This window comes from Mesorhizobium sp. WSM2561 (assembly GCF_000513915.1).
Classification (GTDB): Bacteria; Pseudomonadota; Alphaproteobacteria; order Rhizobiales; family Rhizobiaceae; genus Mesorhizobium; species Mesorhizobium muleiense.
Genome location: NZ_AZUX01000021.1, coordinates 1 through 113462, shown reverse-complemented (window position 1 = coordinate 113462; position 113462 = coordinate 1). Strand labels below are relative to the sequence as shown.

General features: G+C 61.0%; 109 protein-coding genes, 1 tRNA gene and 5 pseudogenes (1 of these 115 running past the window's edge). 67 read left to right on the top strand and 48 right to left on the bottom strand.

Features of this window, described 5'->3' with window-relative positions:
• The 16 genes and pseudogenes from secY to M727_RS0119130 all read left to right on the top strand — a co-directional run.
• Positions 1-818: the 3' portion of a preprotein translocase subunit SecY gene (secY, locus tag M727_RS0119205; protein WP_027154036.1), read on the top strand. The gene continues 523 nt to the left of window position 1, outside the view; 818 of the gene's 1341 nt are visible here — the last part of the coding sequence; its start codon lies beyond the left edge, outside the window; its stop codon occupies positions 816-818.
• Positions 815-1435, top strand: a complete 621-nt coding sequence (locus M727_RS0119200) for an adenylate kinase (protein ID WP_027154035.1) — start codon at positions 815-817, stop codon at positions 1433-1435. Before secY ends, M727_RS0119200 begins: the two co-directional genes overlap by 4 nt.
• A gap of 191 nt (positions 1436-1626) precedes the next feature.
• Complete coding sequence (rpsM, locus tag M727_RS0119195; protein WP_023799280.1) at positions 1627-1995, top strand: 30S ribosomal protein S13; 369 nt, start codon at positions 1627-1629, stop codon at positions 1993-1995.
• A gap of 149 nt (positions 1996-2144) precedes the next feature.
• Positions 2145-2534 (top strand): 30S ribosomal protein S11, encoded by a 390-nt coding sequence (gene rpsK / locus M727_RS0119190; protein WP_023799279.1) that lies wholly within the window; start codon positions 2145-2147, stop codon positions 2532-2534.
• Positions 2535-2740: 206 nt separating this feature from the next.
• Positions 2741-3751, top strand: coding sequence for a DNA-directed RNA polymerase subunit alpha (locus tag M727_RS0119185; protein ID WP_023799278.1), 1011 nt, complete (start codon positions 2741-2743; stop codon positions 3749-3751).
• Between the two features lie 144 nt (positions 3752-3895).
• Positions 3896-4327, top strand: coding sequence for a 50S ribosomal protein L17 (gene rplQ / locus M727_RS0119180; protein WP_023799277.1), 432 nt, complete (start codon positions 3896-3898; stop codon positions 4325-4327).
• A gap of 195 nt (positions 4328-4522) precedes the next feature.
• Positions 4523-6010 carry a DegQ family serine endoprotease gene (locus tag M727_RS0119175; RefSeq protein ID WP_027154034.1) on the top strand — a complete coding sequence of 496 codons (1488 nt, stop codon included), beginning with the start codon at positions 4523-4525 and terminating at the stop codon, positions 6008-6010.
• A gap of 51 nt (positions 6011-6061) precedes the next feature.
• Positions 6062-7372 carry a replication-associated recombination protein A gene (locus M727_RS0119170; protein ID WP_027154033.1) on the top strand — a complete coding sequence of 437 codons (1311 nt, stop codon included), beginning with the start codon at positions 6062-6064 and terminating at the stop codon, positions 7370-7372.
• A gap of 160 nt (positions 7373-7532) precedes the next feature.
• Positions 7533-8369: a helix-turn-helix domain-containing protein gene (locus M727_RS0119165; protein WP_027154032.1), complete on the top strand. Its 837-nt coding sequence runs from the start codon at positions 7533-7535 to the stop codon at positions 8367-8369.
• Between the two features lie 142 nt (positions 8370-8511).
• Positions 8512-10020, top strand: a pseudogene (gene adh / locus M727_RS36815) (aldehyde dehydrogenase).
• 101 nt (positions 10021-10121) lie between these two features.
• Positions 10122-10499 carry a DUF779 domain-containing protein gene (locus M727_RS0119155; protein ID WP_027154031.1) on the top strand — a complete coding sequence of 126 codons (378 nt, stop codon included), beginning with the start codon at positions 10122-10124 and terminating at the stop codon, positions 10497-10499.
• A 32-nt stretch (positions 10500-10531) separates the two neighbouring features.
• The gene (crcB, locus tag M727_RS0119150; protein WP_027154030.1) at positions 10532-10909 is read left to right on the top strand and encodes a fluoride efflux transporter CrcB; all 378 of its coding nucleotides are present in this window, start codon (positions 10532-10534) and stop codon (positions 10907-10909) included.
• A 136-nt stretch (positions 10910-11045) separates the two neighbouring features.
• The gene (locus tag M727_RS0119145; RefSeq protein WP_027154029.1) at positions 11046-12026 is read left to right on the top strand and encodes an RluA family pseudouridine synthase; all 981 of its coding nucleotides are present in this window, start codon (positions 11046-11048) and stop codon (positions 12024-12026) included.
• Positions 12027-12076: 50 nt separating this feature from the next.
• Positions 12077-12952 carry a DMT family transporter gene (locus M727_RS0119140; protein WP_051505651.1) on the top strand — a complete coding sequence of 292 codons (876 nt, stop codon included), beginning with the start codon at positions 12077-12079 and terminating at the stop codon, positions 12950-12952.
• 11 nt (positions 12953-12963) lie between these two features.
• Entirely contained in the window at positions 12964-13755 is a 792-nt protein-coding gene (locus M727_RS0119135) for an ATP12 family chaperone protein (RefSeq protein ID WP_027154027.1), read from the top strand.
• A 262-nt stretch (positions 13756-14017) separates the two neighbouring features.
• Entirely contained in the window at positions 14018-15904 is a 1887-nt protein-coding gene (locus M727_RS0119130; protein ID WP_027154026.1) for an MFS transporter, read from the top strand.
• Between the two features lie 87 nt (positions 15905-15991).
• On the opposite strand, the gene M727_RS0119125 is transcribed toward M727_RS0119130, so the two are convergent.
• Entirely contained in the window at positions 15992-16186 is a 195-nt protein-coding gene (locus M727_RS0119125) for a DUF2735 domain-containing protein (protein ID WP_027154025.1), read from the bottom strand.
• On the opposite strand from M727_RS0119125, the gene M727_RS36810 reads away from it, so the two are divergent.
• The gene (locus tag M727_RS36810) at positions 16186-16398 is read left to right on the top strand and encodes a hypothetical protein (protein WP_036262683.1); all 213 of its coding nucleotides are present in this window, start codon (positions 16186-16188) and stop codon (positions 16396-16398) included. The two genes, M727_RS0119125 and M727_RS36810, sit on opposite strands and share 1 nt — an antisense overlap.
• Positions 16399-16503: 105 nt before the next feature.
• Complete coding sequence (locus M727_RS0119120) at positions 16504-17544, top strand: glutamine synthetase beta-grasp domain-containing protein (RefSeq protein WP_027154024.1); 1041 nt, start codon at positions 16504-16506, stop codon at positions 17542-17544.
• Between the two features lie 169 nt (positions 17545-17713).
• Here M727_RS0119120 and glnA read toward each other — a convergent pair whose 3' ends face one another.
• Together glnA and M727_RS0119110 are read right to left on the bottom strand one after the other, a co-directional pair.
• Positions 17714-19123: a type I glutamate--ammonia ligase gene (gene glnA, locus M727_RS0119115; protein WP_023799265.1), complete on the bottom strand. Its 1410-nt coding sequence runs from the start codon at positions 19121-19123 to the stop codon at positions 17714-17716.
• 54 nt (positions 19124-19177) lie between these two features.
• On the bottom strand, positions 19178-19516 hold the full coding sequence (locus M727_RS0119110) for a P-II family nitrogen regulator (protein WP_006205430.1): 339 nt from the start codon (positions 19514-19516) through the stop codon (positions 19178-19180).
• Between the two features lie 457 nt (positions 19517-19973).
• Between M727_RS0119110 and M727_RS0119105 the strand changes: the two genes are divergently transcribed.
• Positions 19974-21506 carry an NAD(P)H-hydrate dehydratase gene (locus M727_RS0119105; protein WP_027154023.1) on the top strand — a complete coding sequence of 511 codons (1533 nt, stop codon included), beginning with the start codon at positions 19974-19976 and terminating at the stop codon, positions 21504-21506.
• Positions 21503-23506 (top strand): hypothetical protein, encoded by a 2004-nt coding sequence (locus M727_RS0119100; protein WP_027154022.1) that lies wholly within the window; start codon positions 21503-21505, stop codon positions 23504-23506. The genes M727_RS0119105 and M727_RS0119100 overlap by 4 nt, the downstream gene beginning before the upstream one ends.
• Before the next feature lie 35 nt (positions 23507-23541).
• On the opposite strand, the gene M727_RS0119095 is transcribed toward M727_RS0119100, so the two are convergent.
• Positions 23542-25074, bottom strand: coding sequence for an acyl-CoA carboxylase subunit beta (locus M727_RS0119095; RefSeq protein WP_027154021.1), 1533 nt, complete (start codon positions 25072-25074; stop codon positions 23542-23544).
• Between the two features lie 275 nt (positions 25075-25349).
• The gene (locus M727_RS43095; protein WP_036262680.1) at positions 25350-25628 is read right to left on the bottom strand and encodes a GIY-YIG nuclease family protein; all 279 of its coding nucleotides are present in this window, start codon (positions 25626-25628) and stop codon (positions 25350-25352) included.
• A 596-nt stretch (positions 25629-26224) separates the two neighbouring features.
• On the opposite strand from M727_RS43095, the gene M727_RS0119085 reads away from it, so the two are divergent.
• Entirely contained in the window at positions 26225-27628 is a 1404-nt protein-coding gene (locus M727_RS0119085) for a DEAD/DEAH box helicase (RefSeq protein WP_027154020.1), read from the top strand.
• A gap of 101 nt (positions 27629-27729) precedes the next feature.
• Here the strand turns inward: M727_RS0119085 and M727_RS0119080 are convergent, their stop codons facing one another.
• A complete protein-coding gene (locus M727_RS0119080; protein WP_027154019.1) occupies positions 27730-28704 on the bottom strand; it encodes an alpha/beta fold hydrolase in 975 nt (324 codons plus the stop codon).
• A 96-nt stretch (positions 28705-28800) separates the two neighbouring features.
• Positions 28801-29623 (bottom strand): annotated as a pseudogene (locus M727_RS36800) (SDR family oxidoreductase).
• Between the two features lie 214 nt (positions 29624-29837).
• Between M727_RS36800 and M727_RS0119070 the strand changes: the two are divergent.
• The 6 genes from M727_RS0119070 (at position 29838) to M727_RS0119045 (ending at position 34551) form a co-directional block, all read left to right on the top strand.
• Positions 29838-30872, top strand: a complete 1035-nt coding sequence (locus M727_RS0119070; RefSeq protein WP_027154018.1) for a cysteine synthase A — start codon at positions 29838-29840, stop codon at positions 30870-30872.
• Positions 30872-31615, top strand: a complete 744-nt coding sequence (locus tag M727_RS0119065) for an alanyl-tRNA editing protein (RefSeq protein WP_027154017.1) — start codon at positions 30872-30874, stop codon at positions 31613-31615. The genes M727_RS0119070 and M727_RS0119065 overlap by 1 nt, the downstream gene beginning before the upstream one ends.
• A 51-nt stretch (positions 31616-31666) precedes the next feature.
• Positions 31667-32518: a 3-mercaptopyruvate sulfurtransferase gene (gene sseA, locus M727_RS0119060; RefSeq protein WP_027154016.1), complete on the top strand. Its 852-nt coding sequence runs from the start codon at positions 31667-31669 to the stop codon at positions 32516-32518.
• Between the two features lie 5 nt (positions 32519-32523).
• Positions 32524-33087 carry a GNAT family N-acetyltransferase gene (locus tag M727_RS0119055; protein ID WP_027154015.1) on the top strand — a complete coding sequence of 188 codons (564 nt, stop codon included), beginning with the start codon at positions 32524-32526 and terminating at the stop codon, positions 33085-33087.
• A 112-nt stretch (positions 33088-33199) separates the two neighbouring features.
• Complete coding sequence (gene dapB, locus M727_RS0119050; RefSeq protein ID WP_027154014.1) at positions 33200-34006, top strand: 4-hydroxy-tetrahydrodipicolinate reductase; 807 nt, start codon at positions 33200-33202, stop codon at positions 34004-34006.
• 77 nt (positions 34007-34083) lie between these two features.
• A complete protein-coding gene (locus M727_RS0119045; RefSeq protein ID WP_027154013.1) occupies positions 34084-34551 on the top strand; it encodes a DUF1203 domain-containing protein in 468 nt (155 codons plus the stop codon).
• 228 nt (positions 34552-34779) lie between these two features.
• Here the strand turns inward: M727_RS0119045 and M727_RS0119040 are convergent, their stop codons facing one another.
• Together M727_RS0119040 and ald are read right to left on the bottom strand one after the other, a co-directional pair.
• Positions 34780-36081 (bottom strand): outer membrane beta-barrel protein, encoded by a 1302-nt coding sequence (locus M727_RS0119040; protein WP_027154012.1) that lies wholly within the window; start codon positions 36079-36081, stop codon positions 34780-34782.
• A gap of 198 nt (positions 36082-36279) precedes the next feature.
• On the bottom strand, positions 36280-37395 hold the full coding sequence (ald, locus tag M727_RS0119035; RefSeq protein WP_027154011.1) for an alanine dehydrogenase: 1116 nt from the start codon (positions 37393-37395) through the stop codon (positions 36280-36282).
• Positions 37396-37554: 159 nt separating this feature from the next.
• On the opposite strand from ald, the gene M727_RS0119030 reads away from it, so the two are divergent.
• Complete coding sequence (locus M727_RS0119030) at positions 37555-38028, top strand: Lrp/AsnC family transcriptional regulator (RefSeq protein WP_023799250.1); 474 nt, start codon at positions 37555-37557, stop codon at positions 38026-38028.
• On the opposite strand, the gene M727_RS0119025 is transcribed toward M727_RS0119030, so the two are convergent.
• A complete protein-coding gene (locus M727_RS0119025; protein ID WP_027154010.1) occupies positions 38025-38681 on the bottom strand; it encodes a 5-formyltetrahydrofolate cyclo-ligase in 657 nt (218 codons plus the stop codon). The two genes, M727_RS0119030 and M727_RS0119025, sit on opposite strands and share 4 nt — an antisense overlap.
• A gap of 241 nt (positions 38682-38922) precedes the next feature.
• Here M727_RS0119025 and M727_RS0119020 point away from each other — a divergent pair, with 241 nt between their 5' ends.
• Positions 38923-40188 (top strand): NAD(P)/FAD-dependent oxidoreductase, encoded by a 1266-nt coding sequence (locus M727_RS0119020; protein WP_027154009.1) that lies wholly within the window; start codon positions 38923-38925, stop codon positions 40186-40188.
• A gap of 206 nt (positions 40189-40394) precedes the next feature.
• Here M727_RS0119020 and M727_RS0119015 read toward each other — a convergent pair whose 3' ends face one another.
• Positions 40395-41651: a cyclopropane-fatty-acyl-phospholipid synthase family protein gene (locus M727_RS0119015; protein ID WP_027154008.1), complete on the bottom strand. Its 1257-nt coding sequence runs from the start codon at positions 41649-41651 to the stop codon at positions 40395-40397.
• 243 nt (positions 41652-41894) lie between these two features.
• On the opposite strand from M727_RS0119015, the gene M727_RS43800 reads away from it, so the two are divergent.
• From M727_RS43800 to M727_RS0118920, 17 genes are all read left to right on the top strand, one after another.
• Entirely contained in the window at positions 41895-42029 is a 135-nt protein-coding gene (locus M727_RS43800) for a hypothetical protein (RefSeq protein ID WP_023799246.1), read from the top strand.
• A 109-nt stretch (positions 42030-42138) separates the two neighbouring features.
• On the top strand, positions 42139-42429 hold the full coding sequence (locus M727_RS0119005) for a Dabb family protein (protein WP_027154007.1): 291 nt from the start codon (positions 42139-42141) through the stop codon (positions 42427-42429).
• A 209-nt stretch (positions 42430-42638) separates the two neighbouring features.
• Positions 42639-43550, top strand: a complete 912-nt coding sequence (locus M727_RS0118995; RefSeq protein ID WP_027154005.1) for a VOC family protein — start codon at positions 42639-42641, stop codon at positions 43548-43550.
• A complete protein-coding gene (gene kdsA / locus M727_RS0118990) occupies positions 43547-44377 on the top strand; it encodes a 3-deoxy-8-phosphooctulonate synthase (RefSeq protein ID WP_027154004.1) in 831 nt (276 codons plus the stop codon). Before M727_RS0118995 ends, kdsA begins: the two co-directional genes overlap by 4 nt.
• 102 nt (positions 44378-44479) lie before the next feature.
• Positions 44480-44683 carry a dodecin family protein gene (locus M727_RS0118985; protein ID WP_027154003.1) on the top strand — a complete coding sequence of 68 codons (204 nt, stop codon included), beginning with the start codon at positions 44480-44482 and terminating at the stop codon, positions 44681-44683.
• A 120-nt stretch (positions 44684-44803) separates the two neighbouring features.
• Positions 44804-45169 (top strand): PRC-barrel domain-containing protein, encoded by a 366-nt coding sequence (locus M727_RS0118980; RefSeq protein ID WP_027154002.1) that lies wholly within the window; start codon positions 44804-44806, stop codon positions 45167-45169.
• A gap of 403 nt (positions 45170-45572) precedes the next feature.
• Positions 45573-46847, top strand: coding sequence for a phosphopyruvate hydratase (gene eno, locus M727_RS0118970; RefSeq protein ID WP_027154001.1), 1275 nt, complete (start codon positions 45573-45575; stop codon positions 46845-46847).
• Positions 46848-47046: 199 nt separating this feature from the next.
• Positions 47047-47370: a septum formation initiator family protein gene (locus tag M727_RS0118965; protein WP_027154000.1), complete on the top strand. Its 324-nt coding sequence runs from the start codon at positions 47047-47049 to the stop codon at positions 47368-47370.
• A gap of 172 nt (positions 47371-47542) precedes the next feature.
• Entirely contained in the window at positions 47543-48589 is a 1047-nt protein-coding gene (pdhA, locus tag M727_RS0118960) for a pyruvate dehydrogenase (acetyl-transferring) E1 component subunit alpha (protein ID WP_027153999.1), read from the top strand.
• A 15-nt stretch (positions 48590-48604) separates the two neighbouring features.
• Positions 48605-50038: a pyruvate dehydrogenase complex E1 component subunit beta gene (locus tag M727_RS0118955; RefSeq protein WP_027153998.1), complete on the top strand. Its 1434-nt coding sequence runs from the start codon at positions 48605-48607 to the stop codon at positions 50036-50038.
• Positions 50039-50042: 4 nt separating this feature from the next.
• Complete coding sequence (locus tag M727_RS36795; protein WP_036262673.1) at positions 50043-50336, top strand: DUF5076 domain-containing protein; 294 nt, start codon at positions 50043-50045, stop codon at positions 50334-50336.
• Positions 50337-50345: 9 nt separating this feature from the next.
• Positions 50346-51725, top strand: a complete 1380-nt coding sequence (locus tag M727_RS0118945; protein ID WP_027153997.1) for a pyruvate dehydrogenase complex dihydrolipoamide acetyltransferase — start codon at positions 50346-50348, stop codon at positions 51723-51725.
• A gap of 95 nt (positions 51726-51820) precedes the next feature.
• Positions 51821-52459, top strand: a complete 639-nt coding sequence (locus tag M727_RS0118940; RefSeq protein WP_027153996.1) for an SGNH/GDSL hydrolase family protein — start codon at positions 51821-51823, stop codon at positions 52457-52459.
• 19 nt (positions 52460-52478) lie between these two features.
• Positions 52479-53942: a dihydrolipoyl dehydrogenase gene (gene lpdA / locus M727_RS0118935; RefSeq protein ID WP_027153995.1), complete on the top strand. Its 1464-nt coding sequence runs from the start codon at positions 52479-52481 to the stop codon at positions 53940-53942.
• Positions 53943-54038: 96 nt separating this feature from the next.
• Positions 54039-54296: a GlsB/YeaQ/YmgE family stress response membrane protein gene (locus M727_RS0118930; RefSeq protein ID WP_023799232.1), complete on the top strand. Its 258-nt coding sequence runs from the start codon at positions 54039-54041 to the stop codon at positions 54294-54296.
• A gap of 127 nt (positions 54297-54423) precedes the next feature.
• Complete coding sequence (lipA, locus tag M727_RS0118925) at positions 54424-55389, top strand: lipoyl synthase (protein WP_027153994.1); 966 nt, start codon at positions 54424-54426, stop codon at positions 55387-55389.
• A gap of 12 nt (positions 55390-55401) precedes the next feature.
• Positions 55402-55860, top strand: a complete 459-nt coding sequence (locus M727_RS0118920; protein WP_023799229.1) for a type II toxin-antitoxin system RatA family toxin — start codon at positions 55402-55404, stop codon at positions 55858-55860.
• Here the strand turns inward: M727_RS0118920 and M727_RS0118915 are convergent.
• Both M727_RS0118915 and M727_RS0118910 read right to left on the bottom strand, forming a co-directional pair.
• Positions 55836-56345, bottom strand: coding sequence for a CinA family protein (locus M727_RS0118915; RefSeq protein WP_023799228.1), 510 nt, complete (start codon positions 56343-56345; stop codon positions 55836-55838). The genes M727_RS0118920 and M727_RS0118915 overlap by 25 nt on opposite strands.
• Positions 56342-57571: a bifunctional 2-C-methyl-D-erythritol 4-phosphate cytidylyltransferase/2-C-methyl-D-erythritol 2,4-cyclodiphosphate synthase gene (locus tag M727_RS0118910; protein ID WP_027153993.1), complete on the bottom strand. Its 1230-nt coding sequence runs from the start codon at positions 57569-57571 to the stop codon at positions 56342-56344. Before M727_RS0118910 ends, M727_RS0118915 begins: the two co-directional genes overlap by 4 nt.
• Positions 57572-57789: 218 nt before the next feature.
• Between M727_RS0118910 and dusB the strand changes: the two genes are divergently transcribed.
• From dusB to hflX, 8 genes are all read left to right on the top strand, one after another.
• A complete protein-coding gene (gene dusB / locus M727_RS0118905) occupies positions 57790-58818 on the top strand; it encodes a tRNA dihydrouridine synthase DusB (protein ID WP_027153992.1) in 1029 nt (342 codons plus the stop codon).
• Positions 58815-59957, top strand: a complete 1143-nt coding sequence (locus M727_RS0118900) for a nitrogen regulation protein NR(II) (RefSeq protein WP_023799225.1) — start codon at positions 58815-58817, stop codon at positions 59955-59957. Before dusB ends, M727_RS0118900 begins: the two co-directional genes overlap by 4 nt.
• Positions 59954-61414, top strand: coding sequence for a nitrogen regulation protein NR(I) (gene ntrC, locus M727_RS0118895; protein ID WP_023799224.1), 1461 nt, complete (start codon positions 59954-59956; stop codon positions 61412-61414). The genes M727_RS0118900 and ntrC overlap by 4 nt, the downstream gene beginning before the upstream one ends.
• Before the next feature lie 170 nt (positions 61415-61584).
• Positions 61585-63870 carry a PAS domain-containing sensor histidine kinase gene (locus M727_RS0118890; protein WP_027153991.1) on the top strand — a complete coding sequence of 762 codons (2286 nt, stop codon included), beginning with the start codon at positions 61585-61587 and terminating at the stop codon, positions 63868-63870.
• Positions 63860-65221, top strand: coding sequence for a sigma-54 dependent transcriptional regulator (locus tag M727_RS0118885; RefSeq protein ID WP_027153990.1), 1362 nt, complete (start codon positions 63860-63862; stop codon positions 65219-65221). The genes M727_RS0118890 and M727_RS0118885 overlap by 11 nt, the downstream gene beginning before the upstream one ends.
• 189 nt (positions 65222-65410) lie before the next feature.
• A complete protein-coding gene (locus tag M727_RS0118880) occupies positions 65411-66271 on the top strand; it encodes a D-amino-acid transaminase (protein WP_027153989.1) in 861 nt (286 codons plus the stop codon).
• A gap of 145 nt (positions 66272-66416) precedes the next feature.
• Positions 66417-66662 (top strand): RNA chaperone Hfq, encoded by a 246-nt coding sequence (hfq, locus tag M727_RS0118875; RefSeq protein WP_006202172.1) that lies wholly within the window; start codon positions 66417-66419, stop codon positions 66660-66662.
• Entirely contained in the window at positions 66663-68054 is a 1392-nt protein-coding gene (gene hflX, locus M727_RS0118870; protein ID WP_027153988.1) for a GTPase HflX, read from the top strand.
• Positions 68055-68060: 6 nt separating this feature from the next.
• Here hflX and mazG read toward each other — a convergent pair whose 3' ends face one another.
• The 3 genes from mazG to opgC all read right to left on the bottom strand — a co-directional run bounded on the left by mazG (position 68061) and on the right by opgC (position 71503).
• Positions 68061-68885 carry a nucleoside triphosphate pyrophosphohydrolase gene (gene mazG, locus M727_RS0118865; RefSeq protein WP_027153987.1) on the bottom strand — a complete coding sequence of 275 codons (825 nt, stop codon included), beginning with the start codon at positions 68883-68885 and terminating at the stop codon, positions 68061-68063.
• Positions 68886-68969: 84 nt separating this feature from the next.
• Positions 68970-70154 (bottom strand): amino acid aminotransferase, encoded by a 1185-nt coding sequence (locus M727_RS0118860; protein ID WP_027153986.1) that lies wholly within the window; start codon positions 70152-70154, stop codon positions 68970-68972.
• A 182-nt stretch (positions 70155-70336) separates the two neighbouring features.
• Positions 70337-71503 carry an OpgC domain-containing protein gene (gene opgC, locus M727_RS36790; RefSeq protein WP_084646796.1) on the bottom strand — a complete coding sequence of 389 codons (1167 nt, stop codon included), beginning with the start codon at positions 71501-71503 and terminating at the stop codon, positions 70337-70339.
• A 351-nt stretch (positions 71504-71854) separates the two neighbouring features.
• Here opgC and M727_RS0118850 point away from each other — a divergent pair, with 351 nt between their 5' ends.
• From M727_RS0118850 to M727_RS43090, 4 genes are all read left to right on the top strand, one after another.
• Entirely contained in the window at positions 71855-72373 is a 519-nt protein-coding gene (locus tag M727_RS0118850) for a sigma-70 family RNA polymerase sigma factor (RefSeq protein WP_027153985.1), read from the top strand.
• Positions 72374-72381: 8 nt separating this feature from the next.
• Positions 72382-73155, top strand: a complete 774-nt coding sequence (locus tag M727_RS0118845; protein ID WP_027153984.1) for an anti-sigma factor — start codon at positions 72382-72384, stop codon at positions 73153-73155.
• Between the two features lie 21 nt (positions 73156-73176).
• Positions 73177-73893, top strand: coding sequence for a Bax inhibitor-1/YccA family protein (locus tag M727_RS0118840; protein WP_027153983.1), 717 nt, complete (start codon positions 73177-73179; stop codon positions 73891-73893).
• 124 nt (positions 73894-74017) lie between these two features.
• Positions 74018-74128, top strand: a complete 111-nt coding sequence (locus M727_RS43090) for a DUF2076 domain-containing protein (protein ID WP_245268700.1) — start codon at positions 74018-74020, stop codon at positions 74126-74128.
• A 273-nt stretch (positions 74129-74401) separates the two neighbouring features.
• Here the strand turns inward: M727_RS43090 and M727_RS36785 are convergent.
• Positions 74402-75467: pseudogene (locus M727_RS36785) on the bottom strand (ISNCY family transposase); the annotation flags it as partial.
• Positions 75468-75724: 257 nt separating this feature from the next.
• Entirely contained in the window at positions 75725-76672 is a 948-nt protein-coding gene (locus M727_RS0118825; protein WP_027153982.1) for a homocysteine S-methyltransferase family protein, read from the bottom strand.
• Between the two features lie 243 nt (positions 76673-76915).
• On the opposite strand from M727_RS0118825, the gene M727_RS0118820 reads away from it, so the two are divergent.
• Positions 76916-77569: a TetR/AcrR family transcriptional regulator gene (locus tag M727_RS0118820; RefSeq protein WP_027153981.1), complete on the top strand. Its 654-nt coding sequence runs from the start codon at positions 76916-76918 to the stop codon at positions 77567-77569.
• Positions 77570-77624: 55 nt separating this feature from the next.
• Here the strand turns inward: M727_RS0118820 and M727_RS0118815 are convergent, their stop codons facing one another.
• The 8 genes from M727_RS0118815 to M727_RS0118780 form a co-directional block, all read right to left on the bottom strand.
• Positions 77625-78095: a YbaK/EbsC family protein gene (locus tag M727_RS0118815; protein WP_027153980.1), complete on the bottom strand. Its 471-nt coding sequence runs from the start codon at positions 78093-78095 to the stop codon at positions 77625-77627.
• Between the two features lie 15 nt (positions 78096-78110).
• A complete protein-coding gene (locus tag M727_RS0118810) occupies positions 78111-78929 on the bottom strand; it encodes an MBL fold metallo-hydrolase (protein WP_027153979.1) in 819 nt (272 codons plus the stop codon).
• 3 nt (positions 78930-78932) lie between these two features.
• A complete protein-coding gene (locus M727_RS0118805; RefSeq protein WP_027153978.1) occupies positions 78933-79727 on the bottom strand; it encodes a TatD family hydrolase in 795 nt (264 codons plus the stop codon).
• Positions 79727-81313, bottom strand: coding sequence for a methionine--tRNA ligase (metG, locus tag M727_RS0118800; protein WP_280944172.1), 1587 nt, complete (start codon positions 81311-81313; stop codon positions 79727-79729). The genes M727_RS0118805 and metG overlap by 1 nt, the downstream gene beginning before the upstream one ends.
• A 47-nt stretch (positions 81314-81360) precedes the next feature.
• Positions 81361-82416, bottom strand: a complete 1056-nt coding sequence (locus tag M727_RS0118795) for a DNA polymerase III subunit delta' (protein WP_027153976.1) — start codon at positions 82414-82416, stop codon at positions 81361-81363.
• Positions 82413-83084: a dTMP kinase gene (tmk, locus tag M727_RS0118790; RefSeq protein WP_027153975.1), complete on the bottom strand. Its 672-nt coding sequence runs from the start codon at positions 83082-83084 to the stop codon at positions 82413-82415. The genes M727_RS0118795 and tmk overlap by 4 nt, the downstream gene beginning before the upstream one ends.
• A gap of 64 nt (positions 83085-83148) precedes the next feature.
• Complete coding sequence (locus tag M727_RS0118785) at positions 83149-84315, bottom strand: D-alanyl-D-alanine carboxypeptidase family protein (RefSeq protein WP_027153974.1); 1167 nt, start codon at positions 84313-84315, stop codon at positions 83149-83151.
• 209 nt (positions 84316-84524) lie between these two features.
• Positions 84525-85754, bottom strand: a complete 1230-nt coding sequence (locus tag M727_RS0118780) for a septal ring lytic transglycosylase RlpA family protein (protein WP_027153973.1) — start codon at positions 85752-85754, stop codon at positions 84525-84527.
• Between M727_RS0118780 and M727_RS41580 the strand changes: the two genes are divergently transcribed.
• Both M727_RS41580 and M727_RS0118775 read left to right on the top strand, forming a co-directional pair.
• Positions 85748-86050 (top strand): hypothetical protein, encoded by a 303-nt coding sequence (locus M727_RS41580; RefSeq protein ID WP_156941559.1) that lies wholly within the window; start codon positions 85748-85750, stop codon positions 86048-86050. The genes M727_RS0118780 and M727_RS41580 overlap by 7 nt on opposite strands.
• 112 nt (positions 86051-86162) lie before the next feature.
• Positions 86163-86252 (top strand) — tRNA-Ser (locus M727_RS0118775).
• Between the two features lie 206 nt (positions 86253-86458).
• On the opposite strand, the gene M727_RS36780 is transcribed toward M727_RS0118775, so the two are convergent.
• From M727_RS36780 to M727_RS0118725, 8 genes are all read right to left on the bottom strand, one after another.
• Positions 86459-87526, bottom strand: a complete 1068-nt coding sequence (locus M727_RS36780) for a tyrosine-type recombinase/integrase (protein ID WP_084646792.1) — start codon at positions 87524-87526, stop codon at positions 86459-86461.
• Positions 87523-87711 (bottom strand): hypothetical protein, encoded by a 189-nt coding sequence (locus M727_RS0118760; protein ID WP_027153972.1) that lies wholly within the window; start codon positions 87709-87711, stop codon positions 87523-87525. The genes M727_RS36780 and M727_RS0118760 overlap by 4 nt, the downstream gene beginning before the upstream one ends.
• Positions 87708-90386, bottom strand: coding sequence for a phage tail length tape measure family protein (locus M727_RS36775; RefSeq protein ID WP_051505647.1), 2679 nt, complete (start codon positions 90384-90386; stop codon positions 87708-87710). The genes M727_RS0118760 and M727_RS36775 overlap by 4 nt, the downstream gene beginning before the upstream one ends.
• A 268-nt stretch (positions 90387-90654) precedes the next feature.
• A complete protein-coding gene (locus M727_RS0118745; protein ID WP_027153970.1) occupies positions 90655-91128 on the bottom strand; it encodes a hypothetical protein in 474 nt (157 codons plus the stop codon).
• A 2-nt stretch (positions 91129-91130) separates the two neighbouring features.
• Positions 91131-91370 (bottom strand): hypothetical protein, encoded by a 240-nt coding sequence (locus M727_RS0118740; protein ID WP_027153969.1) that lies wholly within the window; start codon positions 91368-91370, stop codon positions 91131-91133.
• A 20-nt stretch (positions 91371-91390) separates the two neighbouring features.
• Positions 91391-91615: a hypothetical protein gene (locus M727_RS0118735; protein ID WP_027153968.1), complete on the bottom strand. Its 225-nt coding sequence runs from the start codon at positions 91613-91615 to the stop codon at positions 91391-91393.
• Positions 91612-92037 carry a hypothetical protein gene (locus tag M727_RS36770; protein ID WP_027153967.1) on the bottom strand — a complete coding sequence of 142 codons (426 nt, stop codon included), beginning with the start codon at positions 92035-92037 and terminating at the stop codon, positions 91612-91614. The genes M727_RS0118735 and M727_RS36770 overlap by 4 nt, the downstream gene beginning before the upstream one ends.
• A gap of 255 nt (positions 92038-92292) precedes the next feature.
• A complete protein-coding gene (locus tag M727_RS0118725; RefSeq protein WP_027153966.1) occupies positions 92293-93114 on the bottom strand; it encodes a hypothetical protein in 822 nt (273 codons plus the stop codon).
• A gap of 179 nt (positions 93115-93293) precedes the next feature.
• Here M727_RS0118725 and M727_RS41575 point away from each other — a divergent pair, with 179 nt between their 5' ends.
• Positions 93294-93773, top strand: a complete 480-nt coding sequence (locus tag M727_RS41575) for a hypothetical protein (RefSeq protein ID WP_156941558.1) — start codon at positions 93294-93296, stop codon at positions 93771-93773.
• A gap of 247 nt (positions 93774-94020) precedes the next feature.
• Here the strand turns inward: M727_RS41575 and M727_RS39195 are convergent, their stop codons facing one another.
• From M727_RS39195 to M727_RS0118685, 8 genes are all read right to left on the bottom strand, one after another.
• Positions 94021-96177, bottom strand: coding sequence for a VapE domain-containing protein (locus M727_RS39195; RefSeq protein WP_051505646.1), 2157 nt, complete (start codon positions 96175-96177; stop codon positions 94021-94023).
• A gap of 170 nt (positions 96178-96347) precedes the next feature.
• Positions 96348-96584 (bottom strand): AlpA family phage regulatory protein, encoded by a 237-nt coding sequence (locus M727_RS40155; protein WP_198032658.1) that lies wholly within the window; start codon positions 96582-96584, stop codon positions 96348-96350.
• A 164-nt stretch (positions 96585-96748) separates the two neighbouring features.
• Positions 96749-98050 (bottom strand): site-specific integrase, encoded by a 1302-nt coding sequence (locus M727_RS36760; protein WP_084646790.1) that lies wholly within the window; start codon positions 98048-98050, stop codon positions 96749-96751.
• A gap of 266 nt (positions 98051-98316) precedes the next feature.
• Positions 98317-100089 carry an adenylate/guanylate cyclase domain-containing protein gene (locus M727_RS0118705; protein WP_027153964.1) on the bottom strand — a complete coding sequence of 591 codons (1773 nt, stop codon included), beginning with the start codon at positions 100087-100089 and terminating at the stop codon, positions 98317-98319.
• Between the two features lie 336 nt (positions 100090-100425).
• Positions 100426-101226, bottom strand: coding sequence for an endonuclease/exonuclease/phosphatase family protein (locus tag M727_RS0118700; RefSeq protein ID WP_027153963.1), 801 nt, complete (start codon positions 101224-101226; stop codon positions 100426-100428).
• 154 nt (positions 101227-101380) lie between these two features.
• Entirely contained in the window at positions 101381-102841 is a 1461-nt protein-coding gene (locus tag M727_RS0118695; RefSeq protein WP_027153962.1) for a phospholipase D-like domain-containing protein, read from the bottom strand.
• A 214-nt stretch (positions 102842-103055) separates the two neighbouring features.
• On the bottom strand, positions 103056-103643 hold the full coding sequence (locus M727_RS0118690; protein ID WP_027153961.1) for a DNA ligase: 588 nt from the start codon (positions 103641-103643) through the stop codon (positions 103056-103058).
• A gap of 578 nt (positions 103644-104221) precedes the next feature.
• On the bottom strand, positions 104222-105364 hold the full coding sequence (locus M727_RS0118685) for a helix-turn-helix domain-containing protein (RefSeq protein ID WP_027153960.1): 1143 nt from the start codon (positions 105362-105364) through the stop codon (positions 104222-104224).
• A gap of 229 nt (positions 105365-105593) precedes the next feature.
• Here M727_RS0118685 and M727_RS41570 point away from each other — a divergent pair, with 229 nt between their 5' ends.
• Together M727_RS41570 and M727_RS41565 are read left to right on the top strand one after the other, a co-directional pair.
• Positions 105594-105896 (top strand): hypothetical protein, encoded by a 303-nt coding sequence (locus tag M727_RS41570; RefSeq protein ID WP_128172562.1) that lies wholly within the window; start codon positions 105594-105596, stop codon positions 105894-105896.
• 85 nt (positions 105897-105981) lie between these two features.
• Positions 105982-106215, top strand: a complete 234-nt coding sequence (locus M727_RS41565; RefSeq protein ID WP_023801795.1) for a hypothetical protein — start codon at positions 105982-105984, stop codon at positions 106213-106215.
• Between the two features lie 710 nt (positions 106216-106925).
• On the opposite strand, the gene M727_RS0118675 is transcribed toward M727_RS41565, so the two are convergent.
• A complete protein-coding gene (locus M727_RS0118675) occupies positions 106926-107243 on the bottom strand; it encodes a hypothetical protein (RefSeq protein WP_156941557.1) in 318 nt (105 codons plus the stop codon).
• Between the two features lie 141 nt (positions 107244-107384).
• Between M727_RS0118675 and M727_RS0118670 the strand changes: the two genes are divergently transcribed.
• On the top strand, positions 107385-108236 hold the full coding sequence (locus M727_RS0118670) for a LysR family transcriptional regulator (protein ID WP_027153958.1): 852 nt from the start codon (positions 107385-107387) through the stop codon (positions 108234-108236).
• 14 nt (positions 108237-108250) lie between these two features.
• Here the strand turns inward: M727_RS0118670 and M727_RS0118665 are convergent, their stop codons facing one another.
• The 3 genes from M727_RS0118665 to M727_RS0118655 form a co-directional block, all read right to left on the bottom strand.
• Complete coding sequence (locus M727_RS0118665; RefSeq protein ID WP_027153957.1) at positions 108251-109069, bottom strand: ATP-binding protein; 819 nt, start codon at positions 109067-109069, stop codon at positions 108251-108253.
• Between the two features lie 107 nt (positions 109070-109176).
• A complete protein-coding gene (locus M727_RS0118660) occupies positions 109177-109701 on the bottom strand; it encodes a plastocyanin/azurin family copper-binding protein (protein WP_027153956.1) in 525 nt (174 codons plus the stop codon).
• The gene (locus M727_RS0118655; protein WP_027153955.1) at positions 109698-110111 is read right to left on the bottom strand and encodes a DUF5602 domain-containing protein; all 414 of its coding nucleotides are present in this window, start codon (positions 110109-110111) and stop codon (positions 109698-109700) included. The genes M727_RS0118660 and M727_RS0118655 overlap by 4 nt, the downstream gene beginning before the upstream one ends.
• Before the next feature lie 430 nt (positions 110112-110541).
• Here M727_RS0118655 and M727_RS43085 point away from each other — a divergent pair.
• A pseudogene (locus tag M727_RS43085) lies at positions 110542-110967 on the top strand (PTS sugar transporter subunit IIA); the annotation flags it as partial.
• A 10-nt stretch (positions 110968-110977) separates the two neighbouring features.
• Here M727_RS43085 and M727_RS41560 read toward each other — a convergent pair.
• Entirely contained in the window at positions 110978-111406 is a 429-nt protein-coding gene (locus tag M727_RS41560; RefSeq protein ID WP_245268699.1) for a winged helix-turn-helix domain-containing protein, read from the bottom strand.
• A gap of 490 nt (positions 111407-111896) precedes the next feature.
• On the opposite strand from M727_RS41560, the pseudogene M727_RS36750 reads away from it, so the two are divergent.
• Positions 111897-112562 (top strand): annotated as a pseudogene (locus M727_RS36750) (alpha/beta-hydrolase N-terminal domain-containing protein).
• A 680-nt stretch (positions 112563-113242) separates the two neighbouring features.
• On the opposite strand, the gene M727_RS40145 reads toward M727_RS36750, so the two are convergent.
• Positions 113243-113462: transposase (locus M727_RS40145; RefSeq protein ID WP_036262659.1), on the bottom strand; the 220-nt coding region annotated here is incomplete at its 5' end.

Genomic DNA, 113462 nt, shown 5'->3' with positions numbered 1-113462 from the left:
TCGGCGAGCAGATCACCGCCCGCGGCATTGGCAACGGCATTTCGCTGATCATCTTTGCCGGCATCGTCGCCGGCCTGCCGCAAGCCATTTCCGGTACGCTGGAACTTGGCCGCACCGGCGCGCTGTCGACCGGCCTGATCCTGGCGATCATCGTTCTTGCCGTCGTCGTCATCGCGCTGATCGTGTTCTTCGAGCGCGCCCAGCGGCGCTTGCTGATTCAGTATCCCAAGCGCCAGGTCGGCAACCGCATGTTCCAGGGCGACACCTCGCACCTGCCGCTCAAGCTCAACACGGCCGGCGTCATTCCGCCGATCTTCGCCTCTTCGCTGCTGTTGCTGCCGGCCACGGTCGCCGGCTTCTCGCAGACGACCAACATGCCAGCCTGGGCCAGCACCGTCCTGGCGGCACTCGGTCATGGCCAGCCGCTCTACATGGCGTTCTATGCGGCGATGATCGTATTTTTCGCCTTCTTCTATACGGCGATCGTCTTTAACCCGAAGGACACCGCCGACCAGCTCAAGAAGCATTCGGGTTTCATTCCGGGCTACCGTCCGGGCGAGCGCACCGCCGATTACATCGATTATGTCCTTACCCGCATAACTGTCGTCGGCGCCATTTATCTGGTGCTGGTGTGTCTGCTGCCCGAGTTCCTGATTTCAGCGACTGGCGTACCATTCTACCTCGGTGGCACATCGCTTCTGATCGTGGTCAGTGTAACGCTCGACACGGTGGCGCAGATTCAGGGTCACCTGATCGCGCACCAGTATGAGGGCCTGATCAAGAAGTCGAAGCTGCGCGGGGGGAAGAAGGCCAGATGAGGTTGATATTGCTTGGGCCGCCAGGGGCGGGCAAGGGGACACAAGCACAAAGACTGGTAGAAAAATACGGCATTCCCCAACTCTCGACGGGCGATATGCTGCGCGCTGCTGTCCAGGCCGGCACTGAAGTCGGCAAACGGGCCAAGGCGGTGATGGACGCTGGCGAACTGGTTTCCGACGCCATCGTCAACGCCATCGTCGCTGAGCGCATCGATCAGGCCGATTGTGCCGGGGGATTCATCCTTGACGGATATCCGCGAACCCTGGTGCAGGCGGACGCAGTTGAATCGATGCTCGCGGCTCGCGGCCTCACTCTCGACGCCGTCATCGAACTTGTCGTCGACGACAAGGCGCTGGTTGGTCGAATCGGCAAGCGCGCCGAAGAGGCTAAGGCAGCGGGTCTGCCGGTGCGCAAGGACGACAATCCGGCGGTGTTCGAAGAGCGCCTGAAGGAGTACTACAAGAAAACGTCGCCACTGATCGGCTACTACTATGCCAAGGGCAAGCTCAGAGGTGTCGACGGCATGGCCGACATCGATGCGGTGACGCGTCAGATCGAAGCGGTGCTCACGGCTGCAACCCCAGCGGCGGCCCAACGGTCTGCGAACGGAAAATAAACGATTACGCTTGACTGGAGCGGTTCGCTGGGGTATGGCGGCCCGTCTTCCTATCAGGCATGAGGCTTGCTTGCCCGCAAGGGCAAGGCAGCCGCTTTGAACTGGAAACTCCCGCATGGGCCGGCCTCCACCGGACGCGGGGCAACTTTGATAGCGCCGGCTTGTCCGGCCCACATGGAGAAGAGAAGAACATGGCTCGTATAGCCGGCGTCAACATTCCGACCAACAAGCGCGTCGTCATTGCGCTTCAGTACATTCATGGCATTGGCAAGAGCTTCGCCCAGGAGATCGTCGACAAGGTCGGCATCCCGGCCGAGCGTCGCGTCAACCAGTTGACCGACGCGGAAGTGCTGCAGATCCGCGAGACGATCGACCGTGACTACCAGGTCGAGGGCGATCTGCGCCGCGAAGTGTCGATGAACATCAAGCGGCTCATGGACCTCGGCTGCTATCGCGGCCTGCGTCATCGCCGCTCGCTGCCGGTTCGCGGCCAGCGCACGCATACCAATGCGCGCACCCGCAAGGGTCCGGCGAAGTCGATCGCCGGCAAGAAGAAGTAATTTAGGGGAATAGGGGAGTAAGGCAGTAGGGAACAGCCGCCAATTGGATTGCGCGTTTCCCTACTCCCTTACTGCCCTATTCCCTACTCCCATACGAAGGTGGAGCCGCTGGTATTACGGCGGTGTAGAGATCAACTGAAAGGACCATCATGGCCAAGGAAGCCACACGTGTTCGCCGTCGCGAACGCAAGAATATCTCGTCGGGCGTTGCCCACGTCAACTCGACCTTCAACAACACGATGATCACCATCACCGACGCGCAGGGCAATTCGATTGCCTGGTCGTCGGCGGGAGCCCAGGGCTTCAAGGGATCTCGCAAGTCGACCCCGTTCGCCGCCCAGATGGCTGCCGAGGACGTTGCCAAGAAGGCCCAGGAACACGGCATGCGCATGCTTGAGGTCGAGGTCTGCGGACCCGGCTCCGGTCGTGAATCGGCGCTGCGCGCATTGCAGGCAGCAGGCTTCACCATCACCTCGATCCGTGATGTGACGCCGATCCCGCACAATGGCTGCCGCCCGCGCAAGAAGCGCCGCGTCTAAAGATTGTCGCCCAAGCATTGCCTCGGGCCTGAACCGAGAGCGCAGCGGTTTGGGGCAACGACAGGCATAAGAACAGAGACCTGAAGCGCTACGCGCTTTAGGGAAAAAATTACCGAACGCCGCGCGAACGCCAGGAGCGTTCCTCCACGGCATTCCAGGTCGCCCGCCACGATTGGATGGTGGCGGGTCAACGGAAGGAAAGCATCATGATCCAGAAAAATTGGCAGGAACTGATCAAGCCGAACAAGATCGAGTTCTCTTCGAAGAAGAAGACGCTGACCACGCTGGTCGCCGAGCCGCTCGAGCGCGGCTTTGGTCTGACCCTCGGCAATGCGCTGCGTCGCGTGCTTCTGTCTTCGCTGCGTGGCGCGGCTGTGACCGCCGTGCAGATCGACGGCGTTCTGCATGAATTCTCGTCCATCGCCGGCGTGCGCGAGGACGTGACCGACATCGTCTTGAACATCAAGGAAATCGCCATCCGCATGGAAGGTGACGGCCCCAAGCGCATGGTCGTGCGCAAGCAGGGACCGGGCGCTGTTCTGGCCGGCGACATCCAGACGGTCGGCGACGTCGAGATCCTCAATCCCGACCACGTCATCTGCACGCTGGACGAGGGCGCAGAAATCCGCATGGAGTTCACCGTCGATACCGGCAAGGGCTACGTGCCGGCCGACCGCAATCGCGCCGAAGACGCGCCGATCGGCCTCATCCCGGTCGACAGCCTCTACTCGCCGGTCAAGAAGGTCTCCTACAAGGTCGAGAACACCCGCGAGGGCCAGGTTCTCGACTACGACAAGCTGACCATGACGATCGACACCGACGGTTCGATCTCGGGCGAGGACGCGGTGGCTTTCGCCGCCCGCATCCTGCAGGACCAGCTTGGCCTGTTCGTCAATTTCGACGAGCCGCAGAAGGAAGTCGCCGCCGAGCAGGTGACCGAGCTTGCCTTCAACCCGGCGCTGCTCAAGAAGGTCGACGAGCTCGAGCTTTCGGTGCGTTCGGCCAACTGCCTGAAGAACGACAACATCGTCTATATCGGCGACCTAATCCAGAAGACCGAAGCCGAGATGCTGCGCACCCCGAACTTCGGCCGCAAGTCGCTGAACGAGATCAAGGAAGTCCTGGCGGCGATGGGCCTGCACCTCGGCATGGAAGTGCCGGATTGGCCGCCGGAAAACATCGAAGACCTCGCCAAGCGCTACGAAGACCAATACTGACCGGTGAATTGAGAATGGTGAAATGGTGAATGGTCGTCGGTCGGCGACTTCGGAGAGGTAGAGCCCTTCCATTCACCATTCACTATTGACCATTCACAAAACGAAACAGCCGGGCCAACCGCCCACAACACCAGGAGAAGAGCCATGCGCCACGGATTTAAAGGCCGCCGGTTCGCCCGCAGCATAAGCCACCGCAAGTCGATGTTTGCCAATCTTGCCGTGTCGCTCATCGAGCATGAGCAGATCCTCACCACCTTGCCGAAGGCGAAGGATTTGCGTCCGATCGTCGAGAAGCTGGTGACGCTCGGCAAGCGCGGCGACCTGCACGCCCGCCGCCAGGTGATTGCCCAGATCGGCAATGAAGGCGTCGTCAAGCGCCTGTTCGACACAATCGCGCCGCGCTACGCCACCCGCAACGGCGGCTATCTGCGCATCATGAAGGCGGGCTTCCGCCACGGCGACAATGCCGCCATGGCGGTCATCGAGTTCGTCGATCGCGACACCTCGGCCAAGGGCGCCGGCGACCGTGCCCGCATCGAGGCAGAAGGCACCGACGAGGAAGCCGCAGCCGCATAAGCTTCGGTTTTCCCTCAAGGAGTTCAAAAGGGCCTGCGGGCCCTTTTGTGCGTTCTGGAAGCGGTAGGGAGCATTGCGGGGACTGTCTTGACTTAAGCCCATGTCTTTTCCTCGAGAATAATTCGATTACATCGACTTAGCCTTTCATTTTGCACAATCGTCGGGACAATGGCGCCCGACCCCGGAGGATTCGGAATGCGCGTAAAACGGATGTCCCTTGTTCTACTCTGCGCCTTCATGGCGGCGGCGCTCGTGCCGGCCGCCAGGCAGGCGCTGGCTCAGGACACCAAGGCCGATCCCGGTCTGTCCGACGTGCTGACCGACATGTTGCGCGGCGCCGAAGGCGAAAATGCCACCTCCGGTCCAGACAAGCGCGTGCCGTTCGGCCGCGAGGAGATGCAACTGTCGTTTGCGCCGCTGGTCAAGCAGACGGCGCCGGCCGTGGTCAATGTCTATGCCTCGCAAACGGCCAAGTTGAGGTCGCCCTTCGACGGCGATCCGTTCTTCGAAGAGTTCTTCGGCCGTTCGCAGCCGCGTGCGCAGTCTTCGCTCGGCTCCGGCGTGCTGGTCGACCCGACAGGCATAGTGGTCACCAATTTCCACCTCATCAAGGACGCCGATCAGGTCAAGGTCGCCACCGCGGACGGGCGTGAATTCGACAGCAAGGTGCTGCTCAAGGACGAGACGCTTGACCTCGCCGTGCTCAAGATCTCCGCCGACAAGCCATTTCCGGTCGTCGCCATCGGCGATTCCGACGCGCTCGAGGTCGGCGACCTGTTGTTGGCCATCGGCAACCCCTTCGGTGTCGGCCAGACCACCACCAGCGGCATCGTTTCGGCGCTTGCCCGCAGCCACATCGGCGTTTCCGATTCCAGTTTCTTCATCCAGACCGACGCCGCGATCAATCCCGGCAATTCCGGCGGTGCGCTGATTAACATGGGTGGCCAACTGGTCGGCATCAACACGGCGATCTACAGCCGCAGCGGCGGCTCGATCGGCATCGGCTTTGCTATTCCCTCCAACATGGTTCGCGCTTTTGCCGATGCGGCCAAGGCCGGGCGCGACTTCTTCGAGCGGCCCTATATCGGCGCCGAATTCGAGCGCGTGACGCCGCAAATCGCCGAATCGCTTGGTCTGGAGACGCCGACCGGGGCGCTGGTTTCGTCCGTCGACGAAGCCGGGCCGGCGGCCAAGGCGGGGCTCAAGGCCGGTGACGTCGTGCTGTCGCTCAATGGCACGCCGGTCGAGAGCATCGAGGCGCTGGATTACCGGATGGCGACGCTGTCGATCGGCACCAATGCCAGCTTCGCCGTTCTGAGCAAAGGCCAGCAGGCGGCGATGGACATCGCGCTGGAGCGTGCGCCGGAAGGTGCAAAACTCGCGGAAGTGACACTGCGCGGTCGCAGTCCGTTCTCCGGCGCCAAGGTTGCGGAACTATCGCCGCGGCTCGCCCAGCGGCTCGGCATCCGCACGGACGTCAAGGGCGTTACGGTGATCGACATCAATCGCGGTTCGCCCGCAGCCGGTTTCGGCTTCCAGCCGGGCGACATCGTTCGCGAGGTCAACGGCTTGACCATCGATACCGCCGCGACCCTGGAACAGGCAGCCATGCAGGAGACGCGCTGGTGGCGCTTTACCGTCGAGCGCGGCGGGCAGATACTGCGCCAGGTGTTGCGTTACTGAGCCCGAGCGTCGATCCTTCGGACGAGATCGCGCTCCAACGAAAAGACGTGCATGGCCGATCTGTTCAGTGTCGATGAACCGGAAAAGACGCCTCCCGGCAGGCCGCTGGCCGACCGACTGCGCCCGCAGAACCTCAGCGAGGTCGTCGGCCAGGAGCATCTGACCGGACCCGACGGCGCGCTGACGCGGCTGATCAGCTCCGGCTCGCTCGGCTCGATGATCTTCTGGGGGCCGCCCGGGACGGGCAAGACCACGGTCGCGCGGCTGCTTGCCGGCGAAACCAGCCTTGCGTTCCAACAGATATCGGCGGTGTTTTCCGGTGTCGCCGACCTGAAGAAAGTGTTCGAGGCGGCGAAGCTGCGCCGCACCAACGGCCGTCAGACGCTGCTCTTCGTCGACGAGATCCATCGCTTCAACCGGGCCCAGCAGGACAGTTTTCTGCCTGTGATGGAAGACGGCACCGTGGTGCTGGTTGGCGCCACCACCGAAAACCCCTCCTTCGAGCTGAATGCGGCGCTACTGTCCCGCGCGCGCGCGCTGGTCTTCCATTCGCTCGGTGAGGACAGCATCGCCAAACTGCTGGCCCGGGCCGAGGACACCGAGGGCAGGGCGCTGCCGCTCGACGACGAGGCGAGGGCGATGCTCGTCCGCATGAGCGATGGCGACGGCCGCGCGGCGCTGACGCTGGCAGAAGAGGTCTGGCGCGCCGCCAAGTCAGGCGAGGTGTTCGGCGCCGAGGGCCTGCAGCGCATCGTCCAGCGCCGCGCGCCGATCTACGACAAGGGCCAGGACGGCCACTACAATCTGATCTCGGCGCTGCACAAATCGGTGCGCGGCTCCGATCCGGATGCCGCCCTCTATTATCTCGCCCGCATGTTCGACGCCGGCGAAGATCCGCTCTATCTCGGCCGCCGCCTGGTGCGCATGGCGATGGAGGATATCGGGCTGGCAGACCCGCAGGCGCTGGTCATCGCCAACGCCGCCAAGGATGCCTACGACTATCTGGGCTCGCCGGAGGGCGAACTCGCCTTCGCCGAAGCCACAGTCTATCTCGCCAGCGCGCCCAAATCCAACGCCGTCTACACCGCCTTCAAGGCCGCCACTCAGGCGGCGAAGGAGTTCGGCTCGCTGCTGCCGCCCAAACACATCCTCAACGCGCCGACCAAGCTGATGAAAGAAGAAGATTACGGCACCGGCTACCGTTACGACCACGACGAGCCGGACGCTTTTTCCGGACAGGATTATTTTCCGGAAAAGATGGGCCGCCGCACATTCTATGACCCTCCCGAGCGCGGGTTCGAGCGTGATATCAGGAAACGGCTCGACTATTGGGCGAAGCTGCGCGGCGAGCGGCAAAAGTAGGCTTGCCAAGCTCTGCAACTCTCACGCTTCGGCACGAGATGTCCTCGGGCGGCAGTGTTGAACCATCGTCCTATAGCGGCATCGGCCAGCGATCCCGTAGAACGCCATGCGAGCAATGCTGCCGGGAGGTTGAAGCGGCATCTCGCTCCGGGAGAAAGAGGTGAGCGGACAGCCGGCCCATCACGCGGATGTAGTCCAGGCAGCCATCGCCACCAACGATGCCGCCCGCTCCGCGCTGATCGCCTCCTGGAGGCGCTCGCTTACATTGCATGGGCTCGATCCCGCAGAACGAAAGGCGCCGAGGCGTCTGACCGAGGGGGAACTCAGGCAGGCGCGGCAACGAATGGAGCCGCTGCTTCGTGCTGCGGATGCGAGCCTTGATCGCCTGTATTTGGCAGTCGGCGGCATCGGTTGCTGCGTGATGCTTGCCGATCGCGACGGTATTCCGATCGAACGCCGAGGTGCTTCCGCCGATGACGACACGTTCGACGAATGGGGTCTGTGGACAGGCACGGTGTGGAGTGAGGACAGCGAAGGCACCGCTGCGCTCGATGTGTCGTCATGCAGGTCAGATCTGACCGAAGACTTCGTCAACCTGATCTCCGTGGCAGTAGGCGATGCTGCACGTCGCATCGAAGCGGACAATTTTCGTCGGGCCTTTTCGAATGCCCGCATCCTGCTGGCTCCAGCGACCGAGTGCGGTGCCAGCACATTGCTAGCTGTCGATGCCGATGATCTGGTGGTCGGTGCGACGCGTTCGGCGCGATTGGCTCTCGGCATCACTCAACAGGGCTTGACCAAAGGACTGCCAGCCGCCGACATCCTCGGCGACTCCGCCAACGCCGCCGAAGAACTGGGCGAGGCAGAGCGCGGCGTGATCCAGCGGGCGATCACGCGTGCCGACGGCAATGTTTCTGCCGCTGCCCAAACTCTTGGTATTTCGCGCGCCACGCTCCATCGCAAGCTTGCCCGGTTCGGCATCCGGCGACCGCACTGAGTTTTTCAGACGCGAACCTGTCGCAGAACTGCGACAGTCGGCGCCAGCGACCGATTGGCAGGGGCTGACAAGCCCGGGTCATGCGGCAACTCTCCCTCGTGACGCGACACATTCCGTGGCGCCGGTTCCTGGGAGGAAAACAATGAACAAGGTTGAATTTTTCCGCACGGCCAAGGCCCCCTTTGCCAAGCGCTATGACAACTACATCGGCGGCACATGGGTTGCTCCGAAATCCGGAAGATATTTCGAGAACATCTCACCGGTGAACGGTCAACCGTTGGGCGAAATTGCCCGCTCCGACGCTGCCGACATTGAGGCTGCGCTCGATGCCGCGCACAAGGCAAAAGATGCCTGGGGCCGCACCAGCGTAGCGGAGCGTGCGCTGATCCTAAATCGCATCGCCGACCGCATGGAGGAGAACCTCGATCTTCTCGCGCTCGCCGAGACCTGGGACAATGGCAAGCCGATCCGCGAAACGACAGCCGCTGACCTGCCGCTCGCCATCGATCATTTCCGCTATTTTGCCGGGGCGCTTCGCGGCCAGGAGGGCAGCCTGTCCCAGATCGATGACGACACGGTCGCCTATCATTTTCATGAGCCGCTGGGCGTGGTCGGCCAGATCATCCCCTGGAACTTCCCGTTGCTGATGGCCTGCTGGAAGCTGGCACCGGCGCTCGCCGCCGGCAACTGTGTGGTGCTGAAGCCAGCCGAGCAGACGCCTGCCTCGATCCTGCTGTGGATTGACCTGATCGGCGATCTGCTGCCTGCCGGCGCGCTCAACATCGTCAACGGCTTTGGCATCGAGGCCGGCAAGCCGCTCGCGTCATCGCCGCGCATCGCCAAGATCGCCTTCACCGGCGAGACGACGACGGGCCGGCTGATCATGCAGTACGCAAGCCAGAATCTGATCCCGTTACGCTGGAACTCGGCGGTAAATCCCCCAACATCTTCTTCAAGGACGTGACAGCCGAGGACGACGACTTCTTCGACAAGGCGATAGAAGGCTTCGTCATGTTCGCGCTCAACCAGGGCGAGGTATGTACCTGCCCGAGCCGTGCGCTGGTACATGAGAGCATCTACGACCAGTTCATGGAACGCGCGTTGAAGCGCGTCGAGGCGATTGTCCAGGGCGACCCGCTCGATCCGGCGACCATGATCGGCGCGCAGGCATCGTCTGAACAACTGGCGAAGATCCTGTCCTATTTCGACATCGGGCGGCAGGAAGGTGCTGAGGCGCGGTTCACAGAACCATCTGCCCGGCGACTTGGCAGGCGGCTACTACGTCAACCCGACGGTGTTCAAGGGCCACAACAAGATGCGTGTCTTCCAGGAGGAGATCTTCGGTCCGGTGGTTTCGGTCACCACCTTCAAGGATGATGATGAGGCGCTATCGATCGCCAATGACACGCTTTATGGGCTGGGGGCCGGCATCTGGAGCCGCGACGCGAACCGTTGCTATCGCTTCGGCCGCGCGATCCAGGCGGGCCGTGTGTGGACCAACTGCTACCACGCCTATCCGGCACATGCGGCGTTTGGCGGATACAAGCAGTCCGGGATTGGCCGCGAGACCCACAAGATGATGCTCGATCACTATCAGCAGACGAAGAACATGCTGGTTAGCTACAGCCCGAAGAGGCTCGGTTTCTTCTGATCGCTTCCCGCGCTGGAGTGCGAGGCTCCTTCAGGCAGATCATGCGCGATCTTGAAGGGCGCGGTGGCATCGCCGCGCCCCGATCATTTGAGGATGTCAGCATGCCTGATAAAGTTTCCTTGGGGAAAGTCTCCGCCACGCCGGGAGCCAAGACCTTCCTGGCGGAAATCATTGCCGATCACGGTCCGGTTCTCTTTCATCAGTCCGGCGGTTGCTGCGACGGTTCATCGCCCATGTGTTATCCGCAAGGCGATTTCATCGTTGGCGAGAATGACGTTTGGCTCGGCGATATCGGCGAAACACCGGTCTATATCAGTGCTTCGCAGTATCAGGCGTGGAAACATACTGATTTGATCATCGACGTAGTGCCGGGCAGGGGCGGCATGTTCTCGCTCGACAATGGGCGTGAGAAGCGATTTCTGACGCGTTCAACAATCTGTGCAGTCTCCCCGACGCCAAGCGCAAACGGGAGGGATTGACCGGGAGTGCCCTGCAAGGGCAGTAAACGGCGATGATCAATCTCCTCCTCGTTGCCGCAGGCGGCGCTATTGGTGCCGGGCTCCGCCACGTCGTCAACTTCGTCGCATTGCGTCTTGTCGGCCCGAGCTTTCCCTGGGGCACGATGGCGATCAACATTGTCGGCTCCTTTGCCATGGGCCTGTTCATAACAACCCTGGCGCGGCGCTACGGCGGACCGAACGAGCTTCGGCTGTTCGTTGCCACCGGCATACTTGGCGGCTTCACCACTTTCTCCGCCTTTTCGCTCGATTTTGCGACGCTGTGGGAGCGTGGCGCGACGCTGCCGGCGTTCGGATACGCCCTTGCCAGCCTCATTGGCGCGATCATTGCCTTGTTTCTGGGTCTTTGGCTCGCAAGAAGCCTGCCTTAATGCTATTGCCCCCGCTTACAGCACCGCGTGTCCCTTAGGACGCGCAAGGACGCTGTAGCTTTTTGATTTGCGCATCACCCTTTTCGAAATCGACTTCGATTTCAGGTCATGCGCTAGAGACGGGTAAAAACGAACAATGGCAGGCGTAGAACAGATCACGGTGGAGGCCGGCGAGGCGGGCATGCGGCTCGATCGCTGGTTCAAGACCCATTTTCCGGGTCTTGGCTTCGGCCATCTGCAAAAACTGCTGCGCTCCGGCCAGATCCGCGTCGATGGCGGCAGGGTTAAGGCTGATACCCGCGTCGAGCCGGGTCAGACGGTTCGCATCCCACCGCTCGAAGTGGACAAGAAGGGCGAGAGCCCGCTCACCGGACACTCGATCCGCAACCAGGGCGACGCCGACGTTCTGGCCAAGATGCTGATCCATGAAGATCCAAAAGTGTTTGTCTTCAACAAGCCGGCCGGCCTTGCCGTCCAGGGGGGCTCAGGCGTCACCCGCAATGTCGACGACATGCTGGAAGCCTGGCGCAGCCAGAAGGGCGAGAAACCGCGTCTGGTGCACCGGCTCGACCGCGACACGTCAGGCGTGCTGGTCGTCGCCCGCACCAGACTTGCCGCCATGAAGCTTGCCGAGGCGTTCCGGGCGCGTGAGACCAAGAAGACCTATTGGGCGCTGGTCAAGGGCGTTCCGCCGAAGCGCGAGGACAAGATCTCGACCTGGCTGATCAAGGAGCCGACGCCCGACGGCGATCGGGTGCGCGTCGCCAAGCATGGCGAAAAGGGCGCCGACCACGCAGTGTCCTATTACCGGATTATCGAGCAGGCGGCGCAGACCCTGTCCTGGCTGGAGATGGAGCCTTATACCGGCCGCACCCACCAGCTTCGCGTCCATGCCGCTCACATCGGCTGCCCGATCATCGGCGATCCCAAATATTTCGAGGCCGACACCAATTGGGATTTTCCCGGCGGCATGCAGAACCGCTTGCATCTGCACGCGCGCCGCATCGTCATCCCGCATCCCGACAAGGGTTTTATCGACGTCACCGCACCGATACCGCCGCATATGCGCCAGAGCTGGAACCTGATCGGCTTCGACGACGCCAGCGCGGAGGACTAGTTCCAGTGGGTATCGCCACCGATACGCTCGACCGCCGCGACAGGGTCGACATGGCGGCCGCCGCCATCATGGTCGGGCTGACCTTTTCCTGGGGGCTGAACTACGTCGCCGCCAAGATCTCCTATGCCGGCTACGATCCCGTCTTCCTGTCGATCGCACGGTCGGTCATCGGCGGGCTGTGCGTTCTCGTCTGGTGCCGCTGGCGCGGCATTGCGCTTTTCAGCCGCGACGGAACGCTTGTCGCCGGCATTCTGGCGGGCGCGCTCTTTGGTCTCGAGTTCCTGTTTCTCTATGTCGGGCTCGAGCAGACGACCGTCGCGCGCAACACCTTGCTGGTCAACACCATGCCGTTCTGGGTGCTGGTCGGCGGGCATTTCCTGCTGAACGAACGTATCACCGCGCGCCGGCTCGTCGGCCTTCTGCTCGCTTTCGCCGGTTTGGTCGCGGTGTTCTCCGACCAGTTGAGCGCCGATAACGGTGCGACTCTGATTGGTGATCTGCTCAGTCTCGGCGCCGGCATTTTGTGGGCCTTGACCTACATCGTCATCAAGCGGACGAAATTGGCGGAAACGAGCGCCGAGAAGTTGCTGCTCTACCAACTGGCAGGCGCTGCGATGGTCGGCGCCTTGGTGCTGCCTTTCGCCGGGCCGCCCGTCCGCGACTTCGCCGCTTTGCCGACCTTGGCCTTGCTTTTCCAGGCGGTCTACATCGTCGCCTTCACCTATGTGCTCTGGTTCTGGCTGCTGCGGCGCTATCCGGCATCGGGCCTGTCGAGCTTCACCTTCCTGTCGCCGGTGTTCGGCGTGCTGTGCGGCGCCATCTTCTTGAACGAGCCGCTGACCATCCGTATTTTCCTGGCACTCGGCCTCATCGCAGCCGGTCTGATCATCGTGAATCGGCCGGCCCGAAAACAGATCCCCGGATGAAAGGCTCCGGCATGCGCGATATTCTCAACGACCTCGAAGCGGGAAAGCAGCTTTCCGATCCGGATCCGGTACGCCGTGCTCAGATCCAGATGAAGACGCACCTGCCGAAACGCTTCTACAAAGCCGTCTCGGTCGCACCGGCCGAAGCTGGTTTTGCCGTTCATCTCGATGGCAAGCCGGTCCGCACGCCGGGCAAAGCGCTTCTGATCCTGCCGACCGAAAAAGCCGCCGCTCTGGTCGCCGGCGAGTTCGCTGCGCAAGGTGAGACGATCGACCCGATGACGATGCCGGTCATGCGTCTGGTTAATACGGCCATCGACGGCGTCGCCAGCGACCCGCAGGCGGTGCTGGAGGACGTCCTGCGCTTCGCCTCGTCCGACCTGCTCTGCTATCGCGCCGACGCCCCCCAGGGGCTCGTCGACCGGCAGAACGAATATTGGGATCCCGTCATCGATTGGGCGCGCAGCGCGCTCGGCGCCCGGTTTCACCTCGCCGAAGGGGTGATCCATGTCGAGCAGCCGCGCGAGAGCATTGCGGTGCTCGGCGTTCATCTAGCCCAGCGTGCAGACCCGCTCCGGCTTGCCGCCATCCACGTCATGACGTCGCTGACGGGATCGGCTCTGCTGGCGCTGGCCGTCGATTTCGGCGAGATCGACGGCGAGGCAGCCTGGACCGCCGGTCATGTCGACGAGGACTGGCAGGCCGAGCACTGGGGCCATGACGCGGAAGCCGTCGCCCGCCGTGCCCACCGCAAGCGCGACATGATGGCCGCCGTCGGTCTCCTCGAGGCGCTCAAGGGCTGACGGCAATCGCCGCCCCCTCAATTCGTTTCGCCTTGCCCATCAGAGAGACGTGCGTCCAGTTGGGCGCACTATGCATCGTGCTTTCCGAAGATCGATTCCGATCTTCGGACCGATGCATTGGACCAAAGTCATAATCCCAAAGACGGGCTGCCTCTGGGCGGCGCTTTCTGTCACTTCTCGCGGCGATAGCTGCCCGAGTTCGAGCCCAGAGGCGACACCGCGCAGCATCAAGCACAGCGAGATGTCACGGGAGGACGAATTCATGGCAATGGCAGTGACCGCCGGCAGAGCAAGCCGCGGAATGACGCGGGAAGAGAAGAAAGTCATCTTCGCTTCCTCGCTCGGCACCGTTTTCGAATGGTACGATTTCTATCTCTACGGCGCATTGGCTGCAGCGATCGGCTCGACATTCTTCAACTCATATCCGGAAGCGACGCGCAACATCTTTACGCTGCTGGTTTTCGCCGCTGGCTTCCTCGTGCGCCCGTTCGGCGCGCTGGTGTTCGGCCGCATCGGCGATCTCGTTGGTCGCAAATACACCTTTCTCGTCACCATCATGATCATGGGCCTGTCGACCTTCCTGGTCGGCCTGCTGCCTGGTTCGGCAAGCTGGGGCATTGCAGCGCCCATTATCCTGATTGCGCTGCGCATGCTGCAGGGCCTGGCGCTCGGTGGTGAATATGGTGGTGCGGCGACCTATGTGGCCGAGCATGCGCCCGACGACCGCCGCGGCTTCTATACGTCGTGGATCCAGACGACGGCGACGCTTGGCCTGTTCCTGTCGCTGGTCGTCATTCTTATCGTGCAAAATTCGCTGAGCAAGGAGGATTTCGATGCCTGGGGCTGGCGTGTTCCATTCCTGCTCTCAGCCATTCTGCTCGGCATATCGGTCTGGATTCGCCTGTCGCTTGCCGAATCGCCGACCTTCCAGCGCATGAAGGACGAGGGCAAGGGCTCCAAGGCGCCGCTGACGGAAGCCTTCGGACAGTGGAAGAATGCCAAGATCGCCATTTTGGCGCTTTTCGGCCTTACTGCCGGCCAGGCCGTGGTTTGGTACAATGGCCAATTCTACGCGCTGTTTTTCCTGCAGAACGTGCTCAAGGTCGATGGCCAGTCGGTCAACATCATGATCGCCATCGCGCTGGCGCTCGGCACGATCTTCTTCGTCGTGTTCGGCTGGCTCTCCGACAAGATCGGCCGCAAGCCGATCATCATGGCGGGTCTGGCGCTGGCGATCGTCACCACCTTCCCGCTGTTCAAGGCGCTGACCTGGGCAGCCAACCCGGCGCTCGCCACCGCACAGCAAAACACCCGTGCCACGATTACCGCTGCGCCTGGCGACTGCAAGTTCCAGTTCAATCCGACCGGAACGCGCAAGCCTCTGACGTCGTGCGATATTGCGACGGACTTCCTTGCCAAGAGCTCAGTGCCCTATGACATTGTCACGACAGCGGCGCCGGGGACCGCGGCCAGCGTCAAGATCGGCACCGCAACGGTGGCGTCCTATGACGCCGTGGCAGCCGCAGACAAGGCAACTTCAAGCGACGCCGCGTTCAAGAAGGCAATCAACATTGCATTGCGGGACGGCGGCTATCCGCTGAAGCGTGCTGCGGCCAAGGTCGCCGACCAGAAGCTTGACGCCTTCGTCGCGGCCAATCCGGAACTGAAGCTCGACGCCGCCGCAATCCGCGCCGGCGACAAGACGACGGTTGCTGCCGACCGGGCGATCAAGGACAAGCTGCTGACGGCCGATGAGGCAGCGGCGGTGCCCGAGATCACCGTCTACAATGTCCCGGCGGCTGGCGCCTTTGCGATGTTTGCCGACCCAGAGCAGGTCAGCTGGGCAAAGGTCATTGGCGTCCTGTTCATCCTGGTCCTTTACGTGACCATGGTCTACGGACCGATCGCCGCGATCCTGGTAGAAATGTTCCCGACCCGCATCCGCTATACCGGAATGTCGTTGCCCTATCACATCGGCAATGGCTGGTTCGGCGGCCTGCTGCCGGCGACGGTGTTCGCGCTCAGCGCCTACAGCGGCGATATCTATTACGGCCTCTGGTATCCGGTGGTGATCGCGGCGATGTCGCTGGTCATCGGTACGATCTTTGTCAGGGATACGCTGGGAACGGACTTGCACGCCAAGACCTGATCCTTGCCTGACAGCAAAAATGAAAAGCCCGGCGTGAGTGATCGCGCCGGGCTTTGCAATTCGTCAAAAGCGATGCGGAGGCAAGGTTTAGCTGTTCCGGTCCTGTTTTTCTTCCTCGATGGCCGCTTCGTGATACCAGCCGCTTCCGAAATCAGTACGGTTGCGCAATGAAGCAAGTTCTGCCGCGAACTTAGCCTTTCCGCTTAAATTGGAGGCAGAAGCGCGCGCTGCCACCGGGAACATCAGGATTTTGGCCGACTGACGGGTAGGAGTGATTTCCATTGTCGGTCTCCCTTCTTGTGCAGAGCCTTGCCGATTCAATCATTCCCGAAGATAGGTTCTGCAATCCAGTTAGGCAATATGATTATAAAAAGATCAGTATCTGCCTGTTATTTATGCAGAACATGCTTGTGATTGATCCGGGCGCATTGCGATTACGCGGCAGCGGATTTGTCGGGATGCGGCGTCAGTTTTGTCGCATCCTTGGCCGGTGAAAATGGCACACGAATTGCTTTTTAATAATCCGGCAGGTCGGCTGCAGGGTGGCTGGCATGCCGGCGCCGTCCAAGGTTCGGTGATCAAAGCAACGAGAGGCTAGAATGACGAAATACAAGCTCGAGTACATTTGGCTCGATGGATACACCCCGGTTCCCAACCTTCGTGGAAAGACGCAGATCAAGGAATATGCCGAATTCCCGACGCTCGACCAGCTTCCGCTGTGGGGTTTCGACGGTTCCTCGACCATGCAGGCCGAAGGCCACTCGTCCGACTGCGTGCTGAAGCCGGTCGCCATCTATCCCGATCCCGCGCGCAGCAATGGCGTGCTCGTCATGTGCGAAGTCATGATGCCGGACGGCGTGACGCCGCATGCATCCAACAAGCGCGCCACCATCCTCGACGACGAGGGCGCCTGGTTCGGCTTCGAGCAGGAGTATTTCTTCTACAAGGACGGCCGCCCGCTCGGCTTCCCCGAGAGCGGCTACCCCGCGCCGCAAGGCCCGTACTACACCGGCGTCGGCTACAGCAACGTTGGCAGCGTCGCCAGGCAGATCGTCGAGGAGCATCTCGACCTCTGCCTTGCCGCCGGCATCAACCATGAAGGCATCAACGCCGAGGTGGCCAAGGGCCAGTGGGAATTCCAGATTTTTGGCAAGGGCTCCAAGAAGGCCGCCGACCAGATGTGGATGGCCCGCTACCTGATGCAGCGCCTCACCGAGAAATACGGCATCGATATCGAATACCACTGCAAGCCGCTCGGCGACACCGACTGGAATGGTTCCGGCATGCACGCCAACTTCTCGACCGCTTACATGCGCGAAGTCGGCGGCAAGGACTATTTCGAGGCGCTGATGGCCGCCTTCGACAAGAACCTGATGGATCACATCGCCGTCTACGGGCCGGACAACGACAAGCGTCTGACCGGCAAGCATGAGACCGCGCCATGGAACAGGTTCAGCTATGGCATCGCCGACCGCGGCGCCTCGATCCGCGTGCCGCATTCCTTCATCAACAACGGCTACAAGGGCTATCTCGAGGATCGCCGCCCGAACTCGCAGGGCGACCCCTACCAGATCGCCTCGCAGATCCTGAAGACGATCGCCTCCGTCCCGACCAGCGCCGAGGTTTCGGCTGCCGCTTGAGCACGCATCACGGCGCAGACTTTTCTGTCTGCGCCGTGACTGTTCTCCGTCGCGTCGGCCATTTGCCAGGGCGACAACACCAACTGCTGGATTGAGTGTTCGCCATCCCAAACAAAAAAACCCGCCGGATCGCTCCGGCGGGGTTTTGTTTGTCGCTTAGCTCGTCCGGTCAGACCGAATAATACATGTCGTATTCGACCGGATGCGGGGTCATTTCGAAGCGCATCACTTCGGCCATCTTGAGCTCGATATAGCTGTCGATCTGGTCATCGTCGAATACGCCGCCGGCCTTCAGGAAGCCCCGGTCCTTGTCGAGGCTCTGCAGGGCTTCGCGCAACGAGCCGCAGACGGTCGGGATCTTTTTCAATTCCTTCGGCGGCAGGTCGTAGAGATCCTTGTCCATCGGCTGTCCCGGATGGATCTTGTTCTTGATGCCGTCGAGGCCGGCCATCAGCATGGCGGCAAAGGCGAGGTAGGGGTTGGCGCCCGGATCGGGGAAGCGGACCTCGACGCGCTTGGACTTCGGCGACGAGCCGAATGGAATGCGGCAGGAGGCAGAGCGGTTGCGCGCCGAGTAGGCAAGCAGCACCGGTGCTTCATAGCCCGGCACGAGGCGCTTGTAGGAATTGGTCAGCGGGTTGGTGAAGGCGTTGATCGCCTTGGCGTGCTTTATGATGCCGCCGATGTAGAACAGGCAGCTCTCCGAGAGGCCGGCATATTCGTTGCCGGCGAAGGTCGGCTTGCCGCCCTTCCAGATCGACTGGTGGACGTGCATGCCCGAGCCGTTGTCGCCGAACACCGGCTTCGGCATGAAGGTGGCCGTCTTGCCGTAGGCGTTGGCGACCTGGTGCACGACATATTTGTAGATCAGCATCTTGTCGGCGTTGCGGACCAGCGTGTCGAACTTGATGCCGAGTTCGTGCTGGGCAGCGGCCACTTCGTGGTGGTGCTTTTCGACACGCACGCCCATTTCGGCGAGCACGGTCAGCATTTCGGAGCGCATGTCCTGCGCCGAGTCGATCGGCGGCACCGGGAAATAGCCGCCCTTGATGCGCGGGCGGTGGCCGAGATTGCCGGTCTCGTAGTCGGTGTCGTCGTTGGACGGCAATTCGGTGGAGTCGAGCTTGAAGCCGGTGTTGTACGGATCGGCCTTGTACTTGACGTCGTCGAACACGAAGAACTCGGCTTCCGGGCCGACGAAGATCTGATCGCCGATGCCTTCCGCTTTCATATAGGCTTCAGCTTTCTTGGCGGTGCCGCGCGGGTCGCGGTTGTAGGATTCTCCGGAGATCGGATCGAGGATATCGCACAGGATGACCATGGTCGACTGCGCGAAGAACGGGTCCATATGCACCGTCTCGGTGTCGGGCATCAGCACCATGTCGGACTCGTTGATCGCCTTCCAGCCGGCGATGGAGGACCCGTCGAACATGACGCCGTCGGCAAACATGTCTTCCTCGACCTCAACGACATCCATCGTCACGTGCTGCAGCTTGCCCTTCGGATCTGTGAAGCGCAGGTCAACGAATTTCACGTCGTTGTCCTTGATCTGCTTCATGATGTCTTTGGCTGTCGTCATGTCATGTTTCCCTGTCTGATGACGTTTCGAGGAGATGATCTGAAATCAGAATCCTCAGACCGCGTCCATCCCTGTTTCGCCGGTGCGGATGCGCACGACTTCCTCGATGTTGGAGACGAAGATCTTGCCGTCGCCGATGCGGCCGGTCTGGGCCGCCTTGCGAATGGCTTCGATCGCGCCTTCGACCGCGTCGTCGCCGAGCACGACCTCGATCTTCACCTTGGGCAGAAAATCCACGACATATTCAGCGCCGCGATAGAGTTCGGTATGGCCCTTCTGCCGGCCAAAACCCTTGGCCTCCGTTACGGTGATGCCTTGCAGCCCGGCCTCCTGAAGCGCTTCCTTCACTTCGTCTAGCTTGAACGGCTTGATGATCGCTTCGATCTTTTTCATGTAAAAAGTGGCCTCCACTGTCAAAAAAGACGGGTTGTGAGCCCCGCTTGCGCCTCTTTCAAGCACGAACTGTGCCAATTTGAGGGGATTCGAAGCGGTATCACGCGATTTCGATGCCATGCCGCGTTGAGGGCTAAATTCGCGTCATTCGCTGCGTTGGATGCGCCATGGATACTGGGAACCTACACATTGTCGGCGCTACCGTCCGCACAATAATTGGGCAGATAGAGCATTTCGCGGGCAATTGTGCTTCGACGACGCCATTGTCCCTAACGATGTGCTTACAGATCGTGCCATTTCATCGCCGTTTGCTTCGAACCGAAAACTGGACAATGTTTGACCACAGGGATCGGGGTTTGACCACAAGGATCGGGGTTTGACCACAAGGATCGGGGTTTGAACACAGGGATCGGGTTTGACCACAGGATCGGGCTTGAGCCAATGCGGATCGGCATCCATGAGCAATGAAATTCTGTCTCCGGCCGAAATGGCTGAGGCCGACCGGTTGACGATTTCCGCCGGACCACGCGACGGCATTGGCCTGATGCGCAATGCAGGTTCCGCAGTCGCTGCGGTAGTGCTCGCCCATTTCCCGGCTGCCAGGCGCGTCCACGTGCTGTGCGGGCCCGGCAACAATGGCGGCGATGGATATGTCGTCGCCCGCATTCTAAGGGACAGCGCCGTCGACGTCTTGCTGTGGGCATCCGGCTCTCCCAAAGCCGGCAGCGACGCGGCGCTCGCCGCGTCGGAATGCCCGGTCAGGCCCCGGCCACTGTCGGAATTTGCTGCCGATAAAGGTTCGATCCTGGTCGATGCGCTTTATGGGGCAGGGCTGTCCAAGCCGCTGTCCGGTGATGCCGCCAGGGCGGTCGAGGTTGCGACAGAACTGAACCTGCCCGTCGTAGCGGTCGATCTGCCCTCGGGCGTGTCAGGCGAGAGCGGCCAGATTTTCGGCCGGGCATTCCGCGCCCGAATCACGGTAACATTCGCGCGAAAAAAGCCCGGCCATCTGCTGTTGCCGGGGCGCGGGATGTGCGGCGAGCTGGTGCTTGCCGACATCGGCATTGGCGGCGATATCGTTGCGCAGCTTGCACCGCGAACCTTCGAGAACATCCCGCCGCTTTGGCTCGAAAATTTCCCGGTCCCAGCCGTCGACGCGCATAAATACAGGCGCGGCCATGTCGGCGTCTTTTCCGGCGGGCCGTCGGCGACGGGTGCCGCACGGCTATCGGCGCTTGCCGCGGCCAGAAGCGGGGCAGGGGCGGTGACCGTGTTGTCGCCGGGCAACGCCGTGCAGGTGAATGCCGCGCATCTGACTTCGATCATGCTGAAAAAGGCCGACAGCATCGCGGACGTGCAGGAATTCATCGACGGCCGCCGGCCATCGGCATTTGTCCTCGGACCCGGATTTGGCGTTGGCGAGAAAACACGCGATTTTGCCCTTGGCGTACTGGCCACCGGGGGGCGGCAAGACGGCAAGGTCGACGGGCTGGTGCTCGATGCCGATGGCATCACCGCGTTTCACGATACCGCGAACGTTCTGTTCGTCGCCGCCCGTCGCCCGAACGCGCCAGCGTTGGTGCTGACGCCGCATGAGGGCGAATTCGCCAGGCTGTTTGCGGACATCGCCGGAGACAAGACCCTGTCCAAGCTGGCCAAGGCGCGCGCTGCCGCCGAGCGCGCCGGCGCCATCGTCGTCTACAAGGGCGCGGACACGGTGATCGCGACGCCCGATGGCAGGGCGGCGATCAACGGCAACGGCGCGCCATGGCTGGCCACCGCCGGTTCGGGCGACGTGCTGTCGGGCATCATCGCCGGCTTCCTGGCGCAAGGCATGCCGGCTTTCGAAGCCGCCTGCGCGGCGGTCTGGATCCATGCCGAGGCCGGCAGCCGTTTCGGACCTGGGCTGATCGCTGAAGACTTGCCGCTGGCGCTGGTGCCGGTGCTGCGCGAGCTTGCCGAAAATCGCAACGGGATGACCGCTGAATGAACCGTCGGCTCGCCTTGATCGCTGTGATTTTCGCCAATTTTTTCTTGGCCAGCCTGGCGCGCGCCGAAGGTCCGGTGATGATCGTCGACGATCCGGCCGTGCTGGCCGGTCTCGACGCCAGGGGTTTTGATTTCGCCGGCATTTTCGATGTCGACGGCAAGAGCGACCTGAAGACGCTCTATGACAATGCGCCGGCCTATCATCAGATCGTCGAAACGATTGGCGGCGATGTCGCCGCGCTGCGCGCCGAGATGAAGGCTGGCGGGCGGCCGCTCTATGAAGTCACCGACGGCAATGTCGGCCGCATCATCGACATGCGCTGGCTGAAGACCGACGCCGCGCGCTTCCGGCTGGTCGGTGTCGTCAACCGGCTCGATCGGCGTGATTTCGCCGAGATACGAGGCGATGGGGGCTGCGGCGAGGTGCGTTTCATCTATCGCCTCGCCTACAACTTCAAGAAAAACGGCAAGGTTCTGGCCTCGCGGTTGCCGTTCAATTTCAATGCCATCTATAGCGTCGCGCCGGACGCCGATGGCGGCTGCGTCGGCGTTGCCGGACGCTGGACGCCGCAGCTCGACGAGACCGTCGATATCGGCTGGCTCATCGGCGGGCCGCTTGAAAAGGCCGGGCTGAGTTTCAAGCAGCTCGAGCTCAACGCACAGTTGGTGCGCTTTCCCTCCGGCCAGGAAACCCAATTTGGCGGACAGGCTGCCTACCTCATGCGGATTTTTGGCATCGATGGAGAGACGGTCAGCGAAAAGCCGCTGGAAAACACGCCGGATGTGGCGCTGCTCTCGGAAGACGCCGCGCTGAAAGCAAAACTTGCCGACTATATCAGCGCCAATCTCGCGGCGGTCGATCTCGGCGTCTACGAAATCCCCAATGAATTCCTGGCGAAGAAAGTCGTCTCGTGGTCGACTTTCGGCAGCGCCAGGCAGGCCAATCACTCGTTCACGCCGCTGTTCCAGCCTGCGGATTTTTCCGGGCTGGACTATTCCGCGCTGAAGCTGCTGCGCACACCGGAAGCGCTGATCGAGCGTCTCGACAATGGCGCCTGCCAGGGTTGCCATCAGGCGGGTTCGACCGCCGGTTTCCATTTCATCGGCGTCGACGACAAGACGACATCGCCGCTGAACCGCATCGAGGTCGGCATCTCGCCGCATCTTCATGCCGAGATGCCGCGGCGCGAAGCCTGGCTGCGTGCGACCGCCGACGGCAAAGAGCCGAACCGCCTCCGCCCGCTGTCCTTCGCGCCGCCGGCCGCATGGAAAGACGCCGGCGAGGTCGCTTACGCACCGGCCGAGATGGCGATGCCGTGTTTGATGCCGGAGGATGCGGCCCGCTTCGGCACGACCTGGCAATGCGGCGGCGGCACCGTCTGCACGGCGCTGGCGACGGCATCGGGGGTGCGGACGAAACTGGCGCAATGCCTGCTGCCCAAGGACAGCGAAAAGATGTTTTCCGGCCATCCATGCCTGACCGGCTCGATCGCCAGCAACGGCACGCAGCCTTTCAATGACCGCTACAGCATTACCGGCCAGTTCGCGGCCTTCGCCACCGACATTTCGCGCACCGCCTACACCTGCCGGCCGCCGAAGATCGGTGTGCCTTCCGGCATCGCCTATCGCGGCTGCAACGACAAGGACCGTGCCTTTGCCGGCTTCAAGCCGGGCAAGCCGATGCCGAACGAGATCTGCGGGCTGGTCGGCGGCAAAAAATTCGACATCTGCGTGGCGACCAACAATTTCGACCAGTGCTTGGGCGGCGCCGTCAATCGCGGCAACCGGCCGGCTTGCTCGGCCGATCATTTCTGCCGCGAAGATTACATGTGCCAATCGCTGCCGCCCGACACGCCTGGTATCGGCAAGGTGAAAGGTGTCGGCTTCTGCTCGCCGACCTATTTTATCTTCCAGATGCGCATCGACAATCATGCCACGCCGTGGTCGGGCGCCGTCCGCGCGACGATGGGCGCAGGGTTCGGCGCCGCGGAAGCGGAGTGAGCTTTTGCTGTGGTCGCTTTCGCGACATCAGTGCCTTACAACGGAATGTTGTCGTGTTTCTTCCAGGGGTTCTGCATGTCCTTGTTGCGCAGCATGCGCAGCGCGCGCGCAATGCGGCGGCGGGTCGAATGCGGCATGATCACCTCATCGACGTAGCCGCGCTCGGCGGCGACGAAGGGCGACAGGAAGCGATCCTCGTAAGCCTTTGTATGTGCTGCGATCTTCTCCGCATCGCCGATGTCCTTGCGATAGATGATCTCGACCGCGCCCCTGGCGCCCATCACTGCGATCTGCGCCGTCGGCCAGGCATAGTTCATGTCGCCGCGCAGATGCTTCGACGCCATCACGTCATAAGCGCCGCCATAGGCTTTTCGGGTGATCACGGTGATCTTCGGGACGGTCGCTTCGGCATAGGCGAACAAGAGCTTGGCGCCGTGTTTGATCAGCCCGCCATATTCCTGGGCGGTGCCGGGCAGGAAACCTGGAACGTCGACGAAGGTGACGATCGGAATTGAAAAACAGTCGCAGAAGCGTACGAACCGCGCCGCCTTGCGACTGGCGTCCGAATCGAGCACGCCGGCCAGCACCATCGGCTGGTTGGCGACGAAGCCGACCGTGCGCCCTTCGACGCGCCCGAAGCCGGTTACGATGTTTTTTGCAAAATCCTGCTGGATCTCGAAGAAGTCACCCTCATCGGCAACTTTAAGGATCAACTCCTTGATGTCGTAAGGTTTGTTGGCATTGTCGGGGATCAGTCGGTCGAGCGACAGATCATGATCGGTGACCGACTGATAACATTCGATCTCGGGGATTTCAGCCGTGTTGGAGGCAGGCAGCAGATCGACCAGCCGGCGCATCTGCAGCAGCGCCTCGACGTCATTGTCGTAAGCGCCATCGGCGATCGACGACTTCGTCGTGTGAACCAAGGCGCCGCCGAGGCTCTCGGCGGTTACCGTCTCGTTGGTGACGGTCTTCACCACGTCCGGGCCGGTGACGAACATGTAGGAGGTGCCGCGCACCATGAAGATGAAGTCGGTCATTGCCGGCGAATAGACGTCGCCGCCGGCGCAAGGGCCCATGATCACTGAAATCTGCGGGATGACGCCGGAGGCGAGCACATTGCGCTGGAATATCTCGGCATAGCCGCCAAGTGCTGCCACGCCTTCCTGGATGCGGGCCCCGCCGGCGTCGTAGAGGCCGATGATCGGCGCGCGGTTGCGCAGCGCCATCTCCTGCACCTTGACGACCTTTTCGGCGTGGGCCTCGGACAGCGAGCCGCCGAACACGGTAAAATCCTTGGCGAAGACATAGACCGGCCGGCCGTTGACGGTACCCCAGCCGGTGACGACGCCGTCGCCGGCGATCTTGGTTTTCTCCATGCCGAAATCGGTCGAGCGATGCTCGACATACATGTCGAACTCCTCGAACGAGCCTTCGTCGAGAAAGACGTCGATGCGTTCTCGCGCGGTGAGTTTGCCCTTCTTGTGCTGAGCGTCGATACGGGCCTTGCCACCGCCCATACGCGCCATGGCGCGGCGGCGCTCGAGTTCCTTCAGCACGTCCTTCATCGCTCGGTCCCCAAAGAGAAGCTGATTTGTGGTAATCATGGCGGTAAGCGAGCGCAAGCGCCGCTTTTCGGCCTGCTTGTTTTCGCAACGCTGGCCGTGCTTTCGCCGTCGGTCTCGATACGCTGGCGGGCATAGCTGGCCGTCTGTTAGGTGCGGCTTACCAACCGCTCTCGCTTTCCATGCTCCCCCGTTTCGCTCGCTGGGGCAGCGCCCGCCGCAAACGGGCCGATGTCAGTGCAAACGTTTGAGATTAGCCGAAGCATTCCTCCACCTCGTCATCCTAGGGCGGAGCAAGGAGCGAAGCGACGCGCGCAGACCCTGGGATCCATGCCGTGACATCCGCCGAAGAATGCAGCGGACCAGAACCGAACGCTACCACCCGGTGCCGCGAAAAAGTCGAAGTGCTCCTCGTACCAGACCAGACGCTGCGCGCCGTAGCGGCTGGTGAAGCGCGAGCCTTGGCCGGATTTATGCTCCGGCATGCGGCGGCCTAGGTCGTTGGTGACGCCGATGTAGATCGTGCCACGCTTCTGGCTTGCAGTCATATAGGTCATGGTGGAAGGGTAGCTGGCACCGTCGCGGATACAGGCGCCATTCTGAGCCGCTGCATTCTTCGGCTGGCGTAACGGCATGGATCCTAGGGTCTGCGTCGCTTCGCTCCTTGCTTTGCCCTAGGATGACGAAGGCGTGGATAGAATTTGGCCAATCGCCAGCGTATCGGGTGAAAGACACTCAAACAGAGTTCTGTTCGTCCAGCATGGGGCGAGGGAATGGCCGGGAGACGTTTGAGCAGACCTTCACGGCTGCTCGTCGTGCTGTTTTTGCTGCGCTGCAACATGACGGCCCTTGCATTTCGCGGCGAACTGGGCCATATGCGGCGGCATAGGCGCTTGGGCCGGGACCTATCCGGCCTTCTCGACGAATGAGACTGGTTGCGTCTGTTTTCCCTCTTTCCGGCATATCGGCAAGGCGGCGAAAAAGCCCCGTGGCATGATGCCTGCGGGCACGACAGCGCAGCCGTGCGGACGATAGCGTCCGCCCGCCTTGTCGTTTCATGACAGTTTTTCGACGGCAGGTTGCGCCCTGCCGCCATTGATGTTTGCGGCCAGGAGCCGCGTGAAAGAAGAATATTTTGAACAACGAAAACACTTTGACCGGTAACGACAATCTGACCGGTAATGACACTGGCGAACTTTCGGGTTTCGCAGCACTTGGCATTACGGGCGCGCTGCTCAAGGCTACCCATGGCGCAGGCTTCACCGAGCCGAAGCCGATCCAGGCCCAGGCGATCCCGCCGCAGCTGGAAGGCCGTGACATTTTCGGCATCGCCCAGACCGGTTCGGGCAAGACCGCGGCGTTCGCGCTGCCGATCCTGTCGAAGATCATCGCGCTCGGCACCAAGCGCCGGCCGAAGACCGCTCGTGCGCTGATCCTGGCGCCGACGCGTGAGCTCGCCGTGCAGATCGAAGAGATGATCAAGCTGCTCGCCAAGGGCGCGCATGTCTCGACAGCACTCGTGCTTGGCGGCGTCTCGCGCTTCAGCCAGGTGAAGAAGATCGCTCCCGGCGTCGACATTTTGATTGCCACGCCCGGCCGGCTGACCGATCTGGTGCGTGAGGGCGACCTCGTGCTTGCCGACACCAAATGGCTGGTGCTCGACGAAGGCGACCGCATGCTCGACATGGGCTTCATCAACGACGTCAAGCGCATCGCCAGGGCGACCGCGCCGGACCGTCAGACGGTGCTGTTCTCGGCGACCATGCCGGCCGAAATCGCCGAGCTGGCCAAGGGTCTGCTGAAGAACCCGATCCGCGTCGAAGTGGCGCCGCACAGCACTGCGGCGGCCGAGATCGTGCAGGGCGTCGTCTTTGCCCGCACCAAGCAGAAGCGCCAGGTTCTGGCGACGATGCTCGCCGACGAGGCGATGAAGTCCGTCATCATCTTTTCGCGCACCAAGCATGGCGCCGACAGGGTGACCAAGGACCTCGAGCGCGATGGCTTCAAGGCCGCCGTCATCCACGGCAACAAGTCGCAGAACGCCCGCCAGAAGGCGCTGAACGATTTCCGCGAGGGTTCGGTGCGCATTCTTGTGGCGACCGATATCGCGGCGCGCGGCATCGACGTGCCCGGCATCAGCCATGTGGTGAATTTCGACCTGCCGGATGAGGCGGAGAGCTATGTCCACCGCATCGGCCGCACCGGCCGTAACGGCATGGACGGCATCGCCATCACGCTTTGCGACCCGTCCGAAAACAGCAAGCTGCGTCAGGTCGAGCGCATCATCCGCACCAAGCTGCCGATCGTTGCCGATCATCTCGGCAGTCCCGACCCGCAGCGCAATCCTGCCGAAAAGAACGAGCGCAGCTTCGAGCCGGCCAACGATCGCAATGGTCGTCGCGATGGCAGGCGGCCGGGCGGCCACAACAACGGCAACAAACGCTTCGGCGACAAGCCGGCCTTCGCCGGCGAGCGCAAGCCGGAAGGCGCCAAGGCGTTCAAGGGCAACAACAAGCGTCGTTTCGGCGGCAAGCGGCCAGCAGCGCGGGCTGCGTAACCAGATAGTGCATCCGGCCCGCGCCGGTCGGCTCGGCCCGGCTGCTCACAATTGAAAAAGGCGATCGGAGCGATGCTTCGGTCGCCTTTTTCGCCTGAGACCTACTTCACCACCGCCTGTACCCAGACGACAATGCGCTGCGCGAGGAAAGCTGTGGTTGCTGGCGACAGCGCGTCTCCGGCAATGACATGATTGTCCCGATCGCCGGTATCGTCGACCGGCACCAGTTCGTGCGCCGCGCCCCAGCGCCCGGCGATGTCGCGGGTGCGGTCCGGCCGCACGATCCTGTCCGAATCGGAAAAGATGAAGAGGGCAGGGATGGTCGCCTTCTCCACCGGCGCGCCATAGGCAAGTTCGGTCAGCGCCACCATCGGCAGCGTCGCCGCGATCGGATAGCGCCAGGTCCAGAATTTCTCGTGCAGCGCATTGCGTGGCACGAAGCTGCGCTCCTTGCCGGCGACCAGCTCGGCGATCTCTCGGCCCCACGGCATGGTCAGAAGTTCGGCGCCGGAAGCCTTGACGCCGAAATTCGGCGAGATGAACGCTATTGCCGCCACCCCGTCCGATGCGCCCGGCTGCGTCGCAGCCCAGGCTGCCAGCGAGCCGCCGGTCGAGGTGGCGATGACGATCACCTTGTCGCCGATCGCTCGGCCAATGGCGAGCGCTTCCTCATAGTCGTTGATCCAGGCGTTGACGCTGCCGTCGGCTATTGCGGCACCGCCCTGTCCGTGGCCGGTGAGGCGGGTGTAGTAAAGATTGGCGTCGAGCTGGTCGGCCATCTCGTCGGGAAGCGGACGAACCTCGCCCTTCGACGCGGAAAAGCCGTGGATATAAACGATCGACAGCGGCGTCCTGGCGTGGACCATCGGATTGGCCCAGATGATTTCCTTTTCCAGCCCGTCGTGGATATCAGGTACGGCCGCCTCCTTGCGTGCCAGATAGGCTTGCGGGTCATCGCCGATCACCGAAGGATCGAAGCGGATCGTGGTGTCGGCTGGGACGCGCGGGCCAAAGACGTAGGCAAGGACGAGAATGACGGCGAGACCCAATACCGCAAGCACGATCCGTCGCCCCATCGCAGACTCCATGCAATTAATCTCAACCTATGGCCACGATGACAAACAGGCAACGACGTCCCGCCGGCGGCGGGAGCGCCAACTTTGATGGCCGGTCTATTCGCTCGGCGGCTTGCGGTCGAAATTAAGCGGACGCGCCTTCCAGCGGGTCGCGGTGCTGATGACCCATCGGCAGAACGGTCTCGGCAGGATTCTGAGCAGCTTCAGGCCCCAGCACAAGCGCCACGGGAAGGTGACTTCGAAGCCGCCGGACCTGATGCCGCGCGCCATGCGGCGCGAGGCGCGATTGACGGGCATCAGCCCGGGCATCGGCAGCAAATTCTTCTCGGTCAGCGGGGTGTCGACGAAGCCCGGGTTTATCACCTGGATGCGGACGTTCATCTTGTCGAAATCGTACTTCAGCGACTCGGCGAGGATATTGATCGCCGCCTTGGTGCCGCCATAGGCGGCCGTGGTCGGCCAGCCGAAATAGGCAGTGACCGAACCGACCAGGACGATTTGGCCGCGCGCGCGGACGCGCATGCGCTCGATGACCGGCACCAGGCCATTGATGATGCCGAAATAATTGACATCGAAGGACTGGCGAAATCCACGGACAGTGAGGTCTTCGCCGGCGGTCGCAATATAGCTCCCGGCATTGAACACGGCCAAGACGATCGGGCCGAGATCCTTCTCGATCGCCGCGACCGTCCTTGCCATGCGTTCTTCGTCGGTGACGTCGCAAGGATAGGCCGTGGACGTGGCCCGGCATCTGCGCCGTCTCGACAACAAGCGTGTCGATCGGATCGTCGTCGAGCGCCGTCACCGCGACGACATAGCCTTGCGCCGCAAGGTCCTTGGCCAGTGAACGGCCGATGCCGCTGCTGCCGCCGGTAATCCAGGCGACGCCGTGCTTCGGGTCGGCCCGATAGAGTGTCATGCTATGCCCTGCGACTTTTTCCTGGCCTGTGCTCTAGCGGTGAAGAAATCGGATGAAAAGAGCGCTTTTCAATGGTGAGCTTCAATGATTGGCGCAACGCAACATCTGTTTTAGGAAATTGCAGCCCGGAAATGCCGCTGGACCAGGCAAATTCTTGCCTTGAAACCCAAGCTTCGGGTTTCTAGGGTTCGGCCGCAAGCATAAAGGAATCTCCATGCCCCGTTCTGTGATCGAAGCGATCGGCAATACGCCTCTGATCCGCCTCAACAAAGCCTCGGAAGAAACCGGCTGCGAGATCCTGGGCAAGGCCGAATTCATGAATCCGGGCCAGTCGGTCAAGGACCGTGCCGCGCTGTTCATCATCCGCGACGCCGAGCAGCGCGGACTTTTGAGGCCGGGCGGGGTGATCGTCGAGGGGACGGCCGGCAACACCGGCATCGGATTGACGCTGGTTGCCAAGGCGCTTGGCTACCGCACCGTAATCGTCATCCCGGAGACGCAAAGCCAGGAGAAGAAGGACACGATCAGATTGCTCGGCGCCGAGTTGATCGAGGTGCCTGCCGTTCCCTACAAGAACCCCAACAATTATGTGAAACTGTCGGGCCGCCTGGCCGAGCAGATGGCCCGGTCCGAGCCGAACGGCGCGATCTGGGCCAATCAGTTCGACAACGTCGCCAACCGTGATGGCCATACCCGCACCACGGCGGAAGAAATCTGGGCCCAGACCGGCGGCAAGGTCGACGGTTTCGTCTCGGCGGTCGGCTCCGGCGGAACGCTGGCCGGGGTCGCCTTCGGGCTCAAGGCCAGGAGCAAGGACGTCAAGATCGCGCTCGCCGATCCGCTCGGTGCGGCGCTCTATAGCTTCTACACCACCGGCGAGCTGAAATCCGAAGGCAGCTCGATCACCGAAGGCATCGGGCAGGGGCGGGTCACCGCCAATCTGGAAGGGTTCACACCGGATTTCTCCTTCCAGATTCCGGACGAGGACGCGCTGCCTATCGTCTTCGACCTGATCCAGGAGGAAGGCCTGTGTGTCGGCGGCTCGACCGGCATCAACATTGCCGGCGCGATCCGGCTGGCACGTGAGATGGGTCCCGGCCACACCATCGTGACCGTGCTTTGTGACTACGGCACGCGCTATCAGTCGAAATTGTTCAACCCGGAATTCCTGCGTCAAAAGCAGCTGCCGGTGCCGGGCTGGATGGAACAGCGCAGCACAATCTCGGTGCCGTTCGAAGAGGTTGCGTGATGGCTTACAGGACGGATGCCCTGTTTCGCGACGACGTCTATCTCAGGACGGCTGATGCCGTGGTTGTCGCCGTCAACGACCGTGGCGGCATCATTCTGGACCGGACGATCTTCTATGCCACGTCGGGCGGGCAGCCTGGTGATACGGGCACCCTCGAACGCGCCGATGGCAGCCTGATCGCTGTTGCCGCCACCATCACCGGTGAGACCAAGGATGACATCATCCATGTGCCGCCGCCTGAGCAGGCGGTGCCTGAGGTCGGCGAGCCGGTAAAGCTTGCCCTCGATTGGGAGAGGCGGCATCTGCTGATGCGCATGCACACAGCCTGCCACTTGCTTACCGTCGTCTGCCCGTTCCCGATCACCGGTGCCTCGGTTTCCGAGGACGACAGCCGTATCGATTTCGATATTCCGGATGCCGGCTTCACCAGGGAAGACGTGACGGCCCGGCTGATGGAATTGGTGCGGGCCGACCAACCGGTCTTTGTCAGGCTGATCACCGACGAGGAGTTGGCGGCCAATCCGGGACTGGTGAAATCGAAGAATGTTCGGCCGCCGGTCGGCACGGGCAAGATCCGCTTGGTCTGCATTGGCGAGAACGCCTCGATCGACAGCCAGCCTTGCGGCGGCACTCATGTGAAGAGCACTGGAGAAGTCGGCGAGATACATATCGGCAAGATCGAGAAGAAGGGTCGCGAGAACCGGCGCTTCCGAATACGCTTTGGACCAATGCCGCCGGCCTGATAAACAGCCGGCCTGATAAACAGATTGTCGAAGGCGGGCAGGAGAAGAACAATGGCCGAAGACAGCCCTTTCACCGTCGATGCGGACTGGTTGCAGAAGCGCCTTGGCGAGCCTGGCCTGACCATCGTCGACGCGTCCTGGTATTTGCCGGCGCAGAAGCGCGACGCGCGCGCCGAATATGACGCAGCGCACATTCCGGGTGCCCGTTTCCTGGATCACGATGCGATCTCGGATCCTGATTCCCCACTGCCGCACACACTGCCGTCGCCGCAGCATTTCGCCCAATATGTCGGCGCCATGGGCATTTCGGCCGACGACACCATCGTTGTCTATGACGGTCCGGGCTTCTTCTCGGCGCCGCGCGCCTGGTGGATGTTCCGTGTCATGGGGGTGTTCCAGGTCTACATATTGGACGGCGGCTTCGATCGCTGGAAAGCGGAGGGACGGCCGGTGACGGCGGAGCCGACGAAGATCGCGCCTTGCGTGTTCCATGCCGACTTCGATGCCGCTCGCGTCGCCAGCCTGGCCGACATGCGCCGGATCGTCGAGACCGGAGAAAGCCAGATCGCCGATGCGCGTTCGCCTGGCCGGTTTGCCGGTACCGAGCCGGAGCCTCGCGCCGGCGTCCGCTCGGGCCATATGCCCGGCGCGCGCAATGCGCCGTTTTCGGCGCTTGCCGAGGATGGCGAGTTGCTGTCGAAAGACCGGTTGCGCAAGGTGATCGAGGACGCCGGCATCGACCTGTCAAAGCCGGTCGTCACCTCTTGCGGCTCAGGCGTTACGGCGGCGGCGATCACGCTGGCGCTCGAGACGCTAGGCCACACCGACAACAGGCTCTACGACGGTTCATGGACCGAATGGGGTGGGCTTGTCGATACGCCCGTCGTGACGGGCAAGGACTGACTGTGATGGAAAACGGCGCGCTTGAAGACATCGAGGTCACGGTGACGTTTCTCGAAATGCATGCGCCGCCGGCCTATTCGCCGCCGCTGCCGTACAACCGCCAGATCGCATTGCTGAAAACCAAGGACATTCCGCTGCATTTCTACCGCTATTTGATGGATCGGGTGGGCCGCAAATGGCACTGGGTCAACGTGCTGAGGCTGAGCGACGAGGAGCTTTCTGCCGGGATCCACCGCGAGGACCGCGACATCAGGGTGCTGTATCTCGACGGCTCGCCGGCCGGCTTTTTCGACCTGAAGCCGCATCTGCCGGGAGAAGTGGAACTTGCCTATTTCGGCATGATGGAGCACGCCACCGGCCAAGGCATCGGCCGCTGGTTCCTGGGTGCGGCGATCGACGCCGCCTGGTCGCACGGCCCAAGACGGGTGACGGTGCAGACCTGCACCCTCGACCATCCGGCGGCATTGCCGCTCTATCAGAAGCTCGGCTTTGAACCGGTTGCGCAAAAGAAGGAGATGGTGCATCCAATGACCTTCGCCGAGCGTGCGGCCAGCGTCATGCGGCCATGATTTTCTCCGCAAGCTGAATTTCATCAATGTTTCAGCCTGGAGGCAAACTGTTGGAGCGTTCGTCACGCGTCCAAGGCAACGCGTGGCGCTCGAAATGGCGATGGGAGGATCAATGACGATTCGGGTGGTGATGGCCGGTGCGACCGGCTGGGTCGGCAAGGCACTGGTTCTGGCGATCGGGGCGCAAAGCGACATGGCGCTGGCCGCGGCCGTGTCACGCAGCGGCGCTGGGCAGGATTCCGGCCTGCTGGTCGGCCTGCCGGCAAACGGCATCATCGTTGCCGCCTCGCTGGCCGAGGCAATGGAGGTGCCGTCGGACGTGCTGGTCGACTACACCAAACCGCACGTGGTGAAGGACCATGCGCTGCTGGCCATCGAAAACGGACGGCACGTGGTGATCGGCACCTCGGGGCTGGGTTCGACCGATTTCGCCGAGATCGATGCTGCAGCCCGCGCCAATCGTGTCGGCGTCATTGCCGCCGGCAATTTTTCGATCACCGCCACGCTGATGAAGCGGTTTGCCCTGATGGCGGCGAAATACGTGCCGGATGTCGAGGTCATCGACTATGCCAGCGCCAGGAAACCCGACGCACCGTCCGGCACCGCGCGCGAGCTTGCCGAAGCGCTGGCCGATGTCCGCAGAGCTTCGACCGCGCGGCCGGTCTCGGAGGTCTCCGGTGTGCCGGGAACGCGCGGTGCTGCGGTTGGCACGGGCGAGGGGGTGCAGGTGCACGCGCTTCGCCTGCCTTCCTACATCCTGTCCTGCGAAGCGCTGTTCGGCCTGCCCGACGAGCGGCTGACCATCCGCCACGACGCCGGCTCGTCCGCCGCCCCTTATGTGGCCGGCACGCTGCTGGCCATCCGGCGGGTACAGGAGATCACCGGGCTGGTGCGCGGTCTCGACGCGCTGATGGACTGATCCAGATTGGCAGGAATCGGGTGGGAAGCGCTGGCGCAGCGACGTAATTTCCGGTCAGCGACATCGGAGATTTCACCATGACCATCCAGTTCAAGGCCTTGCCCACGGAAGGTGTCAGAGCCTTGCAGCGCGGCGGGCCGGACGCCTATGGCCTGATACCAGAGCGGAAAATATCCGACGGTGACGGCGTGCCTTGCCGCCACTGCCTGAAGAACGTCGCCGCTGGAGAAGCCTACCTTGTCCTGGCTTATCGGCCATTTCCGCAATTGCAGCCTTATGCCGAGACCGGTCCGATCTTCCTGCATGCCGAGCCCTGCGAGCGCGCTGCCGAAGCCGAGGCGCTTCCCGAAATTCTTGAAAGCAGCGACTACATCGTGCGCGGCTACGGCAGGGACGACCGCATCGTCTACGGCAGCGGCGGTGTCATCCCAACGGGCGCTATCGCGGCGCGGGCCGAGTGTTTGTTCGAGCGCGACGACATCGCCTATGTGCATGTCCGCTCGGCACGCAACAATTGCTACCAGTGCCGGATCGAGCGCGCGTGACCGGATCGGTCGCTGCTGTCGTACGCCTGTCGCAATGTCGCGTTATGGAATGATTGTCGATCGATTTGCCGACCGCGGATGAACCGGCGGGAGATCTCGATATCAGAGGAAGCGGGGCTTTGGCTCCGCTTTTTTGCTGCCTGCATTGTCCCGCCCATTTCGTCACCCGAAGAAAAAGCCCGCCGGAATGACCGACGGGCTTTGACTGTTGTCTGGACGGCTCGAAAATTAGTTGAACTTGTACTTCGCACCAATGCGGACGGTGTGGAACGAAGGCGTGGAGGTGAGAGTGTCATCCGGCGCCCCAATTTCGGACGAAAAATCCTTCTCCGAGAACTGCGAGTAGCGGTACTCGAGGCCGATGGTCACGTTGCTAGACATGGCGGTTTCCAGACCACCACCCACCGAGAAGCCGCTGGAGTCCCAATCGAGGATATCGCCGATGGGCGAAGACGCATTCAGATCGAAATGCTGCCAGCTGTAACCGCCGAGCACATAGGCAAGTGTCGATTCGTTGACTTTCATGCCGACGCGGGCAAGCACATCGAAGCCGTAATCGGTATCCAGATTGATCGATCCGCCTGGAAATTCCAACTCGGAAGTCATGCCGGAGTAGCGGGCATCCACCATGACACCTGCGACCCAGCTGCCGAAATCATGGTCATAGCCGACGTTCAATTCGCCGAACACGCCTTCGCCGCCGAGCCCGTTGAACTCGAGCCCGCCAAGCGGCGGAACCTCGATCTGATGCACCGACGCACCCGCGCCGGCGGCGCCGCCGACGTAGAAGCCGGTCCAGTTGTAGGCAGGCGCTTCAAAAGCGGCGACGCCGCCATTCTGGGCGCCAAAGCGATAGTTGGCCCCGACCTGGAACGTATGCCGCGACGTGTCGAGATTGAGGGCCCCATCCGGCAAACCGAACTCGGAAAGCAGATCATCATTGGTGCCGAAGCGGGTATAGCGATATTCTGTCTTGATGGTCCAGTTGCTGTTGATGGCCGTTTCAACGCCGGCTCCAACGAAGTAGCCGCTCTGGTCCCAATCCAGGTCAAAACCGGCGTTGGTGTCGAGCTTGTATTTCTGCCAGGAATAGCCGCCGAGCACATAGCCCAAAGTGTTCGGCGTGAACAGGTAACCGGCCCGCAGACCAGCGTCGAAACCGTAGGTCTCGCGGACCGAAGCCTCTAGTCCAGCTACATCGAGCGTGGTTTCAATGTTGCCGATATGGGCGTCCAGGAGTCCGCCGATCAGGAAGCGCGGCGACACCATATAGTCGTATCCAACGGTCAATTCACCGTATACGCCTTCACCACCAATGCCGTTCAACGAGAAGCCGGGAAGGAAATCGCTGCTGAGCTCGTGGACATTGGCGCCGGCGCCGACGCCAAAGCCGACATAAATGCCACTCCAGTTGAAGGCCGACGTTTCGACCACCGGCACAAGCGCGTCGGCGGCCTGAGAAGCCGATCCGAGCGCCAGTACGGAAACCGCGCCAAGAAGAAGAGATTTTGCGAATCGTTTGTTGATCATTGCCCCTACCTTTTGAAAACCCGGCACCCGTCTAGCACCTGCCCATGCCGGCGGATGTAACAAAAAAGCCACAACAATGACACATTGCAAGCATCGCGGGTAAAACCGGCCAGCCTAGCGCAATTCGTGAAATCTACTTGTGGAAAAAGCCGCCGGGAGCGTCGGCGGCTTTGTCGGGAGAGGAAATCGGCGGCGGGTTCAGGCGGCGAGAACGGCCTTCGGCTCGACCAACTCATAGCCGAGTGATTCGGCCACCGCGCGGTTGGTGATTTTGCCCTTGTGGACATTGAGGCCGTTGCGCAAATGATGATCGTCGACCAGCGCCTTCAGGCCTTTGTCGGCAAGCTGCAGGCCGTAATGCAGCGTCGCGTTGCTCAACGCCTGGGCCGAGGTGACCGGCACCGCGCCCGGCATGTTGGCGACGCAATAGTGAACGACGCCGTCGACCTCATAGGTCGGGTCGGCATGAGTTGTGGCGTGCGAGGTCTCGAAGCAGCCGCCCTGGTCGATGGCAACATCGACCAGCACCGAGCCTTTCTTCATTCCCGACAGCATTTCGCGCGAAACGAGTTTTGGCGCGGCGGCACCCGGGATCAGCACGGCGCCGACGACGATGTCGGCCGAAAAACATTCCTCTTCCAGCGCCTCGACCGTCGAGTAGCGGGTGTGGACGCGGCCGCCGAAGATATCATCGAGCTGGCGCAGGCGCGGGATCGAGCGGTCGATGATGGTGACGTCGGCGCCAAGGCCGGCCGCCATCCGTGCGGCATGCAGGCCGACGACGCCGCCGCCGAGCACAGTGACCTTGCCAGGCAGCACGCCGGGCACGCCGCCGAGCAGAACGCCGCGGCCGCCATTGGCCTTCTGCAGCGCGGTGGCGCCCGCCTGGATCGACAGGCGGCCCGCGACTTCCGACATCGGCGCCAGCAGCGGCAGGCCGCCGCGGTCGTCGGTGACCGTCTCGTAGGCGATGGCCGTCACGCCGGAGGCCAGCAGGCCCTTGGTCTGCTCCGGATCCGGAGCGAGATGGAGATAGGTGTAGAGGATCTGGCCGTCACGCAGCTGGACCCATTCGTTGGGCTGCGGCTCCTTGACCTTGACGATCATGTCGGACTTGGCAAACACGTCGGCGGCCGTCTTGGCGATGGTGGCGCCGGCGGCGCGATAGGCATTGTCGTCGGCGCCGATGCCGGCGCCGGCGCCGGTCTCGACCAGCACTTCGTGGCCATGCGCGACATATTCGCGGACCGATCCCGGCGTCAGGCCGACGCGGTATTCGTGGTTCTTGATTTCCCGGGGGCAGCCGACGCGCATCTTCTTCTCCTCCTGATCCAGCCTTTTGGGGCATGTTCGCTGTTGAGGGACAGTGAACCACGAATCGTCGCGTAGGTGTTTGCGAATACGCTTGCGCAAGACGGCACGGTTCGATAATCGTTGCGCAAAACAGCGTGATTGTCGCAGGAATCCCGAAAAATGCCGCTCGACAGGATTGATATCGCCATCCTCGAAACGTTGCAACGGGATGGGCGGATACCCAACGCGGCGCTTGCCGAGAAGGTCGGCCTGTCACAGTCGGCCTGCTCGCGCCGGCTGGACAATCTGGAGAAATCCGGAACCATCCGCGGCTACCACGCCCGGCTGTCCAATGCCGCTCTTGGCCACCAGATGACGGCGATCGTGCATATATCGCTGTCGGGGCAATTCGAAAAGACACTGTCGGATTTCGAGGCGGCGATAAAGCGCTGCCCGAATGTGTTGTCCTGCCACCTGATGTCGGGCGAATACGATTATATCCTGCGCATCGCGGCAAAGGACCTCGTCGACTATGAGCGCATCCACAAGGAATGGCTGTCGGCGATGCCGCATGTGACGAAGATCAACTCGTCGTTCGCCTTGCGCGAGATCGTCGACCGGACGGCGGTGGGGATGAAGCCGGAACTTGCCTAGGCTTTGAAGGCCTCCGTTACCACCCGGTCCATCGGGATATCATGCGGCTGCGGGTAGATGGTGGCGATGCGCTGCAGTTCGTAGCCGACACCGATGACCAGCGGCTTGAACGGCATTGCCGCCAGCGTCCGGTCGAAGAAGCCGCCGCCATAGCCCAGCCGATACTGTCCCGGATCGATGCCGACGACAGGCGAGATGACGATGTCGGGCAGCACCGGATCGCCTTCAGCCGGGATCGGGATATTCCAGACACCTTTTTCCAGCCGATCGCCCGGAACGTAGGCGCGAAAGATAAGCGGGCGGGCTTTCTCGATAACGATCGGCAAGGCAGTGCGGCCACCACGCGCGTTGACCGATGCCATCCAGGCCCGCAAATCCGGCTCGCCGCGGAACGGCCAGTAGAGGCTGACCATGCGGCCGGCAATGTCTCCGATCACCGCGTCGAGGCTTTCGCCGATGCGCTGCGACATTGCCGTCCGCACCTCAGCCGGGACAGCGAGGCGCGCCGCAATCAGCCGCTCGCGCTCGGCCTTGCGCCATCGTTTCACGTCGTTCCAATCGGATAGGGGCGCCCGGAATTCCGGGTCGAGCTCGTGCATGAAGCAAGGCGGCGAGGAATATTGCCCCGGACCGTCGTCATGATCGCTAGCCAAGTTCCTCTCCTTTCGTCTGCTTCGATGAAAATTATACTCGGCGGCAGGATGGGGCATGTACAACAGCGACATGTTAGGGCGGGCAGTCGGCAAAGTCGGATGTTGTTGCAGTGCACAAAAGTCGCTACATCAGCCTTGGCGAAATTGCACCCCAGTCTGCTCTCGCGGCCAACGGCCCTCACGGCCCACCTGCTCTCCCGGCCAACCTGCTCCCGGCCAGCCTGCTCCCGGAGTGAATGAGATGAACGAAACCAGCCATCATGTCGTCGTCGTCGGGGCGGGCTTCGGGGGTCTCGAATTCACCCGCGCGCTTGACGGCGCGCCGGTGCGCATCACCATGATCGACAAGCGCAACCATCATCTTTTCCAGCCGCTGCTCTATCAGGTGGCGACTACGGCGCTGGCGACCTCGGAAGTCGCCTGGCCGATCCGCCATCTCCTGCGCAAGCGCAAGGATGTGACGACACTGCTGGCCACCGTCAGCGGCGTCGACCGCGCCGGCAGAAACGTGCTGCTCGATGATGGCGGCGCGGTTGGATACGACACGCTGCTGCTGGCCACCGGCGCCCGCCACGCCTATTTCGGCCATGACGAATGGGAGAATTTCGCACCGGGGCTGAAGACGTTGGAGGACGCCACCACCATTCGACGGCGCATCCTGCTCGCCTTCGAGCAGGCCGAGCGGGAAAGTGATCCCGCCAAGCGCCAGGCGCTGCTGACACTGGCGATCGTCGGTGGCGGACCGACCGGCGTGGAACTGGCCGGCACCATTGTCGAACTGGCGCACGAGATGCTGCGCGGCGAGTTCCGCAACATCGATACGCGGCAGACGCGCGTGGTGCTGATCGAGGCCGGTGACCGTATCCTTCCCAATTTCGCCCCGGAACTCTCCGACTATGCCAGCAAGGCGCTCGAGCGGCTTGGCGTGACGGTCGAACTCGGTCGGCCCGTGACACGTTGCGACGCGGAGGGTGTCGTCTTCGGTGAAACGCATCTGCCGGCCAGGACTATCCTGTGGGCAGCAGGCGTCGCCGCTTCGCCGGCCGCCGAATGGCTGGGGGCGGCAGCGGACCGCGCCGGCAGGGTGCTGGTCGAGCCCGATCTGACCGTGCCGGGCAGCCCGGAGATTTTCGTCGTCGGTGACGCTGCACACGTCCTGCGGCCGGATGGCCGCATGGTGCCCGGCGTAGCACCCGCCGCCAAGCAGCAGGGCCGGCATGTCGCCACGACGATCAAGGCCCGGCTTGCCGGCGACGCAGCCCCGCGGCCTTTCCGCTACAGGCATGACGGCGATCTGGCGACGATCGGCAAGCGCGCCGCCGCGATCGATTTCGGCTGGATCAAGCTCACCGGCCGGCCGGCCTGGTGGCTTTGGGGCCTGGCGCACATCTATTTCCTGATCGGCTTCCGTAACCGGCTTGCGGTTTCGCTGAGCTGGCTATGGATCTACCTGACAGGGCAGCGCAGCGCGCGGCTGATCACCCAAGGCGACGACGACAGGAGCTGACGTCTCCGCCGCGCACATGCATCCGCACGTCATCTGTTCCCTTATGGACTCGACCGGATTCAGGCGCGAAGCTCTGCTTCGGTCAGGACTTGGCACGCTGTTGAAGGCTGGCACGCCGTTGAACAGCAGCCGGCTCGAACCGCATCATCGACTTGATGTTCGACGGAGAACCAATTGATCCCATGCGGAAATTAGTCGTCGCCACCCTAAGCCCTGTAAACCACCTGGCGGACATCGATGTAGCTGGCGCGGAAGCCGGCTTCGCAATAATGCAGGTAAAACTCCCAGAGCTTCTTGAAGCGGTCGTCGAAACCGAGCGGGACGATCTTTTCCCATGACCCACAAAAACGGTGGCGCCATTCGGCGAGCGTGCGGGCATAGTCGTCCGGGAAAATGCGCTCGCGCAGATGAGCAAGGCCATGGTCTTTGCCGAGCGTTTTCAGGATCGACGGCGTCGGCAGCATGCCGCCCGGGAAGACGTAACGCTGGATGAAATCCGGCCGGGCGCGATAGGTATCGTAGGCTTTCTCGTTGATGGTGATGATCTGCAGGCCGGCGGTGCCGCCAGGCCGCAGGCAATCCTTCATCTTGCCGAAAAACACGGGCCAGTACTTTTCGCCGACCGCCTCGAACATCTCGATCGAGGCGATGCGGTCGTAGGAACCGGTTTCGTCGCGGTAGTCCTGCAGCTTGATGTCGATCTTGTCGGCAAATCCAGCCTTCTGGACGCGTGCTCTGGCGAAATCATGCTGCTCGCGGCTGATCGTCAGCCCGGTGACGCGGCAGCCGATCTCGCGCGCCGCGAATTCGGCAAAGCCGCCCCAGCCGCAACCGATTTCAAGCACGTGGTCGTTCGCGCCGATGCCCGTGTCCTTGGCCAGCGCGCGATATTTGGCGGCTTGCGCGCTTTCCAGATCGTTGGCGCCAGCCGCATAGAGCGCCGACGAATAGGTCATGCTCGGATCCAGCCATTCCTTGTAAAAGGCGTTGCCGAGATCGTAATGCGCCGAAATGTTGCGCTTCGAGCCGGTGCGGGTGTTTTGGTTGAACCAGTGGCGGACACGCTGGACGGCGTTGATCAACCAGCTGGCGCCGCCGGCGATGCGCTCTCCGATTTCTGAATTGACTACGAACAGTTCCAGGAAACTGGTCACATCGGGACTGTCCCAATCGCCGTCGATGTAGGATTCGGCGATGCCGATGGTGCCGCCGGTGAAGGCGCGGCCGGGCAAGCGCCAGTTCTTGAGCACCAGTTCGGCGTCCGGACCCGGGCCCTTGCCGCCGACGAGGACGGCGCGGCCGTCCGGCATCCTCACCTTGAGCGAGCCACGCTGCAGGTTCATCGCCGCCGACAGCACCATGCGCGCCTTGGCCGGCAGGCCTTTGACGGTCTCGGCGAAATTGAATTCGTCCAATCTGACCGCGTCGCCCGACGCAACGCTGGTGTCTTCCTTGTGAGCCATGTCACGCCCCCGGGACTTCTGCGGCGCCGGCGCAAAATCGCCGGTTTCCAACTCTCTCGCAGTTCATCGGCAGGGCGCGAACGCCGCTTCCCGATGAATCCCCGCAGCAATCTTTCACGTCATCAAGGGGAACTTCAAGAGCCAAGGCAAGCGAGCACGGATCATGGAAAGATTTTGGGGGAGGGCGCTGATCAACGCCGGAATCACTATGGTTGCAGCCACCCGGATGCAGTAGTTTTAGCCATGCGTTATGTCATCGTCATCTGCGCCGTCACGTTCTTCCTGATCTGGGACGGGCTCTACAATCAGGGCAGCTATCTGGACACCACGGTCAGGGAGATTAACCGCATCGTGCGCTACATCACCAGCATGATGTAGGTTTCCTCGCATTCGCCCCAACGCGTTGTTGCCGCGACATCGTTGCCGGTTGACGCAATCGTGTTGCCCACACAAAACATGGCTTGCACATCGATCGAGGAGGCTGGGGTTGATCCGGCATATCGTTTTCTTCAGCGCACGGCACAAAGAGGACGTCGAGGCCGTACGCACGGGCTTGCTGGCGCTGGGCAACATCCCCCATTCCCGTCTGTTCGAGGTGACGCTCAACAGCAAGGTCGACCCGCTTTCGGACGAGATCGACGTGGTCGTTTATGCCGAGTTCGAGGATGACGCCGCTCTGGCCGCCTACAAGGCGCATCCGCTCTATGCCGAGACGACCAGCCAGGTCAAACCGCTGCGTGAATTGCGCTATTCGGCGGACATTGTGGCTGCGACTTGAAGGGAAACTGACCGAAGCAGGAGCGCACCCGTCCGCGGCGGTTGGCTCGGTCGGATCAGCGCCCGGCCGCTTCGGCGCGTCCCAGGCGAGCATGGCCAAGAACAGCCATCGCGACGACCGCTGCCGCTATATGAAATCCCTGCGCGTCAGGCGAGGGCTCTTGAACCAACTTCCGGAATGATGCACACCGCGCCGGCATGATTGAGACGATGCCAGCACGCCCTCATTCGCCCGGCGCTTATCCGCCCGGCCCCTATCCGCTTGACCATCTTGTCCTGCCGACCGCGAGCCTCGACGTGGCGCGGGCGCGGCTGGTTTCGCTTGGCTTTGTCGTGGCGCCGACCGGCATCCATCCTTTCGGCACGGAAAACTGCTGCGTCTTCCTTGAAGACGGCACCTATCTCGAGCCGCTGGCAGTAGGCAATGCGCAAGCGGCGGCGAAAGCGATCGCCGACGGCAATGCCTTCGTCGCGCGCGATTGCGCCTATCGTGACAGCTGCGGCAATGAGGGATTTTCCGCCCTTGTCCTGGGCACCCAGAATGCCGATGCCGACCACGCACGCTATGTCGAAGCCGGCCTGTCGGCTGGAGACATGCTGAGCTTTTCGCGCGCCTTCACCGACGCGGCGGGAAACAGCGACACCGCATCGTTCAAACTGGCCTTCGCCTCCGGCACCGGGGCGACGGACGCATTCCTGTTTGCCTGCGAGCGGATCAATGCGCCGAAAGTGGACCGCAGCGCGCTGCAGGTCCACGCCAATGGCGCAACCGGCATCATCGAAGTCGTGGCGGTCAGCAACGAGCCAGCCGAACAGCACCGATTGATTTCGATCGCGACGCGCGGTCCGGCGACCGGGCAGGGGAGCAGCACCGTGTTTGACCTGCCGAACGCGACCTTGACCCTGCTTGACCCCGCCGCCTTCGAAACGCGCGTCGGCATGCCTGCCGGCGCACCATCGGAACTCCGCTTCGCGGCGATCGTCTTTTCAGTTCGTTCCGCCGACACGGTCGCCAGGCTGCTTGCAGCCAGTTCCGTCGAACATGACATACGCGGCGATGATATTGTCGTGCGGCCGGCATCCGGGCAGGGTGCGGCCTTCGTTTTCCAGGAGAAAGCATGAGCAAGCCCAATCCGTCCGTAACCGTCGGCAATGTCGTCTTCGACAACACCGCGCCGCTGTCACTGATTGCCGGCCCGTGCCAGCTTGAATCGCGCCAGCACGCCTTCGACATGGCTGGCGCGCTGAAGGAACTGACCGAGAAGCTCGGGCTGGGCCTCGTCTACAAGACCAGTTACGACAAGGCCAACCGCACCTCGCTTGGCGGCACGCGCGGCGCCGGGCTTGATGCGGCGCTGCCCGTCTTCGACGATTTGCGCAAGGCGTTTTCGCTGCCGATCCTGACCGATATCCACACCGAGGAACAGTGCGCGCTCGTGGCGCCGCATGTCGATATCTTGCAGATTCCGGCTTTCCTCAGCCGCCAGACCGATCTGCTGATCGCGGCGGCAAGAACCGGCAAGGTCGTCAATGTGAAGAAGGGCCAGTTCCTCGCACCGTGGGACATGAAGAACGTCGTCGCCAAGGTCACCGGTTCCGGCAACGCCAATGTGCTGGTCACCGAGCGCGGCGCGTCCTTCGGCTACAACACGCTGGTGTCCGATATGCGCGCCCTGCCGATCATGGCCGAGATCGGCGCGCCGGTGATTTTCGACGCCACGCATTCGGTGCAGCAGCCGGGCGGGCAGGGCGGCTCGTCAGGTGGCGATCGGCGCTTCGTCGAGACGCTGGCGCGCGCCGCGGTTGCGGTCGGTGTCGCCGGCGTCTTCATCGAGACGCATCAGGATCCCGACAACGCCCCCTCCGACGGTCCCAATATGGTGCCGCTGAAGGACCTTCGGCCGCTGCTTGAAAGGCTGATGGCATTCGATCGCGTCGCCAAGGGCTGAGCAAATTCAGCGGTCCGGCCCTAAGTCCGACCCCTAAACTTGTGATCAACAGGCGCCGGTTGTACGCTGCCCAGGCAACCGAATGCCTTGGAGGAGGAAGCCATGTCCGTCGCCCGCGTCACCGAAATCACATCATCGTCGAATAAGAGCTTTCAGGACGCCATCGAACAGGGGATTGCCCGCGCCGCAAAGACATTGAAGAACGTCGAAGGCGCTTGGATCCAGGACCAGAAGGTCGTCGTCGAGAACGGCAAGATCTCCGCCTACCGCGTCAACATGAAGGTCACCTTCATCCTCGCCGAGTGATCAGCCCTGCACTTATAACCGTGTTCATGAAAGTCGGGTGACCGCCTTCATGAAAGTCGGGAACCTTCGCAGCCCTCTCCTCATTGTCGAACCGGAAGTGAACGACAAAAGGAGCACATCATGACAACCCAGACAGGACACACTGAAGCCATCGCTGCCTCGCGGGTGATCGGCACGTCCGTCTACAACACGGAAGGCATGCACATCGGCGACATCGAGGATGTCATGCTCGACAAATTGTCGAATGGAATCATGTTTGCCGTGATCGGCTTTGGCGGATTTCTCGGCATCGGCGAGAAGTACCACGCCATTCCGTGGGCGAGCCTCGACTATGACGAGAACAAGGGCGGCTATGTCGTGCCGTTCACCAAGGAGCAACTGAAGGCTGCTCCCGCCTATTCGATCAACGAATTGACGGGCGCCGATGGCGAGGCCGCGCGTGATGCTTCATACAGTTACTACAAGGTCGAGCCTTATTGGCATTGATCTTGCTCTGCCGGAATCAAAAGGCCCCCGGTTGAACCGGGGGCCTTTTCTCTGGGATATCTACTCCGCTGCAAGGGTGGACAACTCTACCGCGCCCTGTTGAGGCTGCTGAGTGTCACACGACGTCAAAAACGCCGCCGCGATCAGGAACAAACTCACAATACCGCTCAACTGAGACATGGCGAAACTCCTCCTGTTTCGCCCCGCGCAGCTGTGAGCATAAACCAGAAAGCCGCATGCCGCCAAGGCCTATGACTGACATGACTTATGATGACAGCAATTTGTGCTTCGTGATTCGATGTGGCGGAAGTGGCGGCACTATTTGCGGACGCCCCGATTGCGTTTTGCGGCACTTTGGCTAAGACGTGCGCGACGCTTCGTCAGATCAATCGGGGACATCGCAATGACTGCCATCATCGACATTGTCGGGCGCGAAATCCTGGACAGCCGCGGAAACCCGACCGTCGAGGTCGACGTCGTGCTCGAAGACGGCTCGATGGGCCGCGCTGCGGTGCCTTCCGGCGCCTCGACCGGCGCGCATGAGGCGGTCGAGCTGCGCGACGGCGGCGCCCGCTACCTCGGCAAGGGCGTCCTGCGGGCGGTAGAGGCCGTCAATGGCGAGCTGTTCGAGGCGATCGGCGGGATGGAAGCCGAGAACCAGATCCACATCGACCAGACCATGATCGAGCTCGACGGCACACCCAACAAGAGCCGCCTCGGCGCCAATGCGATCCTTGGCGTGTCGCTGGCGGTGGCCAAGGCTGCGGCGGAAGCGGCTGGCCTGCCGCTCTACCGCTATGTCGGTGGCACCAAGGCGCATGTGCTTCCGGTGCCGATGATGAACATCATCAACGGTGGCGCCCATGCCGACAACCCGATCGATTTCCAGGAATTCATGATCCTGCCGATCGGTGCGCCGACACTGCGTGATGGCGTGCGCTGGGGTTCGGAAATTTTCCATACGCTGAGGAAGCGGCTGAAGGACGCCGGCCACAACACCAATGTCGGCGACGAGGGTGGCTTCGCTCCTAACTTGAAAAGCGCCCCCGCAGCGCTCGATTTCATCATGGAATCGATCGAGAAGGCCGGCTTCAAGCCGGGCGAAGAGGTTGCGCTCGGCCTCGACTGCGCCGCGACCGAATTCTTCAAGGACGGCAACTACGTCTATGAAGGCGAGAAAAAGACCCGCGATCCGAAGACCCAGGCCAAGTATCTGGCCAAGCTCGCCGCGGACTATCCGATCATCACCATCGAGGATGGGCTGGCCGAAGACGACTGGGACGGCTGGAAAACGCTGACCGACCTCATCGGCAACAAGACCCAGCTGGTCGGCGACGATCTGTTCGTCACCAATACGGCCCGGCTGCGCGACGGCATCCGCATGGGCGTCGCCAATTCTATCCTGGTCAAGGTCAACCAGATCGGCTCACTGACCGAAACGCTCGATGCCGTCGAGACCGCGCACAAGGCCGGCTACACCGCGGTCATGTCGCACCGCTCGGGCGAAACCGAAGATTCGACCATCGCCGATCTCGCCGTCGCCACCAATTGCGGGCAGATCAAGACGGGTTCGCTGTCGCGCTCGGATCGCATGGCCAAGTACAACCAGCTCATCCGCATCGAGGAAGAGCTCGGCAAGCAGGCGCTCTACGCCGGCAAGTCGATCGTGAAGGGCTGAGCCGCAGAAAATCCGAAAACCCAGAATCCGAAAACGAAAGGGCGGGGCATTCTCGCCTTTTTTGTTTCAACACCGCCAGATCCGGTCGTCCGTAACCGTCCATTAAGCACAATCGGGCGAGAAAGGGCGAGGTCGCAGAGTGGTTAGAGCGCCCTTTGCGCGTCCAGGCGGGCGCGCGGCGCTCTAAGGGATTTGGGTCATGTGGACACGTCAGCACAAGCAGAGAAATACCGGTCGGCTGATCATCCCCTCGCTCTGCGTGGCGTTCCTCGCCTATTTCGGCTTTCACGCCTACCACGGCGAATTCGGCATCTATTCCAAATACCGGTTGGAGGCCAAAGCCGTCGACCTGCAAGGTAAGCTCGATGCCGTCAAGGCGCGCCGGCTCGATCTGCAGCGGCGTGTTCAGCTCATGCATCAGGGCACGCTGGAGAAGGACATGCTCGACGAGCAGGCGCGCAAGGCGCTCAATGTGTCCCACGCCGACGAAATCACCATCATGCTACCGGCCACGGCAAGATAACCCAATTCAAGTTAATCGCCGATATTTTCAACGATTTTAATCGCTTAGACGCATGTCAGCCATGCATTTTTCGGCATGGCGAAACGCTTTCTCGCGTGTTAGCCTTTGCCAAATCGGTGGGGAGAACTGATCTCCCTCAGTGTCCGTAAGAGACGCCAACAGGGAGTGATGCATGGCCACCGCCGCCAGAAAAGCGCCTGCCAAAACCAAACCCAAATCCGACGGCAAATCGGCAGGGCTTTCAGCCCCCAAACCTCTCGACTTCACCAAGGATGAGGAGCTTGACGCCTACCGGCGCATGCTGCTCATTCGCCGCTTCGAGGAAAAGGCCGGCCAGCTCTACGGCATGGGCTTCATCGGCGGCTTCTGCCACCTCTATATCGGCCAGGAAGCAGTTGTCACCGGCATGAAGATGGCGCTGATCGACGGCGACCAGATGATCACCGCCTACCGCGACCATGGTCATATGCTGGCGATGGAACTGTCGCCGCGCGGCGTCATGGCCGAATTGACCGGGCGCCGCGGCGGCCTGTCCAGGGGCAAGGGCGGCTCCATGCACATGTTCTCCAAGGAGAAGCATTTTTACGGCGGCCACGGCATTGTCGGCGCGCAGGTTTCGCTCGGCACCGGCCTCGCCTTCGCCAATCGCTATCGTGGCAACAACAATGTGACACTGACCTATTTCGGCGACGGCGCCGCCAATCAGGGCCAGGTCTATGAAAGCTTCAACATGGCCTCGCTGTGGAAGCTGCCGGTGATTTTCATCATCGAGAACAACCGCTATGCCATGGGCACCTCGGTAACGCGTTCGTCGGCCGAGACGGATTTTTCGCACCGCGGCGCCTCCTTCAAGATCCCCGGCATCCAGGTCGATGGCATGGACGTCCGCGCGGTCAAGGCAGCCGGTGATCTCGCCACCGAATGGTGCCGTGACGGCAAGGGGCCGCTGATTCTCGAAATGCAGACCTACCGCTACCGCGGCCACTCGATGTCCGATCCGGCAAAATACCGTTCCAAGGAGGAAGTGCAGAAGATGCGCTCCGAGCGCGACCCGATCGAGCAGGTCAAGGCACGCCTGCTCGACAAGAAGTGGGCTGATGAGGACGAACTCAAGGCCGTCGACAAGGAGGTCCGCGACATTGTCGCCGACGCCGCCGAATTTGCCCAGAACGACGCAGAGCCGGATCCGTCCGAGCTCTGGACCGATATCGTACTGTAACGAGAGGGCAAGGCCATGCCGATCGAAATTCTCATGCCCGCTCTCTCGCCGACCATGGAAGAGGGCAATGTTTCCAAATGGTTGAAGAAAGAGGGCGATAAGGTTGTCGCTGGTGATGTCATCGCCGAGATCGAAACCGACAAGGCGACGATGGAAGTCGAAGCGGTCGACGAAGGCACGCTCGGCAAGATCCTGGTTGCCGAGGGCACCGAGGGCGTAAAGGTCAACACGCCGATCGCGGTGCTGCTGCAGGACGGCGAGAGCGCCGCCGATATCGGCAAGGAGGCCAAGGCTGCACCGGCCTCCACCCAGGATGCGATTTCAGACGGCGGGCAGCGCACCGACGCAGCCGAGGAAGGCTCGAAGGCCGCGCCGCAGGATGCCCGCGAGGCGCCGAAGGCGTCCGTACCCGCTGCCCCTGCGATGAAGGCAGCCGCCGATCCTGACATCCCGGCCGGCACGGAAATGGTCTCGACCACGGTGCGCGAAGCGCTGCGTGACGCGATGGCCGAGGAAATGCGCCGTGACGGAGACGTCTTCGTGATGGGCGAGGAGGTCGCCGAGTACCAGGGCGCTTACAAGATCACGCAAGGGCTGCTGCAGGAATTCGGGGCGCGTCGCGTCGTCGACACACCGATCACCGAGCACGGTTTTGCCGGCGTCGGTGTTGGCGCAGCGATGGCCGGCCTGAGGCCGATCGTCGAGTTCATGACCTTCAACTTCGCCATGCAGGCGATCGATCATATCATCAATTCCGCCGCCAAGACGCTCTACATGTCCGGCGGCCAGATGGGCGCGCCCATCGTCTTCCGCGGGCCAAACGGCGCGGCCGCCCGCGTCGCCGCCCAGCATTCGCAGTGTTATGCCGCCTGGTACAGCCACATTCCCGGCCTGAAAGTGGTGATGCCCTACACCGCCGCCGACGCCAAGGGATTGCTGAAGGCCGCGATCCGCGACCCGAACCCGGTTATCTTCCTCGAGAACGAAATCCTCTACGGCCAGTCCTTCGATGTGCCGAAGATCGACGATTTCGTGCTGCCGATCGGCAAGGCGCGCATCCACAAGTCGGGCACGGATGTCACCATCGTCTCCTTCGGCATCGGCATGAGCTACACGGTGAAGGCAGAGGCCGAATTGGGCGGCATGGGCATCGATGCCGAGATCATCGACCTCAGGACCATCCGCCCTCTCGATTTCGACACCATTATCGCCTCGGTCAAGAAGACCAATCGGCTGGTGGTGGTGGAGGAAGGGTTTCCGCAGAGCTCGGTCGGCGACCATATCGCCAGCCAGGTGTCGCAGCGCGCCTTCGATTTCCTCGACGCGCCGGTCATCACCATTGCCGGCAAGGACGTGCCGATGCCCTACGCGGCAAACCTCGAAAAGCTGGCATTGCCCAATGTCGCGGAAGTCATCGAGGCGGTGAAAGCCGTGACGTACCGGGGTTAACGAGATGTCGCGCGAACTAGAAGTTCCCGCGGTGGTCGTCGAGAACAGCGAATTCGATGAAATACTCCGCGTCTGGATTGGTTCGGACGCGGTCGTCACGATGCAAGACCTCTTTGGACCAAACGCTCACAACTGGGGCATGGTGCTCGCTGATGTCGGCATGCACATAGCCAGGATGAGACTGGAACAAGATGGCATCCCTGAAATCGAGACGCTTCAGGCATTGGAAGAAGGCTATCGAGGCAGAATGTCGGAGCAGTTCAATATCCAGCACCGTTCGCTAACCGGGCGGAACTGAGGAGGAAAAATGCCGATCAACATCACCATGCCGGCCCTGTCGCCCACGATGGAAGAGGGCAATCTTGCCAAGTGGCTGGTCAAGGAGGGCGACAAGGTTTCGCCGGGCGATGTGATCGCCGAGATCGAGACCGACAAGGCGACGATGGAAGTCGAAGCTGTCGATGAGGGCACGGTGGCCAAGCTGGTGGTTCCAGCCGGCACCGAAGGCGTCAAGGTCAACGCGCTGATCGCCGTGCTCGCGGCCGAAGGTGAAGATGCGGCGGCTGCCGCCAAGAGCGGTGACGGCGCTGCCGCGCCGGCAAAAGCCGAGGCACCAAAAACAGAAGCCCCCAAAACTGAAGCACCAAAGGCGGAAACCCCAAAGCCGGAAGCGCCGAAACCTGCGGCCGCACCGGCGCCCCAGGCGGCTCCGATTGCCAATGGCCATGCAAGCGGCGAACGTATCTTCGCCTCGCCGCTTGCCCGTCGCATCGCCCGGGAAGCCGGTGTCGATGTCTCCGCCGTGACCGGCTCCGGCCCGCATGGCCGCGTGGTCAAGGCCGATGTCGATGCCGCGATTTCCAGCGGCGGCGCCAAGGCGGCACCGGCCGCGAAAGCCGCACCCGCCGGCGCTCCGGCTCCGGCCGCAGCCAAGCCAATGTCGGACGACCAGGTGCTGAAACTGTTTGCCGACGGCTCCTACGAGCTTGTCCCGCATGACAACATGCGCAAGACCATTGCGCGCCGGCTGGTCGAGGCCACGACCACCATCCCGCATTTCTACCTGACGCTCGACTGCGAGCTTGATGCGCTCCTGGCCCTGCGCACGCAGGTCAATGCGGCCGCCCCGGTGAAGAAGACCGACAAGGGTGAGGCGCCGGCCTACAAGCTGTCGGTCAACGACATGGTCATCAAAGCGATGGCAATGGCGCTGATGGCGGTGCCGGATGCCAATGCGTCATGGACCGAGAGCGCCATGGTCAAGCACAAGCATGCCGACGTCGGTGTCGCCGTGTCGATCCCCGGCGGGCTGATCACGCCGATCATCCGGCGTGCCGACGAAAAGACGCTGTCGGTCATCTCCAACGAGATGAAGGATCTTGCCAGCCGCGCGCGCAGCCGCAAGCTGAAGCCGGAAGAATACCAGGGCGGCACCACGGCGGTGTCCAATCTCGGCATGTTCGGCATCAAGGACTTTGCCGCCGTCATCAACCCGCCGCATGCGACGATCCTGGCGGTCGGCGCCGGCGAGGAGCGCGCGGTGGTCAAGAACGGTGAGATCAAGATCGCCACCATCATGTCGGTGACATTGTCGACCGATCACCGCGCGGTCGACGGCGCGCTCGGCGCCGAACTCCTCGTCGCCTTCAAGCGCATGATCGAAAACCCGATGGGCATGCTGGTCTAGAGGGGAAAGAAGGCGGTGCGGGAACTCTTCACCAGCCTTTTTGCCTGGCGGGTGAGGCGCGCGCAGGCAGATTTCGACCGGAGTGGGGCAAACGCATGAAAACAGTCCTTTGCTACGGCGATTCGCTGACCTGGGGCTATGATGCGGCAAGTCTGGATCGCCACCCGCTAAAGGACCGCTGGCCGAGTGTGCTGCAGGCGACGTTGGGAGGCGGCGTCGAGGTCATCGCCGAAGGCTTGAACGGCCGCACAACGGCTTTCGACGACCATTTGGCCGGCGCCGACCGTAACGGCGCAAGAGTGCTGCCCACGATCCTGATGACGCATGCGCCGATCGACCTGGTTATCATCATGCTCGGCGCCAACGACATGAAGCCGTGGATTCACGGCAATCCGGTCGCCGCCAAGCAAGGCATGCAGCGCCTGATCGATATCGTGTGCGGTCACGACTACCCGTTCGATTGGCCGTCGCCGCAGGTCCTGATCGTCGCGCCGCCCGCCGTCAGCCGCACGGAAAACGCCGAATTCAAAGAAATGTTCGCCGGCGGTGATGAAGCGTCGAAGCGGCTGGCGCCGCAATATTCTGTCCTTGCCGACGAGGTCGGCTGCGGCTTCTTCGATGCCGGCTCGGTGGCCGAGACCACGCCACTCGACGGCGTCCATCTCGACGCAGAGAACACGCGCAAAATCGGGCAGGCATTGGCGCCAATCGTGCGCGTCATGCTGGAACTCTAGAGAATCAGGGGAGAAATCCGTGGCTGAGAACTACGACGTCATCATAATCGGCTCCGGCCCCGGCGGCTATGTCACGGCGGTGCGTTCCGCCCAACTCGGATTCAAGACAGCGATCGTCGAGCGCGAGCATCTCGGCGGCATCTGCCTCAACTGGGGTTGCATCCCGACCAAGGCGCTGCTGCGTTCGGCCGAGATCATGCACTATTCGGATCATTTGAAGGACTACGGCTTGAAGATCGACGGCAAGGTCAGCGTCGATACCGCTGCCGTGGTCGACCGCTCGCGAAAGGTCTCGCTGCGGCTGAACGGCGGCGTCGCCTTCCTGATGAAGAAGAACAAGGTCGATGTCATCTGGGGCGAAGCCAAGCTGTCCAAGGCAGCTTCCAGCGACAGACCGGGCGAGATCGTTGTTTCGAAATCGTCGAAGAAGCCGATGGAGCCACAGCCGCCGGCGCCCAAGGGCGTCAAGGGCGAGGGCACATACACTGCCAAGCACATCATCCTGGCGACCGGCGCCAGGCCGCGGGCGTTGCCCGGCATCGAGCCCGACGGCAAGCTGATCTGGACCTATTTCGAAGCGATGGTGCCGAAGGAGATGCCGAAATCGCTGTTGGTGATGGGTTCGGGCGCAATCGGCATCGAATTCGCCTCATTCTACCGTACCATGGGCGCGGAGGTGACGGTGGTCGAGCTGCTGCCGGCGGTGATGCCAGTCGAGGACGCAGAGGTCTCGAAATTCGCGCAAAAGCAGTTCGAGAAGCAAGGCATGAAGATCATCCTCGATGCCAAGGTCACCAAGGTCGAAAAAGCTGCGAACTCGGTAACCGCGCATGTCGAGATGAAGGACGGCAAGGTCGAGAAGATCACCGCCGACCGGATGATCTCGGCCGTCGGCGTGCAGGGCAATATCGAGAATCTCGGCCTCGAGGCGCTCGGCGTGAAGACCGAGCGCGGCTGCGTCGTCGTCGACGGCTACGGCAGCACCAATGTGCCCGGCATCTATGCCATCGGCGACGTTGCCGGCCCGCCTATGCTTGCCCACAAGGCCGAGCATGAAGGCGTGGTCTGCGTGGAAAAGATCGCCAACGTCCCCGGCGTGCACGCCACTGACAAACTGAAAATTCCGGGCTGCACCTATTGCAACCCGCAGGTTGCTTCCGTCGGGTTGACCGAAGCGAAAGCCAAGGCCGAGGGCAAGGACATCCGCGTCGGCCGCTTTCAGTTCGCCGCCAACGGCAAAGCCATTGCGCTCGGCGAGGACCAGGGTTTCGTCAAGACCGTCTTCGACAGGAAGACCGGACAGTTGCTCGGCGCGCATATGGTCGGCGCCGAAGTGACCGAGCTGATCCAGGGCTTTGTCGTGGCGATGAACCTGGAGACCACCGAGGAAGAACTGATGCACACGATCTTCCCGCATCCGACGCTGTCGGAGATGATGAAGGAAAGCGTGCTCGACGCCTATGGCCGCGCGCTCAACGCATGATAAATTGACTGTGTGAGACTCGGCACGTGAGAGCCAAGGAACTCAACGGCGAGGTAATTCGTTTCCGGATGCATTTATCACCAGAGGAGAGGGCATATGGACGTGAATGGCGTGGGCTGGATCGCAGCCATCATCATCGGCGGGCTGGCGGGCTGGCTTGCCGAAATGTTCATGAAAAGCAACATGGGCATCTTGATGAACATCGTTCTGGGCATCGTCGGCGCGATCGTGCTGAATGCCATCCTGCAGGCGCTCAACATCGGCGCCTTCGGCACCGGCTGGATCGCCTATCTGATCACCGGTTTCGTTGGCGCCTGCCTGCTGATCTTGGCAGGGCGCATGGTGCGCCGTTAGTTGATGAACTCTTGCCATGCGAAAACGGGTGTGGCGGCATGCGCCGCCCCGGCCTTTTTCTTTGCAGCGAAAAGTCCTAGATGGAAAGCGAACGCCGGAAGGCGATCGCGAATGAACTGGATTTCTGATGGTCACCGTCCTCGACACGATCGCCAATGCGCCGCGCCTGCGGCATCCTGAAAAGGCGCACAAGCCTGACCAGGATGTGCTGCGCAAGCCCGACTGGATCCGCGTCAAGGCGCCGATGTCGAAAGGCTATGCCGAGACGCGCGACATCGTGAAGTCGCACAGGCTGGTGACGGTGTGCGAAGAGGCCGGGTGCCCCAATATCGGTGAGTGCTGGGAGAAGAAGCACGCCACCTTCATGATCATGGGCGAGATCTGCACGCGCGCCTGCGCCTTCTGCAACGTCGCTACCGGCATTCCGACCGCACTCGATCCCGATGAACCGGCGCGCATCGCCCACGCCGTCAAGCAAATGGGTCTAACCCATGTCGTCATCACCTCGGTCGACCGCGACGATCTCGCCGATGGCGGCGCTCAGCACTTTGCCGAGGTTATCCGCGCCATCAGGGCGGCAACGCCTTCGACGACGATCGAAATCCTGACGCCCGACTTCCTGCGCAAGGACGGCGCGCTGGAGATCGTGGTGGCGGCCAAGCCTGATGTGTTCAACCACAATCTGGAGACCGTTCCGTCGAACTATCTGACGGTCCGGCCGGGCGCCCGCTATTTCCATTCGATCAGGCTGCTGCAGCGGGTCAAGGAACTCGATCCCTCGATCTTCACCAAATCCGGCATCATGGTTGGCCTTGGCGAGGAGCGGAACGAGATCCTGCAATTGATGGACGATCTGCGTTCGGCCAATGTCGACTTCATGACCATCGGTCAGTATCTGCAGCCATCGAAAAAGCACCATCCGGTGATCCGTTTCGTCACGCCGGAGGAATTCAAGTCCTTCGAGACGATCGGCAAGACCAAGGGCTTCCTGCTGGTGGCATCGAGCCCGCTGACGCGTTCGTCGCATCACGCCGGCGACGATTTCGCCAAGCTGCGCGCGGCACGGGAAGCGTTTCTCAAGAAGTCCGCCTAACACACTGGTTTCATGCCACAATTCGAAGCCCATCGCCGCGTTGCGCATACGCCGGAACAGATGTTCGCTCTGGTCGCCGATGTCGAATCCTATCCGCAATTCCTGCCGCTTTGCGAGGCGCTGACGGTTCGCTCGCGCAAGGAACGCGACGGACGCACCCTCCTCGTCGCCGACATGAGCATTGGCTACAAGGCGATCCGCGAGACTTTCACCACGCAGGTGCTGCTAAAGCCTGACGAGAAGGCCATCGACGTCAAATATATCGACGGTCCGTTCAAATATCTGAGCAATGCCTGGCGTTTCGAGCCGGCCGACGGCGGCTGCAATGTCTGCTTCTTCATCGACTACGAATTCAAGAGTCGTATTCTGGGTGCGGTGATGGGAGCGATGTTCGATCGCGCCTTCCGCATGTTTTCCGAGGCGTTCGAGAAGCGCGCCGACGTCATCTATGGCGCAGCGCCGGCAGCCTGATCCGCAGCGAGCGCGCGCAAGCCCAGTTCAAGCGCGTGTCTGACCGTCTCCCGGCGGATGAACTTGCGGCCCTTGTCGGCAAACAACTGGCATTCGCTGACGACCGGCCGGCCGGTCAAGGCGATACCGAACCAGACCAGGCCGACGGGCTTTTCCGTCGAGCCGCCGCCAGGACCGGCAATGCCGGTGACGGCAAGGGTTAGCCCGGCGCGCGAATGGTCCAAGGCGCCGGCCGCCATCTCGACCGCCGTTTCCCGTGAGACCGCGCCGTGCGCCTCGAGCGTGGCGGCGGAAACGCCGAGCATCTCGGTCTTGGCCTCGTTGGAATAGGTGATGAAACCCCGGTCGACCACTGTCGAAGAGCCGGCGATGTCGGTCAAGGCGGCGATGATCATGCCGCCGGTGCAGCTCTCGGCCGTCGCCAGCATGATGCCGCGCTGTTGGCAGGCTTGAAGCAGGGCATCTGCGAGATCGCTGTTGCTCATTCGGGGACATCCCCTGGAAACACGACGCTGGCGGTCGCGATGGCGGCTATGCCTTCCTCGCGTCCGACAAAGCCGAGCTTTTCGTTGGTTGTCGCCTTGATCGAGATGCGGTCCCGGGAAATCGCCAGCATTGCCGAAAGGATTTCGGTCATCGCTTCGCGATGCGGGCCGACGCGCGGCGCCTCGCAGATCAGCGTGATGTCGGCATTGGCGATGCGCCCGCCGCGCGCGCGTACCAGTTCTGCTGCATGTTCGACGAAGATCCGCGAGGCCACGCCTTTCCACTGCGGGTCCGATGGCGGGAAATGCGTGCCGATGTCGCCGGCGCCGCAAGTGGCGAGCAGCGCGTCGGTCAAGGCGTGCAGGCCGACATCGGCGTCCGAATGGCCGGACAGTTTCTTGTCGTGCGGGATGGAGACGCCGCACAGGACGACATGGTCGCCGGGCTCGAAGGCATGGACGTCGTAGCCATTGCCGGTGCGGATGTCCGGAAAACGCGGCCGTTCGCCGGAAAGCCGCTGATCCGCCATCGAGATATCCCTTGCCCAGGTGAGTTTGACATTGTCCGGCGAGCCCGGGACGATTTTCACTGGAATATGTGCCCATTCGGCAATCGCGGCATCGTCGGTGAAGTCCGCCTTGCCCAGATGATGGGCCTTTTCATGGGCGGCCAGGATCGGCCAGAACGGGAAGCCCTGCGGCGTCTGCGCGGCATGAAGCCCGTTCCTGGAAACCGTCTCGCCGATCATGCCCGCGGCCGACTCGCGTTTCAGCGTATCGGCGACGGGCAGGGCAGGCAGCGCTGCCTGGCGCTCGCCGATGGCGGCGATCGTGCGGTCTATCAATTCCGGGTCGACGAACGGGCGGACGGCGTCATGGACCAGGACCCGGCGCGGCGCATGGCCTCTCAGCGCAAGCAATCCGAGCCGGACGGAGTCCTGCCTGGACGCGCCACCAGTCACCGTGACCACCCGATCGGCGTAGGCGCCGGCGGCGCTGCGAAAAAGCGCGCTGTCGTCGGCATGAATGGCGACGACGACAGGACCGATTCCCGGATGCGCCAAAAACACGTCCAATGTGCGTGCGATGACGGCACGGCCGCCGATCCTTTGGTATTGCTTCGGTCCGTCGGCCTGACCGGCGCGCGCGCCGCGGCCGGCGGCGACGATAACGACGGCAACCTTGTCGTCCGCAGCCAAAGCCTGCTTTTCGCTTGCGTCTGTCATGCCGAGACGCTTAGCGCATCATCCCAAAAAGTGGAATCGCTTTTCGGAAGAGATCATGCGCAGATGCAAAGTGCCAATAGCGTCCCCAACACGCACCGCACTTTGGCTAGTGCCAGCATTTTCCCAAATGCGCCTTAATGCGACGTCATTGCGCGTTGCACATTGCCGCCATTCTGGCTAGTGAATGTGCAGCTATTAAAAATGCTTGGTTTTTGTGCATGCTTGACCTGACCAAATTGGCATCTCCGCTGGATGTGGGTCGTGTGAGAATCCGCAATCGCGCCTTTCTCGCGCCCATGTCGGGCATAACAGATGAGCCGTTCCGGCAGCGTGCCTATGCGCATGGCGCCGGGTTGGTGGTGTCGGAGATGGTGGCGAGCGGCGAGCTTGCCAGGGGCAGAGCCGGTTGCGGCCTGCGCATCCGCCATTCCGGGCTGCCCGTGCATATGGTCCAGCTTGCCGGCCGTGAGGCGGTGCATATGGCAGAGGGCGCCCGTATAGCCGCGGGCGAGGGCGCCGACATTATCGACATCAACATGGGCTGCCCGGCCAAGAAGGTGACGGGCGGCTATGCCGGTTCGGCGCTGATGCGCGATCTCGGTCACGCTTTGTCGCTGATCGAGGCGGTGGTCGGCGCCGTCGAGGTGCCGGTCACGGTCAAGATGCGGCTCGGCTGGGACGAAAGCGCGCTCAATGCGCCTGTTCTGGCGCGTCGCGCCGAGCAGGCGGGGGTTCAGATGGTGACGGTGCATGGCCGCACGCGCTGCCAGTTCTACCAGGGCAAGGCCGACTGGCGCGCCATCGCACGCATAAAGCAGGCTGTTTCGATCCCGGTCGTTGCCAATGGCGATGTCGGCTCGCCAGCGGAGGCAGCAATGATCCTCGACCAGTCGGGCGCCGACGCGGTGATGATCGGCCGCGCCCACTACGGCGTGCCCTGGACTGCAGGCAGCATCGCGGCAGCCGCGACAAAACAGACGGTGCCCGGTGTGCCGGAAAGCCCGCAAGCGCTGGCCGACTACGTCGTTGCTCACTACCAGGACATGCTGTCGCTCTACGGCATCGAAAGCGGCGTGCGCCAGGCGCGCAAGCATCTTGGCTGGTATCTCGACCGCCACGCCGCTGGCGTCGTCGATGAGCAGCGAAAGGCCATCCTTACCTGCTTCGAGCCCGTTCGCGTCATTGCCGCGTTGCGCGAGGTGTTTTCAAGCGCTGCCGAGGCGATGAACCTGCGGAGCGCAGCATGAATGCCACCGTTGCACAAAACATGGACATGGCGGACGCCGCACACATCGTGCTCAACACCATCCGCCGCCCGGTGATCATGCTCGATGCGGAAGGGTTCATCACCTTCGCCAACGCCGATGCCGAGGATTTCTTCCGCTCGAGCGCGACCATGCTCGCCCGCAACACATTACCCAAGCTCATTCCCTTCGGCAGTCCGTTGCTGACGCTTGTCGACCAGGTGCGCGAGCGCCGGGCACCCGTCAACGAATACCGGGTCGACGTATCGTCGCCGCGCCTCGGCATCGAGAAGGTCGTCGACCTCTATGTCGCGCCGGTGTCGGAATTCCCGGGCTCCGTCGTGGTGATGTTCCAGGAACGGTCGATGGCCGACAAGATCGATCGTCAGATGACGCACCGCGGTGCGGCACGCTCGGTGACCGGCCTTGCCGCGATGCTCGCCCACGAGATCAAGAACCCGCTATCCGGCATCCGGGGCGCCGCCCAACTGCTCGAACTGTCGGCTTCCGACGAGGATCGCGCGCTGACCCGGCTGATCACCGACGAGACCGACCGCATCGTCTCGCTGGTCGATCGCATGGAGGTGTTTTCCGACGAGCGGCCCGTCGATCGTTATCCGGTCAACATCCATGTCGTGCTCGACCATGTGAAAGCGATTGCCAAGAACGGTTTTGCCAAGCGGATCAAGATATTGGAGGATTATGATCCATCATTGCCTCCGGTTTTCGCCAACCGCGACCAGCTCATCCAGGTGTTCCTCAACCTGGTCAAGAATGCGGCCGAGGCCATCGGCGGCGATCCGCAAGGCGAGATCACCCTGTCGACCGCGTTCCGGCCGGGCATCCGTGTTTCCGTTCCAGGATCGCAGGGCCGCGTGTCGCTGCCGCTGGAATTCTGCGTGCGCGACAACGGTTCTGGCGTCTCCGAAGATATCCTGCCGATCCTGTTCGACCCCTTCATCACCACCAAGCCTAACGGGTCGGGGCTTGGTCTGGCGCTGGTCGCGAAAATCGTCGGCGAGCATGGCGGCATCATCGAATGCGATTCGACGCCGCGCGCAACCACCTTCCGCATCCTGATGCCAGCCTGGAAAGAAACGCCGTTCGGCACAGACGACGATGGCGAAGGAGACCGCAAATGACGGTTCGCGGCAATATTCTCGTCGCCGACGACGATGCGGCCATCCGCACCGTCCTCAACCAGGCGCTTTCGCGCGTCGGCCATGAGGTGCGCGTGACGTCCAATGCCTCGACGCTGTGGCGCTGGGTGGCGGCGGGCGAGGGCGATCTCGTCATCACCGACGTGGTCATGCCGGACGAAAACGCCTTCGACATGCTGCCGCGCATCAAGAAGGCGCGACCGGAACTGCCCGTCATCGTCATGAGCGCCCAGAACACGTTCATGACCGCGATTCGCGCCTCCGAAACCGGCGCCTACGAATATCTGCCGAAACCGTTCGACCTGACCGAGCTTCTCAACATCGTCAACCGGGCGCTTTCCGAGCCGCGACGGCCGAAGATCGATGCGCGGGCGGACGAGCCGCCGGAAACCATGCCGCTGGTTGGCCGCTCGGCCGCCATGCAGGATATCTACCGCATGCTGGCGCGCATGATGCAGACCGACCTGACGGTGATGATTTCAGGCGAATCGGGCACCGGCAAGGAACTGGTGGCACGCGCGCTGCACGAGTATGGCCGCCGCCGCGGCGGCCCCTTCGTTGCGATCAACATGGCTGCGATCCCGCGCGACCTGATCGAATCGGAACTGTTCGGGCACGAGAAGGGCGCCTTCACCGGCGCGCAGAACCGCTCCACCGGCCGTTTCGAGCAGGCCGAAGGCGGCACGCTCTTCCTTGACGAGATCGGTGACATGCCTATGGAGGCGCAGACCCGCCTGCTGCGTGTCCTGCAGCAGGGCGAATACACCACTGTCGGCGGCCGCACGCCGATCAAGACCGACGTGCGCATCGTCGCCGCCACCAACAAGGATCTGCGCACGCTGATCAATCAAGGGCTTTTCCGCGAGGATCTGTTCTATCGCCTGAATGTCGTGCCGCTAAGGCTGCCGGCGCTGCGCGAGCGGTCCGAGGACGTTCCGGATCTCGTCCGGCACTTCTTCAAGCTTGGCGCCAGCGAAGGCCTGCAGACCAAGCGCATTTCCACAGGCGGCATCGAGCTGATGAAGCGCTATCCGTGGCCGGGCAACGTGCGCGAGCTCGAAAATCTTGTCCGCAGACTTGCCGCGCTCTATTCGCAGGACGAGATTTCTGCCGAAGTCATCGAGGCGGAACTGAAGACTGGCGAGAGGCCGGTCGTTCCCGGCGGCGGCAACCTCATTCCCGACGACCTGTCCATCGGCCAGGCGGTGGAACATTTCCTGCAGCGCTATTTTGCTTCGTTCGCCGGCGATTTGCCGCCCGCCGGCCTCTATCAGCGTATCCTTTCCGAGGTCGAATATCCGCTGGTGCTTGCGTCGATGACGGCAACCCGCGGGAACCAGATCAAGGCTGCGGAGCTCCTCGGGCTCAACCGCAACACGCTGCGCAAGAAGATTCGCGAGCTCGGCGTCAACGTCTACAAATCGACCAGACAAGCTTAGAGCGCCGTTTTCTTTCAACAAATCGATCCCGAATTTCGGGCCGGTGTGACAGAGCGAAGCCTTTTCCGGGGGATCGAGCGCCGAAACAGTTCCGTCCAGGCCACACTTGTTGCATAATCGCCACAATGCGTTGCATACATCCGACGCAATCACTGGCTCTAGACGGCGACATGGCTCCACGGGCATCGAGACTGAGCGAAACGCTTTTCAGCGAACCCCGCACAAAGGACGGGCGCCGGCTGCTTGCGCTGCCGGGCGTGGTGGCAATTGCCGGTGCGCTGGTTACGGCGGCGATCTCCTTCGCCATCCTCGTCGGCGCCACGCCGATCACGCCGGACGAGAGGACGACGCTGGCGCTTATCGCCGTCAATGCGGCGTTTATCCTGTTCCTGATCGCGCTGGTTGGCCGCGAAGTACATCGTATCGTGATGGCGCGCCGGCGCGGCAAGGCGGCGTCGCGGCTGCACGTGCGGATCGTCGCGATGTTCGCGCTGGTCGCCGCGATTCCCGCCATCATGGTGGCGATCATCGCCTCGATCACGCTCGATATCGGTCTTGATCGTTGGTTCGAAATCCGCACCAAGACGATCGTCAATTCGTCGCTGTCGATCGCCGATGCCTATGTGCAGGAGAACGCGCGCAACCTCCAGGGAACGACCCTGTCGATGGCTTACGATCTCGACGCCTCCCGCACGCTCTACGGCCTCGATCGAACCGGCTTCCTCGATCTGATGAACAAGGAAGCCGTTGGACGCTCGCTGGCCCATGCCGCACTGATCAGGTCCGACGGTTCGTTCGTCATGAGCGCCAAGACCGACGCCGATTTTGCCATGCCGGAGCCGCCGGAAGGCGCCATGAGCGGTGCCGCTGACGGCAGGCCGGTGCTGATCGAGCCGAAGACGCGCAACATCATGGGCGCCATCGTCAAACTGCGCGAGATCGAAGGGCTCTATCTCTACACCATCCGGCTCGTCGATCCCGAGGTGATCAAGGCGCGGCAGATTGTCAGGTCCAACAGCGACGAATATCGCGGCCTCGAAGACAGTCGCCGCACCTCGCAGGTGGCCTTTGCACTTCCCTATCTGTCGCTGACGCTGATCATCGTCCTGTCCGCCATCTGGACCGGCATCGCCGTTGCCGACCGCCTGGTGCGGCCGATCCGCCAGCTCATCGGCGCGGCCGACGAGGTCGCGACCGGCAATCTCGACGTTGCCGTGCCGGTTCGGCCCTCCGACGGCGACGTCGCCTCGCTCGGCGACACCTTCAACAAGATGCTGCTGGAGCTGAAATCGCAGCGTAACGAGATTCTGTCCGCCAAGGATTTGATCGACGAGCGGCGGCGTTTTTCGGAAGCCGTGCTTGCCGGTGTCACCGCCGGCGTGATCGGCGTCGATCCGTATGGCATCGTCACCATCGTCAACCGGTCGGCCGAAACGATGCTGGCCATTTCCGCCACCGCCGCACTCGGGCAAAATCTCTCCGCCGTGCTGCCGCATGTCGGCCGCGTCTTCGAGATCGGCAGCAAGTCGGGCAAGCCCGTCCATCGCGAGCAGGTGACCTTCTATCGCGCCGGTGCGGAGCGCACCTTCAACGTGCAGATCACGGTCGAGGCCGGCGACGACGGTTCGGAGGAGAAATCCTATGTCGTGACGGTGGACGACATCACCGATCTGGTCCAGGCGCAGCGTTCCTCGGCCTGGGCGGATGTGGCGCGGCGCATCGCCCACGAGATCAAGAACCCGCTGACACCGATCCAGCTTTCCGCCGAGCGCATCAAGCGCCGCTACGGCAAGGTCATCACCGAAGACCGCGAGGTTTTCGATCAGTGCACCGATACGATCATCAGGCAAGTGGAGGACATCGGCCGCATGGTTGACGAGTTCTCCGCTTTCGCACGCATGCCCAAGCCCGAAATGAAGGCCCTCGATTTGCGCGAATCGTTGCGCGAAGCCTCGTTCCTCGTCGAGGTGAGCCGCTCCGATATCACCTTCGAGCGCGTATTCGGCAACGAACCGCTCAAAGGTACTTTCGACAGCCGCCTGATGGCGCAGGCCTTTGGCAACGTCATCAAGAACGCAGCCGAGGCGATTGACGGACTTGATCAAAAGGACCGCTCGCACGGCATAATCCGGATTCAAGCCGGGCGCCAGAATGGTACGATTCGCATCGATGTCATCGACAACGGCAAGGGCTTGCCGCGCGAGAACCGCCAGCGATTGCTCGAGCCTTACATGACGACACGCGAGAAGGGCACCGGGCTCGGCCTCGCTATCGTCAAGAAGATAGTGGAGGACCATGGTGGCCGGCTCGAACTGCATGACGCGCCGGCGGATTTCCACGACGGGCGAGGCGCGATGATCAGCATCATCCTGCCGCTCGCCGCCACTGTGCCGTCGCGCGGCGAAGGCAGGACGGAACCCGAAAAAGAAACTGAAAAGGTCGGTAATGGCGTCTGACATTCTCATCGTCGATGACGAGGAAGACATCCGCGAGCTTGTCGCCGGTATCCTGAGCGACGAAGGTCACGAAACCCGCACGGCATTCGATGCCGACAGCGCCCTGGCGGCGATCGCCGACCGGGCGCCGAGGCTGATTTTCCTCGACATCTGGCTGCAAGGCTCACGTCTGGACGGACTGGCGCTGCTGGACGAGATCAAGACGATGCATCCGAGCCTGCCGGTGGTGATGATCTCGGGCCACGGCAACATCGAGACGGCGGTCTCGGCCATCCGCCGCGGCGCCTATGACTTCATCGAGAAACCGTTCAAGGCCGACAGGCTGATCCTCATCGCCGAACGTGCCATTGAAACCTCGAAGCTGAGACGCGAGGTTTCGGATCTCAAGCTGCGCAGCGGCGAAACCTTCGACCTGATCGGCATGTCGTCGGCGATGAGCCAGTTGCGCCAGACCATCGAGCGCGTCGCGCCGACCAACAGCCGCGTCATGATCATCGGCCCGTCCGGCTCGGGCAAGGAACTGGCGGCACGCGCCATCCACACGCTGTCGGCGCGCAAGGGCGCCCCGTTTGTCACGCTGAGCGCCGCCAACATCACGCCCGAACGCATGGAGGTCGAGCTGTTCGGCACCGAATCAAACGGTGTCGAACGCAAGGTCGGCGCGCTTGAGGAAGCCCATCGCGGCATTCTCTACATCGACGAAGTGGCCGACATGCCGCGCGAAACGCAAAACAAGATCTTGCGCGTGCTGGTCGAACAGCAGTTCGAGCGGGTAGGGGGCACCAAACGCGTCAAGGTCGATGTCCGCATCATTTCGTCGACGTCGCAGAATCTGGAGGCGATGATCGCCGACGGTCGTTTCCGCGAGGATCTCTATCACCGCCTGGCGGTGGTTCCGGTCATGGTGCCGGGATTGGCCGAGCGGCGTGAGGACATCCCTTATCTTGTCGACAATTTCATGAAGCAGATCGCCCGCCAGGCCGGCATCCGGCCGCGGCGCATCGGCGATGACGCGCTGGCGGTGCTGCAGGCGCACAACTGGCCAGGCAACGTTCGCCAGTTGCGCAACAACGTCGAGCGGTTGATGATCCTGGCGCGCGGCGACGATATCGACGCACCGATCACCGCCGATCTCTTGCCTGCCGAGATCGGCGATGTCATGCCGCGCACGCCAAACCAATCCGATCAGCACATCATGGCGCTGCCGTTGCGTGAAGCACGCGAACAGTTCGAGAAGGATTATCTGATCGCCCAGATCAACCGTTTTGGCGGCAACATCTCGAAGACGGCCGAGTTCATCGGCATGGAGCGCTCGGCGCTTCACCGAAAGCTGAAGTCGCTCGGCGTCTGATAGCCAATCCAGTCGTGGCCTACGCAATTATCGGTTACGGCGGCGGTGGAATCGCATAAGAAGCGCTACCGCGCCCGCGCGTCTTTCGGGACGCGCAACGGACGCTGTAACATTTTGATTTTTGCGCATGACCCCGAAAACCGAATCTGATTTTCGGGGGCCATGCGCTGACTTCTTCAGGGGTGACCCATGCCGCGCATTGCCTATGTGAACGGGCGCTATGTCGCTCACGCCGACGCTTTCGTGCATATCGAGGACCGTGGCTATCAGTTCGCCGACGGTGTCTACGAGGTCTGCGAGGTGGCGCGCGGCTTCATCGTCGATATGCCTCGCCATCTCGGACGGCTGAACCGCTCGCTGACCGAATTGTCGATCGACTGGCCGGTCACGCCGGGCGTGTTGCCGATTATCCTGCGCGAGGTGGTCCGCCGCAACCATGTTGCCGATGGCCTGGTCTATCTTCAGGTGACGCGCGGCGTCGCCAGCCGTGATTTTGTTTTCCCGGCGGGCACGAATCCGTCGCTGGTGGTTACCGCCAGGAAGGCCGACCCCGCTGCTGCCGCCAGGAGGGCCGAAAGCGGAATCAAGGTCATCACCGTGCCCGAGAACCGTTGGGACCGGGTCGATATCAAGTCGGTCGGCCTGCTGCCAAATGTGCTCGCCAAGCAGAAGGCCAAGGAAGCCGGCGCCCAGGAAGCCTGGTTCGTCGATGCCGACGGCACCGTCAAGGAAGGCGGATCGTCGAACGCCTGGATCATCACCAGGGACGGCGTGCTGGTGACGCGTCCGGCCGAGCACGGCATCCTGCGCGGCATCACCCGCACCACGCTGTTCGACGTGGCCGCCAAGCTCGGCCTGAAGATCGAGGAGCGGGGCTTTTCGGTCGCCGAAGCCAAGGCCGCGCGCGAGGTTTTCATCAGCTCCGCGACCACACTCGCCATGCCGATCGTGGCGATCGACGGTGCTCCCGTCGCCAACGGCCACCCGGGCTCGATAACACTTTCCTTGCGGCACGCCTTTTTTGACGTTGCGGAAAAAAGTCCAGCCTGATAACCGCACAGGTGGAATGAACATCAATATATCTCGTTCTGCTTGTCGTTATTGACGACAAGACGGTGTTTGTGCGCTTGACATGTGCCAGTTAATTTGGCGCATTGGCCTGCAAACCGAAGGGGATCGGCGAAAGACAAGAACAATGGCGGAACGATCGCAAAATCTTCAGGACCTGTTCCTGAATTCAGTTCGCAAAAGCAAAAACCCACTCACCATCTTCCTCATCAACGGCGTGAAGCTGACCGGCGTGGTCACTTCCTTCGACAATTTCTGTGTTCTGCTGCGTCGAGACGGCCACTCCCAGCTCGTCTACAAGCACGCAATTTCCACGATCATGCCGAGCCAGCCGGTTCAGATGTTCGATGGCGAGGAAAGCCAGGGCGCCTGATTGGCACGTAAGAAAGACGCGGATCGCAGCGTTCGCGAAAAACCAGCATATCAGCCGGGGGCGGAGGCCGAAGGCCCGACCCGGGCCGTGGTCATCGTGCCGGTGCTTACCCGCCAGCCGCGCGGCGACGAGGACACCAATCGCCCGCGCCTGACGCGTTCTGCCGAGGCCCGCCACGACGAGGCGGTTGGTCTTACCCAGGCCATAAACCTCGACCCGATCCATACCGCGGTTGTGACCGTCAACGATCCCCGGCCTGCCACCCTGCTCGGCAGCGGCAAGGTCGCGGAGTTCGCCGAGATCGTCAAAGAGGGCCGTGCCGAACTGGTCATTGTCGATCATCCGCTGACGCCGGTGCAGCAGCGCAACCTGGAAAAGGAATTGAACGCCAAGGTGCTGGATCGCACCGGCTTGATCCTGGAAATTTTCGGCGAGCGCGCGCGGACCAAGGAAGGCACGCTGCAGGTCGATCTGGCGCACCTCAACTATCAGAAGGGCCGGCTGGTGCGAAGCTGGACTCACCTCGAGCGCCAGCGCGGCGGTGCCGGTTTCCTCGGCGGCCCTGGCGAAACGCAGATCGAATCGGACCGCCGTGTCCTGCAGGACAAGATCAACAAGCTCAAGCACGAGCTGGAAACAGTGCGACGCACCCGTGACCTGCACCGCGCCAAGCGCAAGAAGGTGCCGTTCCCGGTCGTGGCCATTGTCGGCTATACCAACGCCGGCAAGTCGACGCTGTTCAACAGGCTGACCGGAGCTGGGGTGCTGGCCGAGGACATGCTGTTCGCCACGCTCGACCCGACACTGCGTCGGGTGCGGCTGCCGCACGGCACGCCGGCCATCCTTTCGGACACGGTCGGTTTCATTTCGGACCTGCCGACGCATCTGATCGCGGCCTTCCGGGCAACGCTCGAAGAGGTGGTCGAGGCCGATCTCGTCATCCATTTGCGCGATATTTCGGATCCCGACACGGCCGCCCAGGCCGAGGATGTCGAGCGCATCCTCGCCGATCTCGGCGTCGATGCCGGCGACGGCAGGCGCGTCATCGAAGTGTGGAACAAGATCGACCGGCTCGATGAGGGCAACCGGGAGCGGTTGCTCGCCGACGGCATCGACGGCAGCAAGGCGCCGCCGATTGCCATATCGGCCGCCACCGGCGAGGGCATCGATGTGCTGAAGTCGATCATCGAGACACGAGTATCAGGCGAACTGGAAACGCTGACCGTCACGCTCAAGCCTGACCAGCTTGGGTTCGTCGACTGGCTCTACCGCAATGGCGACGTCGTCTCGCGCACCGACAATGAAGATGGCGGTATAACCGTGTCGCTCAAAGCGACGCGAAGCGCACACGAAGAGATAGAAACCAGATTGCACCGTAAAAACAACGGGTAATTTCTGTTACTTCGCGCTTTTGGCTTGCTGCCAAAGTGCCTCCATCTCGTCGAGCGCCGCCTTTTCAAGCGTGTTTCCGGACGCTTCCAGCGCTTGCTCGACATAGTGGAACCGCGAGCGGAATTTCTCGTTGGTGCCGCTGAGCGCCGCTTCGGAATCAACCTTGAGATGACGCCCGAGATTGACGACGGCAAACAGCATGTCGCCGAACTCGTCCTTGATCGAAGCCGTATCGCCCTTGGCAAGGGCCTGGCGCAACTCGCCGATCTCTTCCTCGATCTTGTCGAGGATCGGCGTGGCCTCGCTCCAGTCGAAGCCGACGCGGGCCGCCTTTTCCTGCAGCTTGAGCGCCCGCGTCAAAGCGGGCAGGGCAACCGGAACGCTGTCCAGAAAACCCTTGCCATGATCCTCCGGATCGTGCCCGCGGGCGAGGCGGGCATTTCGCTTTTCCGCTTTTTCCTCGGCCTTGATCTTCTCCCACATGCCCTTGGCCATGCTGGCGCTGCGCGCCTCATCGTCGCCGAAGACATGCGGATGGCGGCGGATCATTTTTGTGGTGATGGCTTGGACCACGTCGCCAAAGGCGAATTCACCGGCCTCCTCGGCCATCTGCGCATGGTAGACGACCTGCAGCAGCAGGTCGCCGAGCTCGTCGCGCAGATCGTCCAGGTCGCCACGCGCGATGGCGTCCGCCACCTCGTAGGCTTCCTCGATCGTGTAGGGCGCGATGCTCGAGAAATCCTGCTCGACGTCCCACGGGCAGCCGGTTTCCGGCGCCCGCAGCGCCGCCATGATCTCGATCAGCCGGGAAATATCTTTCGAGGGTTTCATCGGTCGCATGCTAGCCTGCGTCCGACGGTGCAGCCAACGCTGTCGCAAGGCGAGGGGCGATTGTCCACAGCGCCGCTCAAAGTCTCAGTCGAGCACGGAGACGATCGCCTTGGCGAGCGCGTCCATGCCGTCCTCCGGCAGGCCGGCGACGTTGATGCGGCTGTCGCCGACCATATAGACGCCGTGCTCGGCGCGCAGCCGCTCGACCTGCGCTTCGGACAGGCCAAGCCGGGAAAACATGCCGCGATGGCTGGCGACGAAATCGAAGCGATCGGAATTGGACTGCCGCCGCAGCGCTTCGGCGAATTGCACCCGAAGCCGCAGCATGCGCAGGCGCATCTCCTCGAGCTCCGCTTCCCAGTCGGCGCGCAGCGTGGCGTCTTCAAGCACGATGCGCACCGCGGCCGCGCCGTGGTCCGGCGGCATCGAGTACATGGCGCGCGCCGCCGACAGCATCTGGCTCATTGCGACATCCGCCTGCGCGCTGTCTTTTGCCAGGATCATCGCCGCGCCGACGCGGTCACGATACACGGCAAAGTTCTTCGAGCAGCTCGAGGCAACGACCATTTCCGGGACTTTCGCTGCCAGCAGGCGCAAGCCGGCGGCGTCAGCGTCAAGGCCCTCGCCAAACCCCTGATAGGCAATGTCGACAAAGGGCAGCAGGCCGCGCTCGACGACGAGGTCTGCTATTTCAGCCCACTGCGCGATGTCCAGATTGGCGCCTGTCGGATTGTGGCAGCAACCATGCAGCAGCACCACGTCGCCGCTCCTGGCGGTCGCCAGTGCGCTCATCATGTCCGCGAAGCGAACAGCACCTGAGGTTGCGTCGAAGTAGGGATATTCGCGGATCTGCAAGCCGGCGGCGCGCATCACCGGCATGTGGTTCGGCCAGGTTGGGTCCGACAGCCAGATCGTCGCGTCGGATCGCGTCCTCTTGAGCAGCTCGGCCACCAGCCGCAGCGCGCCCGAGCCGCCGGGCGCCTGCGCCGCACGGATGCGCGACAGCTCGGCCGCAGGGCCAAAAACCAGTCTCGCCATCGCCGTGTTGAAGCCGGTATCGCCGGCAAGGCCGAGATAGGTCTTGGTGTCCTGGCTCTGCAGCAATCGTTTTTCGGCTTCGCGCACGGCGCGCATCACCGGCGTCTTGCCATCGCGATCCTTGTAGACGCCAACGCCGAGGTCGACCTTGCCGGGGCGGGGATCGGCACGATAGAGGCCGATCAAGGCGAGGATCTTGTCGGCTGGGGCAGGCTGGAGGTTTTCGAACATCGGCGCGGCTCCGTTGGCGGCGGAGTGATACGCAAATCGGCTGTGCTGCGCCAGCGGTTTTCATTTGCGCCAGGCTGAAAACCGCCAACCGGGAGACTGGACACAGGAATCCAAAGCGTGGCCTGGAGGCGAGGCTCGGACCGGCGAAAGGCCTTGATCGCACGGCGCGTCGCGCCGTTCTATCATGCCGGTTTGAGAGCAGCAGACGGCAAGGCGGCTCCAGATTGCCGCGTCTTGCCGCCCCAACCGATCCGCGGCAACCATTCGAGGTAGTAGGCGAACCCGAATTGCAGCGCGATGCCTGTCGAGATCAGGATCGCGTCGTAGAGGAGGCCGCCCGGGCTGACGACCTTCATGACCTGCGCGATCATGGCGAGGATCGTTCCGGCGACGAAGACCGGCAGCGAATGCTTGCCGAGAACCGCGAGCGGGTGTCCGGGCCTCGTCCTCGCCAGGTTGGAAAGCGCCGGGATTGCCACGATCAGATAGGCGATCGCCAGAATGTGCATGAGGCGCGACAGCGACAGGAATGTCTTGTCGAAGCCGGTCAGCACGGTAGGCAGGCCGGAGGCCGTCTCGACGCCCCACAGCGGCAACCGCACCCAGATCAGCGCGCCGACCAGATACAGGACGGCCGCGCTCGCCATCATCCAGTTGAAGCGGATTTCGCCGCGGTGCTTGATATGCAGCATGCCGGCGATGCCGATGACGAAAAGAAACTGCCAGGAGAGCGGGTTCAGGAACCAGAAGCCGTCGCCGGGAAAATTCGAAGGCGCGATCTGGAAAATGCCGGCGATGAGCCAGAGGAGAGCGGACGCCGCGAGCATCAGGCGCAGGCTGAAAGTGCCGATCCACAGGAAAAGCGGCATCATCAGAAGTACGACGGCATACATGGAAAGAATGTTGTTATAGCCGATCTGATGCCCGAGCGCCGCGATGCCGAGCAGCGCTTCCGGCGTGTCCTCGATGATCATCTGGATGTTGATCAGCTTCAAAAGATCGGGCCGCGAGAAATGCAATGCAGCCGCCGAGAAGATCGCCAGCGTCGCGACAGTGGTCATGACGTGGGTGACATAGAGGACACCGGCACGCCGCCAGGCCTTCAGGGTGATGAGCAACCGATTCCCCGGCTGGAACTTCAGTCCGTAGGCGAGCCCAACGGCAATCCCCGAAATCAGCACGAAGGCTTCGGCCGAATCGGAAAAGCCGAAATTCTTGTGCGTGACATACTCGAAGATCGTCCCCGGCACGTGGTTGACGAAGATCGTCAGCAGCGCCAGCGCGCGGAAGACATCGATGCGGGTATCCCGCTGGGCTGGCACATTGCCTGTCATGTCGGGGCTTGTCATGTCGGGTCGATAATTCGTTGAACAAAAGCGGGCCCAAAGGGCCGTCGGCGAAGGGAAGATTCGACGGTGAATGTTTCCTGCCTATAACTCGCAAGTGCCCCGAAAAAGATGACACTTTCGCGATTTTCGCGTCACAAATTAATTCAGGGATAAACATCGAAATCCCCGGTGGCGCCAAAACCGCGCGGCGAACTGAGGCGGCTGCGGGGAGGCCCGCTCGTTCCCGGACAAGGAAGCCGTCCGCGCACTGGTGGCGTTGTACCGGCTGTGCCTGACGTCCCGGATCGCAAAAAACTCAAAGAGCGGGATTAAAAGCCTGCCATGCTCCGTAAACAGGACGTGAGAGGGTCGATGCCACGCTTCGATATCGTAGGACAGCTTGGTTCTTTGCGCCGCTACGCGCGTTCGCTGACGCGCGACAGCGCGGAAGCAGAGGATCTTGTGCATGACGCGCTGGTGCGTGCCTATGAGCGGCGCGGCACCTTTCGATCCGGCGGAAACCTGCGCGCATGGCTGCTGTCGATCGTCCACAACGCTTTCATTGACGGCCTGCGGTCCCGCAAATCCGAAGCGGTGCGCGTCGAGCAGGCCGGATATCTTGCCGACGCCAGTATGCAGGCACCCCAGGAGCATTCCGTCCGCCTGGCACAGGTACGCGAAGCTTTTTTCAAATTGCCCGATGAGCAGCGTTCGGCGCTGCATCTCGTCGCCATCGAGGGACTTACCTACAGCCAGGCGGCCGAGGCCAGCGGCGTGCCGCTGGGAACGCTGATGTCGCGCATCGGCAGGGCGCGCGCAGCGCTCCGCGAGATGGAGGACAAATTGCCGGCACATGCGAAAAGCCACCTCAAGATCGTGGGAGGCCCGTGATGTCCATGATGAGCGAACTGCGCGACCCGGTGACCGATGCCGACCTCGACGCCTATGTCGACGACCAGGTGGACGTTGCCCGCCGCATTGAGGTCGAGGCGTTTCTTTCCGCCCGTCCCGAGGCTGCCGCCCGCGTGATGTCCGACCTCAGGACGCGCGACGAACTGCGTTTGGCGCTTGCCGGATGCAAGGGCATGGCGCGGCCGGCAACGGCTGATGCGGCACGGCGGCTGGAACGGGGACTGGCTCGAGGGCGCGCCTTGCGCACGTTGCAGCGGGCTGCGGCGGTCGCAGTCCTGGTGGCTGCGGGCTGGCTGGCCAATGGGATCGTCGGGCCGATATCGGTGACGAAAGTCGTCGCCTCGACCCAGCCGCCTATCTATCTGGAAGAGGCGATCCGGGCGCACAGGACGACGATCATACGCGAGGCGATGTCATCCCAGCCCGAAGCGCCGGATTACGATGCGGACGAAATCCGCGCCGCCACGGCGATCGTCATGCCGTCGCTGCCGAAGGACTGGAAAGTCCGTGACGTCCAGATCTATCCATCGCAGTTCGGCCCGAGCGTCGAGATGGCTGTCGAAACAAGAGACCTGGGACTGGTCTCGCTGTTCGCGATCAGGCCCGGAACGTTCGACGTGGTCCAGCCGACCGTCGCCCCGTCGGGCGAAATTTCCTCGGCCTATTTCCAGATCGGCGAAGTTGCTTACGCAGTCGTCGCCCGAAGCGGTGTCCGCGATCTCGATCGCACCGCAGAAACGCTCGCCAACACGCTTTACTGAACTTCACAAAGGAGATCCCGCATGAACACCCCCAATCTAGGATACCGCACCGGCGTCGGAGCCCAAACCGGCGCCGTCTATGACGAAGGCCTGCGCCAGCACATGCTGCGCGTCTACAACTACATGGGCGTTGGCCTCGTCGTTACCGGCGTGATCGCCTTCGTCGTGGCTTCCACGCCAGCCCTCTACGTGCCGATCTTTTCCACTCCATTGAAGTGGGTGGTGATGCTGGCACCGCTCGCCTTCGTGCTGCTGTTCTCGTTCCGGATGCAGACGATGTCCGCGGCCGGCGCTCAGGCGACGTTCTGGGCATTCTGTGCGGTCATGGGCCTGTCGCTGGCGTCCGTGTTTCTGGTGTTCACCGGGACCAGCATCGCGCGCACCTTCTTCATCGCCGCCACCATGTTCGGCGCGACCAGCCTTTACGGCTACACGACCAAACGCGACCTGACCCAGTTCTCGTCCTTCCTGATCATGGGTCTGATCGGCGTGGTGATCGCCAGCATCGTCAACATCTTCCTCGGCTCGACCGCGCTCCAGTTCGCCATCTCGGTGATCGGCATCGCCGTGTTCATCGGCCTCACCGCCTGGGATACCCAGACGATCAAGGAGCAATTTGCTGAAAACTTCGGTGCGGAATCGCAGCAGAAGCTCGCCGTCTTCGGTGCATTCTCGCTCTATCTGAATTTTATCAACATCTTCCAGCTGCTGTTGAACTTCACCGGCGAGCGCGAATAGCCGCGTCAAATCCATGCATGTCGCGGCAGCGGCTTTGGAGCAGCGACATGCATGAACAGAGACTTGAAGCGCGTCGCGAAAATCTCTCGGAACGCGGCGCGCCTGGATATCGGAGTTGCTTCCCATGGACAGGAACGACCAGCAGGCGATCGGCACTCTTTTCGAGAAACTTGCGAATGTCGAGCGGCAGACGCCGCCGCGCGACGCCGAAGCGGAACGCTTCATCAACGATTAGATTGCCCGGCAGCCCGGCGCCCCATACTACATGGCGCCGGGGAGGGTAGGAGGCACGGCAATCGAGGGAAAGGTCGGGCTGATACGGGCCTGTCGCTGGGTGGCTGCATCGGGCGAAGTTGGAGAGTGCTGGTAGGAGACCGGGCATCCATGGTGGCGATACGCTTGCGATCCAGCCGACGAAGCAAGCCGCTGTGACCACTGTGTCTTCGAGGTGCCCAAGGCGAACTCTGCCAACCTGACGAGCTGCACGTCAGAGGTGCTCGCCGGCGCGATAGTCGCAGACGACCACCTTCTTGCAGGCAAGCTTCTTCGCCAATTCGGTCGGGTGCAGAATGAACATCGCCTTGTCGTAACGCAGCGTCAGAGCCTGCGTCAGCGTGCGGACCTCCTTGCGGCACAAGGCCCCGTCCAGGTTCTCGTGATCGGCGAAGGGACGGTGCATGTCCTTCGGGTTGCGTGGCTCCTTGGCAAAGCACGCATTGAAGTCCGCCATGAACTCAGCCGCATAGGCGTTGGCCGCCTCGATCGTGCTGATGCCGCGCAGGCGCAGCTCCTTCACAAGCCGGTCCTGCAGCGTCTGGTTGGCGCGCTCGACGCGGCCCTTCGCCTGTGGGGAGTTGGCGCAGATGATGTCTATGTTGAGCTCGTAGAGCGCCCGGCCGAACTGCGTCAGGCCGCTGCCGCGGTCCAACTTGGAACCATGCGTCGTCCGGAAGATACCGTGCTTGTCGCTGTAGAAGGCCAACGGCTTGCCCCATGCCTGCAGATAGGACTTCGCCGCGTGAAAGTAGTCAAACGTGTTCTCCGACCCGGCAAAGCGCAGATGTAGGAGCCGGCCGGTCGCGTCGTCGATGAAGACGAGCAGGGCGCATTTGGGCCCGCGCTCCTCGAACCACCAGTGATGCGAGCCGTCGATCTGCACCATCTCGCCGAGACAGTCGCGCCGGCCGCGCGGCTGGTGCAGCCGGCGCTTGCGCTCACGGCACAATGTCCAGATGCCCGCCTCCGTCATCCATTTGCGCAACGTCTCCTTGCTTACCGCAAGCTGGTGCCGCTCAAGCAGCTTCTCGCGCGCCCAGGGTTGGACCGAAATCGCCGTAATGCTCCCGAATCAGCTCCAGCGCAAAGTCGCGAACACCATCAAGAATGCGGTTGTTGGAGGGACGGCCACGCGCCTTGTGGCGAAGAGCCGGCGCGCCTTCAGACTGAAACGTCTTCATTAGCCGCTGGACTTGCCTGGCCGAGACGCCGAGCAAACCCGCAGCCGTGGCGCTGGTCATTCTTCGCTCACTAACCCTCGACAGAACATCAATCCGCTGCAGCTCGCGTTCGCTCATCACAACCAGTCCCAACCTGCAATCTCCTGTGCGCTCGAAGGCGGGGAGATTGGCAAGGCAAATGCAGGGGCGACATTCCTACTTTGCCAGATCCGGACATTTTAACTTAGCTGCTACATCAGAAAGTCGCATAAGATAGATTATGGAACTGAGGTGCGTTTTGATAGCATTGCTTTTCGGCCCAACCGCAGTTCCTTGTTTCCTTGGAACCAGTGGAACTGCGGTTGGTAAGCGTTGCGTCTCCCTGGGACAGCTTCCTACGCCGCTTGCGGCACGCAGGCCTCGCAGATCGCCGCGATATGCCGGTGGTCGGTGCCGCAGCAGCCGCCCAGGATGCGCATCGTCGGAAACGAGGCTGTCAGCCTGCTGTAGCGCCGCCCGAGATCGTCCGGGTCGCCCGCGTCGAGCGTTTCCGATTCGTCCAGTTCGGCATGGCTTTTGGTTGAAGCGTTCGCCTTCACGCCATAGACGCGATCGAGCCAGCGCTCGCCCTTGTTCAGCGCCTGCATGAAATGCGTCGGATGGGCGCAGTTGATCATATAGTAGGCCGGCGCACCGTCTGTCGCGTCATCGACCCTGTCGATCGCCTCGCCGAGCGTCGTGCCGGTCACCAGCTTGCCGTCCGTCTCCACCGTGAACGAGATCATGCACGGCATCTCATGCGCCTTGGCAGCCCGCGCCACGCCGATTGCCTCGTGGAAATTGGTGAGCGTATAGGCCGCAACCATGTCGGCCTCGGTCCGCGCGAAACTCTCGATCTGCGCCGCGTGATAGGCTTCCGCCTCGCTGGCGTCCATCTTGCCGGCTTTGTAGCCGTCGCCGCGCGGCCCGATCGCGCCGCTGATGACGCACGGCGTTTCGGCGGTCTCGAACTCATTGCGCAGGTCGAGAAGAAGCTCGATCGAGGCCTCGTTGACGGCCCGCAACGCTTCCGGCCCGTAGCCGAGCAAGGTTCCCCAATCGGGGTTGGCTCGCCACGTCGGCGTGTCGAGGATGAAGCCGGTCCCGCTTCTGCGCGCAATGGTCAGATAACGGATAAAATATTCCCTCAGCTTCTGCCGGCCTTCAGCCGTTGCCATCAGCGTGAATGAAGCAAAGTGCGGAAGGTCGAGGCCTTCGTGAAAGATGAGGGTCGTTTCCATGCCGCCATCGCTCAGAAATGTTCTGTTGGCGAGTTGCGGCAGATTCTGGCGGTACTTGGCCATGTTTGTCTCCAGTGGTAAGATGACACCGTGCCGACCTGATGGCGGCCGGCTCGCAATAGCCAAGTTTTAGCAGCACATGCCGCCGGTGCGGTAGAAGGCTTGTGGTCCGGTACGCCACCGAAGCGGAAACCGCAGCAATTACAGATGGATAGCCGCGCTGGACCGGTCGTACTGCTATCGGTGCCGATGGTGGCGGGTGTGAAAACCATACCGCCGGTACAGTAGATTTGAGGGCATTCGGTCATGCGCAAAGGTGCGGAAACGCGCGAACGCATTCTGGAGATCGCCGAGGCCTCGGTGCTTGCCAAGGGGTTCGGCGCGACGTCCATCGAGGAGGTGATCGCCGAAGCCGGCATCACCAAGAGCGGCTTCTTCTATCATTTCAAGGACAAGAACGAACTCGCCCGCGCCTTGATGCTGCGCTATGTCGAGGAGAACGACCGCATCTTCGATGATGTGTTTCACCGCGGCCGGCAATTGTCCGATGATCCATTGCAGTCGTTTCTGATCACGCTCAAGCTGCTTGCCGAACTGATGGGTGATCTGCCGAACGGCCACCCCGGCTGCCTTATCGCGACGTTCACCTATCAGGAGCGCCTCTTCGACCGCACCGTTCGCGACATCGCCGCCGCCGCCATCCGCTCCTGGAACGGGCGGTTTCGCGATGCGCTGAACGAGATCGCGGCCGTTTATCCTGCCCGCAAAGGCATGGACCTCGAAGACGTCGCCATCATGTTCTCCTGTGTGATCGATGGCGGCATCATCATGTCGCGCGGGCTCGGCGACCCGCGTGTCCTCGAACGCCAGATCCTCGCCTTCCGCAACCTCGTAAAGATGTTGTTCGCGCCGGCGGCGCCTGAAATCATGCTGCCGCCCACCACCATCGCCGCCGAATAGAGTGCTCCGGGCGGCGCTCGCTGGAGCCCGAGGCTGCGTATCAGGCGCGTTCGGTTCAGACTGCCAGCGTCGCCACGACAGCCTGCGCTGCCTTGATCATTGCGTGTGGCTCGGCGGCGAACACCGCGTCGTGCGCGCCGGCCGCTGCCCATATGCGGTCGAAACCGAGCAGCGTTTCGTCGGCGAACGCCGGGATCGCAATCAGATGGCCGATCGGCGCCACGCCGCCGATGGCAAATCCAGTCTCGTCGCGGATCTGCCGCGGGTCGGCGCGCTTCAGCGGCTCGCCGGTCAGTGCTGCAGCCCTGGCCAGATCGAGCTGGGTGGAGCCGGAAACCAGGAAGAGAAACAGCTTTCCGCTGGTTTCTCCCTGGAACACCAGGGATTTGACGATCTGGGCGACTGTGCAGCCGCATTGCGCGGCGGCTTCCTCGGCGGTGCGTGTCGAGGCGCCCATGCGCCTGATTTCGATGTCGAGGTCGGCATCGGCCGCTGCCCTGGTCACACGATCAATGCTTCCAGCCATGAAGAACCGAACCTATCATGCAGATTCATAAGGGATTTCGATCGCCATGCCGTCATAGGCCGGGTCGACGTCGGCCGGCGTCTCGGCCATCACCGCAGCGTAGTCGAGCGGCACATGCATATGCGTCAGAACGGCCTTTTCCGGCGCCAGTTTTTCGATCCAGCCGAGTGCCTGGCCGAGCGACAGATGGCTCGGATGCGGCCTGTATTGCAGCGCGTCGATGACCAGCACGTCGAGATCGCGCAGCCGTTCGGCGGTGGCGTCGGGGAAATCACTGACATCGGGGCAATAGGCTAGGCCGCCGATGCGAAAACCAAGCGATATGATGTCGCCATGGATCTGCGGCAGCGGCTCGAGGGTGAGGGCACCCCCCTCGCCTTCGACCACCACCGGCCTGGCATGGTCGATGATATGGGGCTCGACAATGGGCGGATAGGAACTGCCTAACGGTGTTTCGAAACAATAGCCGAATGCTTCCCGCAACCGCAGCATGGTGGGCTGGTCAGCGTGGATATCGATCCGATGACGCTGCTCGAGCACGAAGCCGCGCAAATCGTCGATACCGTGGATATGGTCGGCATGCGGATGCGTATAGACGACCGCATCGATGCGCTTGACCGCTGCCAGCAGCATCTGCGCGCGAAAGTCCGGCCCGGTGTCGATGACGACTGTGGTCCTGTCGCCGTTTGCCGCGATCCGCTCGATGAGCGCTGCGTTGCGCATGCGCCGGTTCCTCGGATTGGCCGGATCGCAATTGCCCCAGTCGCCGGTGATGCGCGGCGTGCCCGGCGATGAGCCGCAGCCGAGAATGGTGAGGCGCAGCCGGTCGCTCATGCGTCAGGCGCTCAGCGCGGTCGGCCGCGGCATCTTGCTGAACAGCCGGAAGAAATTGTCGGTGGTAATGGCGGCAATGTCGGCCTCGCTGACGCCGATCGTTTCGGCCACCACCTTGGCCGTATGCGCGACATAGGCAGGCTCGTTGCGCTTGCCGCGAAACGGTACCGGCGCGAGGTACGGCGCGTCGGTTTCGACCAGCAGGCGGTCATGTGGCACATCGGCGGCGATGGCGCGCAGCTCGGCCGAATTCTTGAAAGTCACGATGCCGGAAAACGAAACATAGCCGCCGAGCGCCACGCCGATCTCTGCCAGCCTGCGCCCGGACGAAAAACAGTGCAGGACGAAGGGGAAGGCGCCCTTCCCTGTTTCGTCCTCGAGGATATCAGCCATGTCGCTGTCGGCATCACGCGCATGGATGACCAGAGGCAGGCCCGTCTCGCGCGCTGCGGCGATGTGCGTGCGAAAGCCCTGCGCCTGCGCATCGCGCGGCGCATGATCGTAGAAATAGTCGAGACCGGCCTCGCCGATCGCCACCACTTTGCGATGAGCTGACAGCCGGACAAGCGCCTCGCGAGTCACGTCCAGCTCCTCGGAGGCGTTGTGCGGATGGGTGCCGACCGAGCAATAGACTTCGTCGAAAGATTCAGCGATCTCAAGCACTTGCTGGAACCGCTTCACACGCGTCGAGATCGTCACCATGCGACCGATTCCAGCGGCCAAGGCGCGGGCGACGATGGCCGCCCGCTCCTCAGCGAAATCCGGAAAGTCGAGATGGCAGTGACTGTCGACCAACATCAGATGTTCGCGTCCGGCTGCTCGACGTAACGCGGAAACACGCCCTCCGGCGCGGGCAAAGCAACCCCTGATACCAGCGCATGGTCCGCGTGGATATGCGTGAAATCGCGGCTGTCCTGTGGCACAGCCAGCAGGTCGAGCAGCTTGGCGGCCGACCCCGGAATGAAGGGCTGGCACAGCAGCGCCACGCGTCGGACGACTTCCGCGGTCGTCCACAGCACCGTTTCCATGCGCGTCGGATCGGTCTTTCTGAGCGCCCAGGGTTCCTGCGAGGCGAAGTAGCGATCGGCCTCCGCCACGACGCCGAAGATCGCCGCCAGCGCTAGATGGATGCCCTGCTCCGCCATCATCTTGCGTGCAGTAGCAAGCGCCTCCACCGCCTGGTCGAGGATCGCCCTGTCGGCCTCCGCCAACTCGCTGCGTTTCGGCACCATGCCGCCGCAGTTCTTGGCGATCATCGACAGCGAGCGCTGCGCCAGATTGCCAAGGCCGTTGGCGAGGTCGGCATTGGTGCGGTTGACGATGGCGTCGTGGCTGTAGCTGCCGTCCTGGCCGAACGGCACTTCGCGCATGAAGAAATAGCGCACCTGGTCGAGGCCGTAGTGCTCGATCATCGCGAACGGATCGACGACATTGCCGACCGACTTCGACATCTTCTCGCCGCGGTTGAACAGAAAGCCATGCGCGAACACGCGCTTCGGCAGCTCGATCCCCGCCGACAGCAGGAAGGCCGGCCAGTAGACGGCGTGGAAGCGGACGATGTCCTTGCCGATGACGTGGACGTCCGCCGGCCAGAACCGCCAATCGTCAGCGTCTTCATCGGGGAAGCCGGCAGCGGTGATGTAGTTGGTCAGCGCATCGATCCAGACATACATCACATGCTTGTCGTCGCCCGGCACCGGCACGCCCCAATTGAACGTGGTGCGCGAGATCGACAGATCCTTCAGTCCGGATTTGACGAAGCTGACGACTTCGTTGCGCCGCTCGGCCGGACCGACGAATTCGGGGTTGCTTTCATAGAGCGCGAGCAGCTTGTCCTGATAGGCGGAAAGGCGGAAGAAATAGCTCTCTTCCTCGGTCCACTCGACCGGCGAGCCGAGCGGCTCGCGACGCACGCCGTCGTCGCCGACCTTGGTTTCGGCCTCGTCGAAATAGGCTTCCTGCCGCACCGAATACCAGCCGCTGTAGCGGTCGAGGTAGATGTCGCCATTCTCCGCCATGCGCGTCCAGATCGCCTGGCAGGACTTGTAATGGCGCTCCTCGGTGGTGCGGATGAAAACGTCGTTCGAACAACCGATCGCTTCATACATCGAGCGGAAGATCGCCGAGTTGCGATCGGCAAGCGCTTTCGGCGTCAGGCCTTCGGCGTCCGCCGTTTGCTGCATCTTCAAGCCGTGCTCGTCGGTTCCCGAGACGAAGAAGACGTCCTTGCCGTCGAGCCGGTGGAAGCGGGCCAGCGTGTCGCTGGCGATGACAGTGTAGGCATGACCGATATGCGGCTTGCCGTTCGGATAGAAAATCGGCGTTGTGAGGTAGTATTTTTCGCGTGCCATGGATGAGCCGTCATGAATGTCTGAATGAAAGATGTCGGTGGATATCGCATCGAAACGGCGATTGCCATCCCGATGGGCCGTCACATTCGCATTGCAGAATTCAGGCGGTCGATCATGGTCAAGGCGTGCTGCTTCTTGTCGAGATTGTAGGTGTCGGTTTCAGATATAGCGTTCAAAGCCTCGTGCCAAGTATCCGACAGCGTTTTGGCCCGCGCCAGATCGCCCGCCAGCGCGGCCTGGTTTGCGCCGGTCGAGAGCAGGTCGAGCGCACGGCGATTGAAAATATCGAACTGGATCGCCCGGTCGCGCCCGGCGACCGCCTCGGCGAGGCGATAGGCGCCGGCAACATCGCTCTTTGCCGCTGTCGCCAGGGCATCGAGCGTCTCAGCGATTTCCAGCCCGCCATATTGCGTCAACAGGATTGCGGTGCGCGCGCTGCCCCCTGCCCGCTTGGCCAGTGCCGCGCGCGCCGCGGGATCGTCCGTTGGCGGGGGTTCGACGCTCTCCAGAACCGTCATCAGGCTCTCGGCATCGAGCGGCGTCAGCCGCACCATCTGGCAGCGCGAGCGGATGGTCGGCAGCAGGCTGCCCGGCGCATGGACGATGAGGATGAACAAGGTGCGTGCCGGCGGTTCTTCAAGATTCTTCAACAAGGCGTTGGCCGCATTGGTATTCATGTCGTCGGCCGGATCGACGATCACCACCCGGTAGCTGCCGTCATGTGAGGTCAGCGACAGGAAACGGCTGACCTTGCGGATCTCGTCGACGGTGACGACCGTCTTGAAACTCTTGGTCTTGTCGTTCGGCGGGCGGGTCAGATGCAGCACCGAAGGATGCGCGCCGGTGGCGATCTGGCGAAACAGCGATGACGTCGGATCGGGAACGGCAAGGACCTCCGGCGCCTGTTCGAACGCCGGATGCTTCAACAGATGATGCGCCAGGTGAAAGGCGAGCGTCGCCTTGCCGATGCCGACCGGCCCGACAAAGATGAGCGCATGCGGCAGCTTCCCGGAGCGATAGGCTGACGCCAGCATGTTCGCTGCCTGGTCATGTCCGACCAGACGCGGCGTCTCGGATGGCTCCGGTACGCCGTCAAGCGTGTCGTGCTGTTCTGGTGCGATCCGTTCGAAAATCATCCCGGCGCCTGCTTCCTGTGCCTCGGCGTCATCGTCTCCAGCGCCGCGAACACGGCGCCGGCGACGACATTCTCCACCGTGTCGGGGTCGGCGGACGCGTCGATGACGATGCAGCGCTCGGGTTCTGCCGCGGCGATCGCCAGAAAGGCTTCGCGGCGGCGCTGGTGGATATCGAGCGTTTCCTTTTCGAAGCGGTCGGCGCCGGCATCGGTGCCCCGCCGTGCGGTGGCGCGCCGCAGTCCTTCGGCCGGGTCGATATCGAAGATCAGCGTCACGTCGGGCACCATGCCGTTGATGGCGACCTTCTCCAGCGCGCCCATGAAGGCTGGATCGAGGCCGCCGGTGACGCCTTGGTAGACGCGCGAGGAGTCCATGAAGCGATCACAAAGCACGACCGAGCCGCGCTCGACCGCCGGCCGGATGACCTGCTCGACATGGTCGGAACGCGCGGCGGCGAACAGCAGCGCCTCCATCCTGGGGCCGAATGGTTCGGCAGCGCCGGAAAGCAGCACATGCCGGACCGCCTCTGCGCCTGGCGAGCCGCCCGGCTCGCGCGTGACAAGGACATCGTATTTCTTGGCGCGCATCTTGCTGGCCAGCCGCTCGATCTGCGTCGACTTGCCTGCCCCTTCTCCGCCTTCGAAGGTGATGAAGAATCCGCTCACCAAAGCCTTTTACCATGCTGCGGGACCGTAATAGTCCTGACTTGAGAAAAGGTCCACGCCACGGCTGCTAACGCAGCCAGCCGACCGCCAGTTCCTTGGCGGCATCGAGTGCGCGTTGCGGCAGCGAGCCGACGCCAACCGGCTCGGCGGCGAAAAGCGGCGTCTCCTGGCTCAGCGTGTCACCGATCCAGACCCGCAGCGCACCCACCGGTTGCCCCTCCTCCACGGGGGCTGCAACCGGTCCCTCATAGACGATTCTGGCGGTCAGCTTGTCGCGGTTGGCGATCGGCAGGAAGATGACCACGGGCGCTTTTGCCTTCAGCGCCACGCCGGATTTCGCGCCGCCGAAAACCTGGGCCTTGCCGACCACCTCGTCCTTGGCGAAAATCTCGGTTTTCTCAAAGGAACGAAGGCCCCAGTCGAGCAGCTTTCGCGCTTCTTCGGCGCGCTCGCGGTCGCTTGCCAGGCCGCTCATAGCCGCAATGACCCGCCTGCCACCTTGGCTGACCGAGCCGACGATGCCGAAGCCGGATGCCTCGCTCCTGCCCATCGCCAGGCCGTCGGCGCCGATATCCATCGCCAGCAGCGGGTTGCGGTTCCGCTGGGTGATCTTGTTCCAGGTGAAATCCTTCTGGCCGTAGTAGCGATAGAGGTCCGGGTACTCGCGCCAGATATGCAGGGCAAGGAGCGCAAGCTCTCGAACCGTCGTTTGCTGACCATCGGCCGGCAGACCGGTTGCATTGACGAATGTCGATTTCTCGAGGCCAATCTGCCTTGCGCGCTCGGTCATCCCAGTCGCGAAATTCGCCTCCGATCCGGCAAACCCTTCGGCGATGATGATGCAGCCGTCATTGGCTGCCTGGACCGCCACGCCCTGGATCAGGTCTTGAAGCCGGATCGTCGACTTGAGTTGGGCAAACATTGTCGACGTGCCGGATGGCGCGCCGCCGGTGCGCCATGCGTTCTCACTCACCACGTATGTATCGTCGAGCGTCACGCGCCCCGATTTGATGGCGTTGAACACCACCTCCATCGTCATCAGCTTGGCCAGCGACGCCGGCTGAATCGGCCTGTCGGCATCCTTGGAAAACAGCACCGTTCCGGTTTCGGCATCGATCATGAAGGCCTGCGCGGCCTTGGTTTCGAAAAGCTGCGCCGCGGCCGGAGCCAGCGAAAGCAGCAGGAGGCCAAAACCCAGAAGCCCGGCGAGAGGCGCGGCGAAGCGAAATTTCATGAGAAGTTCGACCTGTCAGCCGGTAGTTCCGGGCAAGCTCTAAAGCGCGTCGCGTTCGACGACCTCACGCGACGCGCTTTAAGTTGTTTTTTTATGCATGTCGTTGTCGCAAAACCGCTGCACACCTTTGCGCGACATGCATTATCAGGCTTTGTCCCGGCCGAGCAACCGCGCGATGGACAACCGGCCAAAACTTCAGGTTTTGCCGGTCAATTCCGAACCACGAGCGCGTCCGGCGCGCCATGCGACCATGCCGCCTGCAGCATGTCGTCCAGGCTGCCATGGCCGTCCGGATAGAGATTGACCGAATACCAATCCTTGCCCTCGAATTCGGAGCGCTGGATTTCGGTCTTGCCAAAGCCGGAAAGCTGGGTTGCCACCTGCTGCGCCTCGGCGGCATCCTCGAACGAGCCCGCCGCGATATAGTCCGTGGGCAAAGCGGCCGAAGGACCTTGCCGCTTCCACGATTGTAGGATTTCGGCAGGCGACATGCCGGCGCCATCCATCGCGGCAAAGACAGTGGAGGAGCGCTGCACGCGTTCGCTCGCATAAGACAGCGTCGCTACCCTGAATGGCGATTGCGGCGGCAGATTGATCTGCGGCCGTTCCGGCACGATCGGCCCGAAATCTGGCAGCGCCACACTGCCAGCGGCCGGCGTCTGCGCCGCCACGACAGGCTGTGCCGATGCGGAATTCGTCAACTGACCGGGAAACGGAGCGGCGGCGGCCAACGCCGTGCTCGGCGATGGTCCGTTCATGGCGATCATGACGCCGGTGGGCAGGCCGTCCGACGGATCCGGCGCCCTGTTGCCGGGATGGTAAGAGGCCATCAGATATTGTTCGTCATTGCCGTGAAGCGGCGCCCGTCCGACATATTCGACCTTCACCTTGGCCGTGCCGATATTGGCATAGTCGAGCATTTCGGCGGCGCGTTTCGACACATCGATGATGCGTCCGTCATGGTAAGGACCGCGATCGTTGACGCGCACGACGACCGAGCTGCCGGTCTTCAGATTGGTGACGCGCGCATAGCTCGGCAGCGGCATTGTCGGATGCGCGCCGGTCAGATGTGTCATGTCGTAGACTTCGCCGTTGGCGGTCAGCCTGCCGTGGAAGGCTTCGCCATACCAGGAGGCGAGACCCTTCTTGGCGTAGCGCTTGTCTTCCTTCGGATAATACCACTTGCCGCGCACTTGATAGGGCTTGCCGAGCTGATCGCGTCCGCCGCCACGCTGCAGGCCCGACATCTTGAAGCTAACGCGCGGGCTGGCTTTTACGCCATATTCGGATTCGGCAAAATATTCCTTGGAGCGAGGCTTCTTGTTGACCATTGCCTTTGGCTGTGGCGGCGCCGCGCAAGCCGCCAGCAAGGCAGCCGACAGGGCACACAACGCGAAAGCGGAAGCGCGACGAAGACGCGGGCGCGTCGTGCTTGGCATTTTTCGATTGTCCCCTCTCAACAAAGGCGCCGCAACTTGACCGTCGGCGGGGCCAAAACCTACCCGACAATGCCAGCGACACCTTGATTCGCAATCCCTTGTGCACAGGAATTGTTTATCACCGTATTAACCGATTATGGTCGGAACCGGGCGAGATTGTGGCACAGGCCGACCCGGCGATCGCTGTGAAAAATCACGGCGTTTCGAGCTTCGGCGCAGCGTTGCTCGTCCTGCTCAAGCCCCGCCGTCAAGCACCCGTGCCCTGCCCCTGGCAGGAACCGGCAACAGCCGGTTGACAGGACTTCGTTGGGCGCACTAGAGCAATGAAGAGCGAACGATCTCCGAGGCGTGCCCACAGGGTACGCGTTGAGATCAGGACGAGCATCCAGGTGGTTGAAAAATCACCATGGAGGGATGGCCGAGCGGTTTAAGGCACCGGTCTTGAAAACCGGCGTGGGTGCAAGCCCACCGTGGGTTCGAATCCCACTCCCTCCGCCAGTCAACCCCTGAAATTCCTTTATTTCCAAGGCTTCTAGCGACTTTCGGTTAGTGACCAACTAACCAATCTACTAACCAGTGCCGTGTCAACAGCGCAAAAACGGGGCGGATTGCGCCGCCCGGTTGTCTTCGGGATTGTTGCGCTCGACCGGGCAATTGCCGACACCGACGATGATCTTGACGAATTGGACAGTCGGTATCACGACCTAGATGGTCGCATCGGATAGACGATGGCCGTTGGTCAAAACGCGGCTCATTGCAATCCGTTCGCTTGCCGCTCGCGAAAGCCGCTTGCGATCAGCTTCTTTGGTGTAAATTTCTGCCGTCGCTAGTTTGGACCATCCGAACATCGCGCACAGTTCATGAGCGCTTGCACCATTATCCGCTGCGATGGTCGCGCCGGCTTTACGAAGCCCATGCGCTCGACACTCTTTAGGTAGCTTGGCGTCGTTGCATTGCTTTGCGAACCATGTGCCAAAGCTCTCTGCGGAGCTAAACGGCTTGCCGTAAGACGTGACCATGAACGATTGCAGCCCGGTTGGTGTGGCATCAATGGATCGTTGCAATTCCGGCCATATGGTTAGGTAGACTATGGTTCCGGTCTTTTGGGTCTTGATCGTGATTAGACCATCGCGGACGTGCTGCGGTCCTACCCGTACAAGGTCGCCTCTTCGCAATCCACAAAACAGCATGATATCGAGCGCAAGGCGGGCGCGTGATCCGACCGGGTGATGTTTGCGGAATTGCTCGACTTGATCGACGGTCCAACTATGGAAACCGTCCGTGCTGGCACGGATTGGCATCACGCCGACGCAAGGATTGTTCTCGATATGCCCGGCACTAACCGCCCATTCAAATAGCTTGCGCAACGCCTTCAACCCGTTGTTGGCTGCAAAAGGCGTATCGGCTTTCGCGTCCATTGCGGCTTGAATGTGATGGCGTTTGATCGCGGCGAACGATTGCGAACCGGAGCTATCAACCAGCCGCTTCAAGATGCTCGAACGCTGCCGTTGCGTTGATGGTCGCAATCCTTTGTAATGCGCGCTCTGGCGATACTGGTCAATCAACCATGCAAAAGTGTGTGCTGCGGGACGGCCTATCGGTTGCACAACAAGCTTGCCCGCGAACGCGGCGTTGTATGCCGCTAGGTATTCTCGCGAGTTGTAATCGTTTGGCAGACGGACGCGGATTTGTCCCGGTCTTCGAAAATACCAGATGTATTTTCCGTGTCGGTTCTTTTCGTGAATTTCATATCGTCTTCTGGCGGCAATCAAAACCGCACCTTTACGTCTGGTTCGGGCAGCGGCGGCTTTTGGCCGGGGCGATCGTTGTCAGATGCCGGCACAAGGCGCACGTTCACGCCGCCTTGCGTTTCGATGATTGGCACATGACCCGCCTTGGCAGCGCCACGACAGATAGCAGTGATCTGCTTTTGTGTGAGCAAAAGTTTCCGCGTCATGACACAACCGATCCATCCTGCGAATATTGGTTCAACCAACTCACCATTGATTTTTTAGTCGTTTCGAGAGTATTTTTCGCCGTGTTCTTGATTTCTGCAACGATATCTTCACGGCTGATCGCGCCGCTGATCTGATAAACATTCGTCACATCGACGTTATTGTTATTGACGGCTTGCGATGCCGCCTTGCCGTGCATCTGGACGCCTAGCGAGCCATCCGGCCCGCGCTGCAACGGCATGATCGCTTCCGGCCCGGCTTCGCCCATGATCCCGGCACCGCTTGCGAATGCAAACAAGGTCGGACTTGACACGACTGAATTCGAATGACCGCTGATACCATTGGCGAACGCGCCGCCTTTGGCCCAAAGACCAGCGCCAGCCGCGAACGTGAACGCGCTCGCGCCACCGCCGCCACCGAACAAGCTGAAAATACTTCCGAGAATGCCGCCACCACCGCCACCGGCCGAGTTGACTTGAAAGAGCGCGTCCAAAACGTTGTTCAACAGCTTGTCAACGATCCGGTCTAGCGCGTTCATCGCAGCATTCTTAAAGCTATCCCAAAAGCCTTCACCGCTTTTCAATCCGTTGCGAAGATCGGAAATAAACCCGCCCAATATCTCTTTACTGAAAGCGCCGAATTCTCTTGCCGCTTCGGCAGCTTTTCGTTGACTTTCTTCCAATTCCTTTGCGCCGGCCGATGCTTTTGCATAGTTGCCGGCAAGTAGGTCGATCTTGTCGGCAAGTTCCGGCGTCACTTCAACACCGGCCCTATGTGCATCATTCAAAAGCTGTTGTTCGATGCGGGCTTTTTCTGTCGCGTAGCCATAATCGGTAATGAGTGGATTAAGGCCGCGTTGTGCTTCGGCTTCCGCATTGATCAAATCGATACGCGCTTGGATTTGTTCCATGCTACCTTTGAACAGATCATCCGGCGTTTTCTTCGTTGAGCTTGCGCCCAATCCGGCATCGCTCATGGAAAGACCGGAGCCGGAAAGAAACGCGGACGCTTCCTGTCTGCGACGTTCCGGGTTGGCGCTTAGCCCGGCAATCGCTTTTGCAACTGCGGCGGGACCGTCACCACCGTTGATCGCATCGACAATCGATTTCGGCAGTTGGCCGTAATTGTATGCAATGGACGACAACGCGGCTTTCTGACCTTCGTTGAGCGAATTCCATGTATCAATTCCGATTGCCTTTTGAATGCCCGTTTGAAACTCAATCAGGCGGCGGGAAAGATCGCGTTGCGCATCGGCAAGCGTGACGACGGTATCCTTTGTGACCTTTTCAAACGTGCCGTTCGCATGGGTTATCGTGTCACTACCAAAGCCAACCCGCCACGCATCGAATTCGCCGGTTGAAGCTTTCTTGTCTGGATAAGCTTTATTTGAAAAGCTTTCGAAACCACGGATCATCGCAGCCGCAGCGGACGCGCCGGCTTCCTCGTACATCTTTTCGTTTGCGTTGAACGTCTGCAACTGGTCGGGATTTAGGAACTGCCCGCCGCCGCTTGTGAGCGGCGTAAGTTGGCCGAGCGGCGAACGCTGAAAGAAATCAAGCAAAGCTTTGTCGGCGGCAAGGGCTTCGCCGGCTTTTCTCGCACGGTCGAATTCATCCGCGATCCCGCCGATAGCTTCCGCCATCCGTTGCGCGGCGGGAATATGTGTCGTCGCATAAAGTTGCGAAAGTACATCTTGAACGTTCTTTAGCGTATCAACCTGTAACTTACCCTCGTTCACTTCCTTGAACAGTTGGGCGAATTTATCCTGCATACCAACGATTTTACTAGGATCAGCACCGATAGTAAGCAACTGGTCGGTCAGATCAGCGGCATCGACGCTTAATCCTTTGACGATTTCGCGCAATTCGGCATATTCACCCTTGATCGCAAGAGTAACCGCCGTATCAAGGTCTTTCTGACCTTCTAGCTTTTTCCGTTCATCATTGTATGCCTTCAACGCGGGAACCGCGTTTCCCCATTGTTCGGTAACTTTGTTGATCAATGCAGCTTCCTTTTCCAACGCTTCCGCATTGTCTTCGCTGCCGGCAATGAAAGTCATGAAATACTGAATTGCCGCCGCAGTTAATGCGACGATACCGATTGTCAGCAACGAAACCGGGCTGATCACCGATGCGAACGCGCCCATGAGTGTCGCGCCGAGACTTGCGCCGGATTGAGCGAAAACCGCCGATAGTTGCGTTCCTTGCTGCAACGCAATCAACAACGGGTTCATTCCCATTGCCGCCGTCACGCCAATATCCTGAAACTGTGCCGCGATGTTGCCGGTATTCGATTTCATTGCGCCGCTGTTTTGATTGGCGGCAGTCTGCAAGCGCTTGATCTTGCCGGCCGCTGCATCGGCAGCGTTGCCTAGTTGCGTGGTTGCGCCTGCCGCTGCCGCAGCGCTTGCCGCATTCGCATTGTTCGCACCTGTCGCCGCCTGTACCGCTTGCGCCTGTCGCTGGTGACCGACCGTAGCGGCATTCGCCGCGCTTGTCGTCTTGCCGATGCCGGCTGCGGCGCGTTGTGCAGCCGAGCCAGTTTCCGTCAGTGAGCGGTTGACCACATCGGACGCGCGTTCGACCTTTGTAGCGGCCGGAACCAACGCTTCCAGCTTCGCCTTTGCTTCGACAAGGTCAGATGTTTCGGCTTTAAAGCCAATTGTCGCGAGGTCCATATGAATTATTCCTTTAAATATCTTTGTATATTCTCGTTCGCTTCGCGAATTATGCGTCCAACCCTTTGTTGATCTTCCACTGTGAACGATCCGTAGCGCACCCTTTGTTCGTTTCCGGTGCTGCGATATATCGGCAATGCAACATCGGTGATAAACTTGCGATCGGACGGGTCTTTAATCATGTGTATAACTTCCGGCGTGAACCAGTCCGACATATCCTTGAAGTTTTTGCGGTTTTCCGCGATTAGTCGCCGTATTGTTGCTCTGGTCATTGAACCGCTTTCGCATACGCTGCGGCCAACTCTTCGAAACCCTCCGGATCGGACGCGCGGGCCTTCGCGATATAGTACGTCTCATCGCCCTGCGGCGGGCGCTTAAGCTCCGGTGCGCACACGATCTGACCGGCTGCGGTCAGCACTTCGGTAAAGAACGCCGATCCGGCGAAGTAGCCGAACATCGCGTTGCCAAATGCCTTGGTCGATGCGTCCGGCATTGTCGAGTGCAACCACGCTGCAAATGTGGTGATGTCGGCGGCGTCCAGATTGAGCTTAGGCCGGTCCCCATAGACGTTGCGGTCGGCAACGTGGACGTTGGTCCGCGCAGCGGTAGCGTCCAAGCAGTCAACACGTGTCGCATGTGGGTTGATATGCGCGTCGGCCGTCGTCTGAATTTGAAAAATCTTGTTGTCGATCAGCATCACATAGAGCTTGGCGCTTTCGACAAAGATTAGCTGCGCGGTCACCGTTAGAGCCTATCTTTTACGTCGATGGCATTGCGGCTGCGGTCGCCGGGACTGTCAAAGTCGATAGACGGGTTGTCGCTGGCGTCATCAACATCGAAGACGATTGCCAATCGTCCACCATGAAACAGTATGTCGTCGGACAGATTGCCGTGACCGGGCGAATTGAGATTGCGAACGCTTACGATTGCGTTGTCCAATAATTCGGCTTCAAGCTTGGCATTGCGGAAATATACGATGCGCATTGTTGCGTTCCTGTTTGGGTTTAAATTGCATACCGGGTAATGCTGTAGTCCCTATTCTTCGCCCATCGTGCGATGTCGGAAGTGCGAATGACCAACAACTTTCCGATTTGGGTCGGGATTGGGAACGAATTCCACGACTGCATGTAATAAAGCCTGTCCATATCGAAACCGAAGATCGATGCGGCAAAGGTTTCGTCCACATAAACGCAATCCGGAATGGCGACTGTTTCGCGTTGCGTCGTCATGGGTTTTCAATCATTCGCCGGTAGATTTCCGCCGCATCTTCATCCGGAAGAACGGTGGTCCGTTGCGGCTCGTTGCGATTGTCGCCCTTGTGAGTGGCGTCCAGTTGTCTTGCCTTCTCAACAGAAGTCATCAGTTGGCGAAGCTCGCCAGAATTGATTTCTCCTTGGGAATACGCTTCGATTGGGTCACCGTTCGGGATCATGGCCGGTATCCCACCCATGGGAACAAGCATCTTGACCAACACTGACAGCAATTGCGTATCGCCTTTTAGCGCGGCGTCGATGGCGGTATTGATGATGGCTTCGCCGTGATTTGTAAGCTGTTCCAAAGCACGGCGGCGATGCGAAATTGCACCCGGCGCGCGTCCACCAAGCTTATTCCCGGGCAAGAACCTGCCAGTAATTTTGTCTTTGTCACCCATCAAGAATTCCGTTTAATATTCGGCAATTAGCGGTTCACACGAAGACAGTTTTAACGCCGCGCGCATCGAGCCATGCGGTTACGGCTCTAGTCTCATACCGTGCAGCGATGTTGCGTCCGGTTGGGGCGGGAAAGTTGTGGCGTCGGCGGTAGTAATTTAAAGACTGCCGCGTAAAACCGAACGCCGCGCAAAGGTCCGCAGAGCGAAGCGTCGGGCCGGCTTTAAGGACAATGGACGTGGGCAACGTCATCGCCGCTACTCGCGACCCATGAGCAGCTTGTATGCGGCTTCAATCGGCAATTCAGCCGCGACGGCGACGACGGTTGCAACGCTGGTCAGTGTCGTCTCGACCAGCGAGAGATTGTTGAGACGTTCCTTGCGGGTATCGATAAGCCGCTGCGCTTCCGCTTCGACCTGTGATTGGTCCGGACCAGATGCAAGCGGGTCGGCAGCGGTTGACTGTTTGTTGAATGCACCGTTCAGAGCGTATTTTTTGGCGGTGTTCAGGATTGCCGAGCGGCGTTCGATCTCGGCCCAAATCGGCGTGTCGGTCATGTCGCGGAACATGCCGGGCACTTGCTGAATAGCGGCCAACTCATCGATATCGGCATGCTCGATGCGGGCGGCACGTTCGGCCAACGAGAGCGGTAGCCAAATCTGTCGATATTCGTTCCCTACGGTCCCAACGGATGGCTCCGGCGTCGTGGAACGCGCCCATGCGGCGGCGTCGTCCTGTTTGGCCTGGACACCGGCCTTTGTGGTCCCCTGATAGGCCGGTGACACGTGCTTGGTGACCAGTTCCCGCAGCACGGCGGGAAGGCGCGCCGGATGCACTTCGTTGCGTGACCGGTTCGCCTCTGCGGCAAACGCGCTGACACCGGCAGAGAGTGCCGTCATGGCATTGCGTAGCGGTTCGCTCGCATTGTCAGAGAGGCGAGCGATCAGCGCCGTCTGCGAGACATCGCCGTTGCGGACGGTGACCGCTTCGCCGCGCCCCGTATCGCTTTTTACGAACAGATCAGGTTCGGGGTTGGCGAAAGCGCGCGGGTACGGGAAGGCTGGACGTGCGATGTGCATTGAGGTGTCTCCTTTAAATATCGTCTAGGTACTGTGTGACATTAAGTTGGAGCGCTTCGGCCTAAATGTAAAGTAGTATTTGCTTTGACGATCACGTTATTTCACGTTGATTCAATTCGACCATAAACAACGCAAATATAGAGTGAAACGAATACCGACAATTATTCGACATTGCTTGATTGACCAAGGCGATCAATTCGACCAAGACCAGAGAGATGACCGTCGAAAACGATGAAATGGCTAGTCGAGTGGTTAGCGGCGAGAAAGTATTCACCCTGATCAATAGGAATTTCAATGCGCTAACGGCAAATGCGTGGCGGAAGATATCTCCGCCAACCGGTCGCTTAGTTCAAAGTGATTGCAAATTCCGTTCAGCGCATTCAACTTTGATACGCAACAACGTTGGAGCCGCGCGCGTGACCCGCAATCGCAACATAAAGCTATCAATCACCGCAGTTCTTATTATTGCCGCTTTATTGCTTTGGTCGGTTGGCGACCGCTACACGTACAACAAGATGTGCGCGCCCCATACCGAATGTGCTGCAAACATCGATGGTCTTTTAAGGGCATTGGATGGGGCAACCGCTCCGCAATCACCATCGCATATAATACCAACACGACCATCAACACCGGACGATATCAACGAGATGCCGCAATGATACCGCCGCGCGGCGATCCCGTCACCAGAGTCACCAGTAGAAATGATCCTACTGGTGACGGAAGAACCTTTGATTTTGCTGGATTGTCACCGCTGTCACCACTGTCACCAGTAGGAATGCCGAAAAGTGGTGGAATAATTATAGATACCCCTAGATGGCAACGGAGGTAATATAGGGCGTCACCGGGTGACAGGCGGTGACAGCGGTGACAAACAGTCCCAACGGAGAATTATGGCAATTAACGCGCCTATTCTTTCACATACAGCCAAGAGCGAAATTCGCCATTGCGAACCTGCCTTCGAACATATCCAGAGCGCTTCAAACATTGTGCGACACGCTTGTTGACGGTCGAATTCAATCGCTCAAAAGGAATGTTGAGAACAAAGCAGATTTGCGCAAAGGTCGTCGGCAGTCCGTTCAAGGCCGCAACGTGCGCTGATATTCGATCTTCCCACGGATCGGTTTCGCGGCGTTCCTCTTGCTCGATTTCCGCTAGCTTTGTTTCATCGTTTTCAAGCCACCATCGTTCGCCGTTGCGATAGCGTGTGAGCGCTTCCGCCCATAGTTGGTCGCGGTCCCGCTTGATTGCTTCAACGTCGATTGTGCCACATGCCAGCGGCCAGAAACGGCGGTTGCCGGTCTGATCCTTGAGATAATTTTCGTCGTTCGTGGTGGCGACAAACACGCATTGCCGCAGGTGATCGGCTGCGATCTTTTCATACGGTGCGCGATAGCGGTCGGTCGATCGGTCCATGAATTTCTTGATCGTCTCAACGTCGGACCGTTTGAGCGCCGACAGTTCGGAAACCTCAATGATCCACTTTCCCGCAAGCTGAATTGCGGCGTCTTTCGTGTGCAAGTCCGGCAATTCATCCGTGAACCAATCCGGTCCTGCAATCGCGGCGATTGCCTTTGATTTGCCTGTTCCCTGCTTGCCTTCCAGAATGATCACGCTGCCCATTTTGCTGCCCGGATGCATGATGCGCGCGACCGCGCCGATCATGAACTTGGTCATGATGATGCTGGCATAAGACGTGTCAGGCGTTCCGAAATATCGCGATGCGAGTTGCGGCAGGCGTTGAACGCCATCCCACTGAAGCGCGTTGAGATATTCGCGGACTTGGTGGCGCTTGTGTTTGTTGGCAATGATCGCCACCGCGTCGTGAACGGTTTCCTTTCCCGGCTTAACGAAAAGCGCTTGGACGGAAAGCTGACAATGGATGGTGTCCAATTCTGTCCACTGGCGGGGGAAACTTCCAAGCTTGTCCCATGGCAGCGGATGCGTTGCCAGCACCGTTTGCGTGAACTCGTCAAATGCGACCGGCAAGTTGCCGTGCAAAACTTTAACGGTTTCCATGAGCGTGTTTTTTCCGCTGTCGCCGGAAGCGGTCGAAATGATCTCAACATAGCCGTCAAGCTGTTGCGGCTGTTGCGGTCGTGCAGGCTGTGTTTGCGTCACGTTCGCGCTGGACGGCACTAAATAGGCTGCGCCGCCGAACAAGGTCATGGGATCAGGCTGCGGCGGTCGCCCGTAAGCTTTCCAATGAAGGTGTGACCAACCAACTTGCGTTCCATTGTCGGCGGATCGCCAAAGCTTCTCGTTGTCGGCCTTTTCATTGGCGAGGTGTTGGGCGCACCAGCTATCCCAAGCCATGCGCACGAAATCGTCGTGGACAAGGCCGGTTGCGGCTTGCCGGAATGCGAAAGTGACGTTCCGCCATTCGTGATAGTCCAGGTCATTCGGATCAATCGCTTGTAGCGCCTTTGCTGCCACCTCAAAATCTGGCGCGCATTCCGTCCCGAGCGGTTTGCGATCTTCGCGCGGCCGTCCGGTCGTGATGCCGCCGTTGACGATCATCCATGCGGGCGGCTCGGTCATTGGCTGCGATAGATCAGCGCCATACCAGACCGCAAAGCCGTCGTCGCCTTTTCGATCTACGCCAACTCCAAGCGTTCCGGCGTCTGTCTTCCATCGTCGCGAGCCATCGCGAGGAATGCGGAAATAGTAGTGCGCGCCACCGGACGGGGTTTGCAGCGCGACCGTCTGCGGAATGGTCCAGCCGTTCGTGATGATCGTGGTGAAACCATCCTTGCCGTTCTTGCGATCGATATCCAGAACATAGACGCCGGATACGCTTCCGGTTCGAATGCCGATTAACGCTCCCGGCCAGTTCAGCCACCATGCGCGTATTGATGCGAAGTCCATTGTGGCGAACTTCAAGCCCCCTTGGTTTTGCGACGGTTCGGGAGTGTTGATGATCGCCGCGACTTCGCGATTGCTGTACGGCAGTTTGTTGGCGGGATTGAGCGGGAAAACTGCTATGCCGAGCGATGCCAGCCAAAGAGCGTAGTCTAACGGCGCGACCGGGTTGCCCGCTGGCGCGAGCGGTGCTAAATCGTTCATTGCATTTATTCCTATTGCCCGGTGCGGCTTCTACGGCCTGCCGGGCTTTTTCTTTAAGTTCGGCGGAGCACCCGTCCGTTGAACTAGTTTCAAATAACCTTTTGAAAATACTACGCATTTAGCAGCGGTGACGGCAGCAAAAATTGCCGTCTAACCGCTTTTACAAACCGTTAGGCCGCTTTTTGGTGCTGCCGCGCGACGTATGCCTGCACGTCGCTAAGGAGATAGCCGACCTTGCGCGGCGAGACGTGCAGTTTGCGCGGAAACGTCGGATCGGTCTTTTCGAGCCGCTGGCGCGTGGTGTCGGAAATCAAGAGTTTTGCGCAAAGTTGGTCGCGCGTGAGTATCGTCATAGCGTCCATGGGGATGCCTTTCAAAATCTCTCCGGGGTTGTCGGGATCGGGCATCCACCCGGAGCGCCACGTCTTTTGCCGTGGCTTGCGGCATCCACCGCTTACGCGCGCCCAAATCGAGGCGGCAACCATATCTGAAGCACGGCTAATCGTGAGTAGTCAAGAAAAATGGCCCGGAAAACCGGGTCATTTACAATATTTATCCACAAGATGAATAGTTAAGCGATCAATCGTTGCCATTCCCGCTTATAGTTATCGTTGGAGATCAAAATATAATCCGCCCATTGCTGCATGAGTTGTTTGCGGCGCTCAAAGGCATCGCCGCGACGGTACGCTGCAACCGTTTTATCTTTGATGGTGTGTGCAAGCGCCATTTCAGCGATTGTGTCGGGATGGAGTGTTGTTTCACTGCACCAATCGCGGAATGCGCTTCGGAAGCCGTGAACGGTCAAACCGTCTCGCATTCCACGCAACATTTCGAGCATCGCCATGTTGGACAGCGGCTTGTTGCGCTTCGCACCCGGAAAGACATACGGATTGCCAGCAAAACGATGCAAGCCTTTCAACAGTGTGATTGCGGCGCTCGACAACGGAACGCGATGCTCGACGCCTGCCTTCATGCGTTCGGCTGGAATGATCCAATTCGCGGCTTCAAGATCGAATTCCGACCACGTTGCATTCAACGTCTCTGACGTGCGAACAGCACACAGGATCGTCAGCATGAGCGCCTTTGCCGAATAGTCGGTCTTGGTCTGCAATTCCTGTGCGAAGGCCGGAACGTCTGCAAAAGCCATCGCTGCGAAATTGCCCTTGAACTGCTTTCCCTTCTTACCAAGCCAATGCTGCAAACCATCCTCCCATTTCGCCGGGTTGTGGTGGTCCTTCCACAAAGCCTTGGTTTCAGGGTTGGCGCTTCCGAGTGCCTTGGACTTCGCGGCGGCAATGATCGTCTCGATGCGCATCCGGACGCGCGATGCGGTTTCCGGTACGGCATCCCACAACGGCAATCGCTTGCCGCGCCGAATGTGCGGTTGCTGCAAAACGGACAGCACATCGTCAACGCTGATTTCATGTGGTAGCTCCCGCCCGACTTTCGGGAACACAAACGCCTCCAACGTGCTGGTCCATTGTGCCGCGTGTTTGGCATTGCGCCAGTTAGTGCTATGGGTTGCGATGTAGTCACGTGCGACAGTTTCGAAGGTGTCGCCAGAAGTGCTTTTCGAACGGTTCGCGGTTGCCTCGCGCATTGCAAGCGGATCAATCCCGGCTTTCACTTTGTCTCGATACTCGATTGCGACCATTTCTAGCTCTTTCAGCTTGCGTTCGCTGATCGGGTCGGAATGCGGTTCGAGCGTCATCACGCGGCGCTTGGCGTTGACGGTGTAGCGGATGACCCATGACGCCTTGCCGTTCTTGGCGAGCGCAAAGCACAAGCCATTGCCGTGCGACCAAAGATTGGGCTGGCCCGCTTTAACGCGGTTGCGGAGTTCACGATTGAGAGTGTCGATTTTGGTTGCCATTGCGGAGCGGTCCTTGTGTTAGTTGGCTATTGCCGTACTAACCGTTAGAAGCCGTCCGACAGATCAGTTGAATAGCTGTGGTTAAGCAAAATTCAGCGATATCAACAGCTTGGCTACTAGTGACTAGTCACGACTAGGCCAACTTAAGGTCACTCCCTCCGCCAAATGCACCCTGCCCCAACATTCTCTGGGTCGGTCTAAACCGGCCCGCGAATCCCTTAGTTGAGAACTGCGGGCTTTCAAAGGAAAGCTTGCAACCGCGGAGCCTAGCCCTTTGCCGTGGCGTCATTCGCAGCAGGATCTAAATTCGGCCGCTCGATCCCTTGCGTCTCAACATTGTAGACGCGAACGTGTCCTTCGAGGCCTTTGAACTGGCGAGTACCGAGGTCAACGATCGGCATGTTGCCAGGCAAATGGCGCGTCACGGAATAATCGATAAGGATTTGTCGATCTTCAGCGGACGAACACAGCCTCGATGCCAAGTTCACGACATTGCCAATTGCGGTGTAGTCAGCGCGGGCCTCATAGCCAATTCGACCCACCGTTGCCCACCCCATAGCGAGCCCCATGCCGAAGCCAATCTCAAAACCACGCTGCCGCCACCCAGATATGAGCTCTTGTGTGGAATCCTGCATGTCGACAGCCATGTTTACGGCATGAAGCGCCGGCTCTTCACATGGAACCGGGGCGTTGACGAGAATCATCAATCCATCCGCCGAAAAACTGGTCAGCGTCACCTCATACCGGGTGATGATCGCGCCGAGCGCCTCGTAGTACTCACGCAAGAGCTGCATGATGTCCTCAGGCTCAGCGTGCGCCGAAAATGCGGTGAAGCCACGCAAATCGCAAAAAACAGCGACCACTTCCGCGCGCTGTCCGGCGAGCATTTTCTCGTCGCCAGCCTTTTCTACGAGCTCCGCCACCTGTGGTGCCAGGAAGCGCTTCAAACGCATCATTCGCTCATCGCGGTCCCGCGATATGGCGAGTTCCTCCGCCATTTGGTTGAACCGCGCAGCCAGCCGCTCAAGTTCGTCTCCAGTGACAATGTCGATCCGGTGATCGAACTGTCCGGCACCGATCTTGAGGGCGCCTTCTTCCAGCAATCGGATTGGCCCGCTCATCCGTCTGGCAAGCCAATAGGCGAGTACCGCCGCAAGGACTGTGGCGGCGAGGAACAACCCGCCGGTTCGCCACAATGAAGCGTACAGGGGTGCAAAAGCCTCTGCCTGCGACTGCTCGACAAATACCATCCAACCGGCCGCGGCAACGGGCGCGCCAGCGGTCACAACGCGTTCATTCTCGGCGTTGCGGCTTGCAATCGCAGTGCCGCCCGCGGCGGCGATCGCATCCCGCAATCCGCGCAGGGCCAAAGCTGCTTTCTCGTCGGCGCCTTGCATCACTTTGCTGATCGCGGGGTGAGCGATGAGGTGGCCGGTCTCGTCGACGACAAGTGCCTGGCCGCTGCGGCCTACGCGGACTTCGGAAACGATGAGCCAGATAGCCTTCAGACTGATTTCGGCGATGATCGTGTTTTCTAGGACTGTATCGTCGTAATTCGCCATCGCCATGGTTGCCGACGGTTCGGAACCCTGGCGGTAGGCGACCGGGCCATACCAGACCTTCGCGGTCTTGGCGCCCACGACAGCGGGATCGCCCGAGCGGTCCGCCCCGCCTTCCGTCCTGTTTGAGCCAACGCGCGAGACGTGCAGCCGTTCTGCGCCGTCGCCGTCGACGAAACTGATGCTGAGAATTCCCGGGACCTGGTGCATCACACGCAGGAAAAGAAGCCGAAGCTGTTTCACGCTGGCATTGGCCGACACGTCCTCGGGGATCGTGGAGCCGAGCGGAATCTTGATGCCGTCAAGAAAGCTCTCAATTTTGTCGGCCGCCGATGTTGCCTCGGACCGCAGCAGGGCACTGAGGATCGCACGCTGGTCGACATAGCTGAACCACCAGTTGCTGATGCCACCGGCAGCCATCGGAAAAATGGCCGCCGCGAACAAGACTAGAAAATACTTCTGAAATAGCGATCGACGCATGGAAGCGGCTTTGAGATTGGAGAAAGGTCTCCCACATGATGCGACCCGACCATAAGTCGCGACAGCTCAGTCCCAGAAAGGTAACCTAAATTCTTGCGTCTTGGTATGGGCTGAGCCGTTCCCACTCATGGTCGAGTCTCGTGCCTTCCATGGGGCTTGGATGGACGTTTCCCTGATCGGGGAGAGTCGCGTATTCACCAGCCACGTGAGCACGCCCCCGAACGCTAGGCCCAGCGACCTCCCCCCGCAACCAAAGCCGCTGGGCCGCCCCGCTCCGCTAGTCCAGTCTAGAGCTCCCTTTGAACCGATCTCCATCCATGGGGCTCGGCAGCTACATCACAGGCGAACGAATCCTATAAGCGGCAGATGATCGGAGGCGACCCGCGAAAGCGGCGTGTCATGGGCTTCGACGGATGAGATCATTCCGTGTCGGTTTGCCATGATCCGGTCGAGCGACAGCAGCGGCAGACTCGATGGAAAGGTGGGGACCGCCGGTGGCGCGGGACCGAAAGTCGTGTGCAGCGTATTCAGCGCGGAACGGTTTCCGAGTCGCCATTCGTTCAAATCGCCGAGCAGCAGTGTTGGTTTTTCGTCCGGTCTGTTCATGATTTCGAGCACGACACGGGCCTGTTCGGAGCGCGATCGGCGCAGCAAGCCGAGATGGGCTGCGATAATGCGCAGAGTTCGTTTCTCGTCCAGATCGATTTCGGCAACCAGGGCTCCGCGCGGCTCCAACCCCGGGAGCTTTATCTGATGGACATTGCGAACGATGCCCCGTTTGAAAAGCAGAACGTTGCCGTGCCAGCCGTGTCCTTTGCCGTTTCCGGACACCGGCACCGGCACCAGGCCTGTTTCCAATTCGAGACGCAGCAGATCCAGAAGGCCGGCACGATCTCCAAAGCGATTGTCCGCTTCCTGCAACGCAATGACATCCGGGCCGATTTCCCGGATGACGCGACCGATTCGTTCGGGATCGAACTTTCTGTCGACGCCCACGCATTTGTGAACGTTGTAAGATGCGACCAGAGTCCCCGCGGGGCGTGCCCCTTCGGACGGCGCAGCCTTCGCCTTCTGCTTTTTTCTGTCGCGAATGGATTTGAGCACACTTGCAGGAAAGCTATGTCCAGTTCTTTGCATGAGTCTGCTGCTCGTCCTCACCACCTTCAAGACTTAGCTTTGTCTCACTCAAACAGGATCTGCAATCGCTGCTTTCCTGCCCTGACGAGATGCGGCGCTCGAAAGGAGCGATGGCTGCGTCGCCCGAATTGCCGCGGGCAGAACGAGAAAGCCTCTAAAGGTAGGGCGATCCCAGCCACAACACTCGGTCGAACAGGCGGACGATGAATGGCCGGGCTCTCAAGGTTTCGATCGTTACAGACGTGGCGGAGGCGATTGCCGATCCGATCCGCGCTTCAATCTCCGCGGCAAAGCCTGCATCAAGAACCTCTACATCAATCTCAAAATTCAGCCGCAGGGACCGGGCGTCAAGATTGGAGGATCCTATAAAAGCCCAAACTCCATCGACCGACAGCAGCTTCGAATGATCGAACGAGCCCTGCGTGCGCCATACGCGGCAATAGTGCTTCAGGACCTGATCGAATTGCGCCGTCATCGCCCGGTCAATAAGGAAAAGATTGTTCATCGCCGGTACCACGATGTCGATCTCGACGCCTCGCCTGGCTGCGGTCGTCAGCGCGCTGATCAGTTCCCGATCCGGCAGGAAATAGGGCGACATGATGCGGATCGATTTGCGGGCGACGGAAAATGCCCCGATCAGCAAGTTGTGGTTCGTTTCGATGCTGGCATCCGGCCCGGATGCAACCGCCCGCGCCAGCATCGGTTGACCGGGAGCCGCGGGAAGCGTGGCCACTTGCCAGGTGTCGCCTTTCAGGAGTTCGCCGCTCACGAAGCGCCAATCTTCGGCGGCAACCGAAAAAAGGTCGGCAACGACCGGCCCGGTGACCTGAAAATGCGTGTCCCTCGCGCTGGAGGAGCCGGCGAACTCGGCTGAGAATCCCTTTCGGATGTTCATCCCTCCGGTGAACGCAATCGTGCCGTCGACGACCAGGATCTTCCGGTGCGTTCTGAGGTTGGCGTAGGGAAGACGCAGGCCCATGACAATGTTGCCGTTGAAGAGGTCTGCTGTGATTCCTGCCTCTCGCAGGCGCCCAAGAATGCTGGGGACGGAGTAACGCGCCCCGACGGCATCGATCAGCACGCGAACGCTGACACCCCGCTGGACGGCTCCGGCGAGAGATTCCACGAAAAGCCGTCCGACATCGTCATTGTCGAAGATGTAGGTCTCGAGCAGGATAGCGCGTTGAGCGCCATCAATCGCTCGGCACATTGCGGCATAGGCCTCGTCACCTGTCTCCAATATCGCAATCGCGTTTCCTGAGGTCAGGGCACGCCGGGCCACCCTGTCGCCCAATGTCTTCAGGCCGGTGAAGCGTTGGCCGTACCGCTCGGCAATCAATTCCTCGGCGGCAAAGTTGCGCTCATGTTTTGCGGAAGCCGCCTCGCTGGAAGGGGGCCGCATGGCGCTGATCGTTGCACGACGAATGCGGTTTATGCCGGCAACGGCGTAGATGATCGCGCCGAGGAATGGCGACAGGAACATCACGCCGACCCACCCTGTGGCGGCGCGGACGTCTTCCTTCGTCATTATGGCGTGGACGATGCCGATGGCCGCCATCACCACCGAAATGATCGCGAGGACCTGGGGCCAATGAGTCATCAAGGTCTGCAACATCGCCAGGACTATCCAGCGAGCGGTTGCAGAACGCAATGCAACTCATCCCCGGGGTTGATATTCAACAGATCCAAAGCGAACAGCGCTGTCTCCTATGGTGGTAATCTTGCACGGTCCTCAAATCGATGAGGACGCCCCGTGAGCCGCCATCAGGGGCATTGGAGCCGTACCTTGCTCATAAACGACCCCCAACTCGGGAGTCGGCTTCTTCGAATTATTTGGCCTTCAGCCATGTGTTCGACAGTCCGCTCCTGTAGCGGCTGTCGGCGCGCTTCGAGATGATTCCATGGAGCCCGATCTTCTCGACGGTGCGGACGAGCGCCAGCGCGCTGCCCTCGAAATGCTCACTGTATTGGATCTTGCCTAGGCCAGGCTCAATCAGTTGCCATAGCGCCTGCTTGCGCTGCAGCAGCGGCAAGGAGTCTAGATCGCGGCCGTCGAGATGGAGGATATCGAACGCGACGAACACCAGCCGGCTCGGCTCGTTCCAGATCGCGGCTTCCAGCGCAGGGCAATCGAAAGCGCTCTGCTCGCCGGGAACAATGACTTCGCCGTCGAGAATGGCAGTCCGGCATGGCAGATCGACGGCTAGTGCGATGGGCCAGTATTTCGTGGTCCAGTCGCGGCCGTTCTTGTTGTAAAGACGCACACCGGCATTATCGATGATGATCTGGGTTCGATAGCCGTCGAGATTGGCCTCGTGGACCCAGCCCTCACCTTCAGGCGGCCGCTCGACCCGCGTCGGGATCTGCGGCGGAAGAAACTCCAGCCGGCCGCCAACGACCTTGGCACGCTTACTCAATGACGCCACCTTTGACCGCGCAGCGGCGGCTATCGGCACAGGCAGCACGACATCTCCCCAACATGATGCCTGCCACCTGTGCCGAGCCCCCGCCAAGCCGCCGAGCCCCCGCCAAGCATTGCAAGCATCTACGCACGAGCCCGATCTGTCGTTGGCTTTGCATCCTAATACTTATCCCGGCGTACATATCTTGCTCGGCGAGGCGCTCTTGCACCGTTCCCGACCGGCTAATTGCTGTCCGGGATCGCCGCCAGCCTACGCAGCCCTTTGCTGGTGAGATAATCCGGGCTAGAGCGGTTCGTCATTTCAAGGAACCGCAGAACCGCTCTATCTCTTTGTTTCTTGACTTGGCAAGCATACGACTCGCGGTCTCAACAAGTGTCTTATGCTGCGTAGTTGCAATGTATGCTCCGCTGTGATGGGCGGCGACATCGATGAACAGTTGGTCGATAAATCGGGAATTGGCTATAATTGATGGCGCGGTGGACGCGACACGAAATATTCTGGTCCATGAGGCGGCTGATCTTCCCCGCCCCTGTTTTGAGCCCGCCCCACTTCAACCATCCCCGATCCTGTACTCAGCTTCCGAGCGCTTTGAGCCAATGTTCAAAGGAAGAGGCCTCCTCGTGTCCGGCATGCGAAACAGAGTGGGCGGGGCGCGGTAACACCACGGAGCTTCGGACTTCGCGGGGGCTGTAGCCGAATTCCTTGCTAAAAGCTCGGCTGAAATTAGCCGCTGAACTAAACCCGACGGCTTCGGCAATATTAACAATGCGCCGGCTGTCCGCCGGATTGCTAAGCGCAACATGGGCTGCCAGAAGTCGGCGACTTTGTATGTAGTGGAGAACACCACCGCTCGGTTCGAACAACTGATAAAGACGAGAGCGCGAGACGCCGAGCGCCCGGCACATTGAATCCGGCGTCAGATGAGCCGCATCCAGATTGTTGTGGACGTATCGACGGGCTCGCTCCATCAGCGCGACACTCACCAATTGTTCGGTGGCCGCGGCATGTTCCGCCGGGGGCGAGAGGCAGGCAATGATCATGCTGCGTGTTGCGTGCACGATGCGGGGCAGATCGTCAGCCGTGAGACTGCGCAGTCTTGCTTCGATGTTCTTGAGGTAGTCGAGCAAAAGGTCGGCAAAGTTGCCGGACAGAATTGAATTATTCTTTGCGTCCAGGGTTGCCGCCGCATCGGCGAACAAATCACGCGGCAAATAGAGAAAGAGACTTTGGGATTCCGTTGCCCTCCCGCGAAACGGGTAGCCAAGCGATCTAATCTCCAATTTGCCCGGCTGGTTTTCCGCTACGCGGCGATCGACCTCCGTCCACGACCGGCCAGTATGCGGCAAAGCGATATACCAGTGATCGATCGAGCTGGACCGAAGCTTCGCAGCAGAACGCATATAACTATGTGCCGGTGCGCGCTGTTGAACGATCAGCATGCCGCCGAGGTTCCAAGCCGTGTGGTCGGCGGGAAAGCCATCGTCGAGCGATTTGTCATCCGGCAACTTGATCTCGACAAGCGGAGCCATATGCGCCTGCCAAGCGACGAATTGATCTTCTGGCGCCAGTTCGAGCGTCGAAAAGGGCAAAGGTTCGAGCGCCGGCGCAAGTGACGGGGCAGCCTCATTGTAAGGCTGAGCTTCGCGCGGCCAACGACGTCGATCGCGCTCAAGCGCCTGCCTCGCAAGCGCCTTGTCCTGCCTCTTAGCGTCCATCGCGTAGTGCCGTATCCGATTCCGGTATGCCCATCGCCACCGCAATCATGTGGTGTATCACAGCCATCTGGCAAGACCAGCTGAACGCGAGTCCACAGAGGGCTATCACACTGGGTTACAGCAAGAAATGCATTCCGAGATAAGTTTCTGGATGCGACGATAACGACACTCTTCAACGTGGTGCGTATAGAGTCTGGCACGGTGAAAGCGTAGTTGAGGAGGCAACGAAATGAACGCAAACCTCAAAACAGAAGCTCGTCGCAAGATAATTCTTGATGGATATTTTAATAACGAACCTTTGAAAGATATTGCAGCCAAGGTCGGATGCTCACTGGCGAGTTTGAAAGTCACCGCCAGTAGACTCGGTTGCACACGAACTCCGAAAGAGGCGGCGGAATTTCGGCGAGGATTTCATGTCCCAGAACAAAAATTGCGGGATTACCGCCAACTTATGATTGCTGGACAGTATAGAGCTCGCGAGTGCGCGCTGATTTTGGGACTATTGAAAGACCAATTATCGGTCAGCGAGTAAATTTATTCCAATCACGCCTCAGCGGTTCATCGACAAAAAAAGTCCGCCGCAAACACTGGCAACAGGCCCTGAAAGGTTCGCACAGATGCTGCGTCGGCGTTTCAATCGCACCTGCCTCAGCCCTCATGATCTGGCTATTTGCGAACGCGTGTTCGATCAGGTTTGCGCAGATGAACACATGGACTCTTCAAGCCGGGATGCCGAGGCCTTAGCGGTGGCGATTGTCGCAATCTTCCGAAACATTACTACCAAGGAGCGCGAACTGCTGGATGAATTGAGGTCTCTTCGTCTCTCAAAGGGCGCAGAGAAGGCGCACTAGCTTGGTGGCTTTCCCTGACGAATTGTTCTAGTCCCGCGTTGGCATTCGCATCTGCATTGCCCCATTGAGTCCCGCCAGAGTGTAGCCACAGCGCTTGCGAAGGAGATGGAAATGGGTTTAGCCCAAGACTTGTCTGATGTTGCGCTCGCATTCGATTGTCCGAATTGCTCGCATCCGGCGGTAAGGAAGGGCTCTGCGCTAAGGACGATCGCGCACTTCAGATGCGACGGGTGCAACGCCAAGGTACGGATCACCTATCCGCAGAAGCTAGCGATCTTCGAAAAGTACAGGCTATTAGCCGCCCAAGGGGCATTGCGATAAGACGATCCGGAAACGCGTCGCCAATGGCGGTGACGCGGACCAGATGCAAAAGGTCGATGCCCCTGGTGGGTCTCGCTAAAGAAATGGCCCACCGGCAACTGGCCGGGTTAGAAAGCCCGGCAGATAAAGCGTGGTCGTGGTTGTGGTCGTGGAGGTCTCGCCCGAAGTTCCGCTCGCGTCTGGGCAAAGGAAAGGCCGGCGGAAAGCGCCAACACGGCCGAGGTCAAAACGATTCGTTTCGTATTCCTTTCTCCTGTCTTAAGCGCACGACGCGCTCACAAACCAGCATGCGGACAGAAGGAATGTTCTACTGATGGGGCTCACCCTCGGAATCGTTCCGCGTGCCAGTGGATCTTGCCGTCAGGCCGGCGTGATCGTGAGATCCTCGCTTACTCGAACATGATCCGAGAGGTTCCTCTTTCTGCGATCGACATTCTCCGAGCTTCTTGGATCCGCTCGGCCTGTTGTTTGGTATAGGGGCCTATCGGCCGGGTCTTTTCATGGCCGCGGCGAACCCGACAGTACCAGTGGCCGCTGTCAGAGAAGATCTCAACCGAGGTCGGTGCATCGTTGGCCGCCTCCTTGGCGACCTCGCTGATGAATTTCACGACCTTTGAACGGTGCCGGGCGGGTGCAACCGTGCGCAAACCACTGGTGACGCTAAGTTCCTGCTGCACTGGGGACATGGTCGAACTCCTGTCGGTCATTTGCTTGCGCTCCCTCCCACCGGCGCTGCGCAGCATTCAGCGCAGAGCTGGGTGGATAATCTCGAAGCCTATTGCTCTGACTAGCTATCTAGCAAACGAAATTGATTGACATTTAAATGCAATTTTTATGCTATATGTTTTATGGACATTGAACTCGCCCGGACTTTCATCGAGATCGTTTCGACAGGGAGTTTCATTCGGGCATCGGAGCGCTTGAATGTCGCCCAGACGACCGTAAGCGCACGGATTCGCAACCTCGAGCAGCAATTGGGCCGCGCGCTTTTTGTTCGCCACAAAGGCGGAGCTTCTCTCACCCCGGCCGGTGAGCAATTTCTGCGCCACGCCCCGATGTTCGTCCAACTATGGCAACGCACCCTTCACCAGGTTGCCGTGCCCCCGGGACGTCGAGCTGTTCTGACGGTCGGCAGCGAAGTCAGCCTAGCGCAACCTCTTCTGCTCGATTGGGTCCGATGGATGCGCGGGTCGCTTCAGGATATTGCACTTCGAGTACACGTCGATGTGCCGAAGGATTTGATCAATCAGGTCGCGTCAGGAATGGTCGACTTGGCTATCATGTACGCGCCCCCCCACAGACCGGGTTTGAAGATCGATCTGCTTCTGGAGGAAAAACTCGTCCTCGTGACGACCAATTCCGAAGCGCGCCTCCTGGACGAATCCGATTATGTTTATATGGATTGGGGGCCGGATTTTGAACTTCACCACGGGATGAATTTCCCAAGTGCTGCGCCGGATCTTTCTTTCGATCTCGGTCCGCTCGCACTGAGCTATGTTCTTGCGACTGGCGGCTCCGGATATTTCAGGATGAGTTCTGTGCGGCCTCACATGGAGGCCGGCCGGCTGCACCTTGTGCCTGAAATGCCGCAGTTCTCCTATCCGGTTTACGCGGTGCAATCCGCAAGTGCGGACGAGAGCGTGGTAGGTCCTGCCCTGGCAGGATTGCATTCCGTCGCGAGCGCCGACATCAAATTGTAGGAGTTGTTGGGCGTCTAAAGGTCCGCTTGGATTGACGGGAACAGAAGGTCGACCGTTGTTCCAATCCCTCGCTCACTCTTTATCCGGATCCGACCACCAACCATTTGCGCCAATGCCTGCACTTGCAACATCCCTATCCCGGTGCCCTTCTCACCCTTCGTCGTGAAGAAAGGATCGAACACCTTTCGCAAGACTTCCGGAGCCATGCCGCAACCATTGTCCTTGACGCGAACGCATGCGTAGGTTTCGGGCCCGGGCAGGTCAGGCGTCGGGGCCGTCTGCACCAATCGCTCAGTGGTGACGCGGATCTCCCCGCCACTTGGCATCGCATCTCGTGCGTTCATTACGAGATTAAGCACTGCAGAGTCGAACAGCGCCGGGTCGATCAAGCAGTTCGGGATATCGGAACCAAGCTCCAGCTTGACGCGGACATCGGGGCCTGCGCCATATCTCAGGAAAGGCTCAAAAGACCTGAGGAATTCATTCAAATTGCCAGCGTGGATTTCGAGTTCCTGATGTTTTGCGAAGGCCAGTACCAGTGACGTCAGTTCGATACCTCGATCGATTCCCTGCCGCGCTGCAGCAATGTAGGTCCTCACGCTTTCGGGCTCCTCGGCTCTTATTTCGGCAAGCCTCAGGCCGGATCCGATGACTGCCAGGAGGTTTCTGAAATCATGGGCAATACCGCCAGTCATCTCGCCTAAGGCGGCAAGCCGATGTGTGGCACGCTCACGTTGTTGGGCTGCGGCCCGAGCACCGAGAGGCATATCTACCTGACGCTCGTCGCGCTTCGCTCGTGTTTCATTATCGTATGGAAACGCGCTGCCGGTCATGATGGTCGCCCCTATCGATCGTTGACGACAAACAGGAAACTCGGGCTCCCATTCGCATCGTCGTTTGGGTTCTCCTGTTGCTGGTGTCATGCATCCTGCACGCATGCCTAGGCGCGCCGCACGATCCCTTTCGTCATGATGTCTTCGACCATCGGAAAGGCCTTGACGGCCTCTTCCGGTAGGTCTCCCTTCGCTCCGGTTAGCTCCGTCCAGTCATGCGCCTCGGGCTCGCCGACGACGATACGACCGACCATTCCAGCATGCTCATGCGGAATGCAGTAATAATCATAGACCCCCTGCTCGGTGAAAGTAACCGAAAAGCTTTCGTCGGGCAGTAGATAGTCAGAATCCCAAGATTTTGCCGCTTTGGGCATGCGGAGCGGCCGCTCGAAGTTTGTGGGATTGTATGCCGTCGTCGTGTGCGAATTGCCGGGATTGAGATTGGTCCAGCGGATCGTCTGTCCTGGTTTGATCAGAATGCCTATCGGGTCGAACCAGACGTGTGAACCGTCGTCGCGCCCTTGCATCTTGACTTCGATCATCTCGCCACCCAACACGGCCAGAGAAGAGAGGGAAAGGGCGGCGGCGAGCCCGCCGCCAGCGCCCAGTATCTCACGACGCGTCAGTGTCATTTGGCGACCTGTGCCTCGTCAGCCGCCGAAACATGCCACAGCACGACATGGACATGCGGCTCTTCTACCCCCGGATGACCGGCATTGTAGTAGACGTCCACATGGTCGACATTGCCGCCGGGTGAAGCGAGGTCGTCAAAACGCTTGTCCGGATTGAGGTCTTTGATCGGCAGCATGTAAATCGTGCTGACAAGCTCGCCATCGTGGTCATAGGCAAGGAATGGTCCGGCAGGCAATGTCGTCGGATCGACGAAAAGTTGGCCCATGCCGGGCAGGAAGTCGGGCAGTTTCACAAGCTTGCTGACCTGTTCGTAAGGAGCGGCTGGCGGAGCTTTGGTGACCTCATTCGCCGCCATGGCGCAAAGCGAACTGCCCACTGTCAAGGCAACTGCGAGGACGAGTTTTTTCATCACGGCATCTCCTGGTTGAAATAAAAATTGCGACGGCTGAAGATCTGGAAGTCCGTCTAAAAATTCGATTTTCACTTTCTGACACGGCATGTTCGCGCCCAGCTAGCAAGCAGGAGACTGTTCTGTTCGTCAAACGAAAATAACTGGCATTTAAAAGCATTATTTCTGCTAGTCAGGCCCGTACCTGTTTTGCTTGATTTTCAAAAAATTTTCCACTACCTCTGAATTGCTTTGAATATTTTCAGCCTCAATTTCCGGCGGGAGCCTAACGCCTCAAAACGGGCCATTAGCCCGGACGCGAGAGAGTTCGCGTCCGGGACAGCCAGCCTCATCTCCACTCCTCAGTCCACTGAGAGCTCTGTCCTGCTTGACCAGTGCGGCGGAACGCTCATTTGCGATCGCGTCTGGATCGACACGGAGGTTGACCCTGATGATCTCCCCCATCCTGTCAGAAGAAGACATTTCGCTTGATCTTGTGACGAAGGGAAAGCAATCAGCCTTGTCAAAAATTGCGATCAGGATTGCTCGGAGAAATGGGCTTGACGAGCAGATGGTTATCCGTGGTCTTTTCGACCGTGAGTGTCTCGGCTCGACGGGCATCGGTCGTGGCGTCGCGATCCCCCACGCTCTGCTCGGTATGATCTCTTCGCCTGCCGCGTCTTTGACACGTTTGGCTCAGCCTATCGATTTCGACGGCCCGGACGACAATCCCGTCGACCTCATTTACACTATACTTTGGCCGGCCTCTGCCACGTCCGCCTTCCTCCCTGCCCTTTCCCAAATATGCCGGCTGCTTCGGGCATCTCAGGTTCGGGCGCGACTCCGACAGGCACGGACATCCGATGAGGCGTTGGCGATTCTCGAAGCTAAGCCGGTTCCGGCAATTTCCACCAATTTGCATACTTGCTGCTTCGAGCCTGGCGTTCTGGTGTCCAGGCACCTGAGCAATGCCTGGTCAGATGGCCATGCTCGACCAGCGCCTTCAGATGGTCCTTGATCGTGTTGCGGCTCGCGCCGCTGACCCTCGCGGTCTCGGCCACCGTAGCCCGGCCATGCTCACTCGCCAGTTCGAGGATCGGGACCGATGACTCCGGCAGCGCAGCGAGCATGACCTGCTCGCGCTCCATCTTCTTCTCGAGGTGCTGTTTTTGGCTCTGCAAGGCCCGCAGGAAGAACTCCAGCCATGCGTTCCAGTCCGGCGCATCCATCCGGATCGTCCCCTGCGTCCGCCGAAGCGACAGGTAATAACTTCCTTGTTCTGCTCGATCACGCTCTCCAGCGAGCTTGTAGGGCACGTAGGGCATAGCCCGCGCGCAGCAGCAGCGTCGTCAGGTGATGCCGCCATGGCCGTTTGTCCACCTGTTTCCATCCAATTGTCGTTCTGCGCAACGCTCCTAACAGAGGATGGCCGGAAGGGGCCGTAGCGTAATCCAAGCGCACCTCCGCGCACATCGCTAGCAAGCATCGCACATCGCGGAATCGCCAGATCTACAGTAAGCGTTTGTTATCCTTGCGCTTTGTGAGTTGTGGCCTTTCTGTTCCAAACTCCGTTTCTAACCTCCACAAACGATGAAGCTCGGCCATCGTGCCGCGCTGCTCAGTCTCCTTTGACACGCGCGGTGAACGGCGAGCGACCGCACCCCTAAACCTCCAGAACAAAGACTGCTCCAGATTGGTATCGAGTTCGTGGCGTCGCCGTGGTTCCGCGCAGTTGCGGGTTGCGCCGACGTATCTTGCACGGCAAGCTGCCTCGAAGCACTCCAGCGATCGCACGTGGCCGCTCCAATGAGGCTGTTCTGGATCTTCAGAGTCTGGCGTTCCTTCTCAGCCGCTGGCCTGCTGATCGGAACACTGTTCTTTGCGGCCTCGCTCACCCCTACGCTGCTTCCACGCACGTTTGTGACGCAAGGCGTTCTATCCGGATGTTCTTTCGCGGCCGGATATGGGCTTGGCGTGTTCGGGCGCTGGCTGGCCGACTATCTGGAGTTGCCCAAGCCCACCGGCCGCATCTTGCGGGCCATCAAACTCGTCGCTGCGGCCACCTGCATCCTGGTTGCCGTCGCGTTTCTCTGGCAGGCTTCGGAATGGCAAAATTCGATCCGGCAGCTCATGAGGCTCGAGCCGGTAGACACTGCGCACCCCCTGAAGGTCGGTCTGATCGCGTTGCTGACCTTCGTGCTCTTGATCCTCTTGGCGCGATTGTTTCAGGTCACGTTCCTGTTCATCTCGCGAATGCTTGGCCGGATCGTGCCGAAACGCGTGTCATACGTGATCGGCATTGCCGCTGCGGCTGCGTTGTTCTGGACGGTGGTCAACGGCGTTTTCTTCAGATTTGCACCATGCCGCGGATTCGTCCTTCCAGGCATTCGATGAACTGATCGAGCCCGAGACCCAACAGCCTGCCGACCCCAGCAAGACCGGAAGCGATACCTCGCTGATCGAGTGGGATGAGCTAGGAAGGGCGGGACGGGAGTTCATCGCGACCGGACCGACCCCGCCGAGTCCGCCGCTGCGCTCGATCGCGCCTTGGCGGCGGCAAGGCGATCTGTGGGGCTTGATCCTGTCAACATCCGGGGACGCCAGGCGGAAATGGTTGCGCTCTATTACCACAAGGAGATCGATGCCGCATTGAAAGTGGGCAAGCAGACTTTGACCATCAACCCGAACGACACCGAGTTTATGGGCGAATATGGAGAGCGCCTGGCGGTTTCTGGAAATTGGCATGAACGATGCCAGTTGATAGCGGAGGCGCGTCAGAAGAACCCGGGGTCAGGCTACTATGACGTGGATCTGGCCCTTTGCTCGTATTTCAGCGGGGATTATACGCAGGCAGCCATGTGGATCAACAAATCGCCATTTCCGTCGAATCCGGTCTATCATTTGCTTGCCGCTGCCGTTTTCGGCGAAGGAGGATACAAAATCGCAGCTGATCGCGAGGTCGCATGGCTGAACCAAAATCAACCTGATTTGGTGAAGAACATGCGCCAGGTGGTTTCGGCGCGGTTGGCCCGTTCGCAAGATGTCGAGTTTTTCCTCGGCTCGCTAAGGAAAGCGGGCCTTGGCGATCGTGTCCCAGGGAGTGGTGTAGCTGACGGCTTGGTCGCCGCGCTCTCCGGCATGGGCCGGGATGATCAGCGTGCCACGGCTGGTAGGCTGATGAGCGGATCATCGCTCATTTGGCTGATGGTTTCCAGTGTCATGTATCTGGCGCGCTGGACAGCCCATTCATCGTTCTGCTCGAGCAGGAGCGCGCCGACGAGGCGAACGATGGCGTCGTCGTTGGGGAAGATGCCGACGACCTCGGTGCGCCGCTTGATCTCGCCGTTGAGGCGCTCGATCGGGTTGGTCGAG

What these genes read in the sequence shown, in the direction of transcription:
- M727_RS0119200 (WP_027154035.1), top strand. Translation starts at nt 815, where the DNA reads ATGAGGTTGATATTGCTTGGGCCGCCAGGGGCGGGCAAGGGGACACAA.
- rpsM (WP_023799280.1), top strand. Translation starts at nt 1,627, where the DNA reads ATGGCTCGTATAGCCGGCGTCAACATTCCGACCAACAAGCGCGTCGTC.
- rpsK (WP_023799279.1), top strand. Translation starts at nt 2,145, where the DNA reads ATGGCCAAGGAAGCCACACGTGTTCGCCGTCGCGAACGCAAGAATATC.
- M727_RS0119185 (WP_023799278.1), top strand. Translation starts at nt 2,741, where the DNA reads ATGATCCAGAAAAATTGGCAGGAACTGATCAAGCCGAACAAGATCGAG.
- rplQ (WP_023799277.1), top strand. Translation starts at nt 3,896, where the DNA reads ATGCGCCACGGATTTAAAGGCCGCCGGTTCGCCCGCAGCATAAGCCAC.
- M727_RS0119175 (WP_027154034.1), top strand. Translation starts at nt 4,523, where the DNA reads ATGCGCGTAAAACGGATGTCCCTTGTTCTACTCTGCGCCTTCATGGCG.
- M727_RS0119170 (WP_027154033.1), top strand. Translation starts at nt 6,062, where the DNA reads ATGGCCGATCTGTTCAGTGTCGATGAACCGGAAAAGACGCCTCCCGGC.
- M727_RS0119155 (WP_027154031.1), top strand. Translation starts at nt 10,122, where the DNA reads ATGCCTGATAAAGTTTCCTTGGGGAAAGTCTCCGCCACGCCGGGAGCC.
- crcB (WP_027154030.1), top strand. Translation starts at nt 10,532, where the DNA reads ATGATCAATCTCCTCCTCGTTGCCGCAGGCGGCGCTATTGGTGCCGGG.
- M727_RS0119145 (WP_027154029.1), top strand. Translation starts at nt 11,046, where the DNA reads ATGGCAGGCGTAGAACAGATCACGGTGGAGGCCGGCGAGGCGGGCATG.
- M727_RS0119140 (WP_051505651.1), top strand. Translation starts at nt 12,077, where the DNA reads ATGGCGGCCGCCGCCATCATGGTCGGGCTGACCTTTTCCTGGGGGCTG.
- M727_RS0119135 (WP_027154027.1), top strand. Translation starts at nt 12,964, where the DNA reads ATGCGCGATATTCTCAACGACCTCGAAGCGGGAAAGCAGCTTTCCGAT.
- M727_RS0119130 (WP_027154026.1), top strand. Translation starts at nt 14,018, where the DNA reads ATGGCAATGGCAGTGACCGCCGGCAGAGCAAGCCGCGGAATGACGCGG.
- M727_RS0119125 (WP_027154025.1), bottom strand. Translation starts at nt 16,186, where the DNA reads ATGGAAATCACTCCTACCCGTCAGTCGGCCAAAATCCTGATGTTCCCG.
- M727_RS0119120 (WP_027154024.1), top strand. Translation starts at nt 16,504, where the DNA reads ATGACGAAATACAAGCTCGAGTACATTTGGCTCGATGGATACACCCCG.
- glnA (WP_023799265.1), bottom strand. Translation starts at nt 19,123, where the DNA reads ATGACGACAGCCAAAGACATCATGAAGCAGATCAAGGACAACGACGTG.
- M727_RS0119110 (WP_006205430.1), bottom strand. Translation starts at nt 19,516, where the DNA reads ATGAAAAAGATCGAAGCGATCATCAAGCCGTTCAAGCTAGACGAAGTG.
- M727_RS0119105 (WP_027154023.1), top strand. Translation starts at nt 19,974, where the DNA reads ATGAGCAATGAAATTCTGTCTCCGGCCGAAATGGCTGAGGCCGACCGG.
- M727_RS0119100 (WP_027154022.1), top strand. Translation starts at nt 21,503, where the DNA reads ATGAACCGTCGGCTCGCCTTGATCGCTGTGATTTTCGCCAATTTTTTC.
- M727_RS0119095 (WP_027154021.1), bottom strand. Translation starts at nt 25,074, where the DNA reads ATGAAGGACGTGCTGAAGGAACTCGAGCGCCGCCGCGCCATGGCGCGT.
- M727_RS43095 (WP_036262680.1), bottom strand. Translation starts at nt 25,628, where the DNA reads ATGACCTATATGACTGCAAGCCAGAAGCGTGGCACGATCTACATCGGC.
- M727_RS0119080 (WP_027154019.1), bottom strand. Translation starts at nt 28,704, where the DNA reads ATGGGGCGACGGATCGTGCTTGCGGTATTGGGTCTCGCCGTCATTCTC.
- M727_RS0119070 (WP_027154018.1), top strand. Translation starts at nt 29,838, where the DNA reads ATGCCCCGTTCTGTGATCGAAGCGATCGGCAATACGCCTCTGATCCGC.
- M727_RS0119065 (WP_027154017.1), top strand. Translation starts at nt 30,872, where the DNA reads ATGGCTTACAGGACGGATGCCCTGTTTCGCGACGACGTCTATCTCAGG.
- sseA (WP_027154016.1), top strand. Translation starts at nt 31,667, where the DNA reads ATGGCCGAAGACAGCCCTTTCACCGTCGATGCGGACTGGTTGCAGAAG.
- M727_RS0119055 (WP_027154015.1), top strand. Translation starts at nt 32,524, where the DNA reads ATGGAAAACGGCGCGCTTGAAGACATCGAGGTCACGGTGACGTTTCTC.
- dapB (WP_027154014.1), top strand. Translation starts at nt 33,200, where the DNA reads ATGACGATTCGGGTGGTGATGGCCGGTGCGACCGGCTGGGTCGGCAAG.
- M727_RS0119045 (WP_027154013.1), top strand. Translation starts at nt 34,084, where the DNA reads ATGACCATCCAGTTCAAGGCCTTGCCCACGGAAGGTGTCAGAGCCTTG.
- M727_RS0119040 (WP_027154012.1), bottom strand. Translation starts at nt 36,081, where the DNA reads ATGATCAACAAACGATTCGCAAAATCTCTTCTTCTTGGCGCGGTTTCC.
- ald (WP_027154011.1), bottom strand. Translation starts at nt 37,395, where the DNA reads ATGCGCGTCGGCTGCCCCCGGGAAATCAAGAACCACGAATACCGCGTC.
- M727_RS0119030 (WP_023799250.1), top strand. Translation starts at nt 37,555, where the DNA reads ATGCCGCTCGACAGGATTGATATCGCCATCCTCGAAACGTTGCAACGG.
- M727_RS0119020 (WP_027154009.1), top strand. Translation starts at nt 38,923, where the DNA reads ATGAACGAAACCAGCCATCATGTCGTCGTCGTCGGGGCGGGCTTCGGG.
- M727_RS0119015 (WP_027154008.1), bottom strand. Translation starts at nt 41,651, where the DNA reads ATGGCTCACAAGGAAGACACCAGCGTTGCGTCGGGCGACGCGGTCAGA.
- M727_RS43800 (WP_023799246.1), top strand. Translation starts at nt 41,895, where the DNA reads ATGCGTTATGTCATCGTCATCTGCGCCGTCACGTTCTTCCTGATCTGG.
- M727_RS0118995 (WP_027154005.1), top strand. Translation starts at nt 42,639, where the DNA reads ATGCCAGCACGCCCTCATTCGCCCGGCGCTTATCCGCCCGGCCCCTAT.
- kdsA (WP_027154004.1), top strand. Translation starts at nt 43,547, where the DNA reads ATGAGCAAGCCCAATCCGTCCGTAACCGTCGGCAATGTCGTCTTCGAC.
- M727_RS0118985 (WP_027154003.1), top strand. Translation starts at nt 44,480, where the DNA reads ATGTCCGTCGCCCGCGTCACCGAAATCACATCATCGTCGAATAAGAGC.
- M727_RS0118980 (WP_027154002.1), top strand. Translation starts at nt 44,804, where the DNA reads ATGACAACCCAGACAGGACACACTGAAGCCATCGCTGCCTCGCGGGTG.
- eno (WP_027154001.1), top strand. Translation starts at nt 45,573, where the DNA reads ATGACTGCCATCATCGACATTGTCGGGCGCGAAATCCTGGACAGCCGC.
- M727_RS0118965 (WP_027154000.1), top strand. Translation starts at nt 47,047, where the DNA reads ATGTGGACACGTCAGCACAAGCAGAGAAATACCGGTCGGCTGATCATC.
- pdhA (WP_027153999.1), top strand. Translation starts at nt 47,543, where the DNA reads ATGGCCACCGCCGCCAGAAAAGCGCCTGCCAAAACCAAACCCAAATCC.
- M727_RS0118955 (WP_027153998.1), top strand. Translation starts at nt 48,605, where the DNA reads ATGCCGATCGAAATTCTCATGCCCGCTCTCTCGCCGACCATGGAAGAG.
- M727_RS36795 (WP_036262673.1), top strand. Translation starts at nt 50,043, where the DNA reads ATGTCGCGCGAACTAGAAGTTCCCGCGGTGGTCGTCGAGAACAGCGAA.
- M727_RS0118945 (WP_027153997.1), top strand. Translation starts at nt 50,346, where the DNA reads ATGCCGATCAACATCACCATGCCGGCCCTGTCGCCCACGATGGAAGAG.
- M727_RS0118940 (WP_027153996.1), top strand. Translation starts at nt 51,821, where the DNA reads ATGAAAACAGTCCTTTGCTACGGCGATTCGCTGACCTGGGGCTATGAT.
- M727_RS0118930 (WP_023799232.1), top strand. Translation starts at nt 54,039, where the DNA reads ATGGACGTGAATGGCGTGGGCTGGATCGCAGCCATCATCATCGGCGGG.
- lipA (WP_027153994.1), top strand. Translation starts at nt 54,424, where the DNA reads ATGGTCACCGTCCTCGACACGATCGCCAATGCGCCGCGCCTGCGGCAT.
- M727_RS0118920 (WP_023799229.1), top strand. Translation starts at nt 55,402, where the DNA reads ATGCCACAATTCGAAGCCCATCGCCGCGTTGCGCATACGCCGGAACAG.
- M727_RS0118915 (WP_023799228.1), bottom strand. Translation starts at nt 56,345, where the DNA reads ATGAGCAACAGCGATCTCGCAGATGCCCTGCTTCAAGCCTGCCAACAG.
- M727_RS0118910 (WP_027153993.1), bottom strand. Translation starts at nt 57,571, where the DNA reads ATGACAGACGCAAGCGAAAAGCAGGCTTTGGCTGCGGACGACAAGGTT.
- dusB (WP_027153992.1), top strand. Translation starts at nt 57,790, where the DNA reads ATGCTTGACCTGACCAAATTGGCATCTCCGCTGGATGTGGGTCGTGTG.
- M727_RS0118900 (WP_023799225.1), top strand. Translation starts at nt 58,815, where the DNA reads ATGAATGCCACCGTTGCACAAAACATGGACATGGCGGACGCCGCACAC.
- ntrC (WP_023799224.1), top strand. Translation starts at nt 59,954, where the DNA reads ATGACGGTTCGCGGCAATATTCTCGTCGCCGACGACGATGCGGCCATC.
- M727_RS0118890 (WP_027153991.1), top strand. Translation starts at nt 61,585, where the DNA reads ATGGCTCCACGGGCATCGAGACTGAGCGAAACGCTTTTCAGCGAACCC.
- M727_RS0118885 (WP_027153990.1), top strand. Translation starts at nt 63,860, where the DNA reads ATGGCGTCTGACATTCTCATCGTCGATGACGAGGAAGACATCCGCGAG.
- M727_RS0118880 (WP_027153989.1), top strand. Translation starts at nt 65,411, where the DNA reads ATGCCGCGCATTGCCTATGTGAACGGGCGCTATGTCGCTCACGCCGAC.
- hfq (WP_006202172.1), top strand. Translation starts at nt 66,417, where the DNA reads ATGGCGGAACGATCGCAAAATCTTCAGGACCTGTTCCTGAATTCAGTT.
- mazG (WP_027153987.1), bottom strand. Translation starts at nt 68,885, where the DNA reads ATGAAACCCTCGAAAGATATTTCCCGGCTGATCGAGATCATGGCGGCG.
- M727_RS0118860 (WP_027153986.1), bottom strand. Translation starts at nt 70,154, where the DNA reads ATGTTCGAAAACCTCCAGCCTGCCCCAGCCGACAAGATCCTCGCCTTG.
- opgC (WP_084646796.1), bottom strand. Translation starts at nt 71,503, where the DNA reads ATGACAAGCCCCGACATGACAGGCAATGTGCCAGCCCAGCGGGATACC.
- M727_RS0118850 (WP_027153985.1), top strand. Translation starts at nt 71,855, where the DNA reads ATGCCACGCTTCGATATCGTAGGACAGCTTGGTTCTTTGCGCCGCTAC.
- M727_RS0118845 (WP_027153984.1), top strand. Translation starts at nt 72,382, where the DNA reads ATGAGCGAACTGCGCGACCCGGTGACCGATGCCGACCTCGACGCCTAT.
- M727_RS0118840 (WP_027153983.1), top strand. Translation starts at nt 73,177, where the DNA reads ATGAACACCCCCAATCTAGGATACCGCACCGGCGTCGGAGCCCAAACC.
- M727_RS43090 (WP_245268700.1), top strand. Translation starts at nt 74,018, where the DNA reads ATGGACAGGAACGACCAGCAGGCGATCGGCACTCTTTTCGAGAAACTT.
- M727_RS0118825 (WP_027153982.1), bottom strand. Translation starts at nt 76,672, where the DNA reads ATGGCCAAGTACCGCCAGAATCTGCCGCAACTCGCCAACAGAACATTT.
- M727_RS0118820 (WP_027153981.1), top strand. Translation starts at nt 76,916, where the DNA reads ATGCGCAAAGGTGCGGAAACGCGCGAACGCATTCTGGAGATCGCCGAG.
- M727_RS0118815 (WP_027153980.1), bottom strand. Translation starts at nt 78,095, where the DNA reads ATGGCTGGAAGCATTGATCGTGTGACCAGGGCAGCGGCCGATGCCGAC.
- M727_RS0118810 (WP_027153979.1), bottom strand. Translation starts at nt 78,929, where the DNA reads ATGAGCGACCGGCTGCGCCTCACCATTCTCGGCTGCGGCTCATCGCCG.
- M727_RS0118805 (WP_027153978.1), bottom strand. Translation starts at nt 79,727, where the DNA reads ATGTTGGTCGACAGTCACTGCCATCTCGACTTTCCGGATTTCGCTGAG.
- M727_RS0118795 (WP_027153976.1), bottom strand. Translation starts at nt 82,416, where the DNA reads ATGATTTTCGAACGGATCGCACCAGAACAGCACGACACGCTTGACGGC.
- M727_RS0118785 (WP_027153974.1), bottom strand. Translation starts at nt 84,315, where the DNA reads ATGAAATTTCGCTTCGCCGCGCCTCTCGCCGGGCTTCTGGGTTTTGGC.
- M727_RS0118780 (WP_027153973.1), bottom strand. Translation starts at nt 85,754, where the DNA reads ATGCCAAGCACGACGCGCCCGCGTCTTCGTCGCGCTTCCGCTTTCGCG.
- M727_RS0118760 (WP_027153972.1), bottom strand. Translation starts at nt 87,711, where the DNA reads ATGACGCGGAAACTTTTGCTCACACAAAAGCAGATCACTGCTATCTGT.
- M727_RS36775 (WP_051505647.1), bottom strand. Translation starts at nt 90,386, where the DNA reads ATGGACCTCGCGACAATTGGCTTTAAAGCCGAAACATCTGACCTTGTC.
- M727_RS0118740 (WP_027153969.1), bottom strand. Translation starts at nt 91,370, where the DNA reads ATGCGCATCGTATATTTCCGCAATGCCAAGCTTGAAGCCGAATTATTG.
- M727_RS0118735 (WP_027153968.1), bottom strand. Translation starts at nt 91,615, where the DNA reads ATGACGACGCAACGCGAAACAGTCGCCATTCCGGATTGCGTTTATGTG.
- M727_RS36770 (WP_027153967.1), bottom strand. Translation starts at nt 92,037, where the DNA reads ATGGGTGACAAAGACAAAATTACTGGCAGGTTCTTGCCCGGGAATAAG.
- M727_RS0118725 (WP_027153966.1), bottom strand. Translation starts at nt 93,114, where the DNA reads ATGCACATCGCACGTCCAGCCTTCCCGTACCCGCGCGCTTTCGCCAAC.
- M727_RS39195 (WP_051505646.1), bottom strand. Translation starts at nt 96,177, where the DNA reads ATGAACGATTTAGCACCGCTCGCGCCAGCGGGCAACCCGGTCGCGCCG.
- M727_RS40155 (WP_198032658.1), bottom strand. Translation starts at nt 96,584, where the DNA reads ATGCCCGATCCCGACAACCCCGGAGAGATTTTGAAAGGCATCCCCATG.
- M727_RS36760 (WP_084646790.1), bottom strand. Translation starts at nt 98,050, where the DNA reads ATGGCAACCAAAATCGACACTCTCAATCGTGAACTCCGCAACCGCGTT.
- M727_RS0118705 (WP_027153964.1), bottom strand. Translation starts at nt 100,089, where the DNA reads ATGCGTCGATCGCTATTTCAGAAGTATTTTCTAGTCTTGTTCGCGGCG.
- M727_RS0118700 (WP_027153963.1), bottom strand. Translation starts at nt 101,226, where the DNA reads ATGCAAAGAACTGGACATAGCTTTCCTGCAAGTGTGCTCAAATCCATT.
- M727_RS0118695 (WP_027153962.1), bottom strand. Translation starts at nt 102,841, where the DNA reads ATGTTGCAGACCTTGATGACTCATTGGCCCCAGGTCCTCGCGATCATT.
- M727_RS0118685 (WP_027153960.1), bottom strand. Translation starts at nt 105,364, where the DNA reads ATGGACGCTAAGAGGCAGGACAAGGCGCTTGCGAGGCAGGCGCTTGAG.
- M727_RS41570 (WP_128172562.1), top strand. Translation starts at nt 105,594, where the DNA reads ATGAACGCAAACCTCAAAACAGAAGCTCGTCGCAAGATAATTCTTGAT.
- M727_RS41565 (WP_023801795.1), top strand. Translation starts at nt 105,982, where the DNA reads ATGCTGCGTCGGCGTTTCAATCGCACCTGCCTCAGCCCTCATGATCTG.
- M727_RS0118675 (WP_156941557.1), bottom strand. Translation starts at nt 107,243, where the DNA reads ATGACCGACAGGAGTTCGACCATGTCCCCAGTGCAGCAGGAACTTAGC.
- M727_RS0118670 (WP_027153958.1), top strand. Translation starts at nt 107,385, where the DNA reads ATGGACATTGAACTCGCCCGGACTTTCATCGAGATCGTTTCGACAGGG.
- M727_RS0118665 (WP_027153957.1), bottom strand. Translation starts at nt 109,069, where the DNA reads ATGACCGGCAGCGCGTTTCCATACGATAATGAAACACGAGCGAAGCGC.
- M727_RS0118660 (WP_027153956.1), bottom strand. Translation starts at nt 109,701, where the DNA reads ATGACACTGACGCGTCGTGAGATACTGGGCGCTGGCGGCGGGCTCGCC.
- M727_RS0118655 (WP_027153955.1), bottom strand. Translation starts at nt 110,111, where the DNA reads ATGAAAAAACTCGTCCTCGCAGTTGCCTTGACAGTGGGCAGTTCGCTT.